Annotated in this window: 95 protein-coding genes, 1 tRNA gene, 2 pseudogenes and 1 riboswitch (2 of these 99 running past the window's edge); of the genes and pseudogenes, 35 read left to right on the top strand and 63 right to left on the bottom strand. The window is 73.2% G+C overall.

Features of this window, described 5'->3' with window-relative positions; translation table 11 throughout:
- Together MRBLMG1_RS01860 and MRBLMG1_RS01855 are read left to right on the top strand one after the other, a co-directional pair.
- Positions 1-781, top strand: partial view of a trypsin-like peptidase domain-containing protein gene (locus MRBLMG1_RS01860; RefSeq protein WP_367819985.1) — the 3' end only. 4,553 nt of this gene lie to the left of the window's left edge; only the last 781 of its 5,334 coding nucleotides appear in the window; the start codon falls outside the window, past its left edge; the stop codon is at positions 779-781.
- Between the two features lie 6 nt (positions 782-787).
- Positions 788-1,867 (top strand): trypsin-like serine peptidase, encoded by a 1,080-nt coding sequence (locus MRBLMG1_RS01855; protein ID WP_367819984.1) that lies wholly within the window; start codon positions 788-790, stop codon positions 1,865-1,867.
- Here MRBLMG1_RS01855 and MRBLMG1_RS01850 read toward each other — a convergent pair.
- The gene (locus MRBLMG1_RS01850) at positions 1,864-2,532 is read right to left on the bottom strand and encodes a maltokinase N-terminal cap-like domain-containing protein (RefSeq protein WP_367819983.1); all 669 of its coding nucleotides are present in this window, start codon (positions 2,530-2,532) and stop codon (positions 1,864-1,866) included. The two genes, MRBLMG1_RS01855 and MRBLMG1_RS01850, sit on opposite strands and share 4 nt — an antisense overlap.
- A gap of 297 nt (positions 2,533-2,829) precedes the next feature.
- Here MRBLMG1_RS01850 and MRBLMG1_RS01845 point away from each other — a divergent pair, with 297 nt between their 5' ends.
- Positions 2,830-3,291: a GreA/GreB family elongation factor gene (locus MRBLMG1_RS01845; RefSeq protein WP_367819981.1), complete on the top strand. Its 462-nt coding sequence runs from the start codon at positions 2,830-2,832 to the stop codon at positions 3,289-3,291.
- Entirely contained in the window at positions 3,288-4,133 is an 846-nt protein-coding gene (locus MRBLMG1_RS01840) for a hypothetical protein (protein ID WP_414721481.1), read from the top strand. The genes MRBLMG1_RS01845 and MRBLMG1_RS01840 overlap by 4 nt, the downstream gene beginning before the upstream one ends.
- Before the next feature lie 22 nt (positions 4,134-4,155).
- Here the strand turns inward: MRBLMG1_RS01840 and MRBLMG1_RS01835 are convergent, their stop codons facing one another.
- From MRBLMG1_RS01835 to MRBLMG1_RS01825, 3 genes are read right to left on the bottom strand one after another with little or no spacing between them, the layout of a single operon-like run.
- Positions 4,156-4,791: a DUF1345 domain-containing protein gene (locus MRBLMG1_RS01835; protein ID WP_367819978.1), complete on the bottom strand. Its 636-nt coding sequence runs from the start codon at positions 4,789-4,791 to the stop codon at positions 4,156-4,158.
- A gap of 3 nt (positions 4,792-4,794) precedes the next feature.
- Positions 4,795-5,610, bottom strand: a complete 816-nt coding sequence (locus tag MRBLMG1_RS01830) for a family 1 encapsulin nanocompartment shell protein (protein ID WP_367819976.1) — start codon at positions 5,608-5,610, stop codon at positions 4,795-4,797.
- A 4-nt stretch (positions 5,611-5,614) separates the two neighbouring features.
- Positions 5,615-6,601, bottom strand: a complete 987-nt coding sequence (locus tag MRBLMG1_RS01825; RefSeq protein ID WP_367819974.1) for a Dyp-type peroxidase — start codon at positions 6,599-6,601, stop codon at positions 5,615-5,617.
- A 249-nt stretch (positions 6,602-6,850) separates the two neighbouring features.
- On the opposite strand from MRBLMG1_RS01825, the pseudogene MRBLMG1_RS01820 reads away from it, so the two are divergent.
- Positions 6,851-7,201: pseudogene (locus MRBLMG1_RS01820) on the top strand (formate dehydrogenase); the annotation flags it as partial.
- Between the two features lie 188 nt (positions 7,202-7,389).
- Here MRBLMG1_RS01820 and MRBLMG1_RS01815 read toward each other — a convergent pair.
- A complete protein-coding gene (locus MRBLMG1_RS01815; RefSeq protein ID WP_367819973.1) occupies positions 7,390-9,933 on the bottom strand; it encodes an ATP-dependent Clp protease ATP-binding subunit in 2,544 nt (847 codons plus the stop codon).
- Between the two features lie 141 nt (positions 9,934-10,074).
- On the opposite strand from MRBLMG1_RS01815, the gene MRBLMG1_RS01810 reads away from it, so the two are divergent.
- Positions 10,075-11,370, top strand: coding sequence for a YhgE/Pip domain-containing protein (locus tag MRBLMG1_RS01810; RefSeq protein WP_367819971.1), 1,296 nt, complete (start codon positions 10,075-10,077; stop codon positions 11,368-11,370).
- Between the two features lie 149 nt (positions 11,371-11,519).
- Here the strand turns inward: MRBLMG1_RS01810 and recQ are convergent, their stop codons facing one another.
- Positions 11,520-13,613: a DNA helicase RecQ gene (recQ, locus tag MRBLMG1_RS01805; RefSeq protein WP_367819969.1), complete on the bottom strand. Its 2,094-nt coding sequence runs from the start codon at positions 13,611-13,613 to the stop codon at positions 11,520-11,522.
- A gap of 225 nt (positions 13,614-13,838) precedes the next feature.
- On the opposite strand from recQ, the gene MRBLMG1_RS01800 reads away from it, so the two are divergent.
- On the top strand, positions 13,839-14,090 hold the full coding sequence (locus tag MRBLMG1_RS01800; RefSeq protein WP_367819967.1) for an EF-hand domain-containing protein: 252 nt from the start codon (positions 13,839-13,841) through the stop codon (positions 14,088-14,090).
- Here the strand turns inward: MRBLMG1_RS01800 and MRBLMG1_RS01795 are convergent.
- From MRBLMG1_RS01795 to MRBLMG1_RS01780, 4 genes are read right to left on the bottom strand one after another with little or no spacing between them, the layout of a single operon-like run.
- On the bottom strand, positions 14,068-14,307 hold the full coding sequence (locus tag MRBLMG1_RS01795; RefSeq protein WP_367819965.1) for a hypothetical protein: 240 nt from the start codon (positions 14,305-14,307) through the stop codon (positions 14,068-14,070). The genes MRBLMG1_RS01800 and MRBLMG1_RS01795 overlap by 23 nt on opposite strands.
- Entirely contained in the window at positions 14,304-15,572 is a 1,269-nt protein-coding gene (locus MRBLMG1_RS01790) for an ATP-grasp domain-containing protein (protein WP_367819963.1), read from the bottom strand. The genes MRBLMG1_RS01795 and MRBLMG1_RS01790 overlap by 4 nt, the downstream gene beginning before the upstream one ends.
- The gene (locus MRBLMG1_RS01785; protein WP_367819961.1) at positions 15,569-15,703 is read right to left on the bottom strand and encodes a hypothetical protein; all 135 of its coding nucleotides are present in this window, start codon (positions 15,701-15,703) and stop codon (positions 15,569-15,571) included. Before MRBLMG1_RS01785 ends, MRBLMG1_RS01790 begins: the two co-directional genes overlap by 4 nt.
- A 1-nt stretch (position 15,704) precedes the next feature.
- The gene (locus tag MRBLMG1_RS01780; RefSeq protein WP_367819959.1) at positions 15,705-16,445 is read right to left on the bottom strand and encodes a kinase; all 741 of its coding nucleotides are present in this window, start codon (positions 16,443-16,445) and stop codon (positions 15,705-15,707) included.
- A 1,174-nt stretch (positions 16,446-17,619) separates the two neighbouring features.
- Here MRBLMG1_RS01780 and MRBLMG1_RS01775 point away from each other — a divergent pair.
- A pseudogene (locus MRBLMG1_RS01775) lies at positions 17,620-17,898 on the top strand (DUF5682 family protein); the annotation flags it as partial.
- A 789-nt stretch (positions 17,899-18,687) separates the two neighbouring features.
- Here MRBLMG1_RS01775 and MRBLMG1_RS01770 read toward each other — a convergent pair.
- A complete protein-coding gene (locus MRBLMG1_RS01770; protein ID WP_367819957.1) occupies positions 18,688-22,278 on the bottom strand; it encodes an AfsR/SARP family transcriptional regulator in 3,591 nt (1,196 codons plus the stop codon).
- Positions 22,279-22,604: 326 nt separating this feature from the next.
- Between MRBLMG1_RS01770 and MRBLMG1_RS01765 the strand changes: the two genes are divergently transcribed.
- Positions 22,605-23,624, top strand: coding sequence for an alkene reductase (locus MRBLMG1_RS01765; protein WP_414721480.1), 1,020 nt, complete (start codon positions 22,605-22,607; stop codon positions 23,622-23,624).
- Here MRBLMG1_RS01765 and MRBLMG1_RS01760 read toward each other — a convergent pair.
- From MRBLMG1_RS01760 to MRBLMG1_RS01740, 5 genes are all read right to left on the bottom strand, one after another.
- Positions 23,617-25,113, bottom strand: a complete 1,497-nt coding sequence (locus MRBLMG1_RS01760) for a TerD family protein (protein ID WP_367820308.1) — start codon at positions 25,111-25,113, stop codon at positions 23,617-23,619. The genes MRBLMG1_RS01765 and MRBLMG1_RS01760 overlap by 8 nt on opposite strands.
- A gap of 203 nt (positions 25,114-25,316) precedes the next feature.
- On the bottom strand, positions 25,317-26,714 hold the full coding sequence (locus MRBLMG1_RS01755; protein WP_367819953.1) for an APC family permease: 1,398 nt from the start codon (positions 26,712-26,714) through the stop codon (positions 25,317-25,319).
- Positions 26,715-27,210: 496 nt separating this feature from the next.
- The gene (locus tag MRBLMG1_RS01750) at positions 27,211-27,336 is read right to left on the bottom strand and encodes a hypothetical protein (RefSeq protein WP_367819951.1); all 126 of its coding nucleotides are present in this window, start codon (positions 27,334-27,336) and stop codon (positions 27,211-27,213) included.
- A gap of 59 nt (positions 27,337-27,395) precedes the next feature.
- Positions 27,396-30,362 carry a lanthionine synthetase LanC family protein gene (locus tag MRBLMG1_RS01745; protein WP_367819950.1) on the bottom strand — a complete coding sequence of 989 codons (2,967 nt, stop codon included), beginning with the start codon at positions 30,360-30,362 and terminating at the stop codon, positions 27,396-27,398.
- 196 nt (positions 30,363-30,558) lie between these two features.
- Positions 30,559-30,717, bottom strand: a complete 159-nt coding sequence (locus MRBLMG1_RS01740; protein ID WP_367819949.1) for a hypothetical protein — start codon at positions 30,715-30,717, stop codon at positions 30,559-30,561.
- Positions 30,718-30,935: 218 nt separating this feature from the next.
- Between MRBLMG1_RS01740 and MRBLMG1_RS01735 the strand changes: the two genes are divergently transcribed.
- Positions 30,936-31,967 carry a hypothetical protein gene (locus MRBLMG1_RS01735; RefSeq protein WP_367819948.1) on the top strand — a complete coding sequence of 344 codons (1,032 nt, stop codon included), beginning with the start codon at positions 30,936-30,938 and terminating at the stop codon, positions 31,965-31,967.
- Positions 31,968-31,985: 18 nt separating this feature from the next.
- Here the strand turns inward: MRBLMG1_RS01735 and MRBLMG1_RS01730 are convergent, their stop codons facing one another.
- The 3 genes from MRBLMG1_RS01730 to MRBLMG1_RS01720 are packed head-to-tail and all read right to left on the bottom strand — an operon-like array spanning position 31,986 to position 34,496.
- Entirely contained in the window at positions 31,986-33,158 is a 1,173-nt protein-coding gene (locus tag MRBLMG1_RS01730; protein WP_367819946.1) for an oxygenase MpaB family protein, read from the bottom strand.
- Between the two features lie 20 nt (positions 33,159-33,178).
- Positions 33,179-34,225 (bottom strand): polyprenyl synthetase family protein, encoded by a 1,047-nt coding sequence (locus MRBLMG1_RS01725; RefSeq protein ID WP_367819944.1) that lies wholly within the window; start codon positions 34,223-34,225, stop codon positions 33,179-33,181.
- Complete coding sequence (locus MRBLMG1_RS01720; RefSeq protein ID WP_367819942.1) at positions 34,218-34,496, bottom strand: polyprenyl synthetase; 279 nt, start codon at positions 34,494-34,496, stop codon at positions 34,218-34,220. Before MRBLMG1_RS01720 ends, MRBLMG1_RS01725 begins: the two co-directional genes overlap by 8 nt.
- Before the next feature lie 240 nt (positions 34,497-34,736).
- On the opposite strand from MRBLMG1_RS01720, the gene MRBLMG1_RS01715 reads away from it, so the two are divergent.
- The 7 genes from MRBLMG1_RS01715 (at position 34,737) to MRBLMG1_RS01685 (ending at position 43,660) form a co-directional block, all read left to right on the top strand.
- Positions 34,737-35,624 (top strand): S1 family peptidase, encoded by an 888-nt coding sequence (locus MRBLMG1_RS01715; RefSeq protein WP_367819940.1) that lies wholly within the window; start codon positions 34,737-34,739, stop codon positions 35,622-35,624.
- 198 nt (positions 35,625-35,822) lie between these two features.
- On the top strand, positions 35,823-36,167 hold the full coding sequence (locus MRBLMG1_RS01710) for an SCO0607 family lipoprotein (protein WP_367819938.1): 345 nt from the start codon (positions 35,823-35,825) through the stop codon (positions 36,165-36,167).
- Positions 36,168-36,326: 159 nt separating this feature from the next.
- Positions 36,327-37,316, top strand: a complete 990-nt coding sequence (locus MRBLMG1_RS01705; RefSeq protein ID WP_367819937.1) for an alpha/beta hydrolase — start codon at positions 36,327-36,329, stop codon at positions 37,314-37,316.
- A 101-nt stretch (positions 37,317-37,417) separates the two neighbouring features.
- The gene (locus MRBLMG1_RS01700) at positions 37,418-38,929 is read left to right on the top strand and encodes a peptidoglycan DD-metalloendopeptidase family protein (protein WP_367819935.1); all 1,512 of its coding nucleotides are present in this window, start codon (positions 37,418-37,420) and stop codon (positions 38,927-38,929) included.
- 26 nt (positions 38,930-38,955) lie between these two features.
- Positions 38,956-40,989: a family 43 glycosylhydrolase gene (locus tag MRBLMG1_RS01695; protein ID WP_367819934.1), complete on the top strand. Its 2,034-nt coding sequence runs from the start codon at positions 38,956-38,958 to the stop codon at positions 40,987-40,989.
- Between the two features lie 440 nt (positions 40,990-41,429).
- Positions 41,430-42,239, top strand: coding sequence for a serine/threonine protein kinase (locus tag MRBLMG1_RS01690; protein WP_367819932.1), 810 nt, complete (start codon positions 41,430-41,432; stop codon positions 42,237-42,239).
- On the top strand, positions 42,236-43,660 hold the full coding sequence (locus MRBLMG1_RS01685) for a serine/threonine-protein kinase (RefSeq protein WP_367819930.1): 1,425 nt from the start codon (positions 42,236-42,238) through the stop codon (positions 43,658-43,660). The genes MRBLMG1_RS01690 and MRBLMG1_RS01685 overlap by 4 nt, the downstream gene beginning before the upstream one ends.
- Positions 43,661-43,726: 66 nt before the next feature.
- On the opposite strand, the gene MRBLMG1_RS01680 is transcribed toward MRBLMG1_RS01685, so the two are convergent.
- A complete protein-coding gene (locus MRBLMG1_RS01680; RefSeq protein WP_367819928.1) occupies positions 43,727-45,388 on the bottom strand; it encodes a peptidase M23 in 1,662 nt (553 codons plus the stop codon).
- 378 nt (positions 45,389-45,766) lie between these two features.
- On the opposite strand from MRBLMG1_RS01680, the gene MRBLMG1_RS01675 reads away from it, so the two are divergent.
- On the top strand, positions 45,767-46,375 hold the full coding sequence (locus tag MRBLMG1_RS01675; RefSeq protein ID WP_367819926.1) for an RNA polymerase sigma factor: 609 nt from the start codon (positions 45,767-45,769) through the stop codon (positions 46,373-46,375).
- Entirely contained in the window at positions 46,363-46,710 is a 348-nt protein-coding gene (locus MRBLMG1_RS01670) for a hypothetical protein (RefSeq protein WP_414721469.1), read from the top strand. The genes MRBLMG1_RS01675 and MRBLMG1_RS01670 overlap by 13 nt, the downstream gene beginning before the upstream one ends.
- Before the next feature lie 7 nt (positions 46,711-46,717).
- Here MRBLMG1_RS01670 and MRBLMG1_RS01665 read toward each other — a convergent pair whose 3' ends face one another.
- On the bottom strand, positions 46,718-47,287 hold the full coding sequence (locus tag MRBLMG1_RS01665; protein ID WP_367819924.1) for a HutD family protein: 570 nt from the start codon (positions 47,285-47,287) through the stop codon (positions 46,718-46,720).
- Between the two features lie 456 nt (positions 47,288-47,743).
- Between MRBLMG1_RS01665 and MRBLMG1_RS01660 the strand changes: the two genes are divergently transcribed.
- Positions 47,744-51,106: a S8 family peptidase gene (locus MRBLMG1_RS01660; protein WP_367819922.1), complete on the top strand. Its 3,363-nt coding sequence runs from the start codon at positions 47,744-47,746 to the stop codon at positions 51,104-51,106.
- A gap of 67 nt (positions 51,107-51,173) precedes the next feature.
- Here MRBLMG1_RS01660 and MRBLMG1_RS01655 read toward each other — a convergent pair whose 3' ends face one another.
- The 8 genes from MRBLMG1_RS01655 to MRBLMG1_RS01620 form a co-directional block, all read right to left on the bottom strand.
- The gene (locus MRBLMG1_RS01655; RefSeq protein ID WP_367819920.1) at positions 51,174-52,202 is read right to left on the bottom strand and encodes a LacI family DNA-binding transcriptional regulator; all 1,029 of its coding nucleotides are present in this window, start codon (positions 52,200-52,202) and stop codon (positions 51,174-51,176) included.
- A 65-nt stretch (positions 52,203-52,267) separates the two neighbouring features.
- The gene (locus MRBLMG1_RS01650; RefSeq protein ID WP_367819918.1) at positions 52,268-54,136 is read right to left on the bottom strand and encodes a glycoside hydrolase family 36 protein; all 1,869 of its coding nucleotides are present in this window, start codon (positions 54,134-54,136) and stop codon (positions 52,268-52,270) included.
- A 5-nt stretch (positions 54,137-54,141) separates the two neighbouring features.
- Complete coding sequence (locus MRBLMG1_RS01645; RefSeq protein ID WP_367819916.1) at positions 54,142-54,957, bottom strand: carbohydrate ABC transporter permease; 816 nt, start codon at positions 54,955-54,957, stop codon at positions 54,142-54,144.
- Positions 54,954-55,925, bottom strand: a complete 972-nt coding sequence (locus tag MRBLMG1_RS01640; RefSeq protein WP_367819914.1) for a carbohydrate ABC transporter permease — start codon at positions 55,923-55,925, stop codon at positions 54,954-54,956. Before MRBLMG1_RS01640 ends, MRBLMG1_RS01645 begins: the two co-directional genes overlap by 4 nt.
- A 2-nt stretch (positions 55,926-55,927) precedes the next feature.
- Complete coding sequence (locus MRBLMG1_RS01635) at positions 55,928-57,268, bottom strand: extracellular solute-binding protein (protein WP_367819912.1); 1,341 nt, start codon at positions 57,266-57,268, stop codon at positions 55,928-55,930.
- Positions 57,253-58,428: an aminotransferase class V-fold PLP-dependent enzyme gene (locus MRBLMG1_RS01630; protein WP_367819910.1), complete on the bottom strand. Its 1,176-nt coding sequence runs from the start codon at positions 58,426-58,428 to the stop codon at positions 57,253-57,255. The genes MRBLMG1_RS01635 and MRBLMG1_RS01630 overlap by 16 nt, the downstream gene beginning before the upstream one ends.
- A gap of 187 nt (positions 58,429-58,615) precedes the next feature.
- Positions 58,616-61,339 carry an NB-ARC domain-containing protein gene (locus tag MRBLMG1_RS01625; RefSeq protein WP_367819909.1) on the bottom strand — a complete coding sequence of 908 codons (2,724 nt, stop codon included), beginning with the start codon at positions 61,337-61,339 and terminating at the stop codon, positions 58,616-58,618.
- 179 nt (positions 61,340-61,518) lie between these two features.
- Positions 61,519-61,595 (bottom strand) — tRNA-Pro (locus MRBLMG1_RS01620).
- 581 nt (positions 61,596-62,176) lie between these two features.
- Here MRBLMG1_RS01620 and MRBLMG1_RS01615 point away from each other — a divergent pair.
- Positions 62,177-63,385 (top strand): acyl-CoA dehydrogenase family protein, encoded by a 1,209-nt coding sequence (locus tag MRBLMG1_RS01615; RefSeq protein WP_367819907.1) that lies wholly within the window; start codon positions 62,177-62,179, stop codon positions 63,383-63,385.
- 146 nt (positions 63,386-63,531) lie between these two features.
- Here the strand turns inward: MRBLMG1_RS01615 and MRBLMG1_RS01610 are convergent, their stop codons facing one another.
- From MRBLMG1_RS01610 to MRBLMG1_RS01585, 6 genes are all read right to left on the bottom strand, one after another.
- A complete protein-coding gene (locus MRBLMG1_RS01610; protein WP_367819905.1) occupies positions 63,532-64,104 on the bottom strand; it encodes a GAF domain-containing protein in 573 nt (190 codons plus the stop codon).
- Positions 64,101-64,724 carry a GTP-binding protein gene (locus MRBLMG1_RS01605; RefSeq protein ID WP_367819903.1) on the bottom strand — a complete coding sequence of 208 codons (624 nt, stop codon included), beginning with the start codon at positions 64,722-64,724 and terminating at the stop codon, positions 64,101-64,103. The genes MRBLMG1_RS01610 and MRBLMG1_RS01605 overlap by 4 nt, the downstream gene beginning before the upstream one ends.
- Positions 64,702-65,079 (bottom strand): DUF742 domain-containing protein, encoded by a 378-nt coding sequence (locus MRBLMG1_RS01600; RefSeq protein ID WP_376489529.1) that lies wholly within the window; start codon positions 65,077-65,079, stop codon positions 64,702-64,704. The genes MRBLMG1_RS01605 and MRBLMG1_RS01600 overlap by 23 nt, the downstream gene beginning before the upstream one ends.
- Entirely contained in the window at positions 65,076-65,510 is a 435-nt protein-coding gene (locus tag MRBLMG1_RS01595; protein ID WP_017236638.1) for a roadblock/LC7 domain-containing protein, read from the bottom strand. Before MRBLMG1_RS01595 ends, MRBLMG1_RS01600 begins: the two co-directional genes overlap by 4 nt.
- 7 nt (positions 65,511-65,517) lie before the next feature.
- Complete coding sequence (locus tag MRBLMG1_RS01590) at positions 65,518-67,509, bottom strand: sensor histidine kinase (protein ID WP_367819901.1); 1,992 nt, start codon at positions 67,507-67,509, stop codon at positions 65,518-65,520.
- Between the two features lie 737 nt (positions 67,510-68,246).
- Positions 68,247-69,449: an MBL fold metallo-hydrolase gene (locus MRBLMG1_RS01585; protein ID WP_367819900.1), complete on the bottom strand. Its 1,203-nt coding sequence runs from the start codon at positions 69,447-69,449 to the stop codon at positions 68,247-68,249.
- Between the two features lie 131 nt (positions 69,450-69,580).
- On the opposite strand from MRBLMG1_RS01585, the gene MRBLMG1_RS01580 reads away from it, so the two are divergent.
- Both MRBLMG1_RS01580 and MRBLMG1_RS01575 read left to right on the top strand, forming a co-directional pair.
- Entirely contained in the window at positions 69,581-70,756 is a 1,176-nt protein-coding gene (locus tag MRBLMG1_RS01580; protein ID WP_367819899.1) for a Glu/Leu/Phe/Val dehydrogenase dimerization domain-containing protein, read from the top strand.
- A gap of 64 nt (positions 70,757-70,820) precedes the next feature.
- A complete protein-coding gene (locus tag MRBLMG1_RS01575; protein WP_367819897.1) occupies positions 70,821-71,573 on the top strand; it encodes a TetR/AcrR family transcriptional regulator in 753 nt (250 codons plus the stop codon).
- Between the two features lie 63 nt (positions 71,574-71,636).
- Here the strand turns inward: MRBLMG1_RS01575 and MRBLMG1_RS01570 are convergent, their stop codons facing one another.
- On the bottom strand, positions 71,637-72,407 hold the full coding sequence (locus MRBLMG1_RS01570) for an SIMPL domain-containing protein (RefSeq protein WP_367819895.1): 771 nt from the start codon (positions 72,405-72,407) through the stop codon (positions 71,637-71,639).
- Between the two features lie 226 nt (positions 72,408-72,633).
- Here MRBLMG1_RS01570 and MRBLMG1_RS01565 point away from each other — a divergent pair, with 226 nt between their 5' ends.
- From MRBLMG1_RS01565 to MRBLMG1_RS01545, 5 genes are read left to right on the top strand one after another with little or no spacing between them, the layout of a single operon-like run.
- Positions 72,634-73,593, top strand: coding sequence for an STM4015 family protein (locus MRBLMG1_RS01565; RefSeq protein WP_367819894.1), 960 nt, complete (start codon positions 72,634-72,636; stop codon positions 73,591-73,593).
- Positions 73,590-74,744, top strand: a complete 1,155-nt coding sequence (locus MRBLMG1_RS01560) for an STM4014 family protein (RefSeq protein WP_367819892.1) — start codon at positions 73,590-73,592, stop codon at positions 74,742-74,744. Before MRBLMG1_RS01565 ends, MRBLMG1_RS01560 begins: the two co-directional genes overlap by 4 nt.
- 11 nt (positions 74,745-74,755) lie before the next feature.
- Positions 74,756-75,577, top strand: a complete 822-nt coding sequence (locus MRBLMG1_RS01555; protein ID WP_367820304.1) for an STM4013/SEN3800 family hydrolase — start codon at positions 74,756-74,758, stop codon at positions 75,575-75,577.
- Positions 75,574-76,911, top strand: coding sequence for an STM4012 family radical SAM protein (locus MRBLMG1_RS01550; protein WP_367819890.1), 1,338 nt, complete (start codon positions 75,574-75,576; stop codon positions 76,909-76,911). Before MRBLMG1_RS01555 ends, MRBLMG1_RS01550 begins: the two co-directional genes overlap by 4 nt.
- 33 nt (positions 76,912-76,944) lie before the next feature.
- Positions 76,945-77,823: an STM4011 family radical SAM protein gene (locus MRBLMG1_RS01545; RefSeq protein ID WP_367820302.1), complete on the top strand. Its 879-nt coding sequence runs from the start codon at positions 76,945-76,947 to the stop codon at positions 77,821-77,823.
- On the opposite strand, the gene MRBLMG1_RS01540 is transcribed toward MRBLMG1_RS01545, so the two are convergent.
- Positions 77,810-78,604: an SGNH/GDSL hydrolase family protein gene (locus MRBLMG1_RS01540; protein WP_367819889.1), complete on the bottom strand. Its 795-nt coding sequence runs from the start codon at positions 78,602-78,604 to the stop codon at positions 77,810-77,812. The two genes, MRBLMG1_RS01545 and MRBLMG1_RS01540, sit on opposite strands and share 14 nt — an antisense overlap.
- 166 nt (positions 78,605-78,770) lie before the next feature.
- Positions 78,771-79,766 (bottom strand): M23 family metallopeptidase, encoded by a 996-nt coding sequence (locus MRBLMG1_RS01535; protein ID WP_367819887.1) that lies wholly within the window; start codon positions 79,764-79,766, stop codon positions 78,771-78,773.
- A gap of 2 nt (positions 79,767-79,768) precedes the next feature.
- Positions 79,769-79,925: riboswitch (cyclic di-AMP (ydaO/yuaA leader) on the bottom strand.
- Between the two features lie 391 nt (positions 79,926-80,316).
- Here MRBLMG1_RS01535 and MRBLMG1_RS01530 point away from each other — a divergent pair.
- Positions 80,317-81,138 (top strand): tyrosine-protein phosphatase, encoded by an 822-nt coding sequence (locus MRBLMG1_RS01530; protein WP_367819886.1) that lies wholly within the window; start codon positions 80,317-80,319, stop codon positions 81,136-81,138.
- 46 nt (positions 81,139-81,184) lie between these two features.
- On the opposite strand, the gene MRBLMG1_RS01525 is transcribed toward MRBLMG1_RS01530, so the two are convergent.
- From MRBLMG1_RS01525 to MRBLMG1_RS01440, 18 genes are all read right to left on the bottom strand, one after another.
- Positions 81,185-81,340 carry a DUF6126 family protein gene (locus tag MRBLMG1_RS01525; RefSeq protein WP_167534180.1) on the bottom strand — a complete coding sequence of 52 codons (156 nt, stop codon included), beginning with the start codon at positions 81,338-81,340 and terminating at the stop codon, positions 81,185-81,187.
- A gap of 33 nt (positions 81,341-81,373) precedes the next feature.
- Positions 81,374-82,003: a helix-turn-helix domain-containing protein gene (locus tag MRBLMG1_RS01520; protein ID WP_367819883.1), complete on the bottom strand. Its 630-nt coding sequence runs from the start codon at positions 82,001-82,003 to the stop codon at positions 81,374-81,376.
- A 95-nt stretch (positions 82,004-82,098) separates the two neighbouring features.
- Positions 82,099-83,484 (bottom strand): aspartate aminotransferase family protein, encoded by a 1,386-nt coding sequence (locus MRBLMG1_RS01515; protein ID WP_367819881.1) that lies wholly within the window; start codon positions 83,482-83,484, stop codon positions 82,099-82,101.
- 10 nt (positions 83,485-83,494) lie between these two features.
- Positions 83,495-84,517: an adenosyl-hopene transferase HpnH gene (gene hpnH, locus MRBLMG1_RS01510; protein ID WP_367819879.1), complete on the bottom strand. Its 1,023-nt coding sequence runs from the start codon at positions 84,515-84,517 to the stop codon at positions 83,495-83,497.
- A 7-nt stretch (positions 84,518-84,524) separates the two neighbouring features.
- The gene (locus MRBLMG1_RS01505; RefSeq protein WP_367819877.1) at positions 84,525-85,196 is read right to left on the bottom strand and encodes a 1-hydroxy-2-methyl-2-butenyl 4-diphosphate reductase; all 672 of its coding nucleotides are present in this window, start codon (positions 85,194-85,196) and stop codon (positions 84,525-84,527) included.
- The gene (gene shc / locus MRBLMG1_RS01500; protein ID WP_367819875.1) at positions 85,196-87,181 is read right to left on the bottom strand and encodes a squalene--hopene cyclase; all 1,986 of its coding nucleotides are present in this window, start codon (positions 87,179-87,181) and stop codon (positions 85,196-85,198) included. The genes MRBLMG1_RS01505 and shc overlap by 1 nt, the downstream gene beginning before the upstream one ends.
- Before the next feature lie 107 nt (positions 87,182-87,288).
- Entirely contained in the window at positions 87,289-88,389 is a 1,101-nt protein-coding gene (locus tag MRBLMG1_RS01495; protein WP_367819873.1) for a polyprenyl synthetase family protein, read from the bottom strand.
- Positions 88,386-89,741, bottom strand: a complete 1,356-nt coding sequence (gene hpnE / locus MRBLMG1_RS01490) for a hydroxysqualene dehydroxylase HpnE (protein ID WP_367820300.1) — start codon at positions 89,739-89,741, stop codon at positions 88,386-88,388. Before hpnE ends, MRBLMG1_RS01495 begins: the two co-directional genes overlap by 4 nt.
- A gap of 280 nt (positions 89,742-90,021) precedes the next feature.
- A complete protein-coding gene (hpnD, locus tag MRBLMG1_RS01485) occupies positions 90,022-90,972 on the bottom strand; it encodes a presqualene diphosphate synthase HpnD (protein ID WP_367819871.1) in 951 nt (316 codons plus the stop codon).
- On the bottom strand, positions 90,969-91,880 hold the full coding sequence (gene hpnC / locus MRBLMG1_RS01480; protein ID WP_367819869.1) for a squalene synthase HpnC: 912 nt from the start codon (positions 91,878-91,880) through the stop codon (positions 90,969-90,971). Before hpnC ends, hpnD begins: the two co-directional genes overlap by 4 nt.
- Positions 91,881-92,191: 311 nt before the next feature.
- Positions 92,192-92,839: a TetR/AcrR family transcriptional regulator gene (locus MRBLMG1_RS01475; protein WP_367819867.1), complete on the bottom strand. Its 648-nt coding sequence runs from the start codon at positions 92,837-92,839 to the stop codon at positions 92,192-92,194.
- A gap of 111 nt (positions 92,840-92,950) precedes the next feature.
- Positions 92,951-93,736: an ABC transporter ATP-binding protein gene (locus MRBLMG1_RS01470; protein WP_367819865.1), complete on the bottom strand. Its 786-nt coding sequence runs from the start codon at positions 93,734-93,736 to the stop codon at positions 92,951-92,953.
- Entirely contained in the window at positions 93,729-94,658 is a 930-nt protein-coding gene (locus MRBLMG1_RS01465) for an ABC transporter permease (RefSeq protein WP_367819863.1), read from the bottom strand. Before MRBLMG1_RS01465 ends, MRBLMG1_RS01470 begins: the two co-directional genes overlap by 8 nt.
- A 50-nt stretch (positions 94,659-94,708) precedes the next feature.
- Positions 94,709-95,554 (bottom strand): glycosyltransferase family 2 protein, encoded by an 846-nt coding sequence (locus MRBLMG1_RS01460; RefSeq protein WP_367820298.1) that lies wholly within the window; start codon positions 95,552-95,554, stop codon positions 94,709-94,711.
- Between the two features lie 47 nt (positions 95,555-95,601).
- On the bottom strand, positions 95,602-96,381 hold the full coding sequence (locus MRBLMG1_RS01455; RefSeq protein WP_367819861.1) for a CDP-alcohol phosphatidyltransferase family protein: 780 nt from the start codon (positions 96,379-96,381) through the stop codon (positions 95,602-95,604).
- On the bottom strand, positions 96,359-97,420 hold the full coding sequence (locus MRBLMG1_RS01450) for an iron-containing alcohol dehydrogenase family protein (protein ID WP_367819859.1): 1,062 nt from the start codon (positions 97,418-97,420) through the stop codon (positions 96,359-96,361). Before MRBLMG1_RS01450 ends, MRBLMG1_RS01455 begins: the two co-directional genes overlap by 23 nt.
- A complete protein-coding gene (locus tag MRBLMG1_RS01445; protein WP_367819857.1) occupies positions 97,408-98,145 on the bottom strand; it encodes a sugar phosphate nucleotidyltransferase in 738 nt (245 codons plus the stop codon). Before MRBLMG1_RS01445 ends, MRBLMG1_RS01450 begins: the two co-directional genes overlap by 13 nt.
- Positions 98,142-99,953, bottom strand: a complete 1,812-nt coding sequence (locus tag MRBLMG1_RS01440) for a DUF5941 domain-containing protein (RefSeq protein ID WP_367820296.1) — start codon at positions 99,951-99,953, stop codon at positions 98,142-98,144. Before MRBLMG1_RS01440 ends, MRBLMG1_RS01445 begins: the two co-directional genes overlap by 4 nt.
- A 424-nt stretch (positions 99,954-100,377) precedes the next feature.
- On the opposite strand from MRBLMG1_RS01440, the gene MRBLMG1_RS01435 reads away from it, so the two are divergent.
- The 3 genes from MRBLMG1_RS01435 to idi all read left to right on the top strand — a co-directional run bounded on the left by MRBLMG1_RS01435 (position 100,378) and on the right by idi (position 103,552).
- Positions 100,378-101,319 carry a cation diffusion facilitator family transporter gene (locus tag MRBLMG1_RS01435; protein WP_367819855.1) on the top strand — a complete coding sequence of 314 codons (942 nt, stop codon included), beginning with the start codon at positions 100,378-100,380 and terminating at the stop codon, positions 101,317-101,319.
- A gap of 198 nt (positions 101,320-101,517) precedes the next feature.
- The gene (locus MRBLMG1_RS01430; RefSeq protein ID WP_367819853.1) at positions 101,518-102,780 is read left to right on the top strand and encodes a GNAT family N-acetyltransferase; all 1,263 of its coding nucleotides are present in this window, start codon (positions 101,518-101,520) and stop codon (positions 102,778-102,780) included.
- A gap of 151 nt (positions 102,781-102,931) precedes the next feature.
- Positions 102,932-103,552, top strand: a complete 621-nt coding sequence (idi, locus tag MRBLMG1_RS01425) for an isopentenyl-diphosphate Delta-isomerase (RefSeq protein WP_367819851.1) — start codon at positions 102,932-102,934, stop codon at positions 103,550-103,552.
- Here the strand turns inward: idi and MRBLMG1_RS01420 are convergent.
- Entirely contained in the window at positions 103,518-104,036 is a 519-nt protein-coding gene (locus MRBLMG1_RS01420; RefSeq protein WP_367820294.1) for an ATP-binding protein, read from the bottom strand. The genes idi and MRBLMG1_RS01420 overlap by 35 nt on opposite strands.
- 130 nt (positions 104,037-104,166) lie before the next feature.
- Positions 104,167-104,781, bottom strand: coding sequence for an HdeD family acid-resistance protein (locus tag MRBLMG1_RS01415; RefSeq protein ID WP_367820292.1), 615 nt, complete (start codon positions 104,779-104,781; stop codon positions 104,167-104,169).
- A 118-nt stretch (positions 104,782-104,899) separates the two neighbouring features.
- On the opposite strand from MRBLMG1_RS01415, the gene MRBLMG1_RS01410 reads away from it, so the two are divergent.
- Positions 104,900-105,643, top strand: a complete 744-nt coding sequence (locus MRBLMG1_RS01410; protein WP_367819849.1) for an enoyl-CoA hydratase/isomerase family protein — start codon at positions 104,900-104,902, stop codon at positions 105,641-105,643.
- Between the two features lie 16 nt (positions 105,644-105,659).
- Here the strand turns inward: MRBLMG1_RS01410 and MRBLMG1_RS01405 are convergent, their stop codons facing one another.
- Both MRBLMG1_RS01405 and MRBLMG1_RS01400 read right to left on the bottom strand, forming a co-directional pair.
- Entirely contained in the window at positions 105,660-106,304 is a 645-nt protein-coding gene (locus MRBLMG1_RS01405; protein WP_367819847.1) for a DJ-1/PfpI family protein, read from the bottom strand.
- A 193-nt stretch (positions 106,305-106,497) separates the two neighbouring features.
- Positions 106,498-107,469 (bottom strand): GlxA family transcriptional regulator, encoded by a 972-nt coding sequence (locus tag MRBLMG1_RS01400; RefSeq protein WP_367819845.1) that lies wholly within the window; start codon positions 107,467-107,469, stop codon positions 106,498-106,500.
- Between the two features lie 124 nt (positions 107,470-107,593).
- Between MRBLMG1_RS01400 and MRBLMG1_RS01395 the strand changes: the two genes are divergently transcribed.
- Positions 107,594-108,460, top strand: a complete 867-nt coding sequence (locus MRBLMG1_RS01395) for an SCO6745 family protein (protein WP_367819843.1) — start codon at positions 107,594-107,596, stop codon at positions 108,458-108,460.
- Between the two features lie 107 nt (positions 108,461-108,567).
- Complete coding sequence (locus tag MRBLMG1_RS01390) at positions 108,568-111,009, top strand: Tex family protein (protein WP_367819841.1); 2,442 nt, start codon at positions 108,568-108,570, stop codon at positions 111,007-111,009.
- A gap of 272 nt (positions 111,010-111,281) precedes the next feature.
- On the opposite strand, the gene MRBLMG1_RS01385 is transcribed toward MRBLMG1_RS01390, so the two are convergent.
- The 3 genes in view from MRBLMG1_RS01385 to MRBLMG1_RS01375 are tightly spaced (each overlapping or abutting the next) and all read right to left on the bottom strand, a layout consistent with a single transcriptional unit that may run on beyond the window.
- Entirely contained in the window at positions 111,282-111,683 is a 402-nt protein-coding gene (locus MRBLMG1_RS01385) for a hypothetical protein (RefSeq protein ID WP_367819839.1), read from the bottom strand.
- Positions 111,680-112,405 (bottom strand): 2-phosphosulfolactate phosphatase, encoded by a 726-nt coding sequence (locus MRBLMG1_RS01380; RefSeq protein ID WP_367819837.1) that lies wholly within the window; start codon positions 112,403-112,405, stop codon positions 111,680-111,682. Before MRBLMG1_RS01380 ends, MRBLMG1_RS01385 begins: the two co-directional genes overlap by 4 nt.
- Positions 112,405-113,592: the 3' portion of an ABC-F family ATP-binding cassette domain-containing protein gene (locus MRBLMG1_RS01375; protein WP_367819836.1), read on the bottom strand. The gene runs 450 nt beyond the window's last position; only the last 1,188 of its 1,638 coding nucleotides appear in the window; the start codon falls outside the window, past its right edge; it ends in the stop codon at positions 112,405-112,407. The genes MRBLMG1_RS01380 and MRBLMG1_RS01375 overlap by 1 nt, the downstream gene beginning before the upstream one ends.

Genomic DNA, 113,592 nt, shown 5'->3' with positions numbered 1-113,592 from the left:
CACCGTGCCGTACGAGTTCCTGCACGGCGGCATCCGGGCCGGTGCCTCCGTGGCGCTGCTGCGGATCCCGCCGTACGAGTCGGGGGCGCCGCTCCTCCCCTCGTATCCGCACGGCGGCACCGGCTGGATGCTCGCGCCGGGGCTGCTGATCACCAACCACCACGTGGTGATGGCCCGTTCGTGGGAGTCGGGCGTGCGGCCCTATGTGAGCGACGAGGACCTGCGGCTCCAGGCGGTCATGTCGCGTTCGCGCTTCGACTTCGTCGAGAACGCGGCGGCGGCGCCGGAGGCGACGGCGGGCGAGCTCGCCGCCTGGGACGCGGCGCTCGACTACGCCATCGTGCGGCTCGCGCCCGACCAGGACGTGCGGCCGACGTTGAAGATCGCCACCCGGCCGCTGCTGGTCCGGGAGCGGCAGCGCGTACCGGTCAACATCATCCAGCACCCGGGCGGTCTGCCGAAGCGGGTCGCGCTGCGCAACAACCTGGTCTACCGGGCCGACGAGCACGACATCCTGTACTTCACCGACACGCGCGGCGGTTCCTCCGGTTCGCCGGTCTGCCTCGACGACTGGACGGTGGTGGGGCTGCACCGCGGGACGCGGAAGGTCGACGAGGTCGAGTTCCAGGGCGGGAAGACCCGGTTCGTGAACGTCGGCACCCAGATGAGCGGCATCCTCGCTCATCTCCGGGATTTCCGGCCGGAGTTGTACGAGGAGGTCATGGCGGCCCAGTCGGGGCGGCCGGCCCCCGGAGGGCACACGAACGGGAAGCCGAGGTGAGGGAGCATGTCGAAGGGACCGCGGAGCGTGTCACCGGTCGCGACCGGTGCCGAGGAGATCTTCGGTGATCTGCGGGAGGTCGCGGCGCGGGTGCGCGCGGATCTGGAGGCGGAGATCGCCGAGTCCTCGCTGGAGCTCCCCGCCGACGTGGCTCCGGCGGCCGAGATCTCCCGCTTCGCCCGCGAGGAGCGGGCCCGCGTCCTGGAGGCGGGGGTCAGCGGCCTGGAGAAGCTGGCGGCGCACCGCGAGGACGAGCTCGACGGGGACGAGTCGTTCGGTGTGGAGGCGATCGTCCTCCTGGAGGGCCGCCCGGCGATCCTGGTGCAGCGCCAGGACTTCGCCCCGCAGCGGGACGAGTGGTCGGTGCTCGACGGGCACCGGCAGGCGATCCGCGAGTCGCTCCTGCGGGTCGGCCGGGTCGAGGTGAGCGGGCATCCCCGGCTCGACTGGATCGGCACGGCGTTCCTCGTCGGTCCGCGCACGGTCATGACGAACCGTCATGTGGCGGTGGAGTTCAGCCGGTTCGAGGAGGGCCGCGGACGCTGGTCGTTCGAGTACGGGATGTCGGCGCGCGTCGATCCGGCGGAGGAGCTGCCCGTCGAGGGCGAACCGCACGCGGCCACGGCCCCGTACGAGATCGTCGAGGTGGTCGGCGTCCATCCCGATGTCGACATGGCCCTGCTGCGGGTCGAGCCGTCGGCGGACGGCGCCCTGCCCACGCCGCTCGCGGTGGCGGCGGACGCCCCGGCGAGCGTGCCGGGGCGTCCGGTGTACGTGGTGGGGTACCCGGCCTGGGACGGCCGGCGCAACGAGCCCGAGTCGATGCGCCGGATCTTCATGGACGTCTACAACGTCAAGCGGCTCCAGCCCGGGGTCGCGACCGAGTGCACGCCGGGCGGCCTGGTGATGCGGCACGACTGCTCCACGCTCGGCGGCAACAGCGGCTCCCCGGTCTTCGACCTCTCCGACCACCGCGTCCTCGGCCTCCACTTCGGCGGCCGCTACCGCACGGGCAACTTCGCCGTCCCCCTGTGGGAGCTGGTGGACGACCCGCTGCTCGCCGCGGCGGAGGTCAACTGGGTCTAGCCGACCGCGCCGGCGGCGAGGACGTCGGCGTAGGCGCCGCGGGCGGTGGTTCCGTCCGGGAGTCGCCATTCGGCGGTGACACGGCCGGCGGCCGGGGCGGTGTCCGGGCCGGGGCGCAGCACGCGCCGTACGCGGAGGGTGAGTTCGGCGCCGGCGGGGGCTCCGAGGGGCCGTACGAGGATGTCGGTGCGGTCGGGTCCGTCGGTGGCCCGGACCAGTTCGGCGGCGTCGGCGTCCGCGGCGAGGGTGGCGGCGACGGTGGGGTCGGGGGTGTCGTCCACGGACTGGTGCTGCGCCTGGGCGCGGCCGGCGAGGAGGGCGTACAACTGGGCGACGAGGACCGGGTCGTGGGTGCCGTCGTAGATCCAGCGGGTGCCGAGGACGCCGTGTTCGGAGGTGCCGATGAGGGCGTGCTCGGCGCCCTGGAGCGGGGCTCCGCGGTAGGTCATGGGGATGAGGTGGACGACGGCGTCGTCCTCGGGCCCGTCGGTCACCGCCATGAACTCGATGCCGACCTCGCCCGCCGGGTCGTCGAGCCGGAAGCCGCCGGCCTTCGCCGGTCGCGGCCCGCCTTCGGTCGCGGTGTACCAGGCGCGGGTGGGCAGCCACTCGGTCAGCAACTCCAGCTTGGTGGGCTGCATCGTCGTGTGGTGGATGACGGCCATCGTCGGCTTCTCCCTCTCGGCCGGGGGGGCGACCGGCTGAGCCGGTGGCCCGGAGCACCGCAACCTAACATCCGGGTGCCGGCGGCGCCGTACGGGTCCGAAGGGGTGACGGCCGGTCTTCTCGCCGGCGGCGGCGCGGGGAGGGCGGGAGGTGCCGTCGGTGTCGGCGGGGTGTGTCTCGCCCTCCCGCCTTCCGCGTCACCGTCCCGGTGCGGCGATCCGCTGTTAGTCTCGAAATGCCCCTTTTCGTCACTTTCACCCGGCACTCCGACGTGCCGTCGCAGAACGGGAGCAGCAATGACCGGTGGACCCGAACCCCTCAGCGCCGCGGCCGGCGAGGCGCTCCGGCGGGAGCTCGCCGATCTGCGCACCGAACGCGCGAGCGTGGCCGCCGCCCTCGGCGCCCCCGACGACGAGGTCGGCGACCGGGCCGACCAGGCGGACGAGTTGCAGCGGGCCGACCAGCTCGGCCGGCTCGACGCCCGCATCGCCGAGATCGACGGACGGCTCCGGGAAGGGGGCGCCGCCGGAGCCCCCTCCACCGGCACCATCGGCGTCGGCAGTTCCGTGACCGTGCGCTTCGCGGACGGCACGGAGTCGGCCTTCCACATCGGCGAGCTCGCCGACGCCCAGGACTCCGCCCTCGTGACGGCTGACAGCCCGCTCGGCCGGTCGCTCCTCGGCCACCGCGCCGGCGACACCGTGACGTACGCGACGCCCGCGGGGCGGACCACGGCGGTCGTGCTCTCGCTCGGCTGACCGCCGTGCCGGACACCGCCACCGACCGCGAACCCGCGAACGAGGCCAAGGAGGTCGACCGCAAGGGCGGTCCCGGGCACACCGTCCTGATGGCCCTGGCGCTCGCCCTGCCGATCACCAAGGTGGCGTACACGGTCGGCGGCGGCGACGCGGTCGGTGACGTCCTCGTCGGCATGGAGCCGGCCAACTGGCCCGACGTGGTGCTCGGCATGGTCATCACCGATCCGCTCCTCGGCTCCGTCCTCGGCGTCGTCGTGTCCCGGGTGGTGTTCGCGCTGTTCGCCGCGCGCGGCGCGATCCCGCTGGGCGGGGGCCTCGCCGGGGCGGCCCGGCGGGCGGCCCTCACCGTCGTCAACCCGATCGCGGTGGGGGTCATCGACGCCTGCTTCTTCGGGCCCTGGTGGGGGCTGGCCACCGGCCTCGCGGCGTACGCGCTGCGCAAGGGCGTGGTGGTGGAGTACCGCACCGGACGGCGCCGGCCGCACCGCGGCCACGGGCACGGCCACCCGGGCGGCGACGGGAAGGCCGGGAGCGACGACTACCGGCCTCCGGACTGGCTGCGCCGGGCGGCCTCCGTCGAGCAGTGGGCCGCGGCCTGCCTGGCCGTGGTCGTGCTACCCCTGCTCGCCTTCGCCTCGGCCCTGAACGGGCAGTCCTGGACGACCGTGGTCACCTGCCGGGTCACCAGCGGCACCGAGACCACGAGCGACCGCCTGATCGAGCTGGGCCGCCGGGGCGACGGCGTGGTGGGCTGGAACCTGGACACCGAGGAGATCTCCAACGGTCTGGGCTGCACGAGCGACGAGAGCCGCTCCGTGCGCGAACCGTGGTGGCGGCGCTGACCGGCTCCGCCGGAGCGGCGGGTCAGCCCGTGACCACATTGGTCACCAGGTTGATCGTGGTGGCCAGGATGCTGGCGCCGAAGACGTACGACAGCAGGCAGTGGCGCAGGGCGACCGCGCGGACCCCGGTGCTGGAGACGTTCGTGTCGGAGACCTGGTACGTCATGCCCAGGTTGTAGCTGAAGTAGAGGAAGTCGCTGTACCGCGGCGGGATCGGGGAGTTGAAGTCGATCCCGCCGCCTGGCTTCAGCGCGTAGTAGAGGTACGCGTACCGCGTGGCGTACGTCAGGTGGAGGGCCGCCCAGGCCATGAAGACCCCGCAGAGGGCGGTGGCCGCCGCCGCGTGGCTCAGGTCCGACTGGCCGATGACCAGCATCACGACGATGCCGACGAGACCGCAGACCGCGGTCCCGACGACGGCGAGCTCCTCGACGACCGGCCGGAACTCCTGGCGCCGGACGTTGCGGTGGGTCGTAGTGGCGTCCATGGGCCACAGGACGAGCCATCCGGTGACCACGAAGAGGGTCTCCGCCGTGGCGATGCCCGCGAGGACACCGAGCGGCGCGTCGGTCGGCCCGGCGACGACCGCGCCGGTCGCGGCCCCGGCGAGCGCCGAACCGGCGAGCCTGGTCACGGCGCCGTTGATCAGGCGGCGCACCGCTCAGGCCTCCAGGACGACCACGGCCTCGTCCGTGTACGTCAGGAAGGTCAGCGTCTCGTGGAAGTACAGGTGGATGCTGTTGTCGTCGTGCCCCGTGTAGCCGATCGCCACGTCCTGGCCGATGAGCAGCTCGAAGTCACCGCCGCGGGTCGACAGCACGAAGCCGCCGCTCAGTGCGGGCGCCCAGATCGGGGAACCGTCCAGCATCCGGCCGAGGTGCGCCGCGATCGGGTAGCCGTGGTCGGAGGTCTCGCTGACCGCCCGGTACTGGTCGGCGCCGAGGAGCAGCGCGTACGGTCCGTCGACGCCCGCGAGGCGCAGCGAGGTCAGGGCCCGGCTGACCGCGTCCGGATAGTCGCTCGGCTTCTGGGGCAGCCGGACCACCGGGTTGGAGCTCCGGGCGCGCAGACCGTCGACGCCGGCCGCCCCGTACCCGTCGAAGATGGCCCGGTCCTCGACGAAGGCCATGGTCCTGGCCGCGTCCTTGACGGGCTGCCAGTCGGAGTCCTTGGAGCCGCGCTCGACGTCGTCCACGGCGGCCCGGTCGACGGTGAACGGCACCCTGAGCTCGACGAGCGGCTTCGCCTCGCGCAGCCGCGCGGTGACGCCGGGGGCGGGCGGGTCCATCGCGGTGAGGTGCCCGGTGCCGACGGCGGCGAGGCGGGGTCCCGCCGGGTCGGGGACGTCGACGACGCGGCGGCCCGCGACGTGGCGCCGGAAGGTGCGGCGGGCCTCGTCCTCGATCTCGGCCCAGGCGGCGGGGGTGATCGGGGCGAGTTCGCGGTGCAGGTTGTTCGTGACGTCGGGGGTCGTCATGGGCTCAGGCTCCTTTCAGGCCGCCGATGCCCAGGGAGTCCCCGGGGACGGCGACGGCGGCCCGCGGCGCGGCGGGAAGGTCGTCGAGGAGGTCGGCGCTCGGTACGAAGAAGAGGCCGCCGGTCACGGCCCGGGAGAAGTCGAGGATGCGGTCCGTGTTGCCCGGCGGATCGCCGAGGAACATGTTGCGCAGCATGCGTTCGGTGACGGCGGGCGTCCGCGCGTACCCGATGAAGTACGTGCCGAACTCGCCGGTGCCGACCTGTCCGAACGGCATGTTGTCGCGCAGGATCTGCTGCTGGACGCCGTCCTCGTCGAGGATCGTGTTCAGGGCGACGTGCGAGTTCGCGGGCTTCACGTCGTCGGGGAGTTCGACGTTGGACGTCTTGCCGCGTCCGACGACGTTCCCCTGCTCCTCGTCGGTGAGCGCGTCCCACGCGGCCATGTCGTGCACGTACTTCTGCACGATGACATAACTGCCGCCCCGGAACTCCGCGTCCTCGTCGCCGATGTGGACCGCGTCGAAGGCGGTCGTGCCCGTCGGGTTCTCACTGCCGTCGACGAATCCCAGCAGATCGCGCTGGTCGAAATAGGTGAAGCCGTGCACCTCGTCGACGACGGTCACCGCGGCGCCGAGCCCCTCCACGATCAGCCGGGCCAGCTCGAAACAGAGGTCCATGCGGCGGGCGCGCAGGTGGAAGAGGAGGTCGCCGGGCGTGGCGGGCGCCCGGTGCCGGGGTCCGCGCAGGGGCACGAAGGGGTGCAGCTCGCGGGGGCGCGGACCGCCGACGAGCCGGTCCCATCCGTCCGAGCCGATGCCGGCGATGCAGCTGAGGCGGTCGTCGGGGGCGCGGAACGCCACGGAACGGGTCAGGCCCGTCAGGTCCTGGAGCACGTCCCGCACGGTGGTCTCGCCGCCGGGGTTGACGGTGACCACCAGGAACACGGCCGCTCGCGGCGGCGACGCCACTACGGGCTGCGGTACGACCATGGCGCTCCCACGGAGAAGGCCGGCTCCCACGAAAAGGATCGGAAAGCGGAGGAAGGGGACAGCGTCAGCGTAGGGGGGCATGATCCGGTACGCAGCCCGAACGAGCGGTGCCCGCACCGAGGCGGTACGCGGCCCGACGGAGCGGTGCCCGCACCGAGTGGCAGGCCGAAAACGCCGGGCTTAGCCTGCGCAGAGGGGTCCACGTGTCCCACCGTGCCCACGCTTCGGCTGGGCGAGAGGGTGAAGCCCGTGAGCACCGACCAGGACAAGAACACCGCCCGGGACGGGCAGGAACCCCTGGAACACCGGGTGGGACCCACCCCCGAAGGCGAACCGGGCTTCGAGCCGTACCACCACCCCGCCGCGGGCTGGGGCGCCGCCAAGAGCATGACGCACTTCCTCCTGCGTGAGAAGGCCCTCGTGGACGGCCCGCGGGCGATCATGCGGATGAACCACGAGAACACCGGTTTCGACTGCCCCGGCTGCGCGTGGCCCGACGACACCAAGGGCCTGCACCTGGATATCTGCGAGAACGGCATCAAGCACGTCACCTGGGAGATGACCGCCAAGCGGGTCAGGCGCGACTTCTTCGCCGCCCACGTAGACGGCCTGGTCGGCGCGCCCCGCGAGGGCCATCGGCAGGGCGGGCACCGCCATGGCCGCCGCCGCGCGGACGGCGAACGACAGCGCGCCGTCGACGCTCTGCAGCGCCAGCGCGCCCCGGGGGGACAGCGCGCGGCCCGCTGCCCGCCACCGACTGGCCGGCACCCTCGGATCGTCCCGGCGGTTCAGGCGCCGGCGGCCGACGCGGACGGGTCGTCCGCGGCGGCCCCGGCGCCGGGTTCCGCCTTGCGGACGGTGCAGTGCAGCGAGTCGTCCACGACGTCGGCGACGAGGGTGTCGCCGGGATCGGCCTCGCCGCCGAGGAGCAGCGAGGCGACCCGGTTGTCGAGCTCGGTCTGGATGGTGCGCCGCAGCGGGCGGGCGCCGAACGCCGGCTGGTGGCCGTGGGCGACGAGCAGCTTCTTCGCGGCCTCGGTGACCTCCAGGGTCATGCCCTGGGCGTGGACGCGGCGCTTGCTGCGGTCCAGGAGGTGTTCGACGATCTCGGACAGGTCGTCCTCGGTGAGGCTGTGGAAGACGATGATGTCGTCGATGCGGTTGAGGAACTCGGGCAGGAAACGTTCCCGCAGGTCCACCATCAGCTCGTCCTTGAGCTCGGCCGCGTCGCCCTCGTGGGCGAGGATGCGGTGCGCGCCGATGTTGGAGGTCATGATGACGACGCAGTGGCGGAAGTCGACCGTGCGGCCCTGGCCGTCGGTGAGGCGCCCGTCGTCGAGGATCTGGAGCAGCGTGTTGAAGACGTCCGGGTGCCCCTTCTCCACCTCGTCGAAGAGGACCACGCTGTACGGCTGGCGCCTGACCTTCTCGGTGAGCTGGCCGGCCTCCTCGTAACCGACGTATCCGGGCGGCGCTCCGACGAGCCGGGCGACCGTGTGCTTCTCCTGGAACTCGCTCATGTCGAACCGGATCATGCGGTCCTCGTCGCCGAACAGCAGCTCGGCGAGGGTCTTGGCGAGCTCGGTCTTGCCGACGCCGGTGGGGCCGAGGAAGAGGAACGAGCCGACCGGGCGGTCCGGGTCGCCCATGCCGGCGCGGTTGCGGCGCACGGCTTCGGAGACCGCGGTGACCGCCTCGTCCTGGCCGACGATCCTGGCGTGCATCTCCTCCTCCAGCTTGAGGAGCTTCTCCTTCTCGCTGGCGGTGAGCTGGGATACGGGGATGCCCGTGCGCCGGGAGACGATGTCGGCGATGTCGGCGGCCGTCACCGAGACGACGCCCTCGCGGCGCTCCTCGATACCGGCCAGCTCGCCCTCCACCTCGGCGATCTCCCGCTTCAGGTCGGACGCCTTCTCGAACTCCTCGCCGGCGACGGCCTGGTCCTTCTCGCGCCGCAGCTTGGCGAGGCGGTCCTCCCGGCTGATCACCTCGGTGGAACGTCCGCTGCCGCGGAGCCGTACGCGGGCGCCGGCCTGGTCCATCAGGTCGATGGCCTTGTCGGGCAGGAAGCGGTCGCTGATGTAGCGGTCGGAGAGTTCCGCGGCCGCCGCGAGGGCTCCGTCGGCGAACCGGACCTGGTGGTGGGCCTCGTACGCGTCCCGCAGTCCTTCGAGGATCTGGACGGTCTCCTCGACCGTCGGCTCCGGGATGAGCACGGGCTGGAAGCGGCGTTCGAGGGCGGCGTCCTTCTCGATGTGCCTGCGGTACTCGTCGATGGTGGTCGCCCCCACCAGCTGGAGCTCGCCGCGCGCGAGGGCCGGCTTGAGCATGTTGCCCGCGTCCATCGCGCCCTCGCCCGTCGCGCCCGCGCCGACGACCGTGTGCAGTTCGTCGATGAAGACGATGATCTCGCCGCTCGCGTTCTGGACGTCCTCGATGACCTTCTTCAGGCGCTCCTCGAACTGTCCGCGGTACTGCGCGCCGGCCACCAGGCCGGAGAGGTCCAGGGAGACGACCCGCTTGCCCTTGAGGGTCGCGGGCACCTCGTCCGCGATGATGCGCTGGGCGAGGCCCTCCACGATGGCGGTCTTCCCGACGCCGGGCTCGCCGATGAGCACCGGGTTGTTCTTGGAGCGGCGGGAGAGGATCTCGATGGTCTGCTCGATCTCCTCGGCGCGTCCGACGACGGGGTCGAGCTTCCCCGCCCTCGCCTCCTCGGTGAGGTCCCTGCCGAACTCGTCGAGGGTCGTCGCCGGCTGCTGCTGCCTCGCCGCGGCGGGAGCGCCGCCGTCCCCGCGGCCCGGCTGCTCGGTGAGCCCGCGCAGCTTCTGTACGTCCACGTCGTCCGTCCGGAGCAGCCGGGTGGCGCCGGAGCCGGCGTCCTGGAGGAGCGCGCCGAGGATGTGCTCGGGGCCGATGTACGACACGCCGGCGGCCTGCGACCGGCCGTAGGCGGCGGCGAGCGTGCGCTTCGCCGCCGGGGTGAGTCCGGGCTCGGCGGACGACTCGCCGGACTCCCGCGGAAGTACCCGGTCCAGCTGGGAGGCGAGCGCGTCGGGGTCCACGCCGACCTGGGACAGCAGTCTGCGGGCGGGGGCGACCTGGGTGGCCGCCCACAGCAGGTGCTCCGTGTCGAGGTCGGGCGTGCCGTCCTTCACCGCCTTGCGGGCTGCCGTGTCGAGGAGTTCGTGCGACGACTCCGTCAGCAGCCTCCCGATGGGGACGCGCTGCACCGCCGGGGGCGACGACGCCGGCGACATGCCGAAGAACCGGTTCAGCATGTCGCTGAACGGATCGGACGAGCCAGAGGGGGAACCGAACGCCATCGACATGTCTACTCCTGGGACGCGTGGGGGTCGCTCCCACTGAAACGCGGGCTCCACCGGTCCGCAAACGGAGTGCCCGACACACCCACCCCGCCCGAATCGTCCGCAATTCCCGGCTCGGAGGGCCCGCCGGTCGACGATGGCACCATGACCTCCCCGAACACCCCCGACTCCTCGCACTCCACGCACGCGCAGGGACCCCAGGTCCGTGCGGGGCGCCTGCTCCGGAACCCCAAGCTGTGGCTCGTACCGGCGATCCTCAGCGCCCTGGTCGCCCTGCTGCTCTCGCTCCTCTACACGGGCGGCATCCTCAACCCGTCCGAGAACCTGCACCGGCTGCCCGTCGCCCTCGTCGACGAGGACCGGGGCAGCCCGCTGCCGGGGCAGCGGGAGAACCTGGGGCAGCAGATCAGCGACGCGATCGTCTCGGCCTCCCAGGGGAAGAACTCCGTGGAGTGGCACCTGCTCGGCCGCGAGGAGGCCCAGGACGCGCTCGCCTCGGGGAAGGTCTTCGGGGCGCTGGTCGTCCCCGAGGACTTCACCGCGTCCGTCGCGGCCCTGACCACGAACCGGGCGACGGTACGGCCGACACTCACCGTGCTCACCAACCCCGGCCTCGGCAGCCTCGGGTCGTCCCTGACCGCCCAGATCAACCAGAACGCGGCCCACCAGGCGTCACTGACCATCGGCAAGCAGCTCTCGGCCACCTCCACCGTGCCCACCACGCGGCTGCTCCTGGCCGATCCGGTCGCCGTCGTCACCCGCCCCGGGCATCCCATCGGTGCCCACAGCGGGCTGGGCCTGACCGCCTTCTACTACACCCTGCTGCTCGTCCTCAGCGGCTTCATCGGCGGGAACCTCGTCAACACGGGCGTCGACACCGCCCTCGGCTACGCGGACAGCGAGCTCGGCCCCTGGCACACGCGCCGACCGACCGTGCCCGTCAGCCGCACCCAGACCCTCGTCCTGAAGATGGTCATGACGGCCGGGATCGCGCTCCTGACCACGACGCTCGTCATGCTGGCGACGATCTGGCTCCTCGGCATGGACGCCTCGCACCTGCCGATGCTGTGGCTCTTCTCCTACTGCGCGACGGTCGCCGTCGGCCTCGGCGTCCAGGCCATCAACGCCGCCTTCGGCGGCATCGGCCAGCTCGTCTCGATGTTCGTCTTCATCGCCCTGGCCCTCCCCTCGTCCGGCGCGACCGTCCCCCTGGAGGCCACACCCGGCTTCTACCGCTTCCTCGGCATCTTCGAGCCGATGCACCAGCTCAGCGCCGGTGTCCGGGCGATCCTCTACTTCGAGGCCCAGGCCGACGCGGGCCTCGCCCGGGGCTGGATCATGATCGCGATCGGCACCGCCGCCGCCCTGCTCTTCGGCTTCGCCATGACCCACTACTACGACCGCAGGGGCCTCGCCCGCCTCACCCCGCAGCCGGTCTGACCGCCGTCTCACTCCGCAGCCGGTCCGCCCCCCGTCTCGCTGCGCAGCCGGTTTACCCCCCTCGTCTCGCTCCGCAGCCGGTCTGACCGCCAGTCTCACCCCGCCTACGGTCCGACCGCCCGGCCGGGTCCCGGCCGGGCGCGTGCCCGCTACTCCCATTCGTCCCAGGGCGGCTCGGTCTCGTCGTCGCCGAAGAGCGGCGGCTCGTCGTCGTACGGCGCGGACGACCGCCCCACCGGAACGGAGGGCCCGGAGGACCCGGCCGGCGTGGTCGGCGGGGTCGACGCGGCCGGCGTGGAGGCCGGACCGGCGGCGGGCGACGGAGCGGGAGCTCCGTGGGCGGGGGCGGCCGGAGCGGGCGCCGTCGAGTCGGCCGCCGGGCCGGCGGCGGGGGCCTCGCACTCCGCCAGGGCGGCGAGGACGCCGTCGGCGTACTTGGCGAGCTTGGCCTCGCCGACGCCGCCGACCGTGCCGAGCTCCTCGACGGTGCCGGGGAAGAGGGTCGCGATCTCGCGGAGGGTCGCGTCGTGGAAGACGACGTACGCGGGGACGCCCTGCTCGCGCGCGGTCTCGGCCCGCCAGGCGCGCAGGGCCTCGAAGACCGGGACGGCTGCGGCCGGCAGGTCGACGGGCACGCGGGCGCTCTTGCCCGAGCGCGACCCGGACTCCTTCCGGGACGGTGCGGCGGCCTTCTCCTTGCGCAGGTGCACGGTCCGGCGACCGCCGAGCACCTCGCCACTGAGCTCGGTGAGGACGAGCGTGCCGTAGTCCCCCTCCACCGCGAGCAGCCCCTGCGCGAGGAGCTGGCGGACGACACCCCGCCACTCCGCCGTGCCGAGGTCGGAGCCGACACCGAAGACCGACAGCCCGTCGTGGTCGAACTGGATGACCTTGGCCGTCTTCTTGCCCTGGAGGATGTCGATGATCTGACCCGCGCCGAACTTCTGGCGCCGTTCCTTGGCCAGGCGCCAGATCGTGGACAGCAGCTTCTGCGCCGCGACCGTCCCGTCCCAGGACTCGGCCGGCGTCAGACAGGTGTCGCAGTTGCCGCACGGCTCGCCGGACTGCCCGAAGTACGCGAGGAGCCGGACCCGGCGGCAGTCGACGGTCTCGCAGAGCGCGAGCATGGCGTCCAGGTGCATGCCGAGCGCCCGGCGGTGCGCCTCGTCGCCCTCGGAGCCGTCGATGAGCTTGCGCTGCTGGACCACGTCCTGGAGGCCGTACGCCAACCACGCCGTGGCCGGTTCCCCGTCACGGCCGGCACGGCCGGTCTCCTGGTAGTAGCCCTCCACGGACTTCGGCAGGTCGAGGTGCGCGACGAACCGCACGTCCGGCTTGTCGATGCCCATGCCGAACGCGATCGTCGCGACCACGACGACGCCGTCCTCCCGCAGGAACCGGGCCTGGTTGGCCGCCCGCGCACGGGCGTCCATGCCCGCGTGGTACGGCACCGCGTCGATGCCGTGCTCCACCAGCGCGGCCGCGGTCTTCTCCACCGACGAGCGCGAGAGGCAGTAGACGACTCCGGCGTCCCCCTCGTGCTCCGTCCTGATCAGTTCGAGCAGCTGCTTGAGCGGGTTGTTCTTGGGGACGATCCGGTACTGGATGTTGGGCCGGTCGAATCCCGCGACGAAGTGCCGCGCCTCCTCAAGCCCGAGCCGCGCCGCGATCTCGGCGTGCGTGGCCTCCGTCGCCGTCGCGGTCAGCGCGATCCGCGGCACCTTCGGCCAGCGCTCGTGCAGCATGGACAGGGCGAGGTAGTCGGGCCGGAAGTCGTGGCCCCACTGGGCGACGCAGTGCGCCTCGTCGATCGCGAAGAGCGACACCGTGCCCCGGTCGAGCAGCCGCTGAGTGCCCTCGGTCCGCAGGCGCTCCGGGGCCAGGTACAGCAGGTCGAGCTCACCCGCGAGAAACGCCTGCTCGACCGCCTGCCGCTCGTACGGGTCCTGCGTCGAGTTGAGGAAACCGGCCCGCACCCCGAGCGCCCTCAGCGCGTCCACCTGGTCCTGCATCAGCGCGATCAGCGGCGAGATCACCACCCCCGTACCGTCTCTGACCAGGGCCGGAATCTGGTAGCAGAGGGACTTGCCGCCGCCGGTCGGCATCAGCACGAGCGCGTCGCCGCCACCGACCACCTGCTCGATGATCTCCTGCTGCTCACCCCGGAAGGCGCTGTACCCGAAGACACGGTGAAGGACCCGCGCGGCGTCGGAGATCTCGGTGGATACGTCGGAAAGGACCATTCCCGAAGCCTAGCCGCCCCCGCCGACACCCCGGTCCGTTCCACCGCGAACCTGTGGACAACCTCGGCCCCCCGGCGAGCTCACTCCGCGGACGAAGGAATTCCGCAGGCAACTTCACGGGCCGCCCGCGCGTCCTTCCCTACGGCACGCGTCGGCCGATCCGACGCCCGCGGACCACGTACGACCCGGGGAACGCGACCAGTGGACACCGGACAGGAACACGCCATGAGCGACAAGGCCCGTACCCTCTTCGACGCGCTCGACCTCGACCACGACGGCACGCTCACGCGGGCCGAGGTCATCAGCGCCCTCCGCGCCAAGGGCCCCACCCTCGCCGCGCGCGGCGTGATCCCGGCATGGGGCGTCGGCGACGACGACGCGTCGTCCGCGCTGTTCGACGAGGCCGACCGCAACGGCGACCGCGTCCTGACCTTCGACGAATTCGCCACCCTGGTCAACCGCCGATTCGGCTGGTGACCTCCACTCCCGACGGCGCGCTTCCCGGAGCGTCGGCCGCCGGGTCGGACACCCTGAGCAGCCACAGGTGGTGCGCAAGGCCTCGACGGTGTGTGCGGTAGGCACGCGGGGCGAGACCGGTGCGCTGCCGCCCGTTGTCGGCACCGGCGCCGGTCACGGGGCTCGACCTGGTGACGGGTTCGGCGGGGGCGCGGGCGGGAGCTTCGTCGCCGCTCATTCCCGTACCGCATCCCGCGGCTCCGGGGCCGCGACGTGCTTCAGCGCGGTGGTCAGTCCGTGGGCGAGGGCGGTCTCGGCGGCCGCGGCCGTCCGCTCCGGGGTCGGGCCGGCCGCGATCACGTGGCCGACGCGGCCCCGGAAGTCCTCGGCTGGTTCGACCGGGGTTCCGGCCGGGCGGTAGAGGGCGGTGTCGACGACACCGGGCACCGCGCGGGCCGCGGCTTCGGCGGCGGTGACGTCCGCGAGGACGCCGGCGGTGCCGGCCGTGAGGAACCGGATGGAGGCGGCGCCGACGGCGTCCGCCGCACCCGTGAGGTCGACGTGCTCGCCGAGGGCGGCGCGCACCTGGGCGCCGACGAGGTCGACGCCGCGGGCCCGGCGCACGAGTTCCGGGATCATGCCGCCGGCAAGCCGGGGATTGACTTCGATGACGCGGGCGACGTCGCCGTCGAGCCGGAGTTCGACGTGGGCGGCGCCCCAGCCGAGGCGGAGGGCCTTGACGGCGTGGACGGCGCTGTCGACGAGCGCGGCGGCGTGCGCCGCGGGCAGCATCGCGGGCACGTCGTGTCCGGTCTCGACGAACACCGGCGGCGCACCGACGTGCTTGGCGACGGTGACGACGGCCTCTTCGCCGAAGACCTCCACGGAGAACTCGCGTCCGGTCAGGTACTGCTCGACGAGCACCACGCCGGGGGTGCTCAGTCCGCGCTCGTTGACGGTGGCGGCCAGCAGCCCGTGGGCGTGGGCGGCGACCTCGTCACCGTCGCGGCAGAGCCGTACGCCGAGGCTTCCCGAGCCCTGCACCGGCTTGACGACGACGGGACCGCCGATCCTCTGGGCGGCGGCAAGCGCCTCCGCGACGTCGCCGGCCACCGAGAAGCGCGGCACGGGCACCCCGGCGCCGGCCAGGGTGCGGCGCTGCTGTGACTTGTCCCGGCAGGCCCGGACGGCGTCGGCGGACGGACCGGGCAGCCCGAGCCGCCGGGCCAGGTCCGCGGCCGTGGCCACGTAGTACTCGGAGCTGGAGAGTGCGCCGGCGATCCGCGCTCCGCCCGCGAGCGCGGTCACGGCGGCCCACAGGGCGTCACCGTCCGCGGTGTCGACCACGACGGTGCGCAGCCCGTCCTCGGCGGCGTACGGGTACCGGGCGGGGTCGGCGCTGAGCAGCACGGGCTCGGCCCCGAGCGCGCGGGCCCGCTGGGCGAACTGGCGCCCGGTGCCGGTGGTGTTGGACTCGACGAGGAGCAGGAGAGGAGCGCTCATGCCTGGGCCCCCCGCGTCATCACGTCGTCGAAGCCGCGGCGCGCGCCCACCCGGATGACACGGGACGGCTCGGTGGCGTCCACCACCGGGTCGTGCAGTCCGACGGCGCCCGCGAGCGTGGTCGTTGTCATGTCAGTCACCCGTCGTGAAGATCCACTGCTCGTGGATGCCGATGTCGTGCAGCAGTCGCTTGCCGCGCTCGGTGCGGGCCTCGACGTCGGGGTCGTCGCGGTCGTACAGCAACCCCGCGATGTCGCCGCTGTGCGCAGTCTGGATACCGAGGGCGCCCGTCTCCCGCACGACGGCGCGCAGGCCGTCGAGGCGAGGGATGGGCAGGTGGCGCTGATTGATGTCGGTACTCGCGGAGGCGACCGCCCCCATGAGAGCGACGTCCTTGCCGTGGATGGCCTCGCGCAGCATCACCCGGAGCTCGGCGAACAGGTCGATTTCCGCGCTGTCGTACTCGGCGGGCGCGAAGGCCACGGTGTCGACGCCCTTGCCCTCGTTCTCGGGCCGCGACCCGAAGCCGAGCACCCGTACCACCGGCATGCGGTAGCCGAAGTCCTCGATCACCTCGCCCTCCCGCTGGGCGAAGAGCACCGAACTCCCCTCGAACATGAGGGAGTCCGATGCCGTCTCGGCCCGCACGGCGATCCGCGCGATCTCCTCGACCGGCAGCGGGCGAACCAAGGCGTCCTCTACGGCCCACACAGCGGCCAACACGTCGCTCGTCGACGACCCGAAACCCCGGCACAACGGGACGTCACCGGTGAGTTCGAGGTGCCCGCCGACAGGCCCCTCGCCGGACGCGACGCAGACCTCGGTGGCGAGCTGTGCAGCACGCAAGGCCTTCGTCTTCCAGGCTGGAGACACGGTGAACTCCTCGCCCCGCTCCGGCACGAACGAGGCACGCGTCGTGTGGACGCCGCAGGGCAGTGTGACCAGTCCCCTGGTCAGCCGACCCTGGTACGGAAACACGCCCTGCAGAATTTCGCCGTGATGCACCGGGGCCGAGGCGACACCGACCCTCCAACCGGACTGCTCCACCATCTCCCTGACTTCCTCCGGAGGCCGGACCGCCCCACTCACAACGCCTGGCCGATCGTACGGAGGTCCCCCACCGCTAAGCAGCATCGCTGCGCCGACCCGGCTGGCCAGGCGGCAGTATGCGGGCAGTTCGGCGGCGCGGTAAAGGCGGGGGCGGGGGCGGCGGGTACGGGGCGCGCACGCGTAGGGGCCGTACGGTGGTGGATCCGCGTGGGATGCGCGTGGGATCCGCGTGGGATTCGCGTTGGAGCCGGGTTGCATTCGCCTTAGGGGCCCCGCATCGTGCCCCTGGTTCAGACGCGGGCGGGACGCGGCCTGCGGGGCCAGGCCCCGGCCGATCGCCCGCAGCGGCTCCGCGTCGGCCATCCGGGCGGCGTGCTCGCGGTCGACGGCGAACTCCCGACGCGGCCGGGCACGTACGGCGCCCAGGCCTCAGCCCCCGAGAGGGGCGCAGGTGTGCCGGTGGCGTCGAAGAACACGGCGTCGCCGCCGAACCCGGCGTCGGGTACGTACCGGTAGCGCGGTAGGGCATCCACGGGTCGTCGAAGATGCCCGCCACGACGGCCGCGACGCCGCCTGCGCGTGCTCCAGCACTCCGAGGACGGTCGGCCGCGCGGAGGGACGCCTCGGCCATTCCGCGGTGTCGGGCGTCGCGTCCGGGCGGCGCACCGGCACCGTCCCGCCGGCGGTACCGAGGAGGGCGGTCAACACGTGCCGGCCGTCGACCTCGGGTGCGCGGAACCCTTCGGGCAGCGGAGACGAGTCGAAGAACGCAAGCAGGGCCACCTCTTCCCGGACGCTTCAAACCGGGCGGCGACGGCGTGCGCGACCGGATCGCCGAACGACCGGCCGAGCCGGGGGTAGAGGCCGGTCGGCTGGATCCGGCAGGTCTCGGCGAGGTAGCCCGTCGGCCATCTCCTCGACGGACGAGGTCGCCCCGTGCGGTCCGCCCAGCTTGTGTGTCTGGAGCGCAATGACCGGCCGGTCCCGGTCCGAGGATCGGCTCCTCGGCGTCGGCTTGGGCGAACCGGGCGCCGGACGAGCCGGCACCGGCACCTTCCGCGAGACCTGGCGGCTCCGCTGGGAACCCGAGCTGCACGTCCAGGTCGCCGAGGCCGGCGTCTGGGGCACCACCGTCGAGGCCGCCACCGCCAAGGCCGAGGTCCGGGCCCAGTCCGCGACCGCCCTCGCCGACATCACCGTCCTCGCCGAACACTGCCTCCTCGCCGGACTCACCGACGCGCTCCCCGTCGTAATGCGCGAACTCGCCGATCGGGCGAGGTGCGGAAGCAGACCGGCGTACCCGCAACTCATGCCGGACACGGCGTGGACACAGAACAGTGGCTGTCCAACGGAGTTCGCTTCCGGGACGACCGGCTGGGTCTCCTCGACCGGGTTGCGCGGGGCGCGGCCTCCCTCGAACCCGGCACCGGTGTCGGGGGGCGGCAGGGCCCGGCGGTCGAGCTTTCAATTGACCGTACGAGGAGCTCGTCGAGGACGACGAACCCGACGGCACCGCGTACTCGGGCAGCCGGGCCGTCACGCTCCGGCGCAGTCCTCCACAGTCAGGGCCTCGCCGGACGCCGCCACGACGTAGGCGACCCGGCGCTTGCCGCCTGGCCTGTCCTCCCGTACGACCCGCGAGGTCGAGCAGCGCGCGCACCGCGGCACGCGCCGCCGCGACTTCGTCCTCGTCGGGCCCTGCACGGTCGGGCAGCACCCACGGTTGCGGATCCTGGTCGGCAGGACCTCCACCGAGCGCATGGTCCCGCTGCATCCCCAGGCAGCCGACGCGCTGCGCGAGCTGATCGACGCGGCCAAGGTCTCGAACGCCGCAGCCCGTCGCGACGTGTGGGCCAGCGATCGGTCCGTTACGTGTTCATGCACAGGTAAGGACACGGCACTCGGGCCGGCCGCCCGATCCCGCTTCTCTCCCGGTCCGGTCCGGTCCCGCCCGGCGCGGCACCGGCCGGCTTCCCGCGCCACGCGCCCTCCCCGCGCGGCACGTTCCCGCGCTTCCCGGTCCCGCGTGCCGTGTTCCCGCAGGTCACGCCCTCCCGGAGAGGCGTCAGGGCCCGGCGGCCACGCGGACTGCTTCGGTGAGCGGGAGGGCGGCGCCCTTGCGGAATGCGGCGTCGTACGAGGGGTTGCCGAGGCCGGCACGGGCGGCGGCGGCGATGCGGTTCACGTCGGTGCGTTCGGCTTCGGGGAGGGGGGAGCCGGCGGTGCGGCGGGCGGTGTCCGCGGCACCGAGGAGGAGGGCGGCGCGGGTGAGGCCGGGGGTGTCGCCGGGGAGGGCGGAGGCGCCGGCGGTTCCTTCGAGGGAGAGGGCGAGGGCGCGGGGGTCGGCAAGGGCGCGGGCGAAGGCGAGGCCGCGGGCCTGGTAGGTGGCGGCTCGTTCGGCGTGGCCTCGGAGTTCGGCGGTGAAGCCGAGTTCGACGTGGATCAGGTGCTTTCCGGCGGTCGACGACGGGTAGGCGTCGCGCATGGTCCGCAGGTGGTGTTCGGCGGCGTCGAGGTCGCCCGAGCGGCGGGCGCCGAGGGCGAGGCCCATGAGCGCGAACACCTCGCCGAACATGTGGCCTTGGTCGGCCGCCGCGCGCCGGGCCCGCTCGTGCAGGTCGCGGGCCTTCTCCCAGGCGCCGTCCAGGAGCGCGAGACGCCCCAGGCCCGCGAGGCGGGCCGACGTCTCCGCGGGGAGGCCGAGCCCTTCGGCGAGCCGCAGCCCTTCGGTCTGCCGTGCGGTGGCGGAGGCGTAGTCGCCCTCGATCTCGGCGAGTGCGGCGAGGACGGGAACGGTCTGCAACTCGCCCCATCCGTCGCCGAGTTCCCGGAAGGCGTGCGCGGCGCCGACACCCTCGTCGCGCGCGGTGGCCAGGTCCCCGGCGGCGAACGCGGTGTGCGCGCGCAGTGCCCGGGCGGCGGCGACACCCCACGGATCGCCGGCTTCGGTGAACGGTGCGAGGGCACGCGCGTTGACGTCCCGCGCCGCCGTCGGATCACCCGCGTGGTAGAGGCTGTACGCGAACAGCCACAGTGCGCGGCCACGACGTACGGGGTCGGCGATCTCCGCTTCGGGGCAGTCCGCTTCCGGCGCCCGCCCTTCGGTCATCATGGCGAACGCCCCGTGCAGGACGCGGAGTTCGGCCGATCGGTCGCCGGGCGCGGCCTCCAGTACGGCGGCGAGCGTACGGCGCGCTTCGTGCAGGCGACCGCGCAGCAGCCACCAGGGGCACAGGGCGGTGGCGAGTCGCTCGGCGCTCCCGGTGTCGCCGGTGCGGAGGGCGTGGTCGAGGGCCGCGCGTGTGTTGGGGGCCTCGGCGTCCAGCCGGGCGAGCCAGACTCGCTGCCGGGTGCCGCGCAGGTGGGGTTCGGCGCGTTCGGCGACGTCGAGGTAGTACCGGACGTGGCGGGCCGACGCGCTCTCCCACTCCCGTGCTTCGTGGAGTCGGTCGCGTGCGTAGACGGCGACCGATTCGAGCAGGCGGTAGCGCGGCCCGGCCGCGGTGGCGACCGTCATGACGAGGGACCGGTCGACCAGGCGGCCCACCAGGTCGAGAACGTCCTCCCGCGCGATGCCGTCGCCCGCGCAGACCGCCTCCGCCGCCTCCAGCGCGCAGCTTCCGGCCGGGACGGCCAGCCTGCGCAGCACGGCCCGCTCGGGCGGTTCGAGCAGGTCCCAGCTCCAGTCGATGACCGCCCGCAGGGTCTGCTGCCGGGCCGGCAGCCCCCGCTGCCCCGACGCGAGGAGCCGGAACCGGTCACCGAGCCGCGCCGCCAACTCCCGTACCCCTACCGCACGCACCCGCGTGGCGGCGAGCTCCAGAGCGAGGGGAAGGCCGTCGAGGCGGCGGCAGATCTCCGCGATGGCGTCCCGGGTGCTCAGCGCCCCGTCGCCGTCGCGTTCGCCCTCTCCGTCGCCATCCCCGCCACCGGCCCCGCCGCCGGCCCCGCCGCCGCCGGCCTGCCCCTGCTCGTTCCCGTTCCCGTCCCCGTGCTCGTCCCCGTACTCGCCCTCGGGCGCGAAGCCCGGCGCCGCCGCCACCGCCCGTTCCGTGAAGAGCCTGGCGGCGGCAGCGGGACCGAGGGGGTCGACCGCGTACACCGCCTCGCCGGGCAGCCGCAGGGACTCCCGGCTCGTGGCGAGGACGCTCAGCCCCGGCGCGCGGTGCAGCAGGGACGCGACCAGATCGGCGGCCGGTTCGATCACGTGCTCGCAGTTGTCGAGGACGATCAGCGCCTCGCGGTCCCTCAGTGCGGCGAGCAGCGCTTCCGACGGGCCGGCCGCGCCGCGTCCCGGCGACGCCGAGTCGCGGACGTCGAGCGCCACGGCCACCGCCTGGACGAGATCGGCGCTCCCCGCCGTCTCGGCGGGCAGCCCGGCGAACTCGACCAGCCACACGCCGTCCGGCGCCCCGCCGTCCGGATCACGGGAGAGCCGCTCGGCGACCTCCAGGGCGAGCCGGGTCTTGCCCACCCCGCCCGGCCCGGTCAGCGTGACCAGCCGCTCGGCCCCGAGGAGCCGCCCGACCGCCTCCAGGTCCGACCCGCGCCCGATCAGCGCCGTCGTGGGGACCGGCAGATGCCGACGACGTGCGCCGCCCCGGTACGGGTCCGGGACGGGCGGCTCGGAGGCGCGGGAGTCCGGAACGGACGCGGAGGCAGGTACGGACGTGGGCACGAGCGCGCGTGCGGGGATGGACGCGGGGACAAGCGCGGACGCAGGTACGGGCGCGGGTACGGGCACGGACGCAGACGCAGGTACGGGCGCGGGCGCAGGTACGGACGCTGGCGCAGGTACGGACGCTGGCGCGAGTACGGACACGGACGCAGGTACGGACACGGGCGCGGGTACGGCCGGGGGCACGCGCGTGGATCCAGACGCGGGTACGGCCTCCGGCTCGGGTGCGGGCGTGGTGGAGGGGGTGAGTTCGGCGTCCTGGCGCAGTATCGCCTCGTAGAGGGAGGCGAGTCGGGGGCTCGGGTCGAGGCCGAGCTCGTCGGCGAGCAGGGTGCGGAGTTCCGTGTACGCGGCGACCGCCTCGCTCTGGCGTCCGGCGTCGTAGAGGGCGCGGATGCGCACGGCGCGCAGGCGCTCGCGCAGCGGGTGGTCGGTGACGAGCGCGGCCGTCTCGGCGAGGAGCGAGGGGTCGCCGAACTCCAGCCGCGCCTCGGCCTGTTCCTCGACGACGGCGAGGCGCTCCTCGGCGAGGCGCTGGGCCGCCGGGCGGACGAACTCCTCGTCGGCGAAGTCCGCGTACGCGGGCCCCCGCCACAGGTCGAGGGCCTCCGTGAACAGGGCCGCCCGGGCGCGTGGTTCGGTGGCGAGGCGGGCCCGGGCCGCGAGCGCACGGAAGCGGTCGGCGTCGATCTCGGCCGTCCCGTCGTCGAGGCGCAGCCGGTAGCCGGCCGGTTGGTGGGAGACCCGGTCGCGGCCGATGGCCCTGCGCAGTTGGGAGACCTTGGCCTGGAGCGCGTTGGCGGGGTTACCCGGGACGGCGTCGCCCCAGATGTCGTGGACGAGCCGGTCCGTCGGCACGGGGCGGCCCTCGTGCGCGAGGAGGTCGGCGAGGAGCGCCCGCACCTTGGTCTCGGGCACCCGCACCGGTTCGCCGTCGGCATTCCACACCGCGACCGGACCGAGCACCCCGAACCTCATGACGGGAACCCTACACACCCATGATCATCCGGCTTTCGGCGGACCATCAGCGAACCGTCAGCGATCCCGAAGCGGCCTGCGCGACCTTGGTCCAGCGGGGCTCGCCGCCCTGACGGGAACAAGGACGAGGGAGCACGACCATGACCACCACCACGACCACGACCACGACCGAGATCACGACCGAGATCACGCCGGCCGACACGCTCACGACGGACACCGACACCGACACCGCGACCGGCACCGTCCCCGTCCCCACGGGCCACGAGGCCTCCCCGCTGTTCCAGCCCGCCCGCCTCGGCACGCTGCGCCTGAAGAACCGGCTGGTCATGGCTCCGATGACCCGGAACCGGGCGAGCGCGACGGGTGTGCCGGAGCCGATCATGGCCACGTACTACGCCCAGCGCGCCTCGGCCGGGCTGATCATCGCGGAGGCGGCGACGCCGAACGCCGTGGGGGCCACGTACCCCAACATCCCCGCGATCTACGACGACGCGCACGTGGCCGGGTGGCGGCGGGTCACCGAGGCGGTGCGGGACGCCGGCGGGCAGATGTTCCTCCAGTTGCAGCACGGCGGGAGGGTGGGGCACCCCGAGACGAGCGGGCACCACCCGCTGGCCCCGTCTCCCGTACCGCTTCCCGACACGGTATTCACGCCCTCCGGGCACCAGGAGGCAGTGGTGCCGCTGGAGATGACGGAAGCTCAGATCGCTTCCACCGTCGCCGACTTCGCCGCTGCGGCACGCCGGGCGGTGGACGCCGGATTCTCGGGGGTCGAGGTGCACTCCGCCAACGGCTATCTGCTGCACCAGTTCCTGTCCGGGGCCACCAACCGGCGTACCGACGGCTACGGCGGCTCCGTCGCGCACCGCATCCGGTTCACGGTGGAGGTCGTCCGCGCGGTGGCCGAGGCGATCGGCCCCGAGCGGGTGGGAGTGCGCATCGCTCCGGGTGTCACCGCCAACGGCATGTCGGAGGACGACGTCGACGCGGTGTACCCGGCGCTCCTCGACGCGCTGAGCGACCTGGGCCTCGCATACCTGCACTTCGTGTTCGCGGACCCCGACCGGCCGCTCTTCCACACGCTGCGCGCCGCCTGGCCGGGCGCGCTCATCGCGAACCCGGCCCTGCCCTGGCCCGGCCCCCTGCCCGCCGACGGCGGGCGAGGTGCCGGTGAGCGGCTCCTCGCGGCCGGCGCCGACCTGGTCTCCCTCGGCCGTTCGTTCCTGGCCAATCCCGACCTGGTCGCCCGGATGCGGGTCGGCGCCTCGCTCAACCCGATCCGCGACGCCCACCTGATGTACGTGGGCGGCGAGACCGGCTACACCGACTACCCGACGCTCACCTGAAGCGCCCCTGCCGAGTCGGCGGCTGCACCCGCTTGAGGTGGGCCCGCCACGGGCCGTCCGCCATCTCGAACTGCACCACGAGCGGCCCCTCGGGCAGCGGAACGGTCTCGCGGCGCTTGCCGATCTCGTTGACGACGTTCTCGTCCTCGGGCAGCGCGGTGTGGTCGTCGTGTCCGTGGAGTTCGAAGACGTTGACGATGAGGTTCTCGTCACCGCGGTAGTGGATGGCCAGGTCGGCCACGCCCCCCGTGTGCAAAAGCACCTCGGGGCCGCGGAAGTCCGTCTCCTCCTCCGTCAGGCGCCGGGCCGCCGCCAGCGGCGACACCTCCACCCGCCAAGGCCCCTCCGCCTCCACCTTCAGCCGCAGGGTCCCGTTCTTGGGCACCGTGGCGAGCACCCGGCCCCGGAAGTCCTCCTCCGTGCTGTTGACCAGGAAGTCCTTCTCCTTGTTGCGCCAGTTGAGGACCGACATCCCCGTGTACCCGTCGCCCTCGACGTCGAGCTGGACGACGACCGGTCCCGGCGGCAGACCGTCGACCGTGATCACGTCGTTGTCCCGACCGATCTGCGTGTACGGCTCGAACACCGGCCCGTACGACCACCAGCCCGGCCCGGACGCTGCCGCGGGCGCCGCCACGGGCGGCACCTGCGCCACCGGCGGCGTCGGGGCTCCGAAGCCAGGTGCCTGCGGAGCCGCGTAGCCGGGTGCCTGCGGAGCTCCGTAACCCGGGGTCTGCGGAGCTCCGTAGCCCGGGGCCTGCGGGGCCCCGAAGTCCTTCGCCGGCGGCGGCCCGAAGCCCGGCGGGGGCGCGAAGCCCGGCGCCGGAGCGGGCGCAGGAGCAGGCGCCGGCGCCGGCGCCGGCGCGGGAGCGGGCGCAGGAGCCGGAGCTGGCGCAGGAGCAGGGGCCGGTGCCGGGGCCGGTGCCGGTGCCGGGGCCGGAACCCGTGTGGTCGGGATCGCCCCCGGGGCCGGTCCCGAGGGAGCGGGCGGCGTCGGCGCGCCCGCGTCCGCCACGTCCACGCCGTGGTCGGTGGCCAGGCCGGCGAGGCCGTTCGCGTAGCCCTGGCCGACGGCGCGGAACTTCCAGCCGCCGGCGCGCCGGTACAGCTCGGCCAGCACCATCGCCGTCTCGTCGGCGGCGTCCGTCACGTCGTACCGCACGACGGAGGTGCCGTCGGGTGCGAAGGCCTCCACGGCGGGTCCGACGACGTCACGCAGCGCGCCGCGATCGGTAGAGGCGACGACCAGGACGCGGGTGATCTGTTCCTCGACGGACGGGAGGCCGACGTCGAGCCAGGCCGTTCCGCCGCCCGCCGCCGTGAGTCGTACGGCGCCGGACGGATGCACGGGAGCGCCGTGGAAGACGACGTCGCCGTCCCCCCGGACCACCCCGTGCTCGGTGAGCAGCAGCGCCATCGCGTCCAGGCCGCCGTGTACGGCGATCCGCAGCGGCACGGACGGCACGTAGCCGTTGCCGCCCTTGGTCATCTCCCCCACGACGCACCGGTCCTTTCCTTCATGTCCCCACCCTCGTCGTTCACGGAACGATCTTGCAGCGGGCGGCGACCGCCGACAACCCCGGGGGAAGCGCGAAGCCGAGGGAAAGGGACAGCAGGGGGGAAGGGCGAAGCCCGGGGGCCGGGGCGGTGGTGTACCGCCCCGGCCCCCGGGTGAGACGTCGGGCCGGAGGATCAGGCCTGCTCGTCCTCGGGGATGCTGACCAGCCAGCGGGTGTCCTTGCGCGGCCGCAGGTAGAGGGCCCAGTAGAGGGTGGCGACCGCCGTGATGCCGCCGGTCCACAGCAGGTACTCGGTGTCCTGCATGGAGAGGACGTACGCGAGGACGCCGATGAGCAGCAGCGGGACGGCCGGCCACAGCGGCATGCGCCAGGCGGCGACCTCGCGGTGCGCGCCCCGGCGGCTGAAGAGCGCCGCCACCGCGACCAGCAGGTACATGCCGGTGACGGAGACGCCGGTGACGCCGTAGAGGGTGTCGAGGTTGACGAAGCACAGGGCCGCGCCGGGCACGCCGACGACCAGGGTGGCGACCCACGGGGAGCCGAAGCGGCCCAGTCGGGACAGGGCGTTGTTGACGGGCTCGGGCCAGGCCTTGTCACGGGCGGAGGCGAACAGGACGCGGGAGTTCTGGATGACCATCACGATGCCGGCGTTGATGATGGCCAGCGCGACGCAGAGGCTGATGAAGGTGCCGACGGCGGAGTTGGACCAGGCGGCGATCATGCCGCTGATGTCGCCGCCGGTGAGGGTCTCCAGGTCGCCCGCGCCCAGGGTGATGGCCACGACGGGCACGAGGATCACGACGGTGGAGATGGCCAGGGTGGCGAGCACGGTGCGGGCCACGCTCTTGCGCGGGTTCTCCAGTTCCTCGGAGAGGTAGACGGCCGTCGAGAAGCCCTGGGTGATGAAGAGGGCGATGGCGAGGCCGGAGACCACCATGGCGCCGGTGACGAGCGAGTGCGTGCCGCCGTCGCCGGCGACCTGGCCGTGGACGAGGGCGCCGACGCCGCGCTCCGAGTGGGCGAAGCCGAGGACGGCGACGATGCCGGCCGCGACGACCTCGAGGACGAGGAAGATGCCGGTGATCCAGGCGTTGGCGCGCAGGTCGAGCAGGCCCGCGAGGGTCGCGAGGAGCATCACGCCGGCGCCGGCGAGCGGGGCCGGGATGTGGACCAGGGGTGCCAGGTAGTCGGCGGTCCCCATGGCGATCACCGGGGGCACGATCATCACGACCAGCAGGGAGAGGACGAACACCAGCCAGCCGGCGAGGCGGCCCGCAAGGGTGGAGACGATGGCGTACTCGCCGCCCGCGCTGGGGATGAGGGTGCCCAGCTCGGAGTAGCAGAACGCCACGCCGATACAGAGCAGCGAGCCGATCGCGATGGTCAGCGCGGCGTAGGTGCCGACCCCGTCGAACAGGTCGGGTACGACCACGAACAGCGTGGAAGCGGGGGTCACGCACGACAGCGTGAGCAAGGTGCCGCCCACGACACCGATGGAACGCTTGAGCTTCTGCGGCACGGGGCCGGTCGGCGGGGCCAACGCGTGCGGCGCGCTGAGGGTGTCGGTCATCAGACGGTTCCGATCGGTGAGCAAGGTGTATCCGAGCGGGAGCGGTATCGCCTCCGAGGCGGCCGGTGATCAGGTGGGTCCGTGGCTCCCGGGCTGAATGGAAGCGCGGGCAGAACCGCAGGTCAATGGCCCGCCTGCTGCGGAATCCGTTGTTCCGATATGCCGGAGGGGAGCCTCGGGACGCCAAGAACGCGTCAAGACGGCGAAATCGCTTCGTGCGGGAACCGCAGCCCGCCCGCCCGGAATTTTCCCGCGCTTTACCGCCGGTCCGGGGGATGGACACCCAGCCGGGGCCTCACCGGGGCAGCGACGCGCACGGCACACCCACCGCTCCGCACGCCCGCCCACCGGCCTCGCGAAGGGCAGGGGGCCCGGAAAGCCCGGGAAGTCCACTGAACCCGACATGCCGGGAAGCCCGGCGGGAGGGGGCCGGCCGGCGCGGGCGGTCCCCTCCCCGGGCGGCCATGGGGGTGCGCCGCCCGTTCACCGGGTTTCGTCAGCAGCCGCTGGTCAGCCAGCGGCAGGCGGTGATCAGCGCGGCGGCGTGCTCCTCGCCGCGGGCGTCCGCGGTACGGGTCTCCTCCGGCAGGACCTGCAGGGCATCGATGTCGTACTCCGTCATGACGGTCTCCTTCTACGGTTGCTTCGACGGGATGCCGGTGGCCGGCGGCCACCGGACACTCAGGGGTGCGCCGGTCCGCCCTCGGGCAGCCAGGCGCGCGGGCCTCCGCACCTCATGCGCAGCAGCAGGGAGAGGCTGCCGGCGAGGCCGGTGGCGTACTCGGCGAGGACGGTCCTGCGGTTCTCGTCGGGCACCAGGAGGCGGCCGTCACGCAGCACCGCCTGGGCGGCGAGGTGCTCGACGAGCAGCTCGGCGGCGGCGCGATGGCTCTCGTCGCCCGTCCGCACGGCGGCGTCGAGCAGGAACTCGGCGTTGCCGGCGAGCCCGTGGCAGGTGGCGGGCGAGTCGGTCGCCCTGCCCGCCCGTACCGCGAGGGCCGCCCCGTCGACCAGGTCGCGCAAGGCCTTGTCGGACCCGCCGGTGGCCGCCCAGAGCCTGACCAGGAAGGTCCCGACGCCGGACGAACCGCTGCACCAGTGCCGCGCCAGCTCCGGGGAGTCCGCGAGGTGGCGGGCCCTGTCGACGGGCCAGAGCGCACCCGCCGGTCCGCTGCGGGCCGCGCCGGCGAGGGTGGCTCCCGCCTCGGCGGCGGCGCCGAGGAACCGGTCGTTCCCGGTGGCCTCCGCCGCGAGCAGCAGGAACGTGCCGACCCCGGCCACGCCGTGCGCGAAGCCGTAGTGCCAGGCGCCCGCGAGCGCCGACCCGAAGTCCTCCGGGACCGGCCAGAACACGCCCTCGGGGGTGCGCCGCGCGGCCTCCAGAAGCCCCTCCGCGACCTGCTCGGCACGGTCCAGGAACCGCGGGTCGCCGGTGGTGCGCCAGAAGTGGAGCTGGGTCAGGCCGGACCCGGCCGCGCCGTGGCACACGTCCGGGTTGGGCCAGCGGACCGGAAGGTCCAGCGCCAGCCCGGCGGCCCGGTCCGCGAGCGCGGTGTCGTCCAGCACCCGCGCGGCGTCGAGCAGCGCCCAGGCCGTGCCCGAGCGGCCGAAGTGCAGCCCGGGCAGGTTGCCCCGCAGCGCGTCCTGCCGGTCCGCCGTCCAGCGGGCGGCGGCGCGCAGGCCGTCGGCGAGCGCCTCCCGGGTCACGGCCGGCGTGACCACGCTCCCGCGGGTCCCGGCTGAGCCGAACGGCCCGCTCGCCTCGGCGGCGCCGCACATCCCGCTCGTCCCCGCGGAGCCGAACGGCCCGCTCATCCCGCCGGAGCCGAACGGCCCGCTCGTCCCGGCATCCCAGTGACCCAGCGCCCGGGCGAGCAACGCGACACCACCCGCCGAGCCGTGCTGGACGGCCACGGGATCGCAGGTCTCGCCGAAGCTGTCCGAAGGCCACAGCCGTTCGGCGTCGTCCGGCCGCATGGTGGCGAGGAGATGCGCGACGCCGTCGTGCAGGAGCCGCGCGCGCGTCGCTTCCGCGTCCGGACGCTCTCCCTGCTCCGGCCCCGGGGCGGAGTCATGCCCGGGCCAAGCCCCGGCCGCTGCCCCCTTCGCCTGAGCCACCGCCTCAGCCACCGCCTTCGCCTCAGCCAAGGAACCCGCCTCGGGGGCCGCATCCACCGACGCCACCACCACCCCCGACGCCGCAGACGCCAACGCCACTTCCGGCACCCCCGCCACTCCCGACGCCCCCGACGTCCCCGCGACGAACTCCCCCGCCCGCTCCAGCGTCCAGCGGTCCTCGGCGCGGTCCCGCATGAGCCCCCGGATCAGGGGCGCGAAGCGCCGTACGAGCGCGTGGTCGCGGGCCAGCAGTGCGACCAGGCCCGCGAGGCGGTCCTCGTCCTGCCGGGCCGTTTCGCGCGGCAGGTCGTCGGCGAGGAGCGGGTCGGCGCCGCTGAGGGCGTGGAGGACGGTGGCGCCGAGGGCGTACAGGTCGGCGCTCGGCGGCAGCGCGGGCGCCACCTGGTCGGCGGCGCGCAGCTCGGGCGCGGTGTAGCCGGGGGTGGCGCCGAGGACCCACCGGTCGCCCTGCCTGGCCGCCATCTCCAGGTCGATGAGGGCGAGCCGTCCCTCGGGGGTGACCATCACGTTGTTCGGGTTGAAGTCGTGCAGTGTGAAGCCGAGTTCGTGGGCGGTGGCGACGAGTGCGACGAGCTGACGGACCAGGGAGTCGGCCGTACGGTCGTCGGGGCAGGCGCTGCCGTCGCGGGCGAGCCGTTCGGCGGCGGTGCGCCGCAGGGTCGCCCCGGGCACCGACGCGGTGGCCAGGAACACGCTTCCCTGCTGCTCGAACACGGCCACGGCGGCGGGGACTTGGTCGGGTCGCACCTCGCCGAACCGTTCGAGCAGCGCGGCTTCGCGGCGCAACAGGTCCCGGACGTCGAGGCCTTCGAGGCCGGCTCCCACGTGGGGTCGCGCCTGCTTCACGACGACCTGGTCGCCGGTGCGGGTGTCCTCTGCGCGGAACACCCCGCCCTTGTTGGAGTGCTGGATCGCGCCCCGTACGAGGAAGCGGTCGCCGAGCAGGACGGGCTTGGCGGTGGCCGTGCCGCGGACCGGGGCGGCGGGGCGGTCGGGGAAGGGGTCTCCGGCCCAGGGCGGCGGGCTGAACCAGGCGTTGCGCTCGTCGGCGACCGGCCGGCCGTCGGGGTCGGTGAGGCGGGCGGCGAAGCCTCCGTCGGCCGTCAGCTGGCGGACGCCCTTGAACACGCCGTACCGGTAGAAGACCTGGCTGTCGGGGCCGTAGCGCCGGTCGGAGAGGACCGCGGGACCGGGCAGCCCCCGGGTGGCGTGGTGCAGTTCCTCGGCGAGCGCCCGGAACCGGTCGTCGTCGGCCGGGTACACGGTGAGGAACTTGCCGCCGCCGCCCCGCGCGAAGCGGCCGGACACCAGCGCGGCCACCCTGGCGGGGCTTCCCGCGAACTTGAAGGCCGCGCGGTGGGCGACGAGCACCTCGGCGCAGCGGGCGAGGACGAGCGGGGCCGAGAGGGGGGTGGCGGGGACGTGGAGTTTCCATCCCTGGTCCCGTGCGACGGTCTCGCCGGGAACGACGTGACACCAGAACTCGCCCTGTTCGACGCTCCATCGCACCGGCCGCGGCCTCGCCGTGGGTCCGGGCTCCTCCGTCGTGCCGCGCGCGATCACTGCCCGCGCGATGTCGGGCAGCAGTGCGAGGTCAGCGGGGCTCTCGGCGTGCGAGCGACGAGGCCCTGGGCCTGAGGGGGACGGGTTTCCGGTGAGTGACGGCACGTTCTTCGGCCCTGTGGACGACATGTCGCTCGGCCCTTCAGAGGACGGGCCGGATGTAATCGTCGCCCCAGCTGGTGTCGAGGAGGTCCGCCGCGACCGTCCGCGTCGTCTCCGGTGCGCCGTCCGCCGCGGCGACGGCGGAGCCGCCGGCGAGGAGGACCGTGAGGAGAAGCAGACAGCGGACGGCAACGGACATGGCGCGGCTCCTGGTTCGGGAGGTGGACGGTGGGCGGGAACATCCGCGTCTGGCGGGTTCACGCCGAATGTCGGCCTGATGGGGTTTCCCTCGGCCTGACCCCTCCAGTTGATCCCGGCGAGCCCGCTTGGTCCAGCGCCATGACCTGGCAATACCCTGCATGGCACGGAAGTAGCAGGGCCGCATCACGGGGGAAAAGCGTGACTACTGGGATCGATGTGGACGGAATACCTCGCCTGGACCCGAGGGACGTCGCCGTCTTCGCGTACGCGCTGGAGCGCGGCAGTCTCACCCGCCGGTCGCCCGACGCGCCCGTGGCCCTCGGGCTCAGCCCGGAGGACGTCGAGGCGGCCTGCCGCACCCTGGAGCGGCTCCGCCTGCTCAGGCCGGCGCCCGGCAGCCCCGGGGAGCTGATCCCGGTCAGCCCGGACGCCGCAGCCGCCGAGGTCGTCGGCCCGCTGGAGGCGGAGCTCGCGCGGGCCGGGGCGCGGGCCCAGTCCGTCCGCGACGAACTGCACGCGCTCATGCCGCGCTACCGCGCCGCCCGGCACGAGCAGCGCCGCAGGGAGGGCTTCGAGGTGCTGCCCGACATGGCGTCCGCGTCCGCGATGCTCACCGAGGAGTCGGCCCGCTGCCGGGAGGAGGTCTTCAGCATCCAGCCGGGCGGCGGCCGGGCTCCGCACCGCCTCGGCGACGCCGTCGAGCGGGACGTGGCCATGCTGCGCCGGGGTGTGCGCATGCGGACCCTCTACCAGCACTCGGCCCGGGCCAGCCTGTCGACCCAGGGATACGTGGAGCGGCTCACCGAGGCCGGCGCCGAGTACCGCACGGCCGCCGAACTGCCGGACCGGGCCGTGGTCTTCGACCGTTGCGTGGCCTTCCTTCCCCGCCGCGCCGACGGCGGCACGGGGGAGGGAGCGGTGCTCGTCCGCGACCCCGACGTGGTGGCGTACCTGTGCCGGGTCTTCGAGCAGCACTGGACGGGGGCGGCGCCGTTCCGGGGCGCCAGTGAGGCCGCGTACAAGGAGGTCGGGCCCAGCCTGCGGCGTGCGCTGGTGGGGCTCCTCGCGCAGGGTGCGAAGGACGAGGTGATCGCCCGGCGGATGGGGATGTCGCTGCGCACCTGCCGCCGCCACATCGCGGAACTCCTGGAGGAGTTGGGGGCGGAGAGCCGTTTCCAGGGCGGCGCGCTCGCGGAGCGCGCCGGGCTCACCGGGGCGGACGCGACGACGGACGCGTCCGCCGGCTGACCTCCGCCCCGGGCCGTCTCAGCGGGCGGCCGTGGGGACGGTGGCGGCGGGCGGTGTCCAGCGGCGGGTGCGGGACGGTCCTGCCGGAACGCCGTAGTCCTGCCTGAGGTGTTCGGGGATGGCGTAGTGCATGACGCGGCCGCGGGTGAGGGAGGACAGTTCGAGGACGGTGGTGAGGTGGCCGAGCCGGTCCAGTGCCCAGGCGCCCAGCGGGGAGCGGTCCTCGATGGTCTCCAGGACGCCGAGGAGGTGGGGGACGGCCTTGACGACGGTGTCCCAGCGGGTGCGGGGCACGTCGAGCCAGTCGGCGCAGGTGTCGCCGACGAGGTGGCGGATGAGTGCCGAGACGATCGGGTCGAAGAACGTGCCGGGCACCACCTCCTCGTACAGGTCGATCAACTGCCGGGTGAGGTAGGCGCCTTCGGGCGAGGGGCCCATGTGCCGGATCATGTACAGGTCGAGGAAGCGGCGGGCCTCTTCGAGGGTCTTGGGTACGGCCTCCTGGTCGACGCCGAGCATGGCGCCGACGACGCGCCAGGCGTAGTAGTAGGCGTCCGCCCCCTCCGTCGACATGTGGATGCCGAGGCGGTGCAGGCTGTCGAGGACGAGCATCGAGAAGAACATCTGCCCGCCGATCATGTCCTCCTGACAGATCGGCACCCCCAGCGACGCGATGTCCCAGCGGTTCTCGCGCTTGAGGTGGTGGCGGATGGAGGCGTGCAGCAGGCGGACCTTCTGGGCGGCGGGGATGAACCGGCTGCCGGCCTCGAAGGCGTCGGGCTGCATGAGGTGGACGGTGAACTGGCCGGTCTCCGCCATGCGCTTGGAGGGGTACTTCAGGCCGTGCGTCGCCGACAGCAGTTTCGCCACGTGCGGGACCACGTAGCAGGCGGGCATGGAGGCGAAGGAGAGGGCGGTGGAGATGTGGACGTTGTTGTCGATGAAGAAGAGCCGGGCCTTCTCCATCTCGCCCCAGTCCACCCAGGCCGGCGGGGTGCCCGTGGTCTCGAGGTACTCGCGGGCGACGTCGGGGAGTCCGTCCGGCAGCGGGGAGCCGGCGGTGGAGACGTACCGCATGAGGGTGTTGAACGTGCCCACCTCGCCGCGTTCGAAGAGGGTGGCGACGGTGGCGTCGGCGAGTTCGTCGCCGCTCTGCCGCAGGGCGTCCATCGACGCCTCGGTGTGGGTCATGGCGGGTTCCTCGTTCTCCGTCAGTAGCGGCGGACCGCGACCGAGTGGGCCAGGGCGGTGAGCGCGGCGGCGGGGGCCTGGGGCAGGTTCAGCTCGTCGAGGGCGCGCAGGGCCTCGTCGACCCGGGCGGTGATCATGGCCTCGACGCGTTCGGGTGCCCGGAGGCGGCGCATCAGCGCGCGTACGGCCTCCGGCGCGTCCGGGTCGGGCCGGCCGAGGAGGTCGCGCAGCCGGCCGCGGTCCTCGTCCCCGGCGAGCCGCCAGGTCTCGGCGAGGAGGGCCGTCGGCCGGCGGCCGCGCACGTCGTCGGCGCCGGCCTTGCCGGTGGTCCGCTCGTCGCCGAACAGGCCGAGCAGGTCGTCCCGCAGCTGGAAGGCCTCACCGAGCGGCAGGCCGTACGCGGAGTAGCCCTCGCGCAGCCGTCGGCCGGCGCCGGCCAGGGCGCCGCCGATCAGCAGCGGCTGTTCGACGGTGTACTTGGCGGTCTTGTAGCGGATCACCTTCAGCGAGGCCTCCGTGTCCGGGGCGGCTCCGGTCTGGAGGATCTCCAGGCACTCGCCCGCGATCAGGTCGCGGGCGAGCGCGGCCCAGAGGGGGCGTGCCCGGCCGAGGTAGGCGGCCGGCAGTCCGCTGGTGACGAACAGCTGCCCGGCGAGCGACATGAGCAGGTCGCCGACGAGCATCGCGAGGGACCGGGCTCCGGCGGAGGCCCGCGGGTGGTGCGCCACGGCCTCGCGCAGGGCCACGTGCGCGGTGGGCCGGCCGTGGCGCAGGGGGCTGTCGTCGATGAGGTCGTCGTGCACGACGGCGGCCGCGTGCACCAGCTCCATGGACGCGGCCGCGGACACGAGGGCGTCGCTGTCGGGCTGCCCGACCGCTCGCCAGCCCCAGTAGCAGAACGCCGCCCGCAGCCTCTTGCCGTCCGCGACGGCCGCCTCCAGCTGCTCGGCGACCGGGCCGAGCGCCGGGTCGACCGCCGCCAGGTGGTCGGCCTCCTCGGCCGCGTACCGCCGCAGCACCTCGTCGACGCGGGCTTTGAAGGCGGCGGCCTCCCACCCCTCAGCCACCGTCGGCGGCCCGTCGGGCGAGCGCGTGCCGGGCGAGGACCTCCAGGTGGGCCGGCGGCGGTGACGCGTACCTGTCGAGCACGAGCCGTCCGCGCGCCTCCAGGTCCCGCTCGGCATCGGCCGCGAGGTGGGCGGCGTCCGACCGCCTCAGCAGCCCCCGTACGAGCCCGAATCCCGTTCCCAGCGCGTCCACCGCCAGGTCCGCGAGACCCGCCGCCACCAGCACCACTCGCTCGTCCAGGCCCTCACGGGAACCCGTTTCCTGCGTCACGCCCACTCCCCCAGCCGCGCTATCGGCATGCCTCGCCTCAAGCGTCGCAACGGTCGGGCCCGGGAACCGGCGGAACTCACCAACGGGTGAGCGACACGGACGTGTTGACGATCTTCAACGCACCGCGACCACCTTCCTTCAACTTGCGACGCCCTCTTGCCCGTTGGCCCCGTCCTTCTCAGAATGCTCATGACAACCGAAGGATTTTCGGCTGTACGGTCCTCAGAGGGGAACCCCCACATGAACAAGCCTCTCGCCGGCGCCCTGCTCGCCCTGCTCCTCGCAGGCGCGGCAGCAGCCCCGGCCGCGGCCTCCGCACCCCGGGAAGCGGTCGCCCAGGCCCCGGCCTCCACGACCCGGGCCCAGGCCCCGGCCGCCGCCGACCAGGCCGCGGTCACCGTCGACTTCGCGGGAACGGTCGCGCTCAGCAACTGCTCCGGCTCCCTCGTCCGCGCGCCCGGCTCCCTGCCGAGCGACCCCGCGCTCGTGCTCTCCAACGGCCACTGCCTGGAGACCGGCTTCCCGGCGGCCGGCGAGGTCATCAAGGACCAGCGGTCCAGCCGCTCGTTCTCGCTGCTCAACTCGGCCGGCACCAAGGTCGCGACCCTGCGGGCGAGCAAGGTCGCGTACGCCACCATGACCGACACGGACATGTCGGTCTACCAGGTCACCAAGACCTACGCGCAGATCCAGAGCCAGTACGGCATCAACGCCCTGACCCTCAACGACGCCCACCCCGTGCAGGGTTCGCCGATCAAGGTCGTCTCCGGCTACTGGAAGCGGATCTACAGCTGCGACATCGACGGCTTCGTCTACCGCCTCAAGGAGGGCGGCTGGACCTGGAAGGACTCGGTCCGCTACACCTCGTCGTGCAACACCATCGGCGGCACCTCCGGCTCGCCCGTGATCGACACGACCACCGGCAAGGTCGTCGCCGTCAACAACACGGGCAACGAGAGCGGTGAGAGCTGCACCGTCAACAACCCGTGCGAGGTCGACCAGAACGGCACCGTGACCGTCCGCCAGGGCATCAACTACGCCCAGCAGACCTACACGCTCGTCCCCTGCATCGGCCCCGGCAACGTGATCGACCTCAACCGCGCCGGCTGCGCCCTGCCCAAGCCGTGACCCCCGGCCCCACCGGCCGCCCACGCGGGGCGCCCGGTGGGGCCACCCGCGCACTCACCTCGGTACGACCCACGACCGGGGTGGAGCCACCCGCGTACTCACCCCGGAACGACCACGACCGGGGTGGGTACGCGTACTCATCACGGGCCCCTCTCCCCCGGCAAGACTGTGCGGACCAGCGAGAGAGGCCACCGTTCCATGCAGCAGACCCGACGCCCCCGCCCGACCCGCCGCCCGGCCGGCGGGACGCCCGCCCGGCGCGCCCTCCCCGCCCTCGCCGCCGGGACCCTGGCGGCGGCCCTCCTCCTGACGGGCTGCGCGGGCCAGGAGCGCGTCTGCGGCTCCGGCCGCTACCCGGTCAAGGCCGTCGGCAACACCGACGGCCAGGACTGCGCGGCAGACGGCCAGGAACCCCCGGAGGGCTACGTCCGCTACCCGGCCGGCATGGTCCCCGAGCACGTCGGCGACACATGGGACCGCCACTGGAGCACCGTCGTCGTGGACGCGGACGGCCGCCCCGTGGACCCCGCGCACACCCCCTGACGCCCGCACTTCCGGATCAGGCGGGGTGCACCACGAATGGCCCTAGCCGACGCGCCCCCGCCTGTCAGTCCGCAATCTTCCGGGGTCTCCGGGGCCCACCGCGTTGCTACCGTCCAGGCCTGCCTGACATCTCGTCACGCACGCGACCTGGAGGCCACGTTGAGCGCGCAGCACCCCACTCGCAGGAACATCCTCAAGACCGCAGGGGGCCTCACGGCCGCGATGGCGGTGGGCGCCGGGGGCGTCCTAGGGGCGGCGGCCCCGGCCTCCGCCGCCGGCGACGGCTTCGGGCTGCGGATCGTGGACCGCAACGAGGCCGACGCGCGCATGTGGTACTACCGCTTCCAGACGGACGCGATCGGCTGGAACCCCGGCGTCAACGTGCTCCTCCCCGACGACTACCACTGGAGCGGACGCACGTACCCGGTGCTCTACCTGTTCCACGGCGGCGGCAACGACCAGGATTTCATCACGTTCGACCGCGAGGGCGTCCGCGACTGGACGGCGGGCAAGCCGCTCATCGTCGTGATGCCCGACGGCGGGCACGCGGGCTGGTACTCCAACCCCGTGAGCTCCAACGTCGGCCCCCGGAACTGGGAGCACTTCCACATCGCGCAGCTGCTCCCGTGGGTCGAGGCCAACTTCCGCACCTTCGCCGAGTACGACGGCCGCGCCGTGTCCGGCTTCTCGATGGGCGGCTTCGGCGCGCTGAAGTACGCCGCCAAGTACTACGGCCACTTCGCCTCGGTCAGCGCCCACTCCGGCCCGGCCAGCCTGCGCCGGGACAACGGCCTCGTCGGCCACTGGGCCAACGCCAGCTCGGCGGCGCTCGACCTGAACGGCGGCACGATCTACGGTGCGCCGTTCTGGGACGAGGCCCGGGTCAGCGCGGACAACCCGGTGCAGCGGATCGAGAGCTACCGCAACAAGCGCGTCTTCCTGGTGGCCGGCACCAGCCCGGACCCGATCAACTGGTTCGACACCGCCAACGAGACCCAGGTGCTCGCCGGTCAGCGGGAGTTCCGCTCCCTGCTCGGCAACGCGGGCATCCCGCACGAGTGGTACGAGCTGCCCGGCGGCCACTTCGTCCGCCACGACATGATGCGGCGCGACATCGACGGCATCATCGACCGGCTCCGCAAGGCGTGAACGGCCCCCGCCGCGCACCGCGTCCGTCCCGCCCGTCCTGGCCGTCCTGGCCGTCCTGTCCGTTCCATCCGCCCCGAGTCGACCAAGGGGAGGAGCGTCCCGTGCTTCCCGGACTTTCCCGCCGCGCGCTGACCCGAGTCCTGGCGGCGGCGACCGCCCTCCTGCCGGTGCTGGGTGCCGCGGCCCCGGCCACCGCCGGGGTCAGCGGCTCCGCAGCGGCCTGCCCGACCACCGGTTTCGTGAGCCAGCCCTTCCACCCCGGCCACAACGGCGTCGACATCGCCGCCGACGTCGGCACGCCGATCTACGCCGTGGGCGACGGCGAGGTGACCATCTCCGGTTACACCGGCGACTACGGGCAGTGGATCCGCGTCCAGCACCCGGACGGCAGGACGTCCGAGTACGGGCACATGTCCCGCCGGGACGTGTCGGTCGGCGACCACGTGACGGCCGGCCAGCAGATCGCCCTGGTGGGCGCCGAGGGCAACGCCGACGGCCCCCACCTCCACCTGCGGATCTGGGGGGACCTGTCGTTCTCGTACGGCATCGACCCCGAGGTGTACCTCGCGGAGGGCGGCGTGACGCTGCCCTGCGTCCCGGGCAGCGACCCGCGGCCCACGCCCCTGGTGTATCCGGCGGAGTCGGGCCGGGTGGTGTCGGCGCGTTCCGCGGACGGCCGCCTGGAGGTGTTCTCGGCCGGCGCGGACGGCGTCCACCACGCCTGGCAGCGGGAGGCGAACCGCGACTGGTCGGAGTGGGAGCCGCTCGGCGGGCCGCGGAACGCCCGACTCGCCGTCGCCCCCAATGCGGACGGCCGCCTGGAGATGTTCGCGATCGACGGGAACACCTTCCGGCACCGCTACCAGCTGTCCCCGTCGGGCGGCTGGTCCGGCTGGGAGGACTTCGGTGGCGGCGGACACGACATCGCGGCCGGGGTGAACGCCGACGGCCGCATCGAGGTCTTCGCCTCGGGGCCGGTCGGGGTGTTCCACCGCTACCAACTGGCCCCGAACGGCGGCTGGTCGGCCTGGGAGGCGACCGGCGGCGGTCCCGCCGACAGCCGTGTCGAGATGGAGAAGTCACCCGACGGCCGCCTTGAGGTGTTCGCCCTCGGCGACACCTCCTTCCGGCACCTGTACCAGACGGCCCCGAACGGCGGCTGGTCCGCGTGGGACGACTTCGGCGGCGGCGGTCACGACCTCACCGTCGACCACAACGCCGACGGCAGGATCGAGGTCTTCGCCTCGGGACCGGTCGGGGTCTTCCACAAGTACCAGACGAGCGCGACCGGTTGGTCGGGCTGGGAGTCCACCGGCGGCCCCGCGGACGCGCAGCTCAGCAGCGAGCGCACGGCCGACGGCCGCGTCGAGGTATTCGCCATGAACGGCGAGACGGCCGTGCACACCTGGCAGACCGGGGTCAACGCGCCCTACGGCCCGTGGGAGCCCTTCGGCGGCGGCGGCACCGAGGTCACCGCCACCTCCAACGCCGACGGCCGCATCGAGGTCTTCGGCACCAACCGCACCGGCACTTACCACATCTGGCAGACCGGCTTCGCCACCTGGTCCCCCTGGGGCTGGGTCAACGGCACCCCGGGACCCGCCCTCGACTGACGGCCGACAGGCCCCTGGAGAAGTCCATGCTTCCGCTCAGCAGAAGGAACCTGCTCCGGGGTGCCGCCGTCGGCGCGGGCGCGCTCTCGATTCCCGGAGCCGCCCGCGCCGCGGCCGCGGCCACCGGGTCCGTGCCGCCCGCCCGGTGGATCGGCGCCGGCCCCTTCACCCGCGTGTACGACCCGTCCACGCCCGCCGGACCGCGCTATCTCAACGACCACACGCTGATCCGGGCACAGGGCCGCTGGCATCTGTTCGGCATCGTCGGGGACGGCGCGCCGCGCGGCGAGGCGCCGGACAGCACGGCGGAGGTCTCCTTCGCCCACGCGTCGGCGCCGGACCCGCACGGCCCCTGGACCACCCACGCCGACGCGCTCACCGTCGATCCGTCCTACTTCGGCGAGGAGCACCTCTGGGCCCCGCACGTCGTCGAGGCGGGCGGCCGGTTCTGGATGTTCTACGCCGCCGGCGGACGCAACGGCGCCGCGATCAACCTCGCCACCTCGACCGACCTGTCCACCTGGACCCGCGAGCCGTCGGGCCCGCTGTTCCGGGGGCTCACGGCGCGCGACCCGATGGTCCTGCGGGTCGGCGGCGAGTGGGTCATGTACTACACCGAGCTCTCGGGCCCGGGCGGCCACCATGTCGTCGCCTGCCGCCGGTCCGCCGACCTGGTGCGCTGGAGCGAGCCGGTCGTGGTGTTCACCGACGCGAGCACGGACACGACGGTCTCGGTCACCGAGTCGCCGTACGTCGTCGAACGGGACGGCTGGTACTACCTGTTCATCGGGCCGCGCAACGGCTACGAGGGCACCGACGTGCTGGCGTCGCGCGACCCGTTCCGCTTCGACCTGACCGGCGCCGCGGGCCACGTGCCCGGTCACGCGGTGGAGGTCTTCGCCGACGGGGAGTGCTGGTACGCGAGCGCCGCGGGCTGGTTCGAGCAGGGCCTCCACCTCGCGCCCCTGCGGTGGCTGGACACCCCGCCGCCGTGGCAGAGCCCGGACAACCCGGTGGCGGCCCTGGACGTCGACGGCCGCCTCACCGTGTTCGCGCTCGACGCCGCCGACCGCTCGATGCTGCGGCGCGTACAGCTCGCGCCGGACACCGACACCTGGTCGGAGTGGGAGGCGTTCGGAGGGCCCGCCGGTGCCGTTCCCACCCTGGGGCGCGACACCGACGGCCGCCTTGAGGTGTTCTCGCTCGCCCCCGGCGGCGTGAACCTGCACCACCGCGTCCAGCGTCCGGACGGCGGCTGGAACGAGTGGGAGGAGTTCGGCGGCCCGGCCGGCGCGGCCCCCGCCGTCGCCCGCGACGCCGGCGGCCGGCTCGAGGTCTTCGCGTCGAGCCCCGGCGCCGCCTCCTTCGCACGGCGGCGCCAGTCGGCGCTCGGTTCGACGGCCTGGGAGCCGTGGGAGGCCGGCTTCGGCGGAGCCGCGGGCGCCCCGCCGGTCGTCGCGGCCAACGCGGACGGCCGCCTTGAGGTGTTCGTCCTCGCGGTCGGCGGCACCGGCGTCCGGCACCGCTGGCAGGAATCCCCCGGCGGCGCCTGGACCGGCGCGTGGCACCCGTTCGGCACCGCGGCCGGTGCCGCGCCGCGGGTGGCGCGGGACGGCAGCGGCCGACTGACCGTCGCCGCCATCGGACCGTCCGGCGTGGGGACGTTCTTCCGGCGGCAGACCGTGCCCAGCGGCGGCTGGGACGACTGGCAGCCGCTGTTCGAGTGGAGCGCCGCCGCCCCGGCGCTCGCCGCGAACGCCGACGGCCGCCTGGAGGCGTTCTCCCTGTCCCCCGGCGGCGCCCGGCTCTCGCACCGCTGGCAGCTCTCCCCCGGCGGGAGCTGGGCCGCGGGCGGCGAGTTCGGCGAGCCCGGCGTCCGGCTCGCGGCCACTCCGTCGGCCGCGCTCGACTCCACCGGACGGCTGCACGTCTTCGCCGTCACGGCCGAAGGCCTGGTACGGACCCGGGTCCAGGCCCTGCCGAGCGGCGGGTGGCGGCCGTGGACGGCCTTCGGCGACCGCCTGGTCGCCCCCGTCGTGTCGGGCGGCCCCGCACTCTGAGTACCGGAGGCGCGGCGCTGCGTACGGATCGCGCCACGTGAGGGCAGCGGGGCGGAGCCGGGCCACCCCCACGAACCTCCCGGATCGCCCCTTACCCCCCACCGGGCGCGGTGACCTTGCCCACCTTGCCCGCGGGGCGCGGTCCCGCACGCGCCGGGGACGCGAGGCGCGCGGCTCCGCGCGCCGGGTCGCCGGACGGCGTCGCAGACGGCCGGAATCGACATCAAATCGCCGCCGCGAAACGGCGGATGGGTGGCCTGGGTCACAACACCGCCCGACGGGGCGGGAGATGTCGCGGTGCGCGCCGCGAGGGCCGTACGGGGACTTCCGGCGCCCGTGACCGGCGCCGGCCGAAGTGGCCGAAGCACGCCGGTGAACTCACGTGACCGGTGAGTATCGTTCCTCGTCCGACAAGCGCGACGGGACGGGGAGGAGGAGCGGTGAGCGGCGTAGTCGTCCATCTGCCGCGGGGAAGCGGGGGCACCGACGACGGCGAGCACCGCGGTGACGCGGTGACGTTGCGGCTCGGGCCCGGCCAGGTCGCCCGCTTCGGGCGGGGCTCCGCGTCGGCCCCGGTCGAACTCCGGCTCGCCGACCCGGCGATCTCCCGGCTGGCCGGGGAGATCCGCGCCACCGACGACCACTGGCAGCTGACGAACCACAGCACCACGCACAGCTATCTGGTGGAGAACCCCGAGGGCGCGGGCGAGTACCTGAGGGTGTCGCCGCGCCGCGTCGGGGCGCCCGTGCCGTTCGAGTTCTCCCGCGTGGTGCTGCCCACCCGCGGCGACCTCACCGTCTCCTTCCAGGTGTTCGCGCCCGACCACGTCTATCTGGACCCGGACGCGACGGGCGGGCCCTGGGGCAGCCGTACGGTCACCGCGTACTCCCTGGACGAGTCGGCCACGTACTTCCTCGTCCTCGTCGCGCTCTGCGAGCCGCGGCTGCGGGACCAGTCCCGGGTGGCGGTCCCCACCACGCCGCAGATCGTCGAGCGGCTGCGGGGGCACGGCGCCGCGGGCGCGCCGACCGCGCGGGCGATCAGCTCGCACATCGACTACCTCGCCGAGGAGAAGTTGCGCATCGGCGTCGCCGGGGCCCACGAACCCGGAAAGGGCGACCGCCGCAACGGCAAGCGGGAGGAGATCGTCGGGCTCGCGCTGCGGTTCGGGCTCGTCCGGGAGGAGCACCTCGCGCTGCTGCCGTCCCTGAGCGGGGCCGGCGGGCGGGAGCGGCAGGGGCCGCGATGACACGGCCACGCGGCCCGGGCGACACCGCGGAACACGACCGTACGGAGCTGCTCCCGCCCGGCTACCGGGTGGGCGACTGGGTGGTCACCGGGCTGATCGGGGCCGGGGGCTGGTCCACGGTGTACGCGGCCCTGCCCGCCGAGGGGGACGGGGACGGCGCGGGCCGGCCGTCGGACGGCTCCGACGTGGCCCTCAAGGTCATGCCGACCGCGGGGCTCGCGCCCCGCCAGGCGCGCAGGATCGTGGAGTCCGCCCGCCGCGAGGTCGAGCTGGGGCGCAGGGCGGGGCATCCGCGGCTGATCGGCCTTCGGGAGTCGTTCGTCCTCGCCGCGCCGGACCTGCCCGCCGTGGACGGCGCGATCGTGCTGGTGATGGAGCGGGCCGCCGGGAGTCTGCGCGAACTCCTCGACGCGGGGGTGTCCGAGGCCGATCGCGGCCGGCTGGTGGCGGGGATCTGCGAGGGTCTCGCGCACCTCCACCGGTCGGGCTGGGTGCACGCGGACCTCAAGCCGGAGAACGTCCTGCTCGGCAGGGACGGTTCCGTGCGGCTCTCGGACTTCGGCCTCGCCACGGAGCTGACCGGGACGCACGGGTACGTGCCGCCCATGGGCACCCTCGACTACCTTCCGCCCGAGCGCTGGAGGGCGCCGCTCGGGGAGCTCGGCGTGCAGGTCAGGCCGAGCGCCGACATCTGGGCGCTGGGGGTCGTCATCCACGAGGTGTTCGCCTCCGGTGCCTCGCCGTTCCCCGGCGCCACGCCCCTGGCGCGGGGCGCCGCCGTACAGGAGTACGGCGAGGGGCGTGCGCCGCTGCGCATGGACCTCGCGGTGCCGCCCTTCTGGCGGGAGCTCGCCGCGGACTGTCTGGCCCCGACGCACGCGGCGCGCGCCCCGCACACGGCCGAGAGCCTGCTGGCCCGCATCGCCGCCCGGGAGGGGGCCCGCGCCACGGGGGCGCGGCGGGCGGGGGGCCGGGCCCGGGCCGCCGTCCTCGCCGCCCTGCTCTGCGGGACCGCCGGCGCGACCCTGTGGTCGGACGCCGTCCGGGGGGACGTGTCCGCGTCCCCGGGGCGTGCGGGTCCGGCGGCCGGCACGCTCCGGGTGTTCAACGCGGAGCGCGGCTGCCAGGACCGGGCCGACCGGGACCCGCAGTGCAGTCTGGGCCTGGCGATCGATCCGCGGCGGCCGTACGCCGCGGAGAACGTCGTCCCGACCCGGGTGTGGCACGGCGACCACCTGGTCGCCGAGTGCCGGCTGCCCGACGGACAGCCCGTCATCGACGAGGAGGACCTCCGGTCGACCCTGTGGTTCCGGGTCCGGCTCCCCCGCGGCTCGGACTACCCCGCGGCGTGGCTCCCCGCGGTACGGACGAAGGACCGGCCGCCGCTGCCGGGTTGCCCGCGCCCGACGGCCGCCCGCTGACCGTGCGGAGGGGCCCGCGGGCGCGTGGTGTTCCGCTCCCGCGGGCCCCTCGTCGGCGGGCGCGGCTCAGTCGATCGCGGGGCCCGCGTCGTTGAGCCAGCCCCAGTTCGCCCAGCTGGAGAAGCCGGTCTGCCAGCGGTGGTAGACGCCGGCGTGGCTGGTGCCGAAGACCTCGATGCGGCCGTCGGCGTTGTTGCCCGCGCCGATCTCGGTGCCGCCGCCGCCGAAGGTCTCCCATTCCGTGTACGAGGCGTTGGGCCCGGTCTGCCAGGCGTGGCTGGCGGTGGCGGCGTTGATGGCGAACACCTCGACCCGGCCGTCGACCGAGCGGGCGGTGGTCAGTTCGGCGTCGGGGATCCCGCCGGTGCCCGTCCAGGCCGACCACGAGGTCGGACTTGTCTGCCAGCGGTGGAAGACGCCCGTGGCGTTGGAGGCGAACACCTCGATGCGGCCGTCCTGGTTGTGGCTGACCGCGACGTCGTGTCCGCCGCCGCCGAAGTCCTCCCAGGCGCCCCAGCCGCCGTTGACCGCGGACTGGTAGAGGTGTCCGAAGGTCGTGTCGGAGAGCGCGAACACCTCGAGCCGGCCGTCGGGGGCGTTCTCCATCGCGAGCCGGGCGTTCGCCGGCCCGCCGCCGGTGCCCTCCCAGGCGGCCCAGCCGCCGCTGGGCGCCGTCTGCCAGCGGTGGTACACGCCGGTGGCGTTGGAGGCGAAGACCTCGATGCGGCCGTCGGCGTTGGTGCCCGCGGCGAGCCGGTATCCGCCGCCGCCGAAGTTCGCCCAGCCGGACCAGCCCGCGCTGGGCCCGGTCTGCCACATGTGGTCGAACGTGCTGCCCGAGAGGGCGAACAGTTCGAGCCGGCCGTCCGCGTTGGCCGCCACCGCCAGCTGCGCGCCGCGCGGCCCGCCCTCGAACCGCCACGTCGACCAGGGGCCGTTCACCTCGGTCTGCCACGCGTGGTACACGCCGTCGGCGCCCGCGGCGAACGCTTCGAGGCGTCCGTCCGCCGACCGCCCGGACACCACGCGCCCCGAGGCGTACGGGTGCTTCGGGCCGCCGCTCGTACCGGCCCACAGCGCGTTGGCGATGACGGTCGCGTCGCCGGCCTCGACGCCGTACAGATAGCGGAGGTCCTCCCGGGGCCGCTGGACGTTCCAGCACACGTCGCCGATGGCCTCGTCGTTCCACGAGCCTCCGGGGTACTGCCGTTCCACCTCGTCGAAGAAGGTGTTGGTGGCGTGGACCGGGTCGAGGCGCTCCTCCCGGGTGCCCCACCAGTCCTGCTGCTGGAACAGCCCGAGGCTCGTGTAGTCGACGGCCTGCGCGTAGTTGTTCATGCTGCTCTCCACGATGATCGTGGCGAGGGCGATCGCGGCGGCCCGCGGGTTCAGCCCCCGGTCCTTCACGGCCTGCGTGACCATCCGGGCGCACGAGATCTTGTACGCGTCCAGATAGCCGGCCATCTTCGCGTGCAGCTGCGGGTTGAGCTGGTCGGCCATGATGCCGTCGGTCGCCGAGGGTCCGGCCGGATCGCAGGGCACGGTCGGAATGGCGAACCCCTGCGGGCCGGCGAAGTATCGGGAGACCCCGGGCCGGTCCTTGCCCGGTCCCGGGACCGGCGCGCGCTGGGCCATGGCGGCCGGGGCGGTCATCCCGATGACCACCGCCCAGACACCGGCCGCGACGGCCAGTCTGGTGAGCGCGCGGCGTAAGACATCTCCAGCCATGGCGGGCCTTTCTTTCGCGGATACGGAGGGGCCCCGGGGGGGCGGTCCGGCGGAAGCCGTCGACACGGTAGGGGCGGGCGTGCCGGTCGGGGCATCCGGAACGATCCGGAGTGACACGCGGGACGGTCCCCGGCGGGCCGCCGGACCTCCGCCGAAAAAGATTCCGGGGCCGGGGCGAATCCTCCGCGGGCCTGGCCGTCTCTTATCCGTGTACCGGCCGAGAGGGCCGGCGGAAACGGAAGGACACACCATGATGATCACCGGCATCGTAGTGATCGGAGCCCTGCTCGTGGGTGCGTGCAGCTGGCACCTGATGCGGCGCTACCGGAGTCGGAGCTGACGCACACCCGCACGGGGCCTTCCGGATACGAGGAACAGATGAACCCACGCTTTCGCTGGCCGGACGAGCAGCTGATCAGGGCCGCCCAGGACGGCGACGTCACCTCGCTCGCCACCGTCGTCATGGAGTCGCAGCCCCATGTGCGCAAGTTCGCCCTGTCGTTGTGCGCCTCGCCGCAGGACGCGGAGGACGCGGCGCAGGAGGCGCTGATCATCCTCTACCGGAAGATCGGCAGCCTGCGGGCGACGGGCGCGCTCGCCTCGTGGATGTTCCGGATCGTGCGCAACGAATGCCTCCGGCAGGTGCGGTTGCTCGTCGCGCGGAGCGACGGGCCGCCGGCCGAGCCGGAGGCGCCCGCCGAGCCGTCCGCCGAGGAGGCCGTGCTGCACCGGCTCGAGGTGGCGCGGATCGCCGCTGCCGTGAGCGCGCTCCCCCTCGAGCAGCGGCAGGTCCTGGTCATGCGGGACATCCAGGGGCTGCCCGGCAGGACCGTCGCCCACACCCTCGGTCTGAGCAACACAGCGATGAAGTCCCGCCTGCACAGGGCGCGCAACGCGCTGCGCCGCTCGCTGGCGGCGACCGAGCCGCCACCCGCCACCACCATCGACCGAACAGTCGAAGGAGACCCGTCATCGTGGACACTCTGAACACCGTGAAGCCCGTGAAGCCCGTGGCACCCGGGCAGGACGGGAAGGACCTGATCACCGTGCGGTCCGCGGTGCCCGCCACGAACTTCGCCAGCAAGTCCGTGGCCCGTCATCTGGCGCGCGGCGCCCTCGGTTTCGGGCTGATCATCGGCTCGATCGCGCTGGTGCCCGTCGCCGGCCCGGTCACCCTCCTCGCGGCCCCGCTGGCGCTGATCGCCTTCCGCGGCTGCCCCACCTGCTGGATGGTCGGCCTGGCGCAGACCGTCTCGCGCGGCCGGCTGGAGCGCCAGTGCGTGGACGGCGTCTGCACGCTCACCAAGGCGCCGGTCGACTGACCCCGCGTCACCTCACGGGTGCGACATCCGCCCACAGGGCGGCGGCGTCGGGCGAGAGCGGTGCGACCGCTCGGCCCGGCGCCTCGTCGTCCCCGTCCCACCACACGCCCTGGCCGGCGGCCATGACGGGCCCGTCGGCCCCCGCCTGCCAGTGACCGCCCAGGACGTACAGCACCCCGGCGTGCCCGGCGGCCGGCACCACCGGAGCGGTGACCCGGTCCACCCGGGCCGTACGGCTGCCCCGCCGCACCATGATGTTGAGCACCCGGCAGGCGCCGCCCGGCAGTTCGGCGCTCAGCGCGAGGTCGCCGGAGAAGGCGAAGGGCTCGCCCGCCCGGTCCAGGAGCCGGTCGAACGCTCCGGGGGAGGTGAGCCGCACGGCGTCGCCCGCCAGCAGGGTGAGCGTCCGGTCGACCCCGGGGAACGCCGAGAACGGCCCGTCCCGGTCGATGTCGGCGACGCTCGCACGCCACGCGAACCCCTCGGTCCCCGTCGGCCGTGACGCGATCTCCCGGGTGGCTCCCCCGCCGTTGCGCCAGCGGCCGGCCGTCAGGGTCTCGACGTCGAAGGGGTGCATGCACGGGCTCCTGAACTGGGGAGGGCGGTCCGGGTGCGGAGTCTATGCGGCCCTCCCGTCCGGCCCCGTGACCGCACCCGTACGCGGAGGCGTTCCCTTCGCGTCGGGATACGGCCAACAGGAGGGGGCCGCTCCGGCCGAAGGACCCCCGGACCCCGGAATCCGTGCGGGGCCTGCCCCGGAGCGCGATCCGGCCGGCCCCCTGAGCGGCGCCGTCGCGGAAGGATCGCCTCGGCATCGCGGTGCCGTCACGCCGCTGTCGTCGTCCCATCACATTCCGGGGCGCCAGGATGGCCGGAACCCGCACGCCGCGGCCCCTCCGGTCCGGACCTGCGTTGATCACGTCATTCCCGCCTCACATACTGCGCTGACCGACGGCGGGCGCCCCCGCGCCACCGCCCCGGAATCGACCACTCGACCTCATCCCAAGCTCCTGGGGGAGACTTGCGCGCACATGTGAAGCGAACACGCGCCTTCACCATCACAGCGGCCATCTCGGTGGCCCTCGTCGCAGGCATGACCGGCCCCGCGACGGCCGTCCTCGCGAACGCGGCGACGGCACCGGACACCGCGCGCCTCGACGGCGACCGCAGGATCCAGCTCGTCACCGGCGACCACGTGACCGTGAACGCCGAAGGCCGCATGGTGGGTTTCGAGCCCGCCGAGGGCCGTGAGCGGATACCCGTACAGGTGCGGCGCACCGGCGACAGGACCCTCGTGGTCCCCGCCGACGCGCGGAACCTGATCGCGACCGGCCGCCTCGACGAGCGGCTCTTCGACCTCGACGTGCTCACCGACCCGCGGCTGCGCGAGAGCCACCGCGCCGGGCTCAAGCTGATCGTGCAGTACGAAGGGGGCGCCGCCGGTGCCGCACGCGCCGAGGTGCGGGCGGCCGGCGACACGCAGGTGCGGCGCACGTTCCCGACGCTCCACGCCGATGCCGTCCGTACGTCCCCGGACGACGTGGCCCGCGTGTGGGAGGCGCTCACCAACCGGCAGAACACCGGCGCGCGCGTCGCCGCCACCGGCATCGCCACGGTCTGGCTGGACGGCGTGCGCGGCGCGCGCCTCGACCGCAGCGTCCGGCAGATCGGCGCCGACAAGGCGTGGGAGTCCGGCTTCGACGGTACGGGCGTGAAGATCGCCGTCCTCGACACCGGCGTCGACAAGACCCACGAGGACCTCAGGACGCAGGTCGTCGGCGAGAAGAACTTCTCCGCCTCCGCCGACGCCGTCGACCGCGTCGGGCACGGCACGCACGTCGCGTCGATCGCCGCCGGCACCGGCGCCAAGTCCGGCGGCATGTACAAGGGTGTCGCTCCGGGCGCCAAGGTGATCAGCGGAAAGGTCCTCGACGACGAGGGCTACGGGGACGACTCCGCCGTCATCGCGGGCATGGAGTGGGCCGCCGCCGAAGGCGCGGACGTGGTCAACCTCAGCCTCGGCGGCCCCGACAGCCCCGGCGTCGACCCGCTGGAGGAGACGGTCGACCGGCTCTCCGCCGAGAAGGGCATCCTGTTCGCCATCGCGGCGGGCAACGAGGGGGAGTCCGGCGCCTCTTCGGTGGGTTCGCCGGGCAGCGCGGACGCCGCGCTGACCGTCGGCGCCGTCGACGGGGACGACAAGCTGGCGCCTTTCTCCAGCACCGGCCCGCGCGTCGGTGACGGTGCCGTCAAGCCGGACGTGACCGCTCCCGGCGTCGCCATCACGGCGGCCGCCGCTCCCGGCAGCGCCATCGACACGCGCCCCGGGACTCCGCACCCCGCGCCGGGCTACCTCCAGATCGACGGCACCTCGATGGCGACCCCGCACGTCGCGGGCGCCGCCGCGATCCTGAAGCAGCGGCACCCCGACTGGAAGTCCGCCGAACTCAAGGGCGCGCTGACCGGCTCCGCCAAGGGCGGCGACTACACCGCCTTCCAGCAGGGCACCGGCCGGATCCAGGTCAACAAGGCGCTCGCCCAGAGCGTCGTCGCCGAGCCGGGGTCGCTGACCTTCGGCACCGCGCTCTGGCCGCACGCCGACGACGAGACCGTCACCCGGAAGGTCACGTACCGCAACCTCGGGACGACCGACGTCACCCTCGACCTGTCGGTGACCACGCTCGACCCGTCGGGGAAGCCGGCCCCGGCCGGGTTCTTCTCGCTCGGCGCCCCGAAGGTGACCGTGCCCGCGGGCGGCACGGCCCAGGTCGACCTCGTCGCCGACACCAGGATCGGCGACGCCGACGGCACCTACTCGGGCTACGTCACCGCCACCGGCGCGGGCCAGTCCGTCCGGTCGTCCGCGGTGGCCGTGCGGGAGGCGGAGTCGTACGACCTCACCATCCGGGCGCTCGGTCGCGACGGCGCCGACGCCCGGAACTTCGCCAGTACCCTGACCGGCGTCGGCGGGGGCGCCGCGGGCTTCGACGCCCGCGTCGACAACGAGCCGGGCGCCCACACGATCCGGGTGCCGAAGGGCACGTACACCTTCAACACGGCCGTCTACGAGGACCCGGCGGACTACGCCGCCGGCACCGACTGGATCGCCCAGCCGAAGCTGGAGGTCTCCGGCGACACCACCGTCGTCGCCGACGCGCGCACCACCAAGCCGGTGGACCTCACCGTGCCCGGCATCGACAAGGCCGACTACGCGGGGACGTACTACGAGGTCGACACCGAGACCGGGCGCGTCGGCAACGGCTGGGTCCTGCGGGGCTTCACCGGCTTCCGCACCGCCCACATGGGCCCGGCGATCACCGACGGCTCCCTCCTGCAGACCTGGGACGCGCACTTCGTGAAGGACGCCACCAGCCAGTACTCGGTGGCCTTCGGCGGCAAGACCTCCACGGTCGCGACCGGCTACACCAGGCACGTGAGGGCGAACGAGCTGGCCACCCTCAAGGTCCGCCTCGGCTCCCCCGCCCCCGGCAAGACCGTGCTCTCCTCCCCGTACGCCCACCTGCCGGGAGCCCCGGAGGGCAACGGGTTCTCCGGGTCGCAGCCCGCGCCGGGCACGCGCACCTTCTACGTCTCCACCGCCGACGGCGCCACCTGGCTCACCCGTTTCAACCAGCTGGGCGAGCGCGACCAGTGGGGCTACCCGTCCTTCGAGGGCGCCTACGAGATGGTCGCGCCGAAGCGCTACGAGGCCGGCCGGACGTACGGCGAGACCTTCGACACCGGTGTCTTCGGCCCGCGTCTGGGCAAGGGCATGGGCGTGTTCCGCACCGCTCCCGACCCGGCCACGGGCGAGCAGCAGCTCGTCGGCGCCGTGCCGCTGGTCGCCGACGGGAAGGGTCACGTCGGGACCGTTCCGTACACCTCGGTCACGTCGACGCTGTACCGCGACGGCGTCAAGGTCGCCGAGAACGACGACCCGCTGAGCGGCACGCGGCCGTTCACGGTCGACGCCGCCGACGCCGAGTACCGGCTGACGACCTCGGTGGAGCGCCCGGTGAAGGTCTCCCCGGTCTCGACCCGGATCGAGACCGGTTTCACGTTCCGTTCGCGCCAGGTCTCGGCCACCACGGCCCTGCCGGTCTCCACCGTCCGCTTCGCGGCCCCCGTCGACCTCTCCACCCGCGCCCCGGCGGGCCGGACGGTCCTCGTCCCGGTGACCGTGCAGGGCTCGGCGGCCGGTCGCAACCTCAAGTCGCTCACCGTGTCCGTGAGTTACGACGACGGGAAGACCTGGCAGCCGGTTCAGGTCACGAACGGCGCCGTCTCCGTCCGGAACCCGGCGAAGGACAGCGCCGTCTCGCTCTCCGCCGTGGTCACCGACAAGCAGGGCAACACGTCCACGCTGAAGATCCACAACGCGTGGTTCGGCAAGTGACGCAGCCCGTGTGAGGACGACGTGCCGGAAGGTGTCCGAGGACGCCTTCCGGCACGTTCCGTTTTCCCTACCGGTCCGGCGTGCTGGCCCGTACGACCGGCTCGGCCGGGAGCAGGAGCCCCGCCGTCGGGGCGGTGGCCGATCCCTCGACCGCGCCGATCAGCCGGTCGACGAGTGCGTGGGCGATGCCGGCCAGGGGCAGGCGCACGCTGGTGAGGGCGGGTTGGAGCAGCGTGCAGAGCGGCAGGTCGTTGAAGCCGGTGACGGCGACGTCGGTACCGACGGCGAGACCGGCCGCGCGCACCGCCTGGTAGGCGGAGAGGGCGAGCCAGTCGCTCGCGCAGACCAGCGCGGTCGGCCGGTCGGGTCCCGTGAGGAGGCGCTGGACGGCGTGGGAGAGCGCGGCCGGGTCGTCGTCGGGGACGCCGACCTCGAAGGCGCCGTCGGGGGCGGCCGCCCCGGCCTGGAGCAGGCCGGCCCTGCGGTCGGCGAGCCAGGGCAGGGACGCGGCGGAGTTGACGTAGCAGATCCGGCGGTGCCCCTGGTCGAGCAGGCGGCGGACGAGTTCGGCGGTGGCCGCGGCGGAGTCGATGTCCACCCAGTTCTGCGGGCGGCCGGGGGCCGTGCGGCCGAAGGCGGCGAACGGGAACCCGGCCTCGGCGAGCACGTCGACGCGGGGGTCGTCGTGGACGACGTCGGAGAGGACGAACCCGTCGACCTGGCGGGCGGCGATCAGCCCGTGGAAGGACTTGGCGACCGCTCCGGCGCCCTGCTGGGGGTCGCAGCGGAACAGCAGCACACGATGGCCGACGGCGTCGGCGGCGCTGACCAGGGCCTGGAGGAAGCCGCCCATCAGCGGGTTGGGGTCGGCGGGATTGTCGGCCGGGGCGGGATAGCCGATGACCCTGCGGGTGCCGGTGCGCAGGCTGCGGGCGGACTGGTCGGGCTGGTAGCCGAGCTCCTCGACGGCGGCGGTGACCCGGGCGAGGGTGGTCGCGCGCAGCCGATGGGGTGCGTTGAGGGCGTTCGAGACGGTCTGGCGGGACACTCCCGCCGTCCGTGCGACGTCCTCGATGGTCACCTGTCGAGCGGTCATCGTTCCTCTGTGGGCGCTGGTCGGCGGGCGGGGGCGGCGGACGGCCGCCCACCGCCCCCCGTCGTTCAGTGCTCGCGCGTCAGGGTGAGCAGGCCGCCGGTCGGCACGGTCACCGGGTTCATGCCGGCGACGAGGTCGAGCACGGTCTCGGACAGGATCTCACCACGGCAGTCCTGGACGCGGGCGAGGGCCCGTTCCGGCCGGTCGGCGGCCAGGAGCACCACGGGGTCGGCGTCCGCGTTGGCGACGAGGAGGGTCCGGGGCGCGTCGGTGCCGGGCCCCTCCGTGCCGTCCGGGCCCTGGAGGACGACGGGCAGCGGCGCGTAGCGCGCGACGACCGTGGTGCGGCCGTCGTGGGCGCGGACCAGGGGGTATCCGAGGTCCGGCCGCGACGGTTCCAGCGCGCCGAGCTGGAGGACGTCGGCGTACCGGCGGAAGACGCCGAGCCAGAAGCCCAGGACGGCGAGCTGGTCGGGGGTCTGGGCGCCGAGGTCGACGGAGATCTGCGGCACCGAGAACAGGGCGTTGACCAGGTGGACGGCGACGGCCTCGGGCTTCTCGGCCGCGTTCCACATGATCATGTCGGCGTGGACGGCGAGCGGGCCGGCGAGGAGCCGGCAGTCGACCGTGCGCTGGCGGTTCTCGGCGGGGCTCAGCGGGCAGTCGGTGGCCCGGACCATGGTGGCGTACGGCCAGAGCCCGGGGCTCACGTACGGCTGGCGGTGCTCGACGATCACGTCAGGCCGGGTGCGGCGCAGCCGGTCGTCGAGATCGGCGAGCAGTCGGCGCACGCCGTCGTGGACCGCCGCGTGGTCGGCGCCGGCCGGTGCGGGCGGCGGGTCGGCGACGGCGAAGCGGTCGATGAAGTCGAGCTTCACGCCGTCCATGTCCCACTCCTCCACGGCCCGGGAGATCCGGTCCACGAGGTGCGTGCGGACGTCGGGGTGGCGGGGGTCGAGCACGGCAGCGTCCAGGTGGGGTTCCTCGCGCAGGGTCAGTCCCTTGAAACGCTCCCAGGCCTCGTTCCGCCGGCCGATGAACGGCACCGCGTACCAGAGGAGGTAGGCGAGGCCGAGGCGGTGGACCTCGGCGACGTGGGCCGCGGGGTCGGGGAACGCCTCGGGGTTGGGCTCCCAGTCGCCGCAGTGCCCGTAGCCGCGCGTCCGGTCGGCGGTCTGCCAGCCGTCGTCGACGATGACGCTCTCGCAGCCGACGGCGGCCGCCAGGGCGGCCTGGCGTTCGACGGCGGCGGCGTCGACGTTCTGGTGGAGGCTGTACCAGGTGGAGTAGGCGGGCATCCGCGCCGCGGGGGCGACTCCGGGGTGCCGCGTTCCCTCGGCCCACCAGTCGGTGACGCCCCTCAGGGTGTCGGCGAAGTGGCGCCCGCCGACGTCGATCCGCAGCCGCAACGGCGGTCCGTCCGGGGTGAGTTCCTGCTCCACGGTGAAGGCGAACTCGCCGCTCTCCTCCACCACTCCGGCGCCGACGCGGACGGGCGCGGTCGTCTCGCCGGCCGCCGCGGTGCACAGCGCGCGGTCGTCGGAGCCGACCAGGCTGGCGACGGGGGCGCCCAGAGCGAGCGAGACGGTCCGGGGGGCGATCCAGGACGGCGGCAGCCAGCGGGAGGCGTCGGTGTTCGGCGTCCAGTAGGCGGTGGCTCCGACGCAGGGGACGCGCCATTCGGCGCGGACGGTGACGGAGTCCGACGCCCTGACCTCGACGAGTGCCACACCGTCGGCGACCGCGGTGGCGACCGGCTCCCACGCGTCGCCGCCGAGGCCCGTGAGGTGGACGACGAGCGGGGTTCCGGTGGTGTGGTGCAGGCCGGTGGGGAGCTGCCGGTGGACGACGGTGCCGGGGGTGTCCCCGGCCGCGATGCCCGGGCGCCAGGCGGGGACCGGCTGCGGGGCGGCGGTGTCCGGTGCGGTGGTCACGGTGGTCACTCCTTCGTGGCCCCGGCCAGCAGGCCGGAGATGAACTGGCGTTGCAGGACGAGGAAGAGGGCCATCACCGGGATGGCGGCGATGGCGCCGGCGAGCAGCACCTGCGCGTAGTTGGTGGTCGACAGGCCCTGCAGGGTCGCGGTGGCCACGGGCAGCGTGTACATCTCGGGGCTGCGCAGGGCGATCAGCGGCCAGACGAACTGGTTCCAGCCGCCGAGGAAGACGAACAGCGCGAGCGCCGCGATGATCGGCCGGTTGACCGGGATGACGATCCGCCACAGCACCCGCAGCTCGCCCGCGCCGTCGACGCGGGCCGCGTCCAGGAGTTCGTCCGGCATGGACCGCAGTGCCTGCCGCATCAGGAAGATGCCGAACGGGGTGACCAGGCCGGGCAGGACGACCGACTGGTAGGTGTCGATCAGCCCCAGTTCCATCATCATCCGGAAGATCGGGATCAGCATCACCGTGTCGGGGATGACCAGGGTGCTGAGCAGCAGGACGAAGAACAGGTTCCGGCCGCGGAAGTCGAACTTGGCGAAGGCGTAGCCGGCCAGGACCGACACGACGACGGCGCCCACGGTCTGCACGCCCGCCACCAGGACGGTGTTGAGGAGGACGCGGGTGAGGCCGATGGACTCCTGGAGTCCGTGGAGGTTCTCCATGAGATGGCCGCCGGGCAGCAGCTTCGGCGGCCACGAGAACACGTCCTTGTCGTCCTGCGTGGCGGCCATGGCGAGCCAGTAGAAGGGGCCGACGCAGAGCCCGAAGGCGCCCGCGAGCAGCAGGGTGAGCAGGGGGCCGCGGGCCTTCATCGGCGCTCTCCCATCAGGCGGACCTGGAGGACGCCGAGTACGGACACGATCAGCGCGAGCGCGTAGGCGAGGGCCGAGGCGTAGCCGAAGTCGAAGTACTTGAAGCCGTTGTCGTAGAGGTACATGGTGACCGTGAGGGTGGCGTTGTCGGGGCCGCCGCCGGTGAGGACGTACGGCTCGTCGAAGAGCTGGAGGGTGCCGATGGTGGAGAGCACCACGGTGAGCAGGAGGATCGGCCGCAGCTGGGGCAGGGTGATGGCGAAGAAGCGGCGGACCGGCCCCGCCCCGTCGACCATCGCGGCCTCGTACAGCTCCTTCGGGATGCCCTGCAGACCGGCCAGGTACATCACCGCGTTGTAGCCCGTGTAGTGCCAGGTGATGACGAGGACGACGCCGACGCGGGCCCAGAAGGGGCTGCCGAGCCAGTTCACCGGGTCGATGCCGACGAGGGACAGCACCCAGTTGAGCAGTCCCGCGTCGCGGTTGAGGATGACGGAGAACATCACCCCGGCGGCGACCAGGCCCGTCAGCGACGGGACGAAGACGCCGAGTCGCCACAGCGGTCGCAGCCACACCTTGGCCGAGTTGAGGCCGAGGGCGACGAGCAGGGCGAGGCCGAGCATGAGCGGCACCTGCACGGCCAGGATCAGCGCCGTGTTCCGCAGCGCCGTCCAGAACAGCGGGTCGGCCAGGAGGCGCCGGTAGTTGGCGAGCCCGGCGAACCGCTCGGCGTCGCCGTTGCCGGTGGTGAGGCTGATCCAGAACGAGGCGGCGATGGGGTACGCCTTGAACACCGTGAAGCCGAGGACTGCGGGCGTGATCAGCAGGTACGGGACCGAGGTGCGGGTCAGCAGCCGGGGCCGGCCCGGGCGGGTGCGCCCGGTGTGCCGGCGGGCGCCGCGGCCGGCGGGCGCGCTCGCGGTCGCTGCCCCCGTGGCGGGAGCGCGTTCGGGCGGGGCGAGGGACATGATCAGGCCGCCTGCTTCCGGCCGGTCTGCCGGGACAGCTGCTCGGCCGCGGCCTTCAGCACCTCCGCCGGATCGGCGCCCTTGATCAGGACCTGGCTCTGGGCGTCGCTCGCGAGCTTCAGGGCACGGCTGTAGTCGCCGGTGAAGTTGGTCGCGTCCGCCCCCGCGTCGAGCGACTCGACGAAGGACCGCAGCACGGGCTGGCCCCCGTAGAAGGGCTGCGGCGCGGTGAACTTCGGGTCCGTGTAAGCCGCCTTGAGGGCGGGGAACACGCCGCCGGAAGCGAACATCCGGTTGATCTCCGCCGGCTTGGTGAGCGCGTACTCGACGAATCTCCAGGCGGCCTTGCGGCGCTTGCTCGTCGCGGAGACGGTCAGATAGGTGGAGTTGACGATGGCGCTCCGCCCGCCCCCGGGTATCGCGGCCGGCGGCTGCATCACGCGCCACTTGCCGCTCTGGGCGGGGAACTTGGTGGCCAGGTAGTCGACGGCCCAGGCGGGGTACGGGGCGGTGGCGAGCTTCCCCTGACCGACCAGGCGCTTCCAGGTGCCCTGCCCCGCCGTGTCGGCGAGGAGTCCGGCGTCGTCGAGCCGCTTGATGACGGTCAGGGCCTGGACGGCTTGCGGGGAGCCGAGCGTGACCCTGCCCTCGCGGTCGAAGTAGAAGGCGCCCTGAAGCTGCATCAGGTTCTGGAAGAAGTCCATGTCCTGGGTCGTGCCGGGCTTGTCGAGCCCGAGCAACTGGGCACCGGTCGCGGCACGGATCTTCGGCCCCGCGGCGATCAGGTCGTCCCAGCTGGCGAGCGAGGCCGGGTCGACCCCGGCCTTCTCGAAGTAGTCGTGCCGGTAGAACAGGCCGAGCGGGTTGACCTCCCAGGGAAGCGCGTGGACCGCTCTGTCCTTGCCCATCACGGTCGGCCACAATCCCTGGACGAACGCGTCCTCGTACCGGTCGGCTCCGAGCCTGGACAGGTCGGCGAGCCCCTGCGGGAACTTCTCCAGGTAGCCGGGAAGGTAGTCGACACCGATGTGGAGGACGTCGGCCAGGCCCTTGCCGCCCGACGCCAGCCCCACGGTGATCTTGTCCCAGATCGCCGGGTTCCCCAGGTCCTGCACGTCGACCTTGATCCCGGGGTTGTCCCGCTCGAAGGAGGGGACGACCCCGCGCAGCGCCTCGGCCGCGGTGGTCCAGCTCCACACGGTGATCGGACCGCTGTCGCCGTCGGCTCCACCGGCCCCCGCACCCGATCCGCCGCTCCCCCCGCCGCAGGCGGCGAGGCCGGCTCCGGCGGCGGAGGCGGTGGCCAGGTGCAGGATCTGACGTCGGCTCAGGTGGTGGGACATGTCTGCTCCTTGTGGTCGGTGTAGGTGTACGTGCGGGCGTGGCCGGCGCCGGGGACCAGCGCGCGCAGCGCCTCGGTGAACAGGTCCGCCGCCGCGGCCGGCGTGCAGGCGTGGGGCGAGAGCCGGATCCACTCGCCGCGGCGCGTGGTGATCACACCGGCCGCTTCGAGGGCCCGGTGCACGGCGGCGGGGTCGTGCCCGGGAAGCCGGAACGCGCCGATCCCGGCACGCTCCCGTTCCCCGAGGCCGTCCAGCAGGACCTCGGCGCCCGCCCGCCGCGCCCGTTCCAGCAAGTCGGCGAGTACGGCCCTGATTCGGGTCCCCACGACCGCCGGACCGCCCCCCGCGAGCAGCCCGTCGATCGCCGCACCGAGCGCCGCGGCGGCCGGAAAGTCCGGATTGGTCGCCAGATGCGCCGCGGCCCCCGGCAACGCCGGAGCCGGATGCCGCTCCGCGAACGGCTCCGTCACCCCCGCCCACCCCCCGAGCCCGGGCTCCAGGCGCCCGGCACACCGGTCCCGTACCAGCAGCACCGCCGCACCCCACCCCGCGCGCAGCCACTTCTGCCCACCACTGACCAGCACATCGGCCGCGTCCACTTCCAGCGGAACGGCGCCCAGCCCCTGGATGGCGTCCACGATCAGCAGCCGATCCGGCCCCAGCACCTCCTTCAGCGCGGCCAGTGGCGCCACGTGCCCGGACAGCGAGTCGACCGCGCTCACGGCCAACGCGGTCACCTCCGGCGTGAGATGGCGCCGCACCAGATCGGCCGTGACGTGCCGTCCCCCGTCCGGTTCGACGAAACGCACGTCCGGCCCGCCCCGCCCCGCGAACCGGACCCACGGATAGACGTTCGCCGGGAACTCTCCCCTCGGCACCAACACGACCCCCGCCCCACGCAACCCCGCGGCCACCGTGAACAACCCGTTGCTCGTGGACGGCACCAGCGCCACCTCGTCCACTCCCGCCCCCACCAACCGCGCCGCCGACCCCCTGGCCGCGTCACTCAGCCCGAACAGCCGGGCCAGCTCCCCCGGCCCCGACCGCGCCGCCAGCCCCACCGCCTCCGCCATCGCCCCCACAGCCCGCCCGCCGACCGGCCCGACCCTGGCGTAGTCGAGGTACCCCACCACCGGCGCCCCGCAAATTTGATCGTTCAAAATTCGTCCCTAGTGAACCCAAGGACAAGCAATCCCTGGAATTTGAAGGTTCACAGTAGAGACACCAACCCGTCCCGGCAAGACCTTCCTCACGATCGCGTCCACCACCGGGCGACCCAGCGACCCACGCACGGCAGGCCGGAACCTGCTCCGCGACGGCGCCCTCCGCGCACCCCAGCCGCCGTCCTCAGTCAGCCGACCTGCGGCGGCCTTCGCGGTTGTACGGCTCGGTGACGCGGCCGGTGCCGCCGAACCGCCAGCCCTGCGGAGGGAGGCGGGCCAGATCCGCCAGGGTGCGCACGGCTTCACGCGTTTCGTAGTGGTCGGCGCCGAGGACGCGGCGGCGAGCCGCCAGGACTTTCCTCATCTCCCTGCACGCCGGGCCGGGGAGACCCATGGCCGCCCAGCAGACGGCCCAGTTGAAATGCGTCCTGAGCGTCGAAGGGTGCTCGGCCCCCAGGTCCCTCTGCTCCTCGGCCAGGATGTGGCGCCATTCGCGGTGGGCTTCGGCGGTGCGGCCGCGCTGGGCCTTGATGTGGACCCTCTCGTGTCTCGTGGACATCACGTCGGCGGATCTGTTCAGGAGCCCTTCGGAGCGATATCCCTCCTCGACGCCACGAAGGACGACCTCGGCTTGGTCGAGTTCCTTCAGCTCCACCAGGATCTGCCCTACTTGGTGCCTCGTCTGCAACGTATTCCGATGGCACTTTCCGAGGATGTCTTCCTCGATCAGCTGAATGTCCATGAATTCGAAGTACGCCCGGATCTTATGGCCCTGGATTCCGTGAATGGAGGCCAGGTCGTACCGCGTCACGAGGAGGGAAGGGTGCCAGGGCGGAAGCGACTTCCTCTGGAGCGCGAGAACGTTTGTGAGCAGGCGCCGCGCCTGGTCAAGGTGGCCGCGGTGCCACAGGATGACGCCCAGCTCGTGCCAGATCACCGCGCGGCTGAAGGGAGCGACATCCACTGTGTCCGTGAAGTCGACCGCCTTCCGGGAGTGGGTCTCCGCCTCAGCGAGTCGCCCGGATTCCCTGAGGATGGTGGCCAGGTGATGGTGCGCCTGCAGGGAGAGTTGGACGAACCGCGGCTTTCCTTCGAGCTCGTCACACAGTTCGCGGGCCATCCGCTCCCCCACGTCCAGGAACCCGCGCTCCGCGTGAATGGCCACGGCCAGCTCACGGCTCATCAACGACAGGAACTCGTCGATGCCCGGTGTCGACTCGGCCAGTCGGCAGGCCTCCGAGGTCAGGGCACCGGCTTCGTCGAGCCGGGACATGTGCCAGGACCATTCCCCGCAGTCGTACATGACCAGAAAACGGATCAGGTCACGGACACGGAAGCTGTCGAGCCGTTCGTGGAGGAGCATCGCCGATCGGTAGCCGGCCTCGTACTGACCGGAGAACCGCAGGTACTTGCTGAGGTACATCTGGGTCTCCACCGCGACCTCGAACAGGTCGTCGTACGTGTCGGGCAGACGCGACGCGACGGACGCGAGGTGGGGGATCACGAACTGCCAGTACCCCACGGAGGCGCCGGTTCCCCACATCCCTCGGAGCGCCCCGAGGCACCGCACGGCGGCGGCCCATGTAGGGCGGCGCGAGGGAGAGTTGGCCAGCTGGGCGGCGTTCACCTCGGCGACGAGCGGATGCACCACGATGCACTCCTGGGCTCCCGCGCTTTCGGCCCACTGGTAGAAGGCGTCGTCCTCCACCGGCCGGACCACTGGACTCTCGTCGACGATGTCGATCAATCCGGCCGCGTGAAGAGCCCTCAACGCACGCTCGACGGCCAGCGCGTCCCAAGGAGCACCACCGGTGCCGTGCGTCCTCTGCAGAACCTTCGGTGAAAGCAGCCCCACCGGAACAGGGTGGGCCGCCCAGCACCCCAGCACCCTGAGGACCGACCTCACGTGGGCGATGCCCTGCTGTTCCAGCGCGTCCAGCGACACTTCCCAGGTCTCCATGACCAGCTGCCGGGCTTGGTCGTCACCGCCCGGACGCAGCGAGGCGTGGGCGGCCCGGTCGACGAAGCCCGCGAAGTCCCTGTCCAGGGCCTGGTGAAATGCCGAGAGGCTTCGTACGGGCGACAGCGGCTGGGACACACAGCGCCCCGCGAGCCGCAGCGCCAGAGGAACGCCCCGCAAGCGCTCGGAGAGGGCGTGCGCGGCGTCGCGTTCGGATTCCGGCTGTCCGGCAAGGTCCAGCAGCAGCTCCGCTCCGGACGACGGATCCAGCGGGCCGAGCTTCACCATGCGGCACGCCTCCGGCCACATGTCCGCACTGCCCTGCCGAGTGGTCACCAGGACCGCACCCGCCGCCGAGGCCTCCAACCAGCCCTCCCCCAGCGCCTCCTCGATGGCCCCCGGGTCATCCGCGCCGTCGAAGACGAGCAGCCACGGCTCCTCCGCCTGGTGAAGGGCCTCCCATGCCATGTCCACCGCGTTCAGAGTCCCGGCGGCGACATGGCGCGCATCGGCGTCGGAGCCCGCCAGTTGAACCGCGATCTGCCGCAGCGCCGCGTGGACGCCCTCCACCTCGGACGCGCGGATCCACCACACACTCGCGCCCTTGCCGTGCGCGGCCCCGGCGACGGTCAGGGCCAGCGCCGTCTTGCCGATGCCACCTAACCCGTGGATGACGGTGATCTCTCCCTGCAGGGGCTGCGGATCACCGGCCCCCAGCTCGCTCAGCATGCCCTCACGGCCATGCAGCCGACGGGGACGCAGGTTCACCGGGGGCTTGACGCGCACCCGCGCGAAGTCCGCCAGTGGTTGAGCCCCCATGTGGATGTTCACCACATGGTCGCCCTCGACGATCGTCTGATCCCGCCCGGCCTGATTGACGCGGCCCGATCCAGACGCTCGCGCACTCTGCCTGACGTGCTGAACGACGTCACTCTCACGAAACCGCATCACGCGCCCCCATCAGGAGAGGAAAGGCCCCATTCTCCCCGAGACCACTGACAGCCGAGGAACGCGGGAACGGGCGCCGCTGCCGGCACGACACGGCACACGCGACCACACTGACCCCGAACGCACGAAAGGCCGCCCTCTCACGAATGAGAGAACGACCTCCGACCTGCGTTTCCGCATGGTCGGGACGACAGGATTTGAACCTGCGACCCCTTGACCCCCAGTCAAGTGCGCTACCAAGCTGCGCCACGTCCCGGTGCCCGTCTGACCTGGGGTTTCCCCTGGCTGAACGCGCATGAGAACAATACCGCACTTTCTCGGGTGGTCACGAACGCCTTTCGTGGTGGGTGCGGGAGGGGGTGCGTACGGAGAGGATCGCTCACTCTGTGTGACGCGCTGGCGCGCTGGGGGGTGCGCCCGCGCGCCCCCCAGCAGGGGGCGGAAAGGGAGGTCGGGTGGGTCCGGGGGGCTCGTCACCTGGGCAGGAAGGAGGAGGGAAGAGATCCGGAATGCCGCCTCTCTGGTGATGAAGGGGCGGATGTGGTGAAGCGGGGGAGGTCGGGGCCATATGCCCGAGAGTTCGTTGCCGTTGGCATGTGGCAGAAAGATGCCCACGGGGAAGGGACCCGGGATCGGACCGAGCAGGCCAAGAGCACGCGAAACATAGTCAGAAACAAACGTCAACCGTTCCGTTTTCGGCCAAAAATCGTGGCGATATTGCTCCACCCCGGAAAGATCAACACCATGAAGTGGTCGGCCTGTTCGGGACGGGGCCACTGCCGATGCACCACCTGCTCGGTCGACTCGCCGATCAGGAGCTTCGCGGGAGGGACTCGGATGGACAGCTACTTCAGCAGCCGCCTGCATCATCAGCTCAGGGAGACGGTCCGCGACTTCGCAGAGCGTGAGGTTCGGCCACGGATAGCCGAGATGGAGGCGTCACGGACGGTCCACCACGAACTGTCCCGACGCATCGCCGAGCAGGGCTGGTTGGGTGCGACAATCAGCCAGGAGTACGGCGGCATGGGGGCCGGTCACCTGGCCAAGACCATCATCATCGAGGAGCTCTCCCGGGTCAGCGGCGCGATGGGCGCCATGGTGCAGGCCTCGCAGCTCGGCACGGCGAAGATCGTCCACTTCGGCAGCGACGAGCAGCGCAAGACCTGGCTGCCGACCATCGCCGCCGGTGAGTGCCTGCCGACCATCGCGGTCACCGAGCCCGAGTCCGGCGGTCACGTCCTCGGCATGAGCGCCAGCGCGGTGCGGGACGGCGACGACTACATCCTGAACGGCAGGAAGGTCTTCGTCGGCAACAGCCACGTGGGCGATCTGCACGGCGTCGTGGTCAGGACCGGTCCGGGATCGAAGGGACTCAGTGCCTTCCTGGTCGAATCCGATCGTCCCGGGTTCAGAACCGGTCCGCAACAGACGGCGATGGGACTCCACGGTTTCAGCTTCGGCGAGCTGATCTTCGAGAACTGCCGGGTGCCGGCCGCCAACCGGCTCGGCGACGAGGGCGACGGCCTGTCCGTCGCGTACTCCTCCAGCGTGCTCTACGGGCGGGCCAACCTCACCGCCGTCTCGCTCGGCATCCACCAGGCGATCCTGGAGGAGACCACCCGTTTCGCGTCCGAGCGGATCCGCTACGGCAAGCCGCTCCACGACCTCCCGACGGTCAAGCTGAAGCTGGGCCAGATGCAGTCCCGGCTGATGACCGCCCGACTGGCCGCGTACCACGCCGTGCACCTGCTCGACCAGGGCCGCTCCTGCGACGCCGAGCTGATGAACGCCAAGCTCGTCAACGTCGAGTCGGCGATCGACTCCGGCCGCAACGCCATGGAGATCCACGCCGCGGCCGGCCTCTTCACGGACCGGGCCATCGAGCGCTACCTCCGGGACGCGCACCACATCTTCGCCCCGGCCGGCACCTCCGACATCCAGCTCCTGCGGCTGGCCGAGGTCGCCCTCGGCCAGGACAAGGGCAGCTGGTCCGAGCGGCTGTCCGACCTGGTCAGGACACCCGACCTGGAGCCACTGCACGCCTGACCCCGTTCCGGGACGCCCGGCGCACACACCTCCCGGAAGCACCCGGGCCTCCCGGAACCACAAGACCGACCGCCCCACGTCCGACATGCCGGTGCCCCGGTACGGCCAAGGCCGTACCGGGGCACCGGCATGTCACGCGGTGGCGGTCAGAACATGCCGTCCTCGCGCCGGTTGATCTGCTCCATCAGCTCGGCCGCCATGGCCTTGATCGTTTCGAGACCGGCGCGCCCCCACGGCCGGACGTCGGTGTCGACCACGCAGATGGTGCCCAGCGCGACGCCGGTACGGTCGATCAGCGGCGCGCCCATGTACGAGCGGATGCCGATCTCGTCCACGACCGGGTTGCCCGCGAAGCGCGGGTAGTCGCAGACGTCCTCCAGGACGAGCGCCTTGCGCCGGACCACGACGTGCGGGCAGTAGCCGTGGTCGCGGGCCATGTAGCGGCCGACTCCGCCGCCGCCCGCGGCGGCCACGCCGAGGTCGCTGCCCGAGTGGGTGCCCTCGGGCGTGTGCAGCCCGGCGAAGAACTGCCGGTTCTCGTCGATGAAGTTGACCATCGAGAACGGGGCGCCGGTCACGTCCGCGAGCCGGTGGGCGAACTCGTCGAACGCCGGGTCCGGTCGCTCCCCGAGCCCGAGCTCACGCAGCCGCTGGACTCGGGCCGGCGCCTCCTTGTCGATGGGGGTCAGCAGGAGGTGACCGGTCGGGTCGTAGGTCATGGTGTGGCTCCGTAGCTCGGCACGGTGTCCGGGATGGTGGTGAGCAGGTGCTGCACCAGGGTCAGCAGGGTGCGGATGCCGGAACTGGAGATCCGGGCGTCGGTGAGGACGACCGGCACGTCCGGCCTGAGGTCGAGCGCCGCCCGGACCTCGTCGGGTTCGTAGCGGTAGGCGCCGTCGAACTCGTTGACCGCCACGACGAACCGGATGCCACGGCGCTCGAAGAAGTCCACGGCGGAGAAGCACTCCTGGAGCCGGCGGGTGTCGGCGAGGACGACCGCGCCGAGCGCCCCTTCGGAGAGCTCGTCCCACATGAACCAGAAGCGCTCCTGCCCCGGTGTGCCGAAGAGGTAGAGCACGTGCCGGTCGTCGAGCGTGATGCGGCCGAAGTCCATCGCGACGGTGGTCGTGGTCTTGGACTCCACGCCCTCCAGGCTGTCGGTGGCGGCGCTGACCGAGGTCAGCAGCTCCTCGGTGCTCAGCGGTTCGATCTCGCTGACCGCGCCCACGAGGGTCGTCTTGCCCACGCCGAATCCGCCCGCCACCAGGATCTTGAGTGCGGTGGGGAAGGGATCGGCCGAGGAACCGTCGTGGCGCTCAGAGCCGTTGTCGTAGGCCATCGAGCACTGCCTCCAGCAAGGAACGGTCGGTTGGGGTGGCGTGGAAGCGGGGCGCTCGGGCGGTGAGCGCCCCGCAGTCCACGAGATCGGAGAGCAGGACCTTGGTGACCACGGCCGGGAGCCGTAAGTGCGCCGCGATCTCGGCCACCGAGGTGGGCCCGTCGCACAGCCCGAGGGCCAGGCTGTGCTCGGGACCCATGTGCGTCTGGGGTGACGATCCGGTCGCCATCACCATCGACAGCAGGTCGAGTGCGGTGGTCGGCTTGGTCCGGCCACCGCTGACGGTGTAGGGGCGGATCAGCCGGCCGGCCGCGTCGTCGAGCCAGGGCCCTTCCTGTGCGGACGTCACGTTCACTGTCCGAGGCCACCCACCAGGCCGGCGGCCTGCCGGGCGGGAGTGACCAGGTACGGCCGGACGCTCTTGACGAGCATCGCCATCTCGTAGCCGAGGACGGCGGCGTCCGCCTCGCGCCCGGCCAGGACGGCCAGGCACGTGCCGGAGCCGGCGGTGGAGACGAACAGGAGGGTGGAGTCGAGTTCCACGACCACCTGACGGACCTCGCCGCCGTCGCCGAACCGGGCGCCCGCGCTCCGGCCGAGCGAGTACAGCCCGGAGGCGAGGGCCGCCATGTGGTCGGCGGCGTCGGGGTCGAGGCCGTGCACGGATTTGACGAGGCCGTCGGAGGAGAGCAGAACGGCGTTGCGGGTGTACGGGACCCGCTGGACCAGTCCGCTCAGCAGCCAGTCGAGGTCCGAGGAATGGCCGGTCGGCGCATTGCTCGCCATGGTGCATCTACTCCTTGTGCGCGTCGCCTGGACGCAGCGCTTCTTGGGGGGCGGGCTGGGACTCGGCGAGGCCGATTCCGCGCTGGAACGCGGCCATCAGACCGGGGTCGTGCAGGGCGTGCTCCTCGGACCTCCGGGCCACGGGTTCGTCGCGCAGCTGCGGGACGAGGTGCTCCTGGGCGCGCCGCTTGGGGAGCAGCGGACGGCCGGGGGCCTCGGCACGGGGGGCCGGGGGGAGCGGCGAGATCAGGGAGGCGGGCGGGGCCGTGTGGTCGGCGCCGCTCTGCTGACCCGGTATCGCGGGGGCGTGGTCGAAGTCCGCGTACCCGTTCGACTGCGCACTCGTACGGGGGTACGCGAGCGAGCCGGACCCGGGGGTCTCCTCGTGGCGGACGGGGGTCCGCTCCGGGGAGGGCGAGGACGGCGGTACGTGGGCGGCGGGGGCCGTCCCGTTCATGCCCATGGGAGCGGGCGCCTGCGCCATGGGCGCGGGCGTCTGGTGGTGGGCCGGCGCCTGGTGGTGGGCCGGCGCCTGGGCCGGAGCCGGGGAGGTCGCCGTCACCGGGCTGGGCAGGGGGGCCGTCAGCGGGTTCGGTGCCGGGGCCGCCACCGGGTGCGGCATCGGCGGCGCGGCGGCCGCCGGCGGGGTCGGCGCCGGGGACTGCGTCTGGATCTGCACCTGGCCGGGCGGGACGGCCGAGGAGCCGGCGGTCGCGGCGGCCTGGCGCTCGTGCTGCGCCAGTCCCTCGGGGTCGGCGCCGAGGAGGCCCTGCGGGAGGACCAGGACGGCCTGGACACCGCCGTAGATGTTGGACTGGAGGCGTACGGCGATGCCGTGCCGCCGGGCCAGCGCCGAGACGACGAAGAGGCCGATGCGCCCGTCCTGGAGCAGGTGCGCGACGTTGACCTGGTCGGGGTCGGCGAGCAGGGCGTTCATCTTGTTCTGCTCGGTGACGGGCATGCCGAGTCCGCGGTCCTCGACCTCGATCGCGAGGCCCGCCGTGACGTACTGGGCGCGCAGCAGCACCGTGGTGTGCGGCGCGGAGAACAGCGTCGCGTTCTCGACGAGTTCGGCGAGGAGGTGGATGACGTCGGCCACGGCATGGCCCCGGAGCGTACCGTCGATCGGGGGGACGAGCTTCACCCGCGGGTACTGCTCGACCTCGGCGATGGAGGAGCGCAGCACCTCGGTCATGGTGACCGGGTTCGACCACTGGCGGCGTGAGATCGCGCCACCGAGCACGGCGAGGTTCTCGGCGTGCCGGCGGATGCGGGTGGCCAGGTGGTCGACGTGGAACAGGCCCTTGAGCAGTTCCGGGTCCTCGACCTCGTTCTCCAGCTCGTCGAGGAGCTGGATCTCGCGGTGGACCAGGGACTGGAGGCGCCGGGCGAGGTTGACGAAGACCTCGACCTTCTGTTCGTTTCCGACGCTGCTGGAGAGCCGGGACGCCTGCACGACGGCTGCCACGGCGGCTTCGTGAGAGCGGGTCAGTTCCTGCGAGAGCAGGTCGAACTCGTCGCCCGCGACGGCGCCGGTCGGCAGCGCGGGTCGGGGCGGGATGCCTTCGCCCTTGCGCAATTGTTCGACGACCGTGCGCAGTTCGCTCTGGCCGCGGGCGCTGGTGCGGCGCAGGGCGTTGCAGCGGTCGAGGACGGCCTTGGCGGCCCGGTCGGCGCCGAGCGCGGCGGCCGTCACGGAGGCGACCGTGAGGGCCGCGGCGCCGGTGAGCGCGGCCCAGAGGCCGGGCGTGGGGCTGGCGCCGGTGGAGCGGATGGTGAACAGGACGGCCGCCGCGCCGCCGAGTGCCACCGCGACGGCGGGGAGCACGGAGGTGCGCAGGAGTTGCGGGCGTATGCGGGCTTCCGTCGGGTGCGGTGTGGGGGGCTGTGCCGGCGGGGGGGTGCTGCTGGTGCCGGAGGCGGAGCGGGCGCCTGACCGGCCGTGCCGCCCGCCCTCGCGTCGGTCGGACCGCGAGGCGGGTGCGCGAAGTTGAGACATGAGTGTCCTTGGTACGTGCCCAGGAATCGGCGTACTGCGGGAGTGTTCCACGAGGTCTACGGGGGTGGTCTGAGGGGGGATGCGGTGAGCCTACCGATGATCATCAACCACACACTGTAGTCGTCAACCGTTCATGTGCGGTGCGCAGTTGGCAAACTTACCCGTAGAGCGACCCCGTCTGGTATCGCCCCCCTCACGGTCGGCCGATAACCATTGGCCGAAAGCCGACGCCGACACGCCGGCGCGCCCCGCTGAGCAGGAACGGAAGAGGGCGGAGGCGTTCCCACGCCTCCGCCCTCTGCGGAAATCACTCCTGACCGGAATCCCCCGGAGGGGTCGCGAACCGTCCGGTCGGCACGCTCCCCCGGGAGTCCGCGCCCCCTCCTCGGTCCCTCGCCCCGCCGGGCTCCCCGGCGAGCGCCTCCGGCACCCGGACCCCCGCTGCCCTCCCCGGCGCCCACCGCCGGCCCGTAACCGACGGTGAGAGCGGAACCCACCCGGCCACCCTCGGGTACCGGACACCGGTGGGCCGTTCGCTTCCGCGGACCCCGACCCCGCCGAGCTCCTGGAGACCCCCGCCGCGGCGAAGGGGCGGGCGAGGCCGTCGGGGCGGGCCCGCCGGCCTCAGGTCGTCGACGGCCCGTGGCGTGGGTGCGGGCCACGGGTCGCGGCGATCGACGGCCCGTGGCGTGTGTACGGGCCACGGGTCGCGGCGCCTTCGCCCCCGGCGGCCGACGTCACCGCTCGCCGGCCAGGTCCAGATCGTCGCTGCGCGTGCCCTCGGCCGCGACCTCGACGCTTCGGGGGCGGCGCCAAGGACGGTCGCTCGGGTGGGAGACGGCCCGCCACCACGACTCGCCGGGCAGCTTGCCCGCGGGCTCGAACGGCTCGCCGGGCCGGGGGAACGCCACGGCCTGACCGGCCTCCTCGGCCGCGTCGCCGGTCCACTCGCCCGGCTCCGCCCACGGGTGGGGGGCCAGGTTGAAGGTGCCCCAGTGGATGGGCAGCAGCACACCGCCGGGCGCGCCGCCCTGGAGGTCGAGGTGGGCCCGCATGCCCTCGGCGGGGGTCATGTGGATGTCGGTCCAGAACTCCGAGTAGGCACCGATCTGGATCATGGTGGCGTCGAAGGGGCCGTGGGCGGCGCCGATGTCCTTGAAGCCGGAGAAGTAGCCGGTGTCGCCGCTGTGGAAGATCCGGTGGGCGGGGCCGGTGACGACCCAGGAGGCCCAGAGGGTCATCTGCCGGTTGCGGAGGCCGCGGCCGCAGAAGTGGCGGGCCGGGGTGGCCGTGAGCGTCAGCTCGCCGATCTCGGTCGACTCGTTCCAGTCGAGCTCGCGCAGGCGGGACGCGGGCACGCCCCAGCGCTCCAGGTGCGCGCCGACGCCGAGGGGCACCGCGAAGAGGGTGTCGGTGGTGGCGAGCGCCTTGATCGTGGGCAGGTCGAGGTGGTCGTAGTGGTCGTGAGAGATCACGACGACGTCGACCGGGCCGAGCGCGGCGAGCGGCAGGGGCACCGGGTGGAGCCGCTTCGGGCCGGCGAAGGGGAAGGGGGAGCAGCGGTCGCCCCAGACCGGGTCGAAGAGGACCCGGTGGCCGTCGATCTCCGCGAGGACGCCGGAGTGCCCCATCCAGGTGAGGCGCAGCCCGGTGGCCGGCGCCTTGGCCAGGTCGGCCACGGTGGTGGGATGGACGGGGATCGCGCCGGTGGGGGCGCGGCGCGTGCGTCCTTCCTTGTCGAAGTAGATCTTGGCGAGCTCGACGCTGGAGCCGGAGGGGCCGCGTCGGGCCGGTTCGGGGTTCTGGAAGATCCCGTCCGCGAAGTTCGGCGAGCGGTGGATGCGGGCGAGCCGCGCTCCCGTGGGATCCGCGCCGAAGGACTCGGGGCGCAGGGCGCGCAGCCGGGCCCGCGGCGAACGGTCGGAGCCGGTACCGGTCACAGGACCTCCTGATCTCTGGGGGTCGTTCCATTATGGGCGGCCCGCGCCGCGAACGGTCGGGACGGTCGGCCATACTGAATCACTGTTCAGTACGGCCGACCGGCCGCACGCCCCTCCCGAGGAGCCGCGCGATGAGTACCGCCCCCCTGCTTTCCGTCGGCTGGACCGACCACGTGACCGGGCGCCGGGGCCACCTGGTGGTCGACCGGCTGGTGCGCGGCGTGGCCAGCGGCGGGCTGCGGATGCGGGAGGGGTGCACGGCGGACGAGGTCGCCGGGCTCGCCCGCGGGATGACCATGAAGGAGGCCCTGCACTACGACCCGACGGCCCGCTACGTGCCGCTGGGCGGCGCCAAGGGCGGCATCGACTGCGATCCCCGCTCCCCGGAGGCGTACGGCGTCCTCGTGCGCTACCTGCGGGCGATGCGGCCGTACGTCGAGCGGTTCTGGACCACCGGGGAGGACCTGGGGCTCACCCAGGACCTGGTGGACCGCGCCGTGGCCGAAGCCGGTCTGGTCTCCTCGGTACAGGCCGTGTACCCCCTCCTGGACGACGAGGAGGCGGCCAGGAAGCGGCTCGCCGACGCGTTCGCGATCGAGGTGGACGGCATCGGCCTCGACGAGCTGGTGGGCGGACTCGGGGTCGCCGAGTCCGTGCTCGTCGCCCTCGACCGGGCCGGCCGGGAGCACGCCGGGACCCGGGTGTCCGTGCAGGGTCTGGGCACCATGGGCGGGGCGACCGCCCGGTTCCTGGCGCGGGCCGGGCTGCGGGTGGTCGCCGTGGCCGACGTCCGGGGCACGATCGTGAACCCCGACGGCCTGGACGTGGAGGCGCTCCTCGCCGCCCGCGACGCCCACGGCGCCGTCGACCGCGCCGCCCTGCGCCCCGGGGACCGGGAGGAGCCGCGGGACGCCTGGCTCTCGGTCGACGCGGAGGTCCTCGTCCCCGCGGCCGTCTCGTACGCGATCGACGCCGGGAACCAGGCGCGGATCACGGCCCGCTGGATCGCCGAGGCGGCCAACATGCCGGTCCTCCCGGAGGCCGAGGAGGCCCTCACCGCGCGCGGGGTGACCGTGCTGCCGGACGTGGTCGTGAACTCGTGCACCAACGCCTGGTGGTGGTGGACGCTCTTCGGCGACATCGAGGCCGACGCCGACCAGGCCTTCGACCGGGTGCGCGGGGCGATGCGGACGCTCGTCGGCGCGATCCTCGACCGGGCGGCGCACGGCACCACCCCGCGCGCGGCGGCGCACGCGCTGGTGGCGGAACGACTGCCGGTGATCGCCGAACGCTACGGCTGGTACTGATCCCGCCACGCGCCGCGTCCGCTGATGATCATGCCCTTGTCATGTGCTGTGTAGGCTGCACGGCGTGGCGAGAGTGCGGTTGAGCGTGGCGGAGCGGCGGGACGAGCTGCTGCGGGCCGCCGTGGAGCAGATCGAGGCGCGCGGCGTCGCGGCCGTCCGGATCTCCGACGTCGCCTCCGCCCTCGGCGTCAGCAACGCCCTGGTGCTCTACCACTTCTCCACCAAGGAACAGCTGGTCACGGCCGCGTTCGCCCACGCGGCCGAGGCCGACCTCGCCCACCTGCGCCGCCTGCTCGGGCGCCGCTCCACCGCCGTGCGGCGCCTGCGGGCCGCCGTCCGCTGGTACGCCCCGACCGGCCAGGCCAAGGGCTGGCGCCTCTGGATCGAGGGCTGGGCCGCCTCGCTCCGCGACCCCGGACTCCGCCGCGTCGCCACCTCCCTCGACCAGGAGTGGAAGGCCGCCCTGACCCGGGTGATCGCGGAAGGCGCCGCCGCCGGCGAGTTCCCCTGCCCCGACCCCGCGGCCGCCGCCTGGCGCCTCACCGCCTTCCTCGACGGCCTCGCCGTACAGACCACCGCCTACGCCGGATCCCTCTCCCGGACCGCCATGCTCCGCTGGGCCGACGCCGCCCTCACCCGTGAACTCGGCCTGCCGACCGAGGCACCGGACGAAGCCCCCGCCGACGGGCAGGACATGGGCCCGGACGACGACCGCGACGAACACCCCGACGGAGCCCCGGCCGCCGGCCGCCCCGAGCACCTGCCCGGCGGCCCGACTGACGGCCCGACCGGCGGCCTCACCGAAGACCCCGCCTGAGACGCCGCCGAAAGCCCCGCCCCCAGCGACGGGGCAGCGACGACGACCCGCGCCACTCCCCCGTCAGCGCAGCTCGAAGACCGCCGACACGCTGACCTGCTCCTCGATCTCGCCGGGGGCCGTCGGAACGCTCGGCTCGTCGGCGGCCATGGCGGGCGCCGCGCCGATGCCGGGCCGCACGGACTCGCCCTCGCTCAGCGAGACGAGCCGGCCGAGCCGGTGACCGCTGAGCCGGGCGTGCTGCGCCGCCTTGTCGTACGCGTCCCGGTACGCGGCCTCGCGCGCCTTCTCCCGCAGCGCCGTCGGGTCGGCGACGTCGAAGACGACGCCGTTGATCCGGCCCGAGTCCCCCGTGGCCTCGTTGACGGCGCCGATGACCTGGCCCGTCCTGTCGATGTCCCGGACCTTCACCGAGAACGACTGTCCCGCCTGATACCCGGTCACCTTGCTCTCGCCCTGGGCGTTCTGGGTGTAGACGGGGGACAGGGAGAGGCTGTCGGTACGGATGTCCCGGTCGGCGATCCCCTGCTTGTGCACGACCTCCAGGAGCGCCTCGGCCGCGGTGCTCTGCGCCGCCATCGCCTCCTTGGCCGTCTTCCTGGTGGCCTCGACGCCGACGGAGAGGATCGCCAGGTCCGGCGCGGAGGACGCCCGGCCCTGCCCGCTGACGGTCACCGTCGCGGGCGCGGGCTCCACGGCGGTCACGCGGACGGCCGACAGCGCCGGGGCGGCCGCCAGCGCGGGACCCGCGGTGCCGACGAGAAGCCCGCCCAGGACGGCGGTGGCGGCGAGCAGACGGGCGGTACGGGCGGCGCTGGGCCGGCGGATCGTCACGGGCGGGGTCCCTTCGAAACGTCAGTGCCGGTGCTCCGGCGGGCACATCCCAGCACCCTGCGGCCCCGCCTCCCACGCGCCACTCCTGACCGGCCGCTCCCTTCACCTCTCCGTACCAGCCGCGTCCCGTTCCCCGCCCGGACCGACCCGGGCCGGGTTGCTGTCGGTGGCGCTTGGTAGAACTCTTCCGTCAGCCGACCCCACTCGTCCGTTGTCTGGAGCACCCATGACCGTTGGTCACTACCTTCAGGAATTCCACGGCCTGCCCGTGTTCGACTTCCCGGACGCGGACGCGCGGGTGGAGCTCCCCGAGGCGGACCGGGTCGCCTGGCGGATCTCCGCCCCGACGTACTCCGACCCCGGGGACGAGCCGTGGGACGCGCGGTTCGAGCGGTTCCTGAAGACGGTCGACGCGAGGCGGGTACGGGCGCTGGTCGTCGGCGGCTGGGACGAGGCGTACGAGAACTCGTCCGCCGACATCGTCACCGCGCTGATCGGCGCCAACGACCGGCTGACGCACCTGGCCGCGGTGTTCATCGGGGACATGACGGGCGAGGACTGCGAGATCTCCTGGATCGTCCAGTCCGACGTGACACCGCTGCTCGCCGCCTACCCGGCGCTGCGCGAGCTCGGGGTGCGCGGGGGCTCGGGGCTGGCCTTCCCCCCGGTCCGGCACACCGGTCTGGAGACCCTGGTCCTCGAGACCGGTGGCCTGGGTGCCGAGGTGGTGCGCGGTGTCGTGGGCAGCGACCTGCCCGCCCTGGAGAACCTGGAACTCTGGCTCGGCACCGACGAGTACGGCGGCGACAGCACCCCGGAGGACCTCGCGCCGCTGCTCGCCGGGACGACCTTCCCCGCCCTGCGCCACCTCGGCCTGCGCAACAGCGTGATCCAGGACGCGGTCGCCGCCGCCGTGGCGGGCGCACCCGTCGTCGCGCGCGTCGAGCGCCTCGACCTGTCCATGGGCGTCCTCACCGACGAGGGCGCGGCGGCGCTCCTCGGCGGGCGGTCGCTGACCCACCTCGCCCACCTCGACCTGTCCCACCACTACCTGTCCGAGGCCATGCGGGAGCGGGTCCTCGCCGCGCTCGTCCCGCACGGCGTGACCGTCGACCTCGGCGACGCCCAGGAGCCGGAGGACGACGGCGACGGCGAGGTCTACCGGTACGTCGCGGTCGCCGAATGACCGTCCCCCCGCGTCCCGCCGCCGGACCGCGGCTCGTGGTCGTCGGCGATCCGGCGGGGCGCCGCGTCGCGCTGTTCCAGGACGCGCTGCGGACCGCCGGGCTGCCCGGGGCGCGGGTGGTGTCCTGGCCCGAGGTCCTGCGCGGGCGGGCCCGGTTCGCCGCCGGCGAGACCGTACGGCTCGACTCGCCCGGCGAGGACCCGGAGGCCGACCGGCTGCTGCGTGACGTCGACGATCCGGCCCGGGTCGAGGGCAGCGGCCTCTGGTACGAGCGGTTCACCGCCGCCGCGGCCGGACTCGCCGACGCCGTGGCGGAGGCGGGGGCGGCCCTGGTCGACGATCCCGCCGAACTGCCCGTCCTCTTCGACAAGCGGCTGAGCCACGGGCGGCTGCGGGCCGCCGGGGTGCCGGTGCCCGAGTCTCCGACGTCCGGTCCCACCGCCCCTCGCGTACGCGGCTGGGCGGACGTCCGGTCGCTGACCGCGCTGCCGGGTCTGCGCCGGGTGTTCGTGAAGCTCGCGCACGGCTCCTCCGCCTCGGGCGTGCTCGCCGTGGAGACCAACGGGGCGGGCCGGTTCCAGGCCACCACCTCGGTGGAGCGCGGTCCTGGCGGACGGCTCTTCAACTCCTTGCGGGTACGGCGCTACACGAGCGAGCACGAGGTCGCCGCGATCGTGGACGCCCTGGCCCCCGACGGTCTGCACGTCGAGCGGTGGCTGCCGAAGGCCGCCCAGGGCGGCCGGACCGCCGACCTGCGGGTCGTGGTGGTCGGCGGGCGGGCCACCCACGCCGTGCTGCGGACCAGCCGCTCCCCCATGACGAATCTGCATCTGGGCGGCGCCCGGGGCGACCTGGCGGCGGCCCGGGCGGCGATCACCGCCGCCGGCGCGCGGTGGGAGGACGCGCTCGACGTGTGCGAGCGGGCCGCCGCGGCCTTCCCCGGCACCCGCTGTGTCGGCGTCGATCTGCTGCCGGCCACCGGGTGGCGCCGCTTCGCCGTGGGCGAGGTCAACGCCTTCGGTGACCTGCTGCCCGGTCTGACGGGCCTGCCGGGCCGCGGCGCCGAGGGCCTCGACACCTACGCGGCGCAGGTCGCGGCGGAGTTCCCGCACCCCTACGACACCGGCACCACAGGAACGAGCACCCCGTGAACCAGCCCGACATGAACGCGATCGTCGGCAGCCACGACCTGCTCCTGGTCACCCTCGACACACTGCGGTACGACGTGGCCGTCGAGCTGGCGGCCGAGGGCCGGCTCCCGAACCTGGCCCGGCACCTGCCCGGTGGCGGCTGGGAGCGCCGGCACGCGCCCGGGAGCTTCACGTACGCCTCGCACCAGGCGATCTTCGCCGGTTTCCTGCCGACGCCGGCCACCCCGGGTCCGCATCCGAGACTGTTCGCGGCCCGGTTCGCGGGCAGCGAGACGACGGCCGGCGGGACGTTCGTCTACGACACCCCGGACCTGGTGTCCGCGCTGGCGGGCGAGGGCTATCGGACGGTCTGCGTCGGCGGGGTCGGGTTCTTCGACGGCCGGCCGCCGCTGGGCGCGGTGCTGCCGGGCCTCTTCCAGGAGAGCCACTGGGAGCCGTCCTTCGGCGTCGCCTCGCCGACCTCGTTCGAGTCCCAGGTGGCGCGGGCCGAGGAGGTCGTCGCCGGGCTCCCCCGCGAGCGCCGGCTGTTCCTCTTCGTCAACGTGTCGGCGCTGCACCAGCCCAACTGGTTCCACCTGGCGGGGGCGACCCGTGACGCGGGCGACTCCCGGGCCACGCACGCGGCGGCGCTGGAGTACGTCGACCGGCACATCGGGCGGCTCTTCGCCGCGATGAGCAGCCGCCGTCCCTGTTTCGCCATCGTCTGCTCGGACCACGGCACCGCGTACGGGGAGGACGGCCACATCGGGCACCGGCTCGGCCACGAGGTCGTGTGGACCGTGCCGTACGCGCAGTTCGTCCTGCCGGGACCCGACCAGGAGGCCGCCGCGTGAGCACCCCCGACCCCCGCCCGTACCGGAGCTACGTCTACGCCTACCCGCACAAGACGGCGTACCGGGAGCTCCCCGGGCTCCCGGAGCTGGCCTGCCTCTGGGCGGACGAGCCGAAGGACGCGCTCTCCCTCTACGCGCACATACCGTTCTGCGAGGTCCGCTGCGGCTTCTGCAACCTCTTCACCCGCGTCGGAGCCCCCGACGGGCTGACGACCCGGTACCTGGACGCGCTGGACCGCCAGGCCACGGCCGTACGCGAGGCCCTCGGCGACGGCGGCCCGGTGCGGTTCACTACGGCCGCCTTCGGGGGCGGCACGCCCACCTTCCTGACCGCCGGCGAGCTGGAGCGGCTCTGCGACATCGCCGAGAAGCGGATGGGGGTGGACCTGCGGGCGGTGCCGCTGTCCGTGGAGACCTCGCCCGCGACCGCGACGGCCGACCGGCTCGCCCTGCTCGCCGAGCGGGGCGCGACCCGGCTGAGCATCGGCGTGCAGAGCTTCGTGGAGGCCGAGGCGCGGGCGGCGGTCCGGCCGCAGCGCCGTGCCGACGTGGAGGCCGCGCTCGGCCGGATCCGGGACAGCGGCGTCCCCGTGCTCAACATCGACCTGATCTACGGGATCGACGGCCAGACGGAGCGGTCCTGGCGGGTCTCCCTGGACGCGGCCCTCGCCTGGCGGCCCGAGGAGCTGTACCTCTATCCGCTGTACGTGCGCCCGCTCACCGGCCTCGACCGGCTCCAGGACCCCGCGGCCGCCGACCGCGCCTGGGACGAGCAGCGGCTCCGCCTCTACCGGTACGGCCGGGACCACCTCCTCGCGCACGGCTACGAGCAGGTGTCGATGCGGATGTTCCGCCGCGCGGACGCCGGGCCCGCGGGACCCGACGACCACGCCTGCCAGACGGACGGCATGATCGGCCTGGGCTGCGGGGCCCGCTCGTACACCTCGGCCCTGCACTACTCCTTCGACTACGCCGTCGGCATGCGGGAGATCCGCTCGATCATCGACGTCTACACGGAGACGGAGGACTTCTCCCGCGCCCGGCACGGCTACGGGATGACGGAGGCGGAGGCGAGGCGCCGTCACCTCCTCCAGTCGCTCCTCCAGGCGGAGGGCATGCCCGTCGACGGGTACGAGGAGCGGTTCGGCTCCTCTCCCCTGGCCGACTTCGGCCCGGAGCTCGCCCGCTTCGGGGCGTTCGGCTGGCTGGACACGGACGCGCCGGCGGGGCTGCTGCGGCTGTCGCCCGAGGGGCTCGCGCACTCGGACGGGCTCGGCCCCGAGCTCTTCTCCCCCGCCGTACGGGCCGCGATGGCCGCGTACGAGGCGAAGTAGCGGGCCGGCGTGCACCCGGACCCGTCCTCGGGCATGGACCTGACCGTGCTGTACCGGGGCCCGCTCTCCTCGTGCGACTTCGACTGCCCGTACTGCCCGTTCGCGAAGCGGCGGGACACCCCCGAGCTGCTGCGCGCGGACCGGGCGGCGCTCGAACGGTTCACCGGGTGGGCGGCCGGGCAGACCGGTGACCGGCTGCGGGTCCTCTTCACGCCGTGGGGCGAGGGGCTCGTGCGCTCCTGGTACCGGCGGGCGCTGGTCGGGCTCTCCCGGCTGCCGCACGTGGAGCGGGTGGCCATCCAGACCAATCTGAGCTGCCGCACCGACTGGCTGGCGGAGGCGGACCCGGGGACCGTGGCGCTCTGGTGCACGTACCACCCGGGCCAGACGCCGTACGAGCGCTTCCTCGCGAAGTGCCTCGACCTAGCCGGGCGGGGCATCAGGTTCAGCGTCGGCGTGGTCGGGCTGCCCGAGCACGCGGCGGACGCCCGCCGGCTGCGCGCCGCGCTGCCGCCGCACGTGTACCTCTGGGTGAACGCGGCGGAGGGGCACACGTACACCGACGCGGAGGCGGCGGAGTGGACGGGGATCGACCCGCTCTTCCCGTACAGCCGACATCCGCACCGGTCGGCGGGTCTGCCCTGCCGCACGGGCGAGTCGGTGATCTCGGTGGACGGCGAGGGGACGGTCCGCCGCTGCCACTTCGTCAGGGCGGAGCTGGGGAACCTGTACGACGGCTCGTACCGCGCCGCCCTGCGCCCCCGGGCCTGTCCCCTCGCCGTCTGCGACTGCCACATCGGCTACGTCCACTTGGAGACGCTGCCGCTGTACGACGTGTTCGCCGGCGGGGTGCTGGAGCGGATCCCCGCCGTCGTTCCCCCGCCGGCCCTCCCCCGGACTACAGGGGCATGAGGTCGGGGCGCTTGGCCTCGACGTGGTCGCCGGAGCTCTCGCCGCGGAGGCGGCGGCCGATCCACGGGACGAGGTACTCCTTGGCCCAGTGGATGTCGTCGCGGCGGACTTCGAGGGTGCCGCGCGGGGGGACCGGGGGCCAGGGCTGGTCCGGGTCGGCGGGCACGGGCAGGCCGAGGACCTGGGCGGCGCGCAGCGCGACGCGGGTGTGGCCGTCCGGGGAGAGGTGGAGCCGGTCGTCGTCCCAGGCGCGCCGGTCCTGGACGGACTTCAGCGACCACAGGTCGAGGACCGGGCAGCCGTAGCGGTCGGCGATGGCCCGGACGTGTCCGTTGTACGTGGCGATCTTGCCGCGCAGGTGCTTGAGGAGGATCACGTCGCGGGTGTCGAAGCCGGTGGTCACCATGACGGTGCCGACGGCGGAGGTCAGGTCGGCGACGGCGCGTTCGAAGCGCTCGGCGACGTCGTCGGGGTCCGTGCCGGGGCGGATGATGTCGTTGCCGCCGGCGCAGAAGGTCACCAGGTCGGGGGCGAGTTCCTTCGCCCGGGGGACCTGTTCCGCCACGATCTGGTCGAGGAGGCGCCCGCGTACGGCCAGGTTGGCGTAACGGAAGTCGTCGTGCTCCGGCAGCTCGTCGGCGAGCAGGACCGCGAAACGGTCCGCCCAGCCGACGTACGTCCCGTCGGGCCCGGGGTCTCCGACGCCCTCGGTGAAGCTGTCACCGATCGCCGCGTACGACCCGAATGCGTTCTTGTCTGTTGATCTCGAATCGTCTGCCACGGGACCACATCCTTCCTCTTCGGATGTGACCTACGCGACCGTAAGGAGGGGTTGACGCAGGGTGACATATGCCACCGATAAAGATTCTCCCAAGCCGGAATACGGCGGCGGCCCGGCACGCGCGTGCCGGGCCGCCGGAGGTGTCCGCGTCGGGGGGGCGTCCGCGTCAGACGGCGACACCGTGCTGGCGCAGGTAGGCCAGCGGATCGATGTCCGAGCCGTAGTTCGGCGTGGTGCGGATCTCGAAGTGCAGGTGCGGGCCGGTGGAGTTGCCGGTGGAACCGGAGAGGCCGATCTGCTGGCCGCCGGTGACGGTCTGGCCGGACGAGACGGAGAGGGAGGAGAGGTGGGCGTACTGCGAGTAGTTGCCGTCGGCGTGCTGGATGACGACCTCGTTGCCGTAGGCGCCGCTCCATCCGGCGGAGACGACCGTGCCGGCGCCGACGGCGCGGACGGTGGTGCCGGAGGAGGCGATGAAGTCGACACCGGTGTGGTAGCCGGAGGACCACATCGAGCCGGAGGCGTGGTACGGGGTGGAGAAGCCGCCGCCGGCGACGGGGGTGACCCAGCCGGAGGCGGAGGTCGAGGAGCCCGACGACTGCGCGGTCTGCGAGGACTGCGAGGTGGCGGTCTCCGTGGTGGCGGCGGCCGGGGCGGAGGAGCGCTCGCTGCCGCGGGAGGCGCGCGGGGTGTCGCCGTTCTTCGAGCTCTGCGTGCTCTTGGGGGCGGCCTTGGGCGCGGTGCTCTTCGGGGCGGCGGGCGCGGAGCCCTTGGCGCCGAGGGTGAGCTTCATGCCGGGGAGGATCAGCGAGGGGTTCTCGCCGACGACCTGGCGGTTGTCGGCGTACAGCTTCTGCCAGCCGCCGGCGAGGTGGTGCTCGGCGGCGATCTTCGACAGGTAGTCGCCGCGGACGACGGAGTACGTCTTCGGCGCCGTCTTGGCGGCGGCGGGGGCGGCCTCGACCACGGCGGGGGCCTTCACCTGCGCGGCGGCGGTGACGGCGTGGGCCGGGACGGCGGCCGGAGCGGACTGCTCGGCGGCGTGGGCCCCGGTCGCTCCGAGGAGCGGGAGGGCGACGACGGCGCCACCGGTGCCGGCGACGGCGAGTCCACGGGTGAGGGGGTTGATCCTGGGACGGCGGTGCTTACCCTTCGCGGGCATGGCGAATTCCTCTCCGGCGCCTGCGAGGTGAGCTGTCGGGTTCGGACTGGAGATGCCCGGCCGCGTTCTCACGCGGCTTCACCCCTAGCCGTCCTGCATCGCGGGACCGGCGTACTTCCTGGGTCCCCCGCTCCTGCCACACATGGGTGAGTGAATTCCGGACGGTGGCAGGATTCGGCGGTCCGACCGGATTGACGGTGACGCTAGACGAGCGGGGTCGGCGCGAACAAGCCACTGTTTTCGAGGGGGATTCCCCGGCGTGCCATTCGGCTCGAATTCCGGTCACCCTGTGTGGATGACGGTCCTTCGATTTCCTTTTTGCGCACGGCATTTGCTCCGGACGGTCGGCCACGATCCGTCACCTTTATGACGCTGCTCACGCGGCCCGACCCATCTCGCCTGCAACCAGGGCGCGTTATCCCCAATGCCTTAATTCGGACAGATCGCCCATTACCGTCCGAGGGGGTGCGCCCGCACCGCCCCACCGGGATGATTGCCCCTGGAACCGATCTCGTGTCGGGCACCCGAACGACGACACCCAGGAGCATCCGTGACGCAGCAGCTTCCGCAGGTCCCGCCCACCGAAGCGAACGAGCCCGAGCTGGCGGCGGTCCGCAACTTCAGGGACGTGGGCGGCCTGCCGACGACGGACGGGCGCGCCGTGCGCGCCGGCCGTCTCTTCCGCAGCGGCCACCTCGCCCACGCGACCGAGAGCGACGCCGCCTTCCTCGCCACGCTGGGACTGCACACCGTCTTCGACTTCCGCAACGAGGCCGACCGGAAGGTCGAGGGCGCGGACGTCGAGCTGCCCGGCGTACGGAACGTGAACATACCGCTCAACGACCCGGCCGACGGGAAGGAGTTCTGGAAGCTGGTCCGCGACGGCGAGATCGAGCAGCTGCGGGAGATCCTCGGCGACGGCAAGGCGGCCGCCCGGATGTCCGACTCGTACCGGAAGATGGTGGTCGAGCGGGCGTGGGAGCACAGCCGCATCCTGCACTCCATGGCGGAGGAGAGCGTCCCCGCCCTGATGCACTGCGCGGCCGGCAAGGACCGCGCCGGGCTCTCCATCGCGATCACGCTGCTCGCCGTCGGGGTCGAGCGGGAGGCGATCGAGGCCGACTACGTGAAGTCGAACGACCCGCACCGCCGCTACAAGGTGCGCCGCAGCTCCACCTCCCCCGACGCGATGTCGCCCGAGGTGATGGAGCTGCTGAGCCCGCTCTTCGACGCGCGGGTGGAGTACCTGCGGGCCGCCTTCGAGACGATCGAGGCGACCTGGGGCACGGTGGACACCTACCTCACGGAGGGCCTGAAGCTGACCCCGGAGACCCGCGAGCGCCTGCGGGAGCAGCTGCTCACGGAGGCCTGACCTCCGGCCGCCCGCGCCGCCGCCGGCCGCCTCCGCGGGACCGCCGCTACTGGTTCTGCCCGCCCAGCATGAAGAGCAGGTAGAGGAAGCCGGCGAAGAGGTGGCCGGCGATCAGATAGGCGAAGAGACGGAGCACGAGCCCCTTGGGGAACTTGCCCTCTCCTCGCTCCTCGCCGGTGACAGGCGCGGACTTCTCGGACATGTCGGTCCTTTCCTGGGGAAGGGTGACGCGGGTTCAGCGCAGGTGCGGGGTTCCGTCGCCGAGGCACAGCTCGGCCGCGGGACTCTGCATCAGCGTGTGGACGAAGAGGAGCTCGGCCCCGCCGGTGGTGGCGGCGCCGATCCGGTGCGGGGTCAGCGAGTCGAAGTGCGCGCTGTCCCCGGGATCGAGGACGTGGACGGCCTCGCCGAGCGCGAGCCGCACCCGGCCCTCCAGGACGTGGATCCACTCCTCGCCGGGGTGGACCCGCACGATGTCGGCCCGGGTGGCGTACGGCACGTGCACGCGCAGGCACTGGAGGGCGCGGCCGGCGCCGCCGGCCTGGCGGTAGATCCAGCCGTCGGCCTCGACGGGGTCGGAGCGGCCGGCCCGCACGACGGGGTCGCGCTCGGGCGGTGTCTCGCCCAGGAGCTCGGACACCGTCGTACCGTAGATGCGTGCGAGCGCGAGCAGCATCGGCAGCGAGGGCTGCCGGTTCCCCGTCTCCAGCCGCGAGAGGTGGGCGGGCGAGAGGCCGGCGCGCTGGGCGGCGGCCTCCAGGGTGAGCCCCCGGCGGCGGCGCAGGGCCCGCAGCTGCGGGGCGACGTCGGGCAGGACGCCGGTGGTGTCGGGGTCCGGGGAGGCTTCCCCGGGGACGTGGTCCATGCGTCCATTCCGCCAGGAACATGCCTCTGAGGCAAGTTTCTTGCCTCAGAGGCAAAAGCCGGTCGAAGCCGGTCGAAGCCGACGGCCGGTGCGCGTCAGCGCTGCGCGACCGCCTGCCTCACCAGCGTCCTCCCGAAGTCCCACATCAGCCCGCCACCCCCGTGCGCCTCGTCCATGACCGCCGTGAAGGCGGTGACGAACCGGTCCACGTCCGCCTCGTCGATGATCAGCGGCGGGATCAGCTTGATCACCTCCAGGTGGTCGCCGGAGACCTGCGTGAGGATCCGGTGCCGCTGGAGCAGCGGGACGACGACCATCTGGGCGAAGAGGCCCTTGCGGGCCGCCTGGAGCATCGTCCAGCGGCCGCGCAGCCCGAGGGAGGACGGCCGGCCGAACTCGATCCCGATCATCAGACCGCGCCCGCGGATCTCGTGCAGCAGCTCGTACCGGGGCACGAGCTCCTTGAGGCGCCCGGAGAGCAGGTCGCCGATCCGGCGGGCGTGGGCGACCGTGCCCTCGTCCTCCATGACCGACAGGACGGCGAGCCCGGCCGCCATGGCCTGCGCGTTCGACCCGAAGCTCGCCGAGTGGACCAGGACGCGGTCCATCGACGAGTACACCTTCTTGAAGATCCAGTCCTTGCCCAGGGTGGCGCCGACCGGCACGTAGCCGCCGGAGAGCGCCTTGGCGACGCAGACCAGGTCCGGCTCGACGCCCTCGTCGTGCTGGTACGCGTAGAAGTCGCCGGTCCGGCCGAGGCCGGTCTGCACCTCGTCCGCGATCAGCAGGGCCCCGTGCCGGTGCAGCAGCTCCTGGGCGGCCCGCAGGAAGCCCGGCGGCGCCTCGTGGACGCCCTTGCCCTGGATGGGCTCGACGACGAAGGCGGCCACGTCGCCCCGGCGCAGCTCCCGCTCCAGGGCGTCGAGGTCGCCGAGGGTGATCGCGGTGTCCGGCAGGAGCGGGTCGAAGCCCTCCCGGAAGCTCCGCTCGCCGTTGACGGAGAGGGAGCCGGTGGTGAGCCCGTGGAAGGCGTGGGAGCAGTAGACGACCCTGGGGCGCCCGGTGGCGTACCGGGCGAACTTCAGGGCGGTCTCCACGGCCTCGGTGCCGCTGTTGCCGAAGAAGACCCGGTCCAGGTGCGGGCTGTGGGCGAGCAGCCGCTCGGCGAGCAGCCCGGGGAGGGGCTGGCAGTCGAAGCGGGTGAGGTCGGCGAGCTGGGCGTCCAGGACGTCGTGGAGGGCCTTGCGGACGACGGGGTGGTGCCGTCCGAGGCCCATCACGCCGAAGCCGGCGAGCATGTCGAGGTGGTCGACGCCGTCGGCGTCCCAGAAGTGGGCGCCCTCGGCCCGCTCGTACACCTTGTCGAAGCCGATGGTGTGCAGCATGCGCGGCAGCTGGTGGTTGAGGTACTTGGCGTGCAGCTCGTAGCGCTCGCCGCCGCGCGCGTCGAGCAGCGCCCGCAGGTCGAACTCCCCGCTCATGCCCGCCGCCTCACCCGTTGTTCCCGGAGACGGTCTCCCGGATCGCGCGCAGCGATTCCTTGAGGGAGCCCATGGTGGCCAGGACGGCGGTGGGTTCGTATCCGCAGTGCGCCATGCAGTTGGCGCAGCGCGGGTCCTTACCGCGTCCGTACTTGTCCCAGTCGGTCTCCTCGACCAGCTCGCGGTACGTGGGGACGTAGCCGTCGCTCATCAGATAGCAGGGGCGCTGCCACCCGAAGAGCGAGTAGTTGGGGATCGCCCAGGCGGTGCAGGGGAAGTCCGCCTTTCCTTCCAGGAAGTCCAGGAAGAGCGGCGAGTGGTTGAGCCGCCAGCGGCGCCGGTTTCCGCCGGCGAAGGCCTTCTTGAAGAGTTCCCGGGTCTGTTCGACGCCGAGGAAGTGCTCCTGGTCGGGGGCCTTCTCGTAGGCGTAGGCGGGCGAGATCATCATTTCGTCGACCTGGAGGTCGTCGTTGAGGAAATTGAGCACCTCGATGATGGTCTGGGGGGTGTCGGTGTTGAAGAAGGTCGAATTGGTGGTGACCCGGAAACCGCGTCGCTTGGCCTCCTTGATCGCCGCCACCGCCTCGTCGAACACACCCTCCTTGGCGACGGATTCGTCGTGCCGTTCCCGCAGGCCGTCGATGTGCACGGCGAAGGCGAAATACGGGGAGGGCGTGAAGTTCTCCAGCTTCTTGCGCAGCAGCATCGCGTTGGTGCACAGGAAGACGTACTTGCGGCGGGCCACCAGCTGGCGCACGATCTCGTGGATCTGAGGATGCATCAACGGCTCGCCGCCGGCGATGGACACCATGGGCGCACCGGACTCCAGGACCGCGCCGACCGCCTGTGCGACCGGCATGCGCTGCTTGAGGACACCCGCCGGGTGCTGGATCTTTCCGCAGCCCTCGCACTTGAGGTTGCAGGCGTAGAGCGGCTCCAGCTCGACGATCAGCGGGAACTTGTCCCGCTTGCGGAGCTTCTGTTCGAAGAGGTAGGTCCCGACCCGGATGGACTGACGGAGCGGCATGGCCATAACTCGTTCACCTCCTGGGGAGCAGCAAAGAACGGTGCCATTCGAAGAACGCGGGAAGGACGGCACGAAGGACACGGAAGGCTGATATTCCCCCGCGTACCGTGCCGATCCGGACCAGTTCATGTTCCGGAGCGTCCACGACCACCCGGACGGCCGCAACCGGGCGGGCGCCGAGGCCGTCCCCGAACGCCCCGGCGGCCCGGGCCGTGCGGAGCGTGGCGGCGGACTCCATGTCGACGGCGATCGCACCGCCGCCGCGCAGCGCGACCCGCTCGGGACCGCGCACCACGTGGTCGGATCCGGTGAGCGGCCCGGTGTGCACGGCCCGCCCGGGCACCGCCTTGGCGAGGGCCTTCACCAGGAGGTCGGTGCCGCTGCACGGGGTGGTCCCTTCGGGTCCCCGGGTCTCGTCGGCGACGATCAGGTCCCCCGGGTGCATGCCGGGGGCGAGGCCGGCGCAGAACCCGGAGGCGATGACGGCGGCGTCCCGCCACCCCTCCTCGCCGAGGGCCCGGGAGACGGCCCTGCGGGCCCGGTCCGGGCCCATGCCGGTGCGCAGCACGGTCACCGGGCCCGGGGCGCCGCCGCGGTCCCCGCTGCGCAGGGCGAACTGCTCGATGCCGAGCGCACAGGCGATCAGCAGCGGCGGGGTGGCGCCGGGGCCCGGTTCGCGGCCCATCAGCGGTCCTTGCCGGGCGAGGGCTCCCCGTGCACGTACCGCCCGAGCGCCGTGAGCGGGAACACCTGCCGGTAGAGGTGGTAGTTGATGGAGAAGTCCCAGGGGAAGCCGGTGCCGGTGAAGTACGGCTCGTCCCAGGATCCGTCCTCGCGCTGGGTCGCGGCGAGCCAGGCGACGCCCCGCCGGACGGCCTCGGACTCCCGCTCGCCGGCGGCGAGCAGGGCGATCAGCGCCCACGCGGTCTGGGAGGCGGTCGAGGCACCGCGGCCGACGCTCGTCTCGTCCTCGTACGAGCGGAGGTCCTCGCCCCAGCCGCCGTCCTCGTTCTGCACGGCGCCCAGCCAGCCGACGGCCCGGCGGACCGCCGGATGGGAGAGGGGCAGTCCGGCGGCGGTGAGCGCCGGGAGCACCGAGCCCGTCCCGTACACGTGGTTGACGCCCCAGCGGCCGAACCAGGCGCCGTTCGGCTCCTGTTCGGCGAGGAGCCACTCGATTCCCCGGCGGGTGCGCGGGTCCTGGGCGAGGCCCTCGTAGGCGAGCATCTCCACGACGTGGGCGGTGACGTCGGCGGAGGGCGGGTCGATCACCTCGCCGAAGTCGCAGAACGGCAGCTTGTTGGGGAACGGGCTGGTGTTGTCGGCGTCGAAGGCGCCCCAACCGCCGTCCTTCGACTGCATGCCGAGCGTCCAGCGCGCTCCCCGGGCGACGGCCGCCTCGACCCGCGCGGGGTCGGGGTGCTTCACCCGGCGCAGCGCGAGCAGCACCTCGGCGGTGTCGTCGATGTCGGGGTAGTTGTCGTTGTGGAACTCGAACGCCCAGCCGCCCGGCGGCAGTCCGGGGCGGCGGACCGCCCAGTCCCCGGACTTGGTGATCTCCTCGTCCAGCATCCAGTCGACGGCCTTCACGAGGGCCGGGTGGTCGGGGGCGACCCCGGCGTCGGCGAGCGCGATGGTGGCGAGGCAGGTGTCCCAGACGGGCGACTGGCAGGCCTCGATCATGCGCGAGCCGTCCTCGCGCCGGACGGCGAACCGGTCGAGCGACTCGAGACCGGCCCGCATGACAGGGTGCCCGAGGTCGTAGCCGAGGAGGTGGAGGGCGATGACCGAGTAGACGGCCGGGGGCTGGATGCCGCCCCAGCAGCCGTCGTTCTCCTGGCGCTCGACGATCCACCGCGCGGCGACGTTCATGGCGGTCCCGCGGAGCGCGCGCGGCGCCAGCCGGTGGTAGACGTGCAGCGCCTTGTCGAGCCGCTGGAAGAGGCCGTCCCAGCCGGTCGCGGGGGCGAGGGGGCGGGGCGGGTTCGGTCGGGCCGGGTCGGTGTGCAGCTCGTCGAGCGGGAAGGGCGCGGGGCGGACCGGGCGCTTCGCGGAGACGACGGTGAGCGGCACGATCGTCTGCCGGGCCCAGCAGCCGAAGTCGTAGATGTTGAGCGGGAACCACTTCGGCAGGAAGAGCAGCTCCGGGGGCAGCTCGGGCAGGTCCTCCCAGCGCCACCAGCCGAAGAGGGCCAGCCAGATCCGGGTGAAGACCCGGGCGGCGGCGATTCCGCCGCGGGCGCGGACCCAGGCGGCGGCCCTGGCCATGTGCGGGGCCTCGGGCGCGTCGCCGGCGAGGCGCAGCGCCACATAGGCCTCGACGGTGGCGGAGAGCTCGCCCGGTCCGCCGTAGAAGGTCGCCCAGGCGCCGTCCTCGCGCTGTTCGCGGCGGATGTGGAGGGCGGAGGCCCGGGTGGTGTCGGCGTCGAGGATGCCGAGGAACTGGCGGAGGAGGAGGTCCTCGGCGTCCATGGTGACGTTGGTCTCCAGGTCGCCCTTCCACCAGCCCGCCGGGTCCTGGCGGGCGAGCAGGTGCTCGACGGCCCGTTCCGCGGCCCGCGCGGCGGTCTCGTCGAGGTCCGGCGCCGAGGCGTCGGTGTGGTGCGTGGTGCTGGCCGCGGCCGCTCGGGGGCTCACGGCCCCGGCGCTTCCGTCGGTCGTCGCTGTCATGGCTTCCCCTTTGCGCAGTCGGATTCTTCTGCTTCTACGGGTCTGCCGTCGGCCGGCGCCGGGTGGCACCGGCCGGCGACCGCGAACTCATATCAGGGTGATGGTGATCATCTCTTCCGTACGACCACGAAGTCGGCCAGGGCGACGAGCTGCGCCCTCACGCGGGCGGGCATGTCCACCTCGTCCAGGGCCTCGATCGCGACGGCGTGCTGGCGGCGGGCCTCCTGGGAGGTCCACTCGCGTCCGCCGGCCTCCTCGATGAGGGCGGCCCGGAAGGCGAACTCCTCCTCGGAGAAGGTGTCGAAGTCGTTGGACTTGGCGTCCGCGGCGAGCAGCTCGCCGAGCCGCTCGGAGGCCTCGCCGCCGGCGGCGAGGGCGGCGACGACCGGGAGGGACTTCTTGCGCTGGCGCAGGTCGCTCCAGGTCTGCTTGCCGGTGGCCTCCGGGTCGCCCCAGATGCCGAGGAGGTCGTCCACGGCCTGGAAGGCGAGGCCGAGGTGGTAGCCGTACTCCTCCAGCTTGTCGGCGGTGCGGTCGTCGGCGCCGCCGAGGACGGCGCCGATGGAGACGGCGCAGGCGAGCAGGGCGCCCGTCTTGTTGCCCTCCATCTCCAGGCACTCCTCGACGGTGACCCGCTCGCGGTGCTCGTAGGAGATGTCCTGGGCCTGCCCGTCGATGAGCTTGCGGCTGGCCGTGGTGAGCCGCCGGGTGGCCCGGCCGGCCTCGACCGTGCCGAGTTCCAGCAGGATCTCGTTGGCGAGGGCGAAGAGCGCGTCGCCGACGAGGATGGCCTGCGCGGGGCCGTGCACCTTCCACACGGTGTCGCGGTGGCGGCGCTGCTCGTCGCCGTCCATCAGGTCGTCGTGGAGCAGCGAGAAGTTGTGGACGAGCTCCACGGCGACGGCGCCGGGGATCCCGATCTCGGGCGCGGCGCCCGCGGCCTCGGCCGACAGCAGGGCGAGCGCCGGGCGGACGGCCTTGCCGCCGTCGCCGTCGGCGGGGTTGCCGTGGGCGTCGATCCAGCCGAAGTGGTAGGCGGCCACGGTGTCCATGGGCGACGCGAGGCGGTCGACGGCCGCCCGCAGTACGGGGGTGGACAGGGTCCGCCCCCGCTCCAGCAGTGCGGACACGTCCGCGGTGTCGACGGCCGGATTACCCGGCGGCACAGTCGGCACGGTCTCTCCTCTTGTTCCGGTACTCACACTCATGCCGCCTCCTGTAGCGGATGGTCGTGGCGGCGGCCGAAGGCGGAGAGCGCGGCGCCCGCGGCGCTGAAACCACTGCGGACGGCACCCTCCATGGTCGCGGGCCAGCCGGTGGCGGTCCAGGCTCCGGCCAGGTAGAGGCCCGGTGCCCCGGTGCGGGCGCCGGGCCGCAGCCGGCCGACGCCCGGGGTGGGGGCGAACGTGGCCGTCCGCTCCCTGGTGACGAAGAAGTCGCGGATCCCCGCGCCGCGGGCGGCGGGCAGCAGCCGCTCCAGCTCGGGGAGGTACTTCGCGCGCAGGGCGGCGACGGGCTCGTCGATCTCGTCCTGGGCGGCGGACTGGGAGACGGCGAGGTACTGGCCGCCGCCGGTCAGTCCGGAGGAGTCGGTGCGGTCGAAGACCCACTGCACCGGGGAGCCGAGGGTGGTGAAGAAGGGCCGCTTCAGCACCTTGCGGTCGTAGACCACGTGCAGGTTGAGGATCGGCGCGGTGGCGATGTCGAGGAGCCGGTCGGGGTCGTCGAGGGCGCCCTCGGGCAGCAGGCCGTGCGTCTCCTGCTGCGGCACGGCGAGGACGACGGCGTCCGCCGTGAGCGTCTCGCCGGGTACGTCGACGGCCCAACGCCCGTCGTCGGTGCGGGAGATCCGCTCGGCCTTGGTGCGGAGCGCGGTGCGGACGCCGAGGGCGTCGAGCTCCTTCGCGGCCCGGGTGTCGTGGAGTTCGCCGAGCGGGACGTGGGCCCAGCCGATGTCGGCGGCGCCGGGCTCGGAGAGGAGTCCGGTCTTGAAGACCATCGCGGCGAGCCCCATGGAGGCCTGCGGGGCGGGCGCGTTGAGGGTGGGGATGCCGACGAGGTCCCACAGGGCCTCGACGGTCCGCGGGGACTGTCCGTGCCGGCCGAGCCAGGTGGCGAAGTCGATGCCGTCGAGCGCCGGGTCGGCGGGGTCCAGCTTCTTCAGGGCGAGCGCGGCCCGCCCGACGGAGGCCCGCTCGGCGAGGGACAGGTGCGGGTAGGTGGCGAGGCTGCGGGCGAGGTGCAGCGGCACGGGCAGGGCGTCGCGGCGGATCCGGCCGAGCCGGGGGCGGCCCGGGTGTCCGACGTCGAGGACGGGCACGTCGAGGCGGTCCTGGAGCGGGGCGAGGCGGGCGCCGTCGACCCGGTCGAGGAACCAGCGGTAAGCGGTGCAGCAGCGCAGGTAGACGTGCTGGCCGTTGTCGACGGTGAGCTCGCCGCGGCGGAAGGAGAAGGCGAGGCCGCCGAGCCGGGGCCGGCCTTCGAGCAGGGTGACGCGGACGCCCGCGTCGGCGAGCTGGAGCGCGGCGGTGATCCCGGCGAGCCCGCCGCCGACCACCACGACGTGCCGCCGCCGGTCGCCGCCGCCGCCGCCGGACCGCGGGTCGCCGGGGCGGCCCGTGCGGCGGTTCGGCGCGGTGTCCGCTGCCGGCGCGTCGGTCGCCGGCAGGTCGTTCCGCTCGGTTCCGTCGGTCGTCACGCGGCCTCCGTTCGGGTCGTCGCGGGCGGGATCGGCGCGCACGGGTTCGCCGGGTGCGCGGCCGTCCGGTGCAGGGCCGCCCCCGGCAGGGACGCCGGAACGGCGCCCGGGGTTGCCCGGCGGTCGGAGGCGTTCGGTCGCATCAGGCACGCCCCCTGACGGCGCGGCGGGCGATGGTGCGGGTGTCGAGGCCGGACAGGCCGCGCACCGCGACGTACGCCTTCTCCCGGCCGGGCAGCGAGACGCGGCCCCGCAGCACGGCCTCGGGGTCGCGCTCGATCCGGTCGAGGAGGCGCCGGTAGATGCCGGCCATGGCCGCGACGCAGGCGCCGCTGCGCCGGTCGAGCAGCGGAAGCAGCCGGTAGCCCTCGGCGAACAGGGCGCGGGCGCGCCGCACTTCGAAGTGGACGAGCCCGGCGAAGTCGGAGCCGGGGGGCATCGTCTCGCTGCCGAAGCCGTCCGCGCAGCCGAACTTGGCGAGGTCGTCGGAGGGCAGATAGGTGCGCCCGTTCGCGGCGTCCTCGCGTACGTCCCTGAGGATGTTGGTGAGTTGGAGCGCGAGGCCGAGGGTGTCGGCGTACTCCGGGGCCCGGTCGGCGCCCACGGCGCCGGGCTGGGTGCCGAAGACGCCGAGGGAGATCCGCCCGATGGCGCCCGCGACGCAGCGGCAGTAGACCTTGAGGTCGTCCCAGGTCTCGTAGGTCGCGCCGCGCACGTCCATGAGGACGCCGTCGATGAGTTCGTCGAGGCCGCCGAGCGGGATGGGGAAGCGGCGGGCGGAGTCGGCGAGTGCGACGGCGACCGGGTCGGTGTCGTCCTCGTCGACGTCTCCCGCGCGGACCCGGTCGAGCAGGGTCCGGGTGGCTTCGAGCCGCTCCCGCTTGGCCTCGGGCGCGAGCGTGCCGTCGCCGATGTCGTCGACCCGCCGGGAGAAGGCGTACAGCGCGGACATCGCCTGGCGCTTCTCGGTCGGCAGCAGCCGGATCCCGTAGGCGAAGTTACGGGCCTGCTGCCCGGTGACCGCCTCGCAGTAGCTGTAGGCGGCCAGTACCGGTGCGGACGGCTGGGGCTGTGCCTCCACGGTCGCGCTCACCCCTCTTTCCGCGCCCGGAGCAGAACCGCTCCCGCCTGGCGCATCAGGCTCGGCTTGGTGGCCTTCGGTGGGCCGGTCAGTACGTCGAATCCGGCGTCGGCGACGGCGTCGAGTGCCGCGAGTCCCCCGGCGGTGAAGCCGGCGAGGAGGAGGCGGAGCCGGCCGTGGACGCTGCCGAGGAGTGGGGTGCCCGCGTGGAGCAGCTCGCGGGCCCGCTCGGCCTGGAAGGCGATCAGGGCGCGCACGGAGGCTCCGGCGGTCGGCTGCGCCAGGTCGCTCTCGGTGACGTGGAAGCGCTTGAGGTCCTCGGCGGGCAGGTAGATCCGGTCGCGGCCGAGGTCCTCGGCGACGTCCTGGAGGTGCTCGACGATCTGGAGGGCGGTGCAGATCTCGTCGGAGCGCCGGATCCGTTCGGGCGTCTCGGTGCCGGTGATGCCGAGGACGAGCCGGCCGACGGTGTTGGCGGAGAGCTCGCAGTAGGCGAGGAGGTCGTCGTACGTCTCGTAGCGGCGGACCAGCTGGTCCTGCCGGTTGGCCGCGATGAGGCCGAGGAAGGGCTCGGGGGTGAGCCGGCACCGCCGCACGGTCGGCTGGAGCGCGCGCAGCAGGGGGTGGTGGGGGGTGCCGTCGAAGACGCGGTGGAGGTCGGTCTCGAAGGCGTCGAGGACGGCGAGCCGGTCGTCGGCGCGCTCGGGGTCGACGCCGAGGTGCCGGGCGTCGGAGCCGCCCGGGGCGAGGTCGCCGTCGCCGATGTCGTCGACGAGGCGGGCGAAGCCGTAGACGGCCATGAGGTCGTCGCGCCAGGCGCGGGGCAGGAAGAAGGGGGCCACGGGGAAGTTCTCGTCCGCGGCCTTGCCGAGTGTGGCGCGCGAGGAGGCGTCGGGGCGCGCCTGCCGGGTATCCGTCACAGGTCACTGCCCGACGGAGGGACGGCGACACCCTCGTGGAGCTGGAGATTCTGCGTCATGGCCGTCACGTCTCCCGTTCTACACTGCCGACCCAATCCATCCTATTTCGGACACGCCGCCGACCCCTGCCCGTAGAGCCGCCAGCCGGAGGCCCGATGGCGGTGGGGAATGGCCCTACTTGCCGCGAATCAGACCGGTCCAGCTTACGTTGTACGACGACCGTCGCCATTCCGGGGTGGCGGACACCCGGCGCCTCACCCGTACGTGTCGTCAACTCCCGCCTCGCGCAAGGGCGTTCGCGCGAGCGGGCGTCAGGGGACGCGGGCCCCGGAGACGACCATGGCGAGGGTGGTCTCGACGACGGCGTTCCTGCGCTGGACGGGCAGGCGCCGAAGAGGCCCTTCGAGCAGCAGGAGTGACAGTCCGTGCACGGCCGACCACGCGGCGGCACCGGCGGACGGGCGGACGTCCCGCCGCGGGGCACCGGCCCTGGCGAGCGCGTCCAGCGCCTCCCCGAAGAGGGCGAACGCGCGGACCTCGGGCTCGGGTGCCCGGTGTTCCGGCATCGACCCGTCCGGACCGCCCTGCCGGACCATGCAGAACGCGGCCCGGTACAGGCCGGGCTGCGCGACGGCGAAGCCGACGTACCCCCGGCAGAGCGCGGCCAGCCGGCGTTCGGCCGCCAGCGCCGGGTCGTCGGCGCCGGGCTCTCGGGCGGCCGCCCGCTCCATGGAGTCGGCGAGGGACCGCTGCGCGTGGAGCCTGACGGTACGGAGCAGCTCGCCCCGCCCGTCGAAGTGCCGGTAGGCGGCCGTGGGCGAGACGCCGACCCGGCGGGCCGCCTCGCGCAGGACGACCCGTTCGGGACCGCCCTCGGTGGCGAGGTCGACGGCTGCGCAGATCAGTGCGTTGCGCAGATCGCCGTGGTGATAGGTCTTGCCCCCCGAGATCGCTGACATGGGCTCATCCTGCCCGATGTTGACCGCATGAACATTCCGGGCGAGCGCGCGACGCGCGGAAAACGCAAGAGCCCCCACCGGATGACTCCGGCGGGGGCTCTGGCGGCGACCTCAGCGCGCGGTCTCCCGCTCGTACGCCTTGAGGACCTCGTCCGTGGGGCCGTCCATGAGGAGCTGCCCCTTCTCCAGCCAGAGCACCCGGTCGCAGGTGTCCCGGATGGACTTGTTGCTGTGGCTCACCAGGAAGACCGTGCCGGCCTCCTTGCGGAGCTCGCGGATGCGCTCCTCGGAGCGGATCTGGAACTTGCGGTCACCGGTCGCGAGGGCCTCGTCGATGAGGAGGACGTCGTGGTTCTTGGCGGCCGCGATGGCGAAGCGGAGCCGGGCGCCCATGCCGGAGGAGTACGTGCGCATGGGAAGGCTGATGAAGTCGCCCTTCTCGTTGATGCCGGAGAAGTCGACGATGCCCTCGTAGCGGTCGCGCACCTCCTCGCGGCTCATGCCCATGGCGAGGCCGCCCAGGATCACGTTGCGCTCGCCGGTGAGGTCGTTCATCAGGGCCGCGTTGACGCCCAGGAGCGAGGGCTGGCCGTCGGTGAAGACCTTGCCGCTCTCCGTGGGCAGCAGGCCGGCGATGGCGCGCAGCAGCGTGGACTTGCCGGAGCCGTTGGAGCCGATGAGGCCGATGGCCTCGCCGCGGTAGGCGGTGAAGGTGACGCCGCGGACCGCGTGGACCTTGCGGACGCCCCGGCTGACCTCGGCCTTGCCGCGGCCGACGATCCGGCTCAGCGCCGCGGTGGCACTGCCCCTGCCGCCGCCGCCGGCGTTGACCCGGTAGACGATGTGGACGTCGTCGCAGATGACGGTGGGAACGTGGGAGTCGTTGCGGTCAGCCACGGCCGTACCTCTCCTCTGCCTTCCAGAAGTAGACGAAGCCGCCGATGCCGAAGACCACGGCCCAGCCGAGGGCGGTCATCCAGACGTGCGACGGCAGGTTCTCGGCGCCGTAGCCGTCGATGAGGGAGTAGCGGATGAGGTCCATGTAGACGGCCGCCGGGTTGTACATGAGGACGTCGGCGATCCACGCGGGCTTGTCGGCCAGCATCGCGGAGATCGAGAACATGACGCCCGACGCGTACATCCAGGTCCGCATGATGAACGGCATCAGCTGGGCGAGGTCGGGCGTCTTGGCGCCCATCCTCGCCACGATCATGGCGAGACCGGTGTTGAACACGAACTGCAGGAACAGCGCCGGGACCAGCAGCAGCCAGCGGAGCGACGGGTAGCTGCCGAAGGCGATGGCGACCGCGACGAGCACGATCATCGAGAACAGCAGCTGCTGGAGCTGCTGGAGCGAGAACGAGATCGGCAGCGTGGCCCGGGGGAAGTGCAGCGCCCGGACGAGGCCCAGGTTGCCCGAGATCGCCCGGACGCCGGCCATGACCGAGCTCTGGGTGAAGGTGAACACGAAGATGCCGGTGACCAGGAACGGGATGTAGACGTCCTCGGTCATGCCGCGGCCGGCACCCAGGATGAGCCCGAAGATCAGGTAGTAGACCAGGGCGTTCAGGAGCGGGGTCGCCACCTGCCACACCTGGCCCAGCTTCGCCTGGCTGTACTGGGCGGTCAGCTTGGCCGACGAGAAGGCCAGGATGAAGTGGCGGCGGCTCCACAGGTCCCGCACGTACTCGAGGAGTCCGGGCCGGGCACCACTGACCGACAGGCCGTACTTCGCGGCCAGCGCGGCCGAGGACAGGCCCTCGTCGACGGACGGAGGCGCGCTCGTCGCGACCGCCCCGCCCTGGTGTGTGTCACTCACAAGTCGAAACTTTCGTGTGCAAGATGCGCGGCACGTCGGGTACCACGATGTCAGACGACCGGGGGGCGACCCAGCCGGGTCAGCCGCCACACCGTACGCCACCTCATGGGACGACGCGGACCGCAGGGGGCCGCCCAGCCTTCGCGGAATCCGCCGAACCATGCCTTCAGCGCGGAGAGCGAGGGCCGCCGGGCCACGGTGAGCAGGAGCCAGACGCCGAGATAGACCGGCACCAGGGGCGCGGGCAGATTGCGACGTGCCAGCCACACTCGGTTGCGAGCCACGTTGAAGTGGTACGAGGCGTGACGGGAGGGGGCGGTGGTGGGGTGCAACAGCACCATGTCGGAACGGTAGTCGATCATCCAGTCGGCGTCGAGCGCCCGCCAGGCGAGGTCCGTCTCCTCGTGCGCGTAGAAGAAGTCGTCCGGCAGGCCGCCGACTTCGGCGAACACCTTGGTGCGGACCGCGTTGGCGCCGCCGAGGAAGGTGGTCACCCGCGAGGAGCGCATCGGGTCGGAGGCGCGCAGCCTCGGCACGTGCCGGCGCTGGGTCTGCCCGGTCTCCGGATCCGCGATGCGGAAGCTGATGATGCCCAGGCGCGGGTCGGCGGTGAAGGCCTGGCGGACGAGTTCGGCGGTGTCCGGGTGGGCGAGCAGCCCGTCGTCGTCGAGGAAGAGCAGGACGTCGACGTCGGTGCCGCCGGGGCCGAAGGCCTCCATGCCGACGTTCCGGCCGGCGGGGATGCCGACGTTCTCGGGCAGGTCGACGGTCCGCACCCAGTCGGGCACCCCGGTGACCGGGGTGCCCTGGCCGACGACGACGACCTCGACCGGGTCGCCCTGCTGCTTGGCGACCGAGTCGATCAGCGCGCGCAGGTCGTCGGGGCGGTTGCCCATCGTGATGACGACGGCGCCCACCTTGAGGGGTGTGCTCACGGCCGGCCTCACTTCAGCCTGCTGGAGACCATGATCGACACCAGGTGCAGCACGGTCTGGAGGAGCGCGATGCCGGCCAGGACGGCGACGCCGACCCGGGAGAAGAACAGGTCCCCGCGGATCTGGTCGGCGACGGCCAGGACGACGATCAGCAGCGAGGCCTCGATGCCGAGGACGAGCCGGTGGAACTTCAGCGCCGCGGCCGCCTTGCGGGCCAGTGCCATGCCGGAGGAGCGCGGCTCGGACGCCGCCTCCTTGACCGGCGGCAGACCGCCCTGGTGGCGGGCGACGCCGACGAGGTCGGTCTCGGCCTTGATCAGGATGGCGCCGAGGGCGGCGAGGGTCCCGAGGAACGCCCACAGCCAGTCGGCTCCGCCCGAGCCCCACAGGTCGGCGGCGCGCAGGCCGAAGCCGACGAGCACGGCCGCGTCGCACAGGTACGCGCCGACCCGGTCCAGGTACACGCCGGCGAGCGAGTACTGCTTCTTCCAGCGGGCCACCTCGCCGTCGACGCAGTCGAGCAGCAGGTAGAGCTGGACCATGAGCGCGCCGAGCAGGGCCCCGGGGATCCCGGGCACCAGCAGGGCCGGCGCCGCCAGGACGCCCGCGAGGGTCATCACGTACGTGAGCTGGTTCGGCGTGACCTTGGTGCCGACGAGCTGCCGGGTGATCCTGAGCGAGATCTCCCGCATGTACAGGCGGCCGCCCCAGTGCTCGCCACTTCGCCGGTCCTTCACACCGGGCGGGTGGACGACCGGTCGGAGCTCAGCTACCGATGGCTTTTGCATAGTCGGCGTACGCGTCCCTGATGTCGTCGTCGGACAGGTCGAGGTGTTCGAGGATGGTGAAGCGGCCCGGCCGGGTCTGCGGGGCGAAGGACACCGCCTGGACGAACTCGTCCACGGTGAAGCCCATCTCCTCCGGCCGGACGGGCAGTCCGTGCCGGCGCAGGGTGTCGACCATCAGCGCGGAGGCGTCGGGCGCGCCGCGCAGGTGCATCGCGAAGGCGGCTCCGAGGCCGCACTGCTCGCCGTGGCTGGCGGCGCGGGCCGGGAAGAGCAGGTCGAAGGCGTGGCTGATCTCGTGGCAGGCGCCCGAGGAGGGGCGGCTGTCCCCGCTGATCGACATGGCGATGCCGGACATCACCAGGCCCTCGGAGAGGGTGACGAGGAAGTCGTCGTCGCCCACCCCGCCGGGGTGGCGGAGCACGGCCTCGCCGGCGCTGCGGGCCATCGCGGCGGCCAGGCCGTCGACGGGCTCGCCGGTCTCGCGGTGGGAGAGCTCCCAGTCCGCGATGGCGGAGAGGTTGGAGATCGCGTCGCCGATGCCGGAGCGGACGTAGCGGACCGGGGCGTCCCGGATCACGTCGAGGTCGATGACCAGCGCGATCGGGGTGGGCACGCCGTAGGAGCCGCGGCCGTTGTCGTTGTCCAGGGTGGAGATCGGCGAGCAGATGCCGTCGTGCGACAGGTTGGTGGCGATGGCCACCAGCGGCAGCCCGACCCGGGCCGCCGCGTACTTCGTCACGTCGATGATCTTGCCGCCGCCGAGGGCGACCACGGCGTCGTACCGCTTGCCGCGCATGGCGTCGGCGAGCTTGACCGCCTCGTCGATCGTGCCGCCCGAGACCGGGTACCAGTCGGCGCCCGGCAGCTCGGGGGCGAAGTGGTCACGCAGCTTCAGGCCCGAGCCGCCGCTGATGGCGACGGCGATCTTGCCGTTGCTGGAGATCCGCTGGTCCGCGAGGAGCGCGGACAGGTCGTCCAGCGCTCCCCTGCGGATGTCGACGACGACCGGCGAGGGGATCAGCCGGGTCAGTACTGGCACGCGATCTCACGGCCCTTCGCGAGGTCGTCGTGGTTGTCGATCTCGACCCACTTGACGTCGCCGATGGGGGCCACGTCGACGGTGAAGCCGCGGTTGACCAGCTCCTGGTAGCCGTCCTCGTAGTACAGGTCGGGGTCGCGCTCGAAGGTGGCCTTGAGGGCGTCGGCGAGCTCCTCGGCGGCCTCGGCCTCGATCAGCGTGACGCCGATGTACTCGCCGGTGGCGGTCGCCGGGTCCATCAGCTTGGTGATGCGCTGGACGCCCTTGTCCTCGGCGGTGATGACCTTCATCTCCTCGTCGGCGAGGTTCTTCACCGTGTCGAGGGCGAGGATGATCTTCTGGCCGTTGCCGCGGGCCGCGAGCAAAGTCTTCTCGACCGAGACCGGGTGGACGGTGTCGCCGTTGGCGAGGATCACACCGCGCTTCAGCTCCTCACGCGCGCACCACAGGGAGTAGGCGTTGTTCCACTCCTCGGCCTTGTCGTTGTCGACGAGGGTGATCTTGAGGCCGTACTTCGCCTCAAGGGCGTCCTTGCGGTCGTAGACGGCCTCCTTGCGGTAGCCGACGACGATCGCGACCTCGGTGAGGCCGATCTCGGCGAAGTTCTTCAGCGTGAGGTCGAGGATCGTGGTCTCGCCGTCGACGGGCACGAGGGCCTTCGGGAGGGTGTCCGTGTAGGGGCGCAGACGCCGTCCGGCACCGGCTGCGAGTACGAGGCCGATCATGCTGTTTCTCCTTCGTCGTGAACGGCGGGTGCTCCGGAGGAGACCCAGAAGCGGATGGACTCCACGAGCACCACGAGCGCGACGGCGACCGCGAGGGCGGTCAGTGCCAGGGTGAAGTCGTCACCGCGGTCCGCCAGGAAGGCGGCGAGGACGGCCACCAGGAGCGTGCGCCCCTCGTGTCCGCCGGTGACGCGCACCAGCCACGCGGGCGGCGCGCCGGTGCCCCCGCGGATGCGGTACACCGTGTCGTAGTGATGGTAGGCGACGGCCGCGACCAGCCCGAATGCGGCGGGGAGCGCCTGGGCTGCGTCGGAGCGCGCGGCGAGGATCAGGACCGTGCCGTACTCGGCGGCGCGGAAGAGCGGGGGGAGCAGCCAGTCGAGGGGGCCCTTGAGGGGCTGGGAGACGGCGAGCCCGGACAGCAGCGCGTAGGTGACGGCGCCGCCGACCACGGTCCACGGGTCGCCCTGGGCGAGGGCCGAGCCGAGCACGGCGACCGCGGCGAGGGCCGCGAGCAGCGGCGTGCTCGGGTAGCGGCGGGCGCCGCGGGAGCGGAGCCGCGCGACGGTCTCGGCGATCGGCCCCGAGTCGGCGAGGTCCGCCAGCGCCTGGGCGGCGCGGTCGGTCCGCTTCGCCTTGCGGGTCAGGGAGCGCAGCACCCGCCCGGCGGTGGTGTAGCAGGCGCCGAAGGAGCCGCCGATGATCAGCGCCCAGAAGACGATCCGGGGGTCGGTCACGGCGATGAGGACGGCGATCATGGCCCAGCGCTCGCCGATCGGCAGGATGATCATGCGGCGGGCCCAGACGGTCCAGCCGACGCTGTCGAGCCGGTCGGAGAGCGCCGCGGTGGGGCTGGTGTTGGCCGTGGCGTCGTGGTTGGCCTCGTTGAACGAGAAGTCCACGACGTGCCGGCAGGTCATCAGGATCATCGCGCCGAGCGCGAGCGCCCAGACGTCGTCGCCGTTGCGGGCGGCGCCGAGGGCGAGGCCCGCGTAGAAGGCGTACTCCTTGGCGCGGTCGAAGGTGGCGTCGAGCCAGGCGCCCAGCGTCGAGTACTTCAGCGCGTAGCGGGCGAGCTGCCCGTCGGCGCAGTCGAGGACGAAGGAGACGATGAGCAGGACACCGGAGGCGATGTAGCCGGCGCGCTCGCCGGTCGCCGCGCAGCCGGCCGCGATCAGGGCGGTGAGCAGCGAGGCGGTGGTGACCTGGTTGGGGGTCAGTCCGCGCCGTGCGCACCAGCGGGCGATGTAGCGCGAGTACGTGCTGATGAAGAAGGTGGTGAAGAAGCCGTCGTGGGCCTTGACCGCGGTGCGCAGGCGGACGGCCTCGTCGTCGACGGCGTCGACGGCGGCGCGCGCCTGGTGGCGGGCCTCGGCGTCGGTGGGCACGGTGGCGACGAGGGTGCCGAGCGCGGGCCGGTGCACGGCGACGCCGTCGGCGTCGAGGGCCCCGGCGAGCGTGCCGGTGAGGTCGTCGGTGAGGGTGCCCGCGCCGGGGGCCGCGGGTGTCTTCGCGGCCTCGGTCAGCGCGCGGGCGAGCGCCGGGCGGGCCGCGCTCTGCGCGGTGAGCGCGCCGGCGACGGCCGCGGCCGGGAACCGGGGGTCGGTGAGGGCGAGGCGCAGCGCGTGCACGTGGCCGACGAAGCGGGGGTCGACGAGCGCGACGCGCTCACCCGCCGGGACGGTGGCCAGCAGGGCGCCGGTCTCCTCGGCGCCGGAGGCGATCCGGACGTCGAAGCCGAGCGACCTCAGATCTCCGTCGAGCGAGGATCCGGGTGCCGGCGGGCCGGTGAGGATGGCGGTCGACAGACGAACTCACTCCTTGGAGCTGACGGAGGGCCGGCGGGGCTCATGGCTGCCCCGGGCGCGGCGGTGCCGCCCTGTACCGGGCGGCGACACGTCGGCTGAGGCTATCGGATGAACGGGAACCCGAGTTCACCGAGGCTTCGCGGGCCGGACTCCCCCGGGCCCACCCGTGGCCGCACGCGTGCGCCCGTGCCGCGGTGATCATCATGAGCGATCGGTGGCCCACCTCACAAACCGCGGTCGGCCGATGCCCGGGGAGCGGTCCGGGGGTGGTGCGGGCCATGGTCGGCCTGCTTCGAATATCCGCAGGTCAGAGCATATGACAACGGTGTTCAGTACCGTGTTGCACATACCCCCTACCCGTAGTTCACTTGCCAACCGGGAACCATCGGGCGCACGACGGACGACACGACCGGGAGGCCATGTCATGGGGGCTGGACACGACCACGGGCACAGCCACGGGGGCCCGCCCCCGACGGGCACCGCGGGTGCCGCCTACAAGAACCGACTGCGGATCGCACTCGGCATCACGCTCTCCGTGATGGTGATCGAGATCATCGGCGGTCTGGTCGCCGACTCGCTCGCGCTGATCGCCGACGCGGCGCACATGGCGACGGACGCGGTCGGCCTCGCGATGGCGCTGCTCGCGATCCACTTCGCCAACCGGCCGCCGTCCGGCAACCGCACCTTCGGGTTCGCCCGGGCGGAGATCCTGGCCGCGCTGGCCAACTGCCTGCTGCTGCTCGTCGTCGGCGGCTACGTGCTGTACGAGGCGATCCAGCGGTTCCTGGAGCCGGCCGAGACCAAGGGCGGTCTGACCATCGCGTTCGCGGTGGTCGGCCTGGTGGCCAACATGATCTCGCTGTCGCTGCTCGTGCGGGGCCAGAAGGAGAGCCTCAACGTGCGCGGGGCGTATCTGGAGGTGCTCGCCGACGCCCTGGGCTCGGTCACGGTGATCGTCGCGGCCGGCATCATCCTGGCCACGGGCTGGCAGTACGCCGACCCGATCGCCTCGATCGTGATCGGTCTGATGATCGTCCCCCGGACGATCAAGCTGCTGCGCGAGACCCTCGACGTCCTCCTGGAGGCGGCGCCCAAGGGCGTCGACATGGCGGAGGTGCGGGCACACATCCTGGCCCTGCCGGGAGTGGAGGGCGTGCACGACCTGCACGCGTGGACGATCACCTCGGGAATGCCGGTGCTCTCCGCGCACGTGGTGGTGGACCAGGCCGCGCTCGACTCGGTCGGTCACGAGAAGATGCTGCACTCCCTCCAGGGGTGCCTGGGGTCGCACTTCGACGTGGAGCACTGCACGTTCCAGCTGGAACCGGTGGGCCACGCGGAGCACGAGGCGAAACTCTGCCTCTGAGAGAGCACCGCCTGTTAATCTCGTCGTACGAACGCGTGTGGAGAGGAGCTGAGGTTGATGACCGTCGCGATGGAGGCCGCCCAGTGCGGCAGCGCCCGGTCCAGCTTCAGCTTCCGGGTCTCCGGCTGACCTGATCCCGGTACTCCCACCGGTCCGTCACGTCGTCGGCCGGGACCCTTTCACCGAGGGATTCCCACGTTGTCCGACAACGCTCTGCACGACTCCTTCTTCGCCCTGCACCACGGTCTGCCGCGGCAGGGCCCCGGCTCCGACACCACCACCCGTCGGCTCCTCGCGCTCTCCGGGCCGCTTCCTGAGCGCCCGCGCGTCCTCGACCTGGGCTGCGGCCCGGGCCGCAGCGCGCTGCTCCTGGCCGCCGAGGCGGGTGCCGAGGTGACGGCCGTCGACACCCACGAGCCGTTCCTCGCCGAGCTGCGCGCGAGCGCCGCGGCCCGCGGGCTCGACGGCTCGATCCGCACCCTGCGCGCCGACATGGGCGCGCTGCCGTTCCCCGACGGCTCCTTCGACCTGGTCTGGGCCGAGAGCTCGGTCTTCGTCCTCGGCTTCGACCGGGCGCTCGCCGAGTGGCGCAGGCTGCTCGCTCCCGGCGGCACGCTGGTGCTCACCGAGTGCGTCTGGACCACCGACGACCCGGGCCCGGCGGCCCGCGCCTTCTGGGAGGAGCACTACCGGCTCCGTACCGTCGCCGGGAACGCGGCGGCGGCGGTCGAGGCCGGCTACCACGTCCTGGGCACCGTCCCGCAGCCCGAGAGCGACTGGGACGAGTACTACGTCCCGCTCGCCGCCCACGCCGAGGCGGCGGACACCGCCGTGCCCGGCATGGCCGAGGCGGTGGCGGGCGCGCGCGCCGAGATCGCGCTGCGGCGCGAGCACGGCTCCGACTACGGATACGCCGGCTTCGTCCTGCGGCCCGCCGATCCGCGCTGGCGCACCCGCACGGAGACCGGCGACGACGCGGCGGCGATCCGCCGGGTCGTGGCGACGGCCTTCGGTTCGGAGGCCGCGCCCTCCGCGACCGAGGCCGATCTGGTCGAGGCGCTCCGGCTCGACGCCGACGCCTGGCTGCCCGGTCTGTCGTACGTGGCGGAGGCCCCGGACGGCACGGTCGCGGCGCACGCGCTGATCACCCGCTGCCTGGTGGGCGGCGCCCCCGCGGCGGCGCTCGCGCCGGTGTCGGTGGCACCGGCGTACCAGCGGACGGGGGCCGGCCAGGCCGTCGTCCGGGCGGTGCTCGACGCGGCCCGGCTGCGGGGGGAGCCGTTCGTGCTCGTCCTGGGCCATCCGGAGTACTACCCGCGGTTCGGGTTCGTACGGGCGTCCGAGTATGGAATCAAGCCAGGTTTCGAGGCCCCTGACGAGGCGATGATGGCGCTCGTCCTGGACGACACCGTGCCCGTTCCGGCGGGCACCCTCGTCTATCCGGCGGCTTTCGGCGTCTAGACGCCCCCGGCACCCTCCCGCTCCCGCCGCACCGGTACGTCCCCGGTGCGGCGGGAGCGGCCACGTCCGGCCGACGAAGTACGGACAAGCCGGTTTTGTACGGCAGACTGTGGTGGCCCCACCGGGCCGAGGACCGAAGCGAAGGATGGGTATGCCGACCACACCAGCCACCGCGGCTCAGATCTCGCCGGAGATCACGTCGAACGGTGTCCAGCCGTCCGGAGCCCCGGCGCCGATCATGCTCGAACTGGTCGACGAGGAGGGGAGGACCATCGGCACGGCGGAGAAGCTCGCCGCCCACCAGGCGCCGGGTCAGCTCCACCGCGCCTTCTCCGTCTTCCTCTTCGACGAGGAGGGGCGGCTGCTGCTCCAGCGCCGGGCGCTCGGCAAGTACCACTCCCCCGGCGTGTGGTCGAACACCTGCTGCGGCCACCCCTACCCGGGCGAGGCGCCGTTCGCCGCGGCGGCCCGGCGGACCTTCGAGGAGCTCGGCGTCTCGCCGACGCTGCTCGCCGAGGCCGGCACGGTCCGCTACAACCACCCGGACCCGGCGTCGGGCCTGGTGGAGCAGGAGTTCAACCACCTCTTCGTCGGCCTCGTGCAGGCCGAGCCGCGACCGGACCCGGAGGAGATCGAGGACACCGTCTTCGTGACCGCCGAGGAGCTGGCCGAGCGCCACGCCGCCGCGCCGTTCTCCGCCTGGTTCATGACGGTGCTCGACGCGGCGCGTCCGGCCGTCAGGGAGCTGACGGGTCCGTCCGGGGGCTGGTGACCGCAGGGTGCGGCGCGCCCCCCGGCCCCGGTGCCATCGGGGTCAGGGGCAGCGCCGCCCAGATGATCTTCCCTCCGGTCGCGGTGTGCTCGACGTCGCAGGCGCCGCCGGCCTCCTGGGCGACCTCCCGGACGAGCAGCAGCCCGCGGCCGCCCGTCTGCCCGTAGTCCGCTTCCAGCGCCTTGGGGCGGTACGGATGGTTGTCCTCGACGGACACCCTGATCCACTCGGGGCCGATGGCCACCTCCACCGCTATCTCCGGGGACAGCAGCGCCGCGTGCCGCACGGCGTTGGTGACCAGCTCGGAGACGATCAGCAGCAGGCCGTCCATGATCTCCTCGTGGAGGGGGACGCCCTGGCGGACCAGCAGGTCGCGTACGGCGTGCCGGGCCTGCGGGACGGAGACGTCGACCGCGGCCGCGGTGAAGCGCCAGACTCCTTCGTAGGACGGTTGCCGGGTGGGGACGCCTCCGTGGGTGTCCACGGTCCCGTTCCCACCCTCGTGCTCGATTCTCGCCACGGATCGAGTCTTGGCAATCCGCGCGGCCAGACCGGCCTACTGACCAGAAGTCGACACTTATCGGCCGTCTTCTGACCGCCTGAGTATGCCGACGTCAGTTGTTCGACTGATCCTGCACGCTTTCTGATGACTCCGAAGGCGTGCCGGTCGCCGACGTCGGCGGGGCCACCATACCGACGATGCGCCGGCCCCCGACGCCCATGGCGATCAGGCCGAGACCGTCGAACAGCAGCGCGAGCGAGAAGAACACCCCGAGCACGTACCGGCTGCTGTCCGGCCAGTCGAACAGGACGAGCAGACCGAGCAGCAGGCCGAAGGCGCCCTGGACCAGGGTCCAGCCGAACTGCGGCCCGCGCACCACCAGACCGCCGACCAACCGGAACAGCCCGCCGGTCAGGAACAGCAGCGCGGCGAACATCGTCAGCGCCTCCGCCGAGCCCTCCGGGTGACGGATCACCACGACGCCGGCCGCGATGTTCAGCGCGGCCACCACCACGGCGAGCCAGAAGGAGCTGGTGCCCCGCGACCCGATGGCCTGGAGGAGCCCCACCACACCGCCGATCAGCAGCAGCCAGCCGAAGAGCAGCATCGAGGTCAGGGTGGCCAGGCCCGTGTAGACCAGCCCGACGACACCGGCGATCACCAGCAGGATGCCGAGCGCCGCCAGCCAGCCGAAACCGCGCCTCAGCTTCTTCCCCCGACGGGCCATGTTCCGGACCTCATCCGGCCCGGCGACGGGATCACGGGCGTCCTCGGCCATTGCGGTGCCTCCTCGGAGCGACCCCTTCCTGATCGTACGTTCGGGTCCGGCGGATAGCATCCGGCCCATGGAGCCGCAGCTGAAGGACAGCATCACGGACGGCGTCGCCACCGTCGTCATCGCCAACCCCGCCAAGCGCAACGCGATGAGCGCCGACATGTGGCGCGCCCTGCCCGGCATCCTGGACAGGCTCGCCGCCGACCCCGCCGTCCGGGTGCTCGTCCTCACCGGCCAGGGCGACACCTTCTGCGCCGGCGCCGACATCTCGACGCTGCGGGAGCCCTGGGACGAGCAGCGGACGCTCGCGATGCCGGCCGAGGAGGCGCTCGCCGCCTTCCCCAAGCCGACCCTGGCGGCCGTCCGGGGCTACTGCGTCGGCGGTGGCAGCCAGCTCGCCGCCGCCTGCGACCTGCGCTTCGCCGAGGAGGGAGCCCGCTTCGGGATCACGCCCTCGAAGCTCGGCATCGTCTACCCGTCCTCGTCGACCCGCAGGCTCGCCGCCCTGGTGGGGCCGTCGACCGCCAAGTACCTGCTGTTCTCCGGCGAGCTGATCGACGCGGACCGGGCGCTGCGCACCGGTTTCCTGGACGAGCTCCACCCGGCGGGCGAACTGGACAAGCGGGTGGCCGAGTTCGTCCGGATCCTCGCCTCCCGTTCGCTGCTGACCCAGGCGGCGGCCAAGGAGTTCGCCGACGGGCACCTCGACCGCGACGCCCACTGGGCGGAGCAGGCGCGCGGCAGCGGCGACACCGCGGAGGGGGTCGCCGCCTTCCTGGAGCGCCGCGCGCCCCGCTTCACGTACGGCCGCTGAGCCCGCGAGCGGCGTCTCAGCCCTCGCTGACGAGGTCCCTGGTGTCCGTGCCCCGCCAGTGCGCGACGATCGCCGCCGGGGCCTTCTCCGGTGAGCCGGCGTCGTAGGGCGGCTGGGGGTCGTACTCGGTGAGCAGCTGGATCGTCTGGGCGACCTCGTCACCGGCGATCCGGCCGAGCAGGTGCAGCGCCATGTCGATGCCGGAGGAGACCCCGGCGGCCGTGACGTACTTGCCGTCGAAGACGACCCGCTCGCCGGTGGGCTCGACGCCCTGGGCGCGCAGTTCGTCGAAGGCGAGCCAGTGGGTGGTCGCCCGGCGGTCCTTGAGCAGGCCGGCCGCGGCGAGGACCAGCGAGCCGGTGCAGACCGAGGTGGTCCAGGTGCTGGTGGCGTCGGCCGCGCGCAGCCAGTCCAGGGTCTCCTGGTCGTGCATGGCCACGCGCGCGTCGGGTCCGCCGGGGACGAGCACGATGTCCGGGCTCGGGACCTCGGCGAGGCTCTTGTCGGCGACGAGCGCCAGGCTGCCCTGGTCGTTGCGGACCGGACCCGCCTCCTTGGCCACGAAGACGGTCTCGGCGCCGGGGAGGCGGGCGAGGAGCTCGTACGGCCCGACGGCGTCGAGGGTGGTGAAGCGTTCGTAGAGCAGGACGGCGATCTGCACGGTGGTCCCTTTCGGTTCGGTCGGATGACTCGGGTGGCTCGGATGACTCGGACTGCTGGGTCGGCTTGGTCGGCTTGGTCGGCTTGGTCTGCTTGGTTTGCTTGGTCGACGGGTGGGTCTCCGGCGGCGGGTGCGTCCCCCGGCGGCGGGTGCGTCGCCGGTCGGCGGGTGCGTGTCAGGCGTCGGAGGCGTGTCAGGCGACAGGGGCGTGGAAGCGGCGGCGGTACTCCGCAGGGGCGGTGCCGAGCGCCTTGAGGAAGGCGCGGCGCATGGCCTCCGGGGTGCCGTAGCCGGAGGCGCGGGCGACCTCCTCGACGCCGCGCGAGGTCTCCTCCAGGAGGCGGCGGGCGTGTTCGAGCCGGACCCGGTCGACGTAGCGGCCGGGCGGGGTGCCGGTCTCCGCGTGGAAGGCGCGGGCGAAGTGGCGGGGCGAGAGGCGGGCGCGGGCCGCGAGCGCCTCGACGGAGAGGTCGGCGTCGGGATGCTCGGTGATCCAGTGCTGGAGGTCGCGCAGCGGCTCCCGGCGGGCGGTCTGGGCGGACAGCTGGGCGCTGAACTGGGCCTGGTTGCCGGGGCGGCGCAGGAAGACGACCAGGTGGCGGGCGACGGTGAGGGCCACGTCCCGGCCCAGGTCCTCCTCGACGAGGGCGAGGGCGAGGTCGATGCCCGCGGTGACACCGGCGGAGGTGGCGAGCCGCCCGTCCCGTACGAAGATCGGGTCGGGGTCGACGTCGACGTCGGGGTAGCAGCGGGCGAGGTGGTCGCAGGCGACCCAGTGGGTCGTGGCCCGGTGTCCGTCGAGGAGACCGGCCTCGGCGAGGAGCAGCGCCCCGGTGCAGACGGACACCAGGCGCTCGGCGCGCGGGGCGTGGGTGCGCAGCCAGTCGACGAGGGCCGGGTGGGGCGACCGGGTGCCTTCGCCGCCGGGGACGACGAGGGTGTGCGGCGGGCCGTCGGCGACGGCCTGGGCGAGGGTGGTGTCGGGGAGCAGGCGCAGGCCGCTCTGCGTACGGACCGGGCCGCCGTCCAGGGACGCGGTCGTGAGGGGGTACGCGGCGGGGTCGCCGGCGGCGCGGCCCGCACCGGCGAACACCTCGACGGGTCCGGTGACGTCGAGGCTCTGGACGTCGTCGAAGAGGACGACGAGGAGGGGGCGCTGCGTCATGCCTCCATCCTTCGCGGCGGCCGCGGCGTCCGCAACGACGGGCAACCCACCTTTTCTGCCATGGCCCCGGTGGGCGCGGTCCGCCTGTTCCCGTCGTACCGACCAGTCGGTAACGTTCGCGTCCATGACGACTCCACTGCCGCCGCGCGCGGGACGCCGCTGCCACAACGCCCTCAACCCGCTGCACTCCACGCTGTACTTCTCGCCGGACCTGGACCGCGAGTTCGCCGCCCTCGGGTTCACCGACCAGAGCGCGATGCGGCTCGCCGCGCGGAGCGCCGCCCTCGGCGCGGTGGGCGCGGGCACGGTCGCCGCGACCTTCTACAACTACCACCACGAGCTGCTCGCCCGGCACCTGCCCGCCGTCTGGGAGACCGCCTCCCCCGCCGAGGTGCTGGACGCGCGGCTGCGCACCGCCGACGCGACCCTCCGCCGGCTGCTCGGCGACGACGCCGTCGCGTCCCCGGAGATGGCCGAGGCGGCCGAGCTCGCGCTGCGCGCCACCGAGGCCTGCACCCGGCACGCCCGGCCGCTGTACTCGGCCCACGCGGACCTGCCGGTGCCGGAGCAGCCCCACCTCGCCTACTGGCACGCCACGACCCTGCTGCGCGAGCACCGGGGCGACGGGCACCTCGCGGCGCTGCTCTCCGCCGGGCTCGACCCCGTCGAGGCCCTCGTCTCGCACACCGCCACCGGCAAGGGCATGGCCCCGCGCTGGGTCCTCGGCTCCCGGGGCTGGCGGCGTGCCGACTGGGACGCCGCGGTGGAGCGGCTGCGCGGCCGCGGGCTGCTCGACGCCGACGGGGAGCTGACGGAGCCCGGCACCGCCCTCCGCGCCGAGCTGGAGGAGCACACCGACCGGCTGGACTCCGCGCCGTACGAGCACCTCGGCGCGGCCGGCGTCGAGCGCCTGACCGCACTGGGCCGCGGCTTCCTGTTCGCCGCGGCGGCCGCCGGCGCCTTCCCCGCGGACCTCACCGGCAAAGGGTGACACCGGGCCCGGCGAACCGCCGGAACGGGTCGGTTGCCGCATCCGGGTGACCGACCCGGCACAATGCACTCGCAAGCTTGAGGCACGAGAAGGCGAGTCGGGACACCGTGACGACGTCCATCGAAGCAAGGATCGCCGAGGAGCTCGGCGTACGCGAGCGACAGGTGAAGGCAGCCGTCGAGCTCCTCGACGGCGGTTCGACCGTGCCGTTCATCGCGCGCTACCGCAAGGAAGCGACCGAGATGCTCGACGACGCGCAGCTGCGCACCCTGGAGGAGCGGCTGCGCTATCTGCGCGAGTTGGAGGACCGCCGGACGGCGATCCTCGACTCGGTACGCGAACAGGGCAAGCTGACCGCGGAGCTGGAGGCCGGCATCCGCGCGGCCGACACCAAGGCGCGTCTGGAGGACATCTACCTGCCCTTCAAGCCCAAGCGCCGGACGAAGGCCCAGATCGCCCGTGAGGCCGGTCTCGCACCGCTGGCCGAGGGGCTGCTCGCCGACCCGTCCGTCGAGCCGACGGCCGCCGCCGCGGCCTTCGTGGACGGGGACAAGGGCGTCGCGGACGCCGCCGCCGCGCTGGAGGGCGCGCGGGCGATCCTCGCCGAGAAGTTCTCCGAGGACGCCGACCTCATCGGCGAGCTGCGCGAGCGCATGTGGGGCCGCGGCCGGCTCGTCGCGAAGGTGCGGGACGGGCAGGAGGAGGCCGGGTCGAAGTTCGCCGACTACTTCGACTTCGCCGAGCCGTTCACGGCACTGCCCTCGCACCGGGTGCTCGCCATGCTGCGGGGCGAGAAGGAGGACGTGCTCAGCCTCGACCTGGAGCCGGAGGAGCCGTCGGAGCTGCCCGGTCCGTCGTCGTACGAGGGGATCGTCGCGCGTCGCTTCGGAGTCGCCGACCGGGGGCGCCCCGGCGACAAGTGGCTCCAGGACACGGTCCGCTGGGCCTGGCGGACCCGCATCCTCGTCCACCTCGGGATCGACCTGCGGCTGCGGCTGCGGACGGCGGCCGAGGACGAGGCGGTCCGGGTGTTCGCGGCGAACCTGCGCGACCTGCTGCTCGCCGCGCCGGCCGGCACCCGGGCGACGCTCGGCCTCGACCCCGGCTTCCGTACCGGCGTGAAGGTCGCCGTGGTCGACGCCACGGGCAAGGTGGTGGCCACCGACACGATCTACCCGCACGTCCCCGCCAACAAGTGGGACCAGGCGCTCGACCGGCTGGCCCGCCTGGCGAAGGAGCACGCGGTCGAGCTGGTCGCGATCGGCAACGGCACGGCCTCCCGCGAGACCGACAAGCTCGCGGCCGAACTCCTGGCCAAGCACCCCGAGTTGAAGCTGACTAAGGTGATGGTCTCGGAGGCCGGCGCCTCGGTCTACTCGGCCTCCGCCTTCGCCTCGCAGGAACTCCCCGAGCTCGACGTGTCGTTGCGCGGCGCCGTCTCCATCGCGCGACGGCTCCAGGACCCGCTGGCGGAGCTCGTGAAGATCGACCCGAAGTCCATCGGCGTGGGCCAGTACCAGCACGACCTGGCCGAGGTGAAGCTCTCGCGCTCGCTCGACGCCGTCGTCGAGGACTGTGTGAACGGCGTCGGCGTCGACGTCAACACCGCCTCGGCGCCGCTCCTTTCGCGCGTCTCCGGGATCAGCTCCGGCCTCGCCGAGAACATCGTCGCGCACCGGGACACCAACGGACCGTTCCGCTCCCGCCGGGCGCTCAAGGACGTGGCCAGGCTCGGCCCGAAGGCGTACGAGCAGTGCGCGGGCTTCCTGCGCATCCGGGGCGGCGACGACCCGCTCGACGCGTCGTCGGTGCACCCGGAGGCGTACCCGGTGGTGCGCCGGATGGTGAAGGCGACGGGCGGCGAGGTCGCGGCGCTGATCGGCGACACCGGCAGGCTGCGCTCGCTCCGGGCGGACGACTTCGTCGACGGCACCTTCGGTCTGCCGACGGTGACCGACATCCTGCGCGAGCTGGAGAAGCCCGGCCGCGACCCGCGTCCGGCGTTCAAGACGGCCACCTTCAAGGACGGCGTCGAGAAGATCGGCGACCTCGCGTCCGGGATGGTCCTGGAGGGCGTCGTCACCAACGTGGCCGCCTTCGGCGCGTTCGTGGACATCGGCGTGCACCAGGACGGTCTGGTGCACGTGTCCGCGATGTCGAAGAACTTCGTCAAGGACCCGCGCGACGTGGTGAAGCCCGGCGACGTCGTCAAGGTGAAGGTCATGGACGTCGACATCCCGCGCAAGCGCATCTCGCTGACCCTGCGCCTCGACGACGAGCCGGGCGCGGACGCGGCCGGCGGGGCTCCCAAGCGCGAGCGCGGCGAGCGCCCTCCGCAGCAGCGGCAGGGCGGCACCCGCGGCGGCGGCGCTGCCGGTGGCGGTGGCGGTGGCGGTGGCGGTGGCCGCAGGAACGACCGGGGCGGCAGGGACGAGCGGGGCGGCCGGGACCGCGACCGCTCACCGGCGCCCGCCCCCGGCAACAGCGCCATGGCCGACGCCCTGCGCAAGGCCGGCCTCCTCGGCGAGGGCGGCGGCAAGCGCCGCTAGGGGTCGCCGTACGGCCCCTGCCAGTACGCGCCGGCAGGGGCCGTACGCGTCGGCGTGTGCGTACCGGCCGTGTGCGCACCGGCGTGTACGCGTCGGTCCGTACGCATCGGTCCGTACGCACCGGCGTGTGCGTACCGGCGTGTGCGTACCGGCGTGTGCGTACCGCCGTCCCGGCCCGGTGCCTCAGGGCACGCGCGCCACGGAACGACTGAGGCCGCGCCCCGACGGGGGCGCGGCCTCGGCCGTGCGGGACGGGCCCCTGGGAGGCCGGGTCACGGCAGGAAGCGCATCGCCCATTCGGCGCGGTGGGCGACGGACAGGTCGTCGTCCTCGGTGAGGGGTACGAGCAGCTCGCGGGCGGTCTTCGGGTCGGCCTGCACGAGTTCGACGATCTCGTCGGCGAGGCCGTCCTGGTCGTCGCCGAGGTCGACGGCCGAGGCGCGGACCAGGGTCGGCAGGGCCTCCGGGCCTCCGATGGCGGCGAGGACGCCGCCGAGGAGCTCGCGGGCGTAGGCGTTCCGCTCGGTGAGGGCGCGGTCGAGCTCCGACTGGAGGCGCGGCAGGAGGCCCGCGTCGCCCGAGGCGGCGATCTCGTCGGCGAGGTCGATCGTCTCGTCGACGTCCGCGTCCAGATCGTCCAGCATCTCGGTCAGCCGGTTCAGTAGGTCGGTCATGCTGCTGCCTCCTGGAAAGCGCCGTCCACGAGAACGGGAACGGTCGTCGAGCTGTCGGTCTCGGCGGCCACGGCCACGTCCTGCGGATAGCCGTACTCGTACAGTTCACGGCCCGAGTCGCAGCCGTGCAAGGCGGCGACCGGGTCCTCCGTCGCCGACCACAGCGTGGCCGCCGCGGTCGCCTCCGGGGTCAGCGGTCCCGTGCCGGCGAGGGCGGAGAGGACCGCTCCCGCGCCCAGCAGGTCCTCGAGCGCCGGGCGCAGCGAACCGTCGGGCCACCGCTCGCCCGCGGCGACGACCGCGAGCGGGCGTTCCGCCGTGCCGTAGCCGCGGTCCGTGAGCCAGCGGGCGACGGCGGTGTGGTTGCGCAGGGAGGCGGCGACGACGGTCGCACCGCCGGCCTCGGCGGCGATCGTCGAGCCGTTCGGGGACGGCAGGACCAGACGGACGGGGGCCGGGGCGGCGCGCAGGGCGGCCGGGGAGAGCGACCACGGGTGCTCGGGGGTCGCCTCGCGGCGGCCTACGGCCAGCGCCGCTCCGACGCGGTCCGCGTACGCGGCGGCCGTGGCGTCCCGCCACCGGTAGGGGTGGACGGCCGTGCCGGCCTCGACGGCGACGCCCACGGCGGTGGTGAACGACAGCACGTCGACCACGACCACGCAGGCGGCCGCCGGGGCGAGGGCCCGCGCTTCGACGGGCCCCCAGCCGAAGGAGACCGACATCAGAGTTCGGTCACCTTGCCGTCGGCGACCTCGATGCGCCGGGTGGTGCGGACCGCGTCGAGCATGCGGCGGTCGTGGGTGACCAGGAGCAGGGTGCCGGTGTACGAGTCGAGGGCGGACTCCAGCTGCTCGATGGCCGGCAGGTCGAGGTGGTTGGTCGGCTCGTCGAGGACGAGCAGGTTCACGCCCCGGCCCTGGAGCAGGGCGAGCGCGGCGCGGGTCCGCTCGCCCGGGGAGAGCGTGGTGGCGGGCCGCATCACGTGCTCGGCCTTGAGGCCGAACTTGGCGAGCAGCGTCCTGACCTCGGCGGGCTCGGTGTCGGGCACCGCCGCGCAGAACGCCTCCAGAAGGGTCTCGGTGCCGTGGAACAGCTTGCGGGCCTGGTCGACCTCGCCGACGACGACGCCCGAGCCGAGGACCGTGTCGCCCGAGTCCAGTGGGAGGCGGCCGAGCAGGGCGGCGAGCAGGGTCGACTTCCCGGCGCCGTTGGCACCGGTGACGGCGACCCGGTCGGCCCAGTCGATCTGGAGGGTGACGGGGCCGAAGGAGAAGTCGCCGCGGCGCACCTCGGCCTCGCGCAGGGTCGCCACGACCGAGCCGGAGCGCGGCGCCGAGGCGATCTCCATGCGCAGCTCCCACTCCTTGCGGGGCTCGTCGACGACGTCGAGGCGTTCGATCATGCGCTGGGTCTGCCGGGCCTTCGCCGCCTGCTTCTCGCTGGCCTCGCTGCGCGCGTTGCGGCCGAGCTTGTCGCCGTCGGTGGCCTTGCGGCGGGCGTTCTTGACGCCCTGCGTCATCCAGGAGCGCTGCATGTGGCCGCGCGCCTCCAGGGCGGCCTTCTTGCCCGCGTACTCCTCGAAGTCCTCGCGCGCGTGGCGCCGGGCGGTGTCCCGCTCTTCGAGGTACGCGTCGTAGCCACCGCCGTACAGGGTGATCTGCTGCTGGGCCAGGTCGAGTTCCAGGACCTTGGTGACGGTACGGGTGAGGAACTCGCGGTCGTGGCTGATGACGACGGTGCCCGCACGCAGGCCCTTCACGAAGGCCTCCAGGCGCTCCAGGCCGTCGAGGTCGAGGTCGTTGGTGGGCTCGTCGAGCAGGAAGACGTCGTAGCGCGAGAGGAGCAGGGAGGCGAGGCCGGCGCGGGCGGCCTGGCCGCCGGAGAGGGACGTCATCGGCTGGTCGAGGCC

The sequence above is a fragment of the Streptomyces sp. LMG1-1-1.1 genome, from assembly GCF_040815545.1.
Lineage (GTDB): Bacteria > Actinomycetota > Actinomycetes > Streptomycetales > Streptomycetaceae > Streptomyces.
This window is presented reverse-complemented; position numbering and strand designations above follow the sequence as displayed.

Bases quoted from the DNA above. Each gene is read 5' to 3' on its own strand.
- MRBLMG1_RS01565 (WP_367819894.1), top strand. From the start codon at position 72,634: ATGACCGTTGGTCACTACCTTCAGGAATTCCACGGCCTGCCCGTGTTC.
- MRBLMG1_RS01740 (WP_367819949.1), bottom strand. From the start codon at position 30,717: ATGTCCGTTGCCGTCCGCTGTCTGCTTCTCCTCACGGTCCTCCTCGCC.
- MRBLMG1_RS01445 (WP_367819857.1), bottom strand. From the start codon at position 98,145: ATGATCGGCCTCGTACTCGCAGCCGGTGCCGGACGGCGTCTGCGCCCC.
- MRBLMG1_RS01580 (WP_367819899.1), top strand. From the start codon at position 69,581: ATGAGTACCGCCCCCCTGCTTTCCGTCGGCTGGACCGACCACGTGACC.
- MRBLMG1_RS01415 (WP_367820292.1), bottom strand. From the start codon at position 104,781: ATGGCCCGTCGGGGGAAGAAGCTGAGGCGCGGTTTCGGCTGGCTGGCG.
- MRBLMG1_RS01810 (WP_367819971.1), top strand. From the start codon at position 10,075: ATGACCTCCCCGAACACCCCCGACTCCTCGCACTCCACGCACGCGCAG.
- MRBLMG1_RS01790 (WP_367819963.1), bottom strand. From the start codon at position 15,572: ATGAGCGCTCCTCTCCTGCTCCTCGTCGAGTCCAACACCACCGGCACC.
- MRBLMG1_RS01635 (WP_367819912.1), bottom strand. From the start codon at position 57,268: ATGTCCCACCACCTGAGCCGACGTCAGATCCTGCACCTGGCCACCGCC.
- MRBLMG1_RS01555 (WP_367820304.1), top strand. From the start codon at position 74,756: ATGAACGCGATCGTCGGCAGCCACGACCTGCTCCTGGTCACCCTCGAC.
- MRBLMG1_RS01850 (WP_367819983.1), bottom strand. From the start codon at position 2,532: ATGGCCGTCATCCACCACACGACGATGCAGCCCACCAAGCTGGAGTTG.
- MRBLMG1_RS01525 (WP_167534180.1), bottom strand. From the start codon at position 81,340: ATGTCCGAGAAGTCCGCGCCTGTCACCGGCGAGGAGCGAGGAGAGGGC.
- MRBLMG1_RS01710 (WP_367819938.1), top strand. From the start codon at position 35,823: ATGCAGCAGACCCGACGCCCCCGCCCGACCCGCCGCCCGGCCGGCGGG.
- MRBLMG1_RS01815 (WP_367819973.1), bottom strand. From the start codon at position 9,933: ATGTCGATGGCGTTCGGTTCCCCCTCTGGCTCGTCCGATCCGTTCAGC.
- MRBLMG1_RS01435 (WP_367819855.1), top strand. From the start codon at position 100,378: ATGGGGGCTGGACACGACCACGGGCACAGCCACGGGGGCCCGCCCCCG.
- MRBLMG1_RS01785 (WP_367819961.1), bottom strand. From the start codon at position 15,703: ATGACAACGACCACGCTCGCGGGCGCCGTCGGACTGCACGACCCGGTG.
- MRBLMG1_RS01520 (WP_367819883.1), bottom strand. From the start codon at position 82,003: ATGGACCACGTCCCCGGGGAAGCCTCCCCGGACCCCGACACCACCGGC.
- MRBLMG1_RS01505 (WP_367819877.1), bottom strand. From the start codon at position 85,196: ATGGGCCGCGAACCGGGCCCCGGCGCCACCCCGCCGCTGCTGATCGCC.
- MRBLMG1_RS01750 (WP_367819951.1), bottom strand. From the start codon at position 27,336: ATGACGGAGTACGACATCGATGCCCTGCAGGTCCTGCCGGAGGAGACC.
- MRBLMG1_RS01645 (WP_367819916.1), bottom strand. From the start codon at position 54,957: ATGAAGGCCCGCGGCCCCCTGCTCACCCTGCTGCTCGCGGGCGCCTTC.
- MRBLMG1_RS01685 (WP_367819930.1), top strand. From the start codon at position 42,236: ATGACACGGCCACGCGGCCCGGGCGACACCGCGGAACACGACCGTACG.
- MRBLMG1_RS01640 (WP_367819914.1), bottom strand. From the start codon at position 55,925: ATGTCCCTCGCCCCGCCCGAACGCGCTCCCGCCACGGGGGCAGCGACC.
- MRBLMG1_RS01830 (WP_367819976.1), bottom strand. From the start codon at position 5,610: ATGACGACCCCCGACGTCACGAACAACCTGCACCGCGAACTCGCCCCG.
- MRBLMG1_RS01625 (WP_367819909.1), bottom strand. From the start codon at position 61,339: ATGCGGTTTCGTGAGAGTGACGTCGTTCAGCACGTCAGGCAGAGTGCG.
- MRBLMG1_RS01605 (WP_367819903.1), bottom strand. From the start codon at position 64,724: ATGGCCTACGACAACGGCTCTGAGCGCCACGACGGTTCCTCGGCCGAT.
- recQ (WP_367819969.1), bottom strand. From the start codon at position 13,613: ATGGTCCTTTCCGACGTATCCACCGAGATCTCCGACGCCGCGCGGGTC.
- MRBLMG1_RS01665 (WP_367819924.1), bottom strand. From the start codon at position 47,287: ATGCACCCCTTCGACGTCGAGACCCTGACGGCCGGCCGCTGGCGCAAC.
- MRBLMG1_RS01765 (WP_414721480.1), top strand. From the start codon at position 22,605: ATGGCTCCGATGACCCGGAACCGGGCGAGCGCGACGGGTGTGCCGGAG.
- MRBLMG1_RS01535 (WP_367819887.1), bottom strand. From the start codon at position 79,766: ATGCCCGCGAAGGGTAAGCACCGCCGTCCCAGGATCAACCCCCTCACC.
- MRBLMG1_RS01730 (WP_367819946.1), bottom strand. From the start codon at position 33,158: ATGACCCACACCGAGGCGTCGATGGACGCCCTGCGGCAGAGCGGCGAC.
- hpnH (WP_367819879.1), bottom strand. From the start codon at position 84,517: ATGGCCATGCCGCTCCGTCAGTCCATCCGGGTCGGGACCTACCTCTTC.
- MRBLMG1_RS01410 (WP_367819849.1), top strand. From the start codon at position 104,900: ATGGAGCCGCAGCTGAAGGACAGCATCACGGACGGCGTCGCCACCGTC.
- MRBLMG1_RS01755 (WP_367819953.1), bottom strand. From the start codon at position 26,714: ATGACCGACACCCTCAGCGCGCCGCACGCGTTGGCCCCGCCGACCGGC.
- idi (WP_367819851.1), top strand. From the start codon at position 102,932: ATGCCGACCACACCAGCCACCGCGGCTCAGATCTCGCCGGAGATCACG.
- MRBLMG1_RS01610 (WP_367819905.1), bottom strand. From the start codon at position 64,104: ATGACCTACGACCCGACCGGTCACCTCCTGCTGACCCCCATCGACAAG.
- MRBLMG1_RS01615 (WP_367819907.1), top strand. From the start codon at position 62,177: ATGGACAGCTACTTCAGCAGCCGCCTGCATCATCAGCTCAGGGAGACG.
- MRBLMG1_RS01380 (WP_367819837.1), bottom strand. From the start codon at position 112,405: ATGTCGGTCTCCTTCGGCTGGGGGCCCGTCGAAGCGCGGGCCCTCGCC.
- MRBLMG1_RS01495 (WP_367819873.1), bottom strand. From the start codon at position 88,389: ATGAGTGTGAGTACCGGAACAAGAGGAGAGACCGTGCCGACTGTGCCG.
- MRBLMG1_RS01455 (WP_367819861.1), bottom strand. From the start codon at position 96,381: ATGCAAAAGCCATCGGTAGCTGAGCTCCGACCGGTCGTCCACCCGCCC.
- MRBLMG1_RS01515 (WP_367819881.1), bottom strand. From the start codon at position 83,484: ATGAGCGGGGAGTTCGACCTGCGGGCGCTGCTCGACGCGCGCGGCGGC.
- MRBLMG1_RS01770 (WP_367819957.1), bottom strand. From the start codon at position 22,278: ATGAGGTTCGGGGTGCTCGGTCCGGTCGCGGTGTGGAATGCCGACGGC.
- MRBLMG1_RS01545 (WP_367820302.1), top strand. From the start codon at position 76,945: ATGGACCTGACCGTGCTGTACCGGGGCCCGCTCTCCTCGTGCGACTTC.
- MRBLMG1_RS01655 (WP_367819920.1), bottom strand. From the start codon at position 52,202: ATGACCGCTCGACAGGTGACCATCGAGGACGTCGCACGGACGGCGGGA.
- MRBLMG1_RS01475 (WP_367819867.1), bottom strand. From the start codon at position 92,839: ATGTCAGCGATCTCGGGGGGCAAGACCTATCACCACGGCGATCTGCGC.
- MRBLMG1_RS01855 (WP_367819984.1), top strand. From the start codon at position 788: ATGTCGAAGGGACCGCGGAGCGTGTCACCGGTCGCGACCGGTGCCGAG.
- MRBLMG1_RS01590 (WP_367819901.1), bottom strand. From the start codon at position 67,509: ATGTCTCAACTTCGCGCACCCGCCTCGCGGTCCGACCGACGCGAGGGC.
- MRBLMG1_RS01385 (WP_367819839.1), bottom strand. From the start codon at position 111,683: ATGACCGACCTACTGAACCGGCTGACCGAGATGCTGGACGATCTGGAC.
- MRBLMG1_RS01715 (WP_367819940.1), top strand. From the start codon at position 34,737: ATGAACAAGCCTCTCGCCGGCGCCCTGCTCGCCCTGCTCCTCGCAGGC.
- MRBLMG1_RS01680 (WP_367819928.1), bottom strand. From the start codon at position 45,388: ATGGCTGGAGATGTCTTACGCCGCGCGCTCACCAGACTGGCCGTCGCG.
- shc (WP_367819875.1), bottom strand. From the start codon at position 87,181: ATGACAGCGACGACCGACGGAAGCGCCGGGGCCGTGAGCCCCCGAGCG.
- MRBLMG1_RS01560 (WP_367819892.1), top strand. From the start codon at position 73,590: ATGACCGTCCCCCCGCGTCCCGCCGCCGGACCGCGGCTCGTGGTCGTC.
- MRBLMG1_RS01595 (WP_017236638.1), bottom strand. From the start codon at position 65,510: ATGGCGAGCAATGCGCCGACCGGCCATTCCTCGGACCTCGACTGGCTG.
- MRBLMG1_RS01825 (WP_367819974.1), bottom strand. From the start codon at position 6,601: ATGGTCGTACCGCAGCCCGTAGTGGCGTCGCCGCCGCGAGCGGCCGTG.
- MRBLMG1_RS01400 (WP_367819845.1), bottom strand. From the start codon at position 107,469: ATGACGCAGCGCCCCCTCCTCGTCGTCCTCTTCGACGACGTCCAGAGC.
- MRBLMG1_RS01695 (WP_367819934.1), top strand. From the start codon at position 38,956: ATGCTTCCGCTCAGCAGAAGGAACCTGCTCCGGGGTGCCGCCGTCGGC.
- MRBLMG1_RS01395 (WP_367819843.1), top strand. From the start codon at position 107,594: ATGACGACTCCACTGCCGCCGCGCGCGGGACGCCGCTGCCACAACGCC.
- MRBLMG1_RS01460 (WP_367820298.1), bottom strand. From the start codon at position 95,554: ATGGGCAACCGCCCCGACGACCTGCGCGCGCTGATCGACTCGGTCGCC.
- MRBLMG1_RS01845 (WP_367819981.1), top strand. From the start codon at position 2,830: ATGACCGGTGGACCCGAACCCCTCAGCGCCGCGGCCGGCGAGGCGCTC.
- MRBLMG1_RS01800 (WP_367819967.1), top strand. From the start codon at position 13,839: ATGAGCGACAAGGCCCGTACCCTCTTCGACGCGCTCGACCTCGACCAC.
- MRBLMG1_RS01795 (WP_367819965.1), bottom strand. From the start codon at position 14,307: ATGAGCGGCGACGAAGCTCCCGCCCGCGCCCCCGCCGAACCCGTCACC.
- MRBLMG1_RS01675 (WP_367819926.1), top strand. From the start codon at position 45,767: ATGAACCCACGCTTTCGCTGGCCGGACGAGCAGCTGATCAGGGCCGCC.
- MRBLMG1_RS01760 (WP_367820308.1), bottom strand. From the start codon at position 25,113: ATGACCAAGGGCGGCAACGGCTACGTGCCGTCCGTGCCGCTGCGGATC.